Source organism: Ekhidna sp. (genome assembly GCF_039940915.1).
Lineage (GTDB): Bacteria > Bacteroidota > Bacteroidia > Cytophagales > Cyclobacteriaceae > Ekhidna.
This window is the reverse complement of sequence record NZ_JBDVFO010000002.1, coordinates 1,625,344-1,740,686: the sequence shown is the minus strand read 5'-3', so window position 1 is coordinate 1,740,686 and position 115,343 is coordinate 1,625,344. Positions and strand designations below refer to the sequence as shown.

Genomic DNA, 115,343 nt, shown 5'->3' with positions numbered 1-115,343 from the left:
ATAATTCTGTGCTCATTTCTTTACTCCTTTATTGAGTGTTTTGAAAAAGGAGTGCAAATATAGGAGAATGATATGTAAAAGTGAATACCCTGGTTAGAATAAAGTTTCTATTTTGAAAAAAAGCACTCCTTTAGTTATATCATTCTCATTTACTACATTGAAACAACCTTAGTTAACTCGAAACAAAGGTTCTTCTTGCCTTAAACTTGCTTTGATCAAATCAATAGTCGCAAGCGTCTCCAATTCCATCATAATCGGAATCTTCCTGCATGGGGTTTGGAACCTTTGGGCAGTTGTCATCCTCATTATTAACACCATCACCATCTATGTCATGATCGCAAAGATCACCAATCCCATCTCCGTCGGAATCATCTTGATCTTTAGTGCCGCATTTGTTGAATGTTGGAATTTCGCTAGTGCTTGAGCCGGAACTGGCGAGGATGTCTGATTCCTCTGAGCAAGAAGCGAATATTAATACAGATAAGAGTAGAAATTGATATTTTTTTATCATGCCTTATGAAATTTGTTTGAATTCCAAATAGGCGATTAATTTCTTCGCTTAGCAATCGAGATTGAGGTAAGTCTACCTGAAGTACACCTCTGCACCCAATGAAACTAAGTTGTATGATCATCTCAATGATCTTGTAGCATGTGTCCTGCCAAAAAAAGTAGTTCTTACAAAGTCTGAATTAACTAAATAAACCAGGGAATACTTATCTATATGATAAGTTGATGCTTGCTAATGAAGGGAAATTAGCCAAGTAAGTCTGGTCTTCTCTCCTCGGTGCGCTTCATCGCCTGATCGGTTCTCCAAGCCTCAATTTTAGCTTCATGACCGGAAGTTAGTACCTCTGGCACTTTCCAGCCTTTGTATTCAGCTGGACGTGTATATACAGGAGGGGCAAGCAAGTTGTCCTGAAAAGAATCAGAAAGCGCGGATGTCTCATCGTTTAAAACACCGGGAACCAATCGAATTAACGAATCTGCTAAAACCATAGCTGCCAGCTCACCCCCTGAAAGTACATAGTCACCAATGCTTATTTCTTTGGTGATTAGGTGATCACGCACACGCTGATCCACTCCTTTGTAGTGTCCGCACAGAAAAATGAAGTTATGGTTTAATGAGAGCTGGTTGGCGATACCTTGATTGTAAGTTTCGCCATCAGGGGTAAGGTAGATAATCTCATCGTATGATCTTTCTCCTTTTAGCTGCGAAATGCACTTATCAATGGGTTCGATCATTAATACCATACCTGCTCCGCCACCAAAAGCATAGTCATCTACATTCAAATGTTTATTGGTGGAATAGTCTCGAAGGTTATGAATTTTAAGCTCTACTAAACCCTTGTCCATCGATCTTTTCACAATGCTTTGTGTAAGTGGGCCTTCAAATAGATCTGGCAAGCAGGTGATAATATCTATTCGCATAGGATGAAGTTAGTCATTATAGATGTCCAAAAGCCCATCTGGGAGAGATACATTCACCCTTTTTGCTGATACGTCAACGGTTGTGAGAATCTCATCCTTTAAGGGGATCAAAATCTCTTTGCCGTTAGCATCAATCGCAAGTAGTTGGTTTCCATTCAAGTCAATAACCTCTTTAATGACTCCTAACTTTGATTTTTTTTCAAAAACTTCACAGTCTATGAGGTCATGGAAATAGTATTGATCTTTTTCTAATTTCGGGAGTGAAGAGAGAGGGAGGAAGAGCTTTGATTTTACAATATTCTTGGCATCATCCAATGAGTCAATGTCATCAAACTTAACAAGCGCTCTACCTTGGTTTATTTGGAGCGTATCAATAAAAAAAGGAACCAACTTTCCTTGATTGTCAAGAAAAACTGATTCCAAATTTTGATATTCATCAGGGAAGTCAACCTCTAATGAGATGCTTACTTCTCCCTTAAGACCATGGGTCTTGATTACTTCCCCGAGTTGGTAGCAATCATCCTGCTTCATTGCAGATTAGCCCTCTTTTTTGTCTTCTTCTTTTGCTTCTTCAGCCGGAGCTTCTTCTTTCACTTCCGCTTTAGGCTCTTCTTTTGCTTCTTCAGCTGGAGCTTCTTCTTTCACTTCCGCTTTAGGCTCTTCTTTTACTTCTTCAGCCGGAGCTTCTTCTTTCGTTTCCGCTTTAGGCTCTTCCTTCACTTCCTCAGCCGGGGCTTCTTCCTTCACTTCTGCTTTAGGCTCTTCCACTGGAGTTTCCTCTTTCGTTTCAGCAGCTTGTGCTTCTTCTACTTGAGCTACATCTTCTTCAACATCTTCATTTCCTTCCGAACCACCTTCTTTGATTTCTTCAACTAAAGCAGCTTCAGCTTCCTGAGCTCTTTTCTTAAGCTCTTCAGCTCTTGCATCACTTACTTTCTTCTCCGCTTCAAGAGCAGCTTTCTTCTTGTCTGCTTTTGCTTTTGCAAGCGTATCTACTTTACCTTGAATTTTGGATTCTTTATCATTAATCCAAGCTGCAAGCTTCTTGTCGGCCTCTTCTTGTGTAATTGCTCCTTTATTTACACCTATCTGAAGGTGCTTTTTCATCATGACACCTCTATAAGAAAGCATAGCCCGTACAGTATCCGTAGGTTGTGCTCCTTTCATCACCCAATCAAATGCCTTATCATCATCCAATTTAATGGAAGCCGGATCTGTGTTTGGATTGTAAGTACCAAGTTTCTCTATAAAGCGACCATCTCGTGGTGCTCTAGCATCTGCCACTACTACATCGTACATGGCTTGTTTTTTGCGTCCTCGACGCGCTAGTCTGATTTTTACTGACATAATTCTTTTTGTTTATGGAACTCGTCCATCAAAAGTTTTAAAAATGGAGCGCAAATGTAGTCTATTTTTCTTGGAGAGAGAAAGCATATTAGAAACAAATAAACCGGGCATGTAAGTCGCGCCGAAAACACTTATCTTGTTTGCATTCAAATTGTTCTTCAATGTTCTGTTTGTGAGCTTACAAAGACGATTTTCGCATAACTAAATAGCATGAAAGATATTCATGTATTTGAGTAACCGGTTTTGCGATTTTTAAAGAAACTTTATTCAATCTACATTTGTTTCAGAACATAAATGAATATGGACAAATATTCCTACATCGCCAATGCTCATGGCAATTATCTCGATGAGCTTTTCAACGCCTATAAAGATAACCCGGACAGTATAGATGAATCCTGGAAGAAATTTTTTGAAGGATTTGAGTTTGCACGGGAGAAGTATGGTGAGCCAGGTGAAGGCTCTTCCGTTGCTACCCCTAAGGAAACAGCTGTAAGAAATCTAATATACAACTATAGATCCTGGGCTCACCTCATATCAGACACTAATCCAGTTAGAGAACGAAGGCCGCATACAGCAAAGTTGGAGCTAGCAGACTTTGATTTATCCGAAAAGGATCTTGATACGGAATTTGAAGTTGGTGCTGAAGTAGGGCTTGGCAAAACTTCTTTGAGGAAAATTTTGGATAAGCTAAAACGGGTTTATGCCAGCCACATTGGTTTTGAATACAATCACATCCGAGACTCTAATATAAGTGACTGGTTAAAAAACAAAATTGAATCTGAGGGTGCTGACATTAGTCCGTCAAAAGAAGAAAAGCATAGAATTCTTTCCAAACTCAATGAAGCAAGTGGGTTCGAAAACTTCTTACATACAAAGTTCTTAGGCCAAAAGAGGTTTTCCCTGGAAGGTGGTGAAAACATGATTCCTGCTTTAGACAAAATCATCAATAAAGGAGCAGAGCTGGATGCAGCAGAAGTTGTCATAGGAATGGCTCACAGGGGGAGACTCAATGTGTTGGCAAACATTATGGGAAAAACCTATGAGGAGATATTTAGTGAGTTTGAAGGGAATCAGGCTGTTGATCTTACCATGGGTGACGGTGATGTGAAATATCACTTGGGTTACGCATCACATCTCGATACCACGGCAGGTAAGAAAATGTATGTGAAGTTAGCGCCTAACCCTTCACATCTAGAGGCAGTAGATCCTGTTGTGCTAGGCTACAGTCGCGCACAGATTGACGATGAATACAAGGGAGATTTAGGTAAAGCTATCCCAGTTCTTATACATGGAGATGCAGCAGTAGCAGGCCAAGGAATTGTTTATGAGTGTATCCAAATGTCTCTACTGGAAGGCTACAAAACCGGGGGTACTATCCATTTTGTGATCAATAACCAGGTTGGGTTCACCACAGACTTTGCCGATGCAAGGTCTAGTGTATATTGTACTGATCTAGCTAAGATCGTTGACGCTCCAATCCTCCATGTTAATGGAGATGATGCTGAGGCTGTACAATTCTGTGCTAATCTGGCGGTCGAGTATCGCCAGAAATTCAACAAGGATATATTTATTGATATGCTTTGCTATAGAAGGCATGGGCATAATGAGAGTGATGAGCCGAAATTCACGCAACCTAAACTTTACAATGCGATTGGTAAGCATCCCAATCCTCGTGAAGTATATGTGAAGAAGCTGACAGAGCAAGGAGATTTGGATGATAGTGAGATCAAGAAACTTGAGAAGTCATTTAAAGATAAGTTGCAGGATCGTCTAAATGAAATTAAGGAACATCCGCTTCCATATAAGCCGCAGAAAATAGAGGAAGAGTGGGATCACTTAAGAAGGTCTAAAGAAAAAGATTTTGAAAAATCACCTGACACTAGCATTTCTGAAGAGATGATAAAAAAAGTGGGTGAGGCGATTAGTGAAGTTCCGAAAGGGTTTAAACCTCTAAGGCAAATAGAGAAACTCCTTAAGGATAGGAAGGCAAACTTCTTTGAGAAGAAAGAACTTGGATGGGCAGATGCAGAACTCCTCGCGTATGGTTCACTACTTGCTGATGGCACAATCGTAAGAATGTCAGGTCAGGACGTGAAAAGGGGAACGTTTTCTCATAGGCATGCATATTTCTTTGATTCGAATACAAATGAACCGTATTGTGGTCTAAATCATATTCAAGACAAGCAGGAACCATTAAGAATTTACAATTCATTATTGTCTGAATATGGTGTGCTTGGTTTTGAGTACGGATATGCCATGGCAACCCCAAATGCGCTGATAATCTGGGAAGCACAGTTTGGCGATTTTGCGAACGGAGCCCAAATAATGATTGACCAGTTCATTGCCAGTGCAGAAAGTAAGTGGCAAAGAATGAATGGCTTGGTTATGCTATTGCCACATGGATATGAAGGACAGGGTCCTGAGCATTCCAGCGCTCGAATGGAACGATTTCTTCAGATGTGCTCTAATGAAAACATTGTCATTGCAAATGTGACTACTTCAGCAAACATTTTCCATCTGATGAGAAGGCAGGTGACCTGGGATTTTAGAAAACCTGCGGTTGTATTCTCTCCGAAATCATTATTAAGACACCCAGGAGTGGTTTCCCCACTTAAAGATTTCACTTCAGGGAAATTTCAGGAGGTGATTGGTGATGATTTTGTTACGAATAAGAGTGTGAAGAAAGTATTGTTTTGCTCTGGAAAGGTCTATTTTGATTTATTAGAAGAGCAGAAAAAGAAAAAAGTGAAAGATGTTGCGGTTGTTAGAATAGAACAAATTTATCCATGGCCGCAGAAACAAATTGACACAATATTGAAGAAATACAATAACCCAAAATTGGTTTGGGTACAGGAAGAACCAAGAAATATGGGAGCCTGGAGCTTTATCAAAACAATGATCGATATGGATTTCGAAGTGGTAGCAAGAAAAATTGGAGCGTCCCCCGCTACTGGTTATTCTAAAATCCACAAAGAAGAGCAAGCAGATTTAGTGAAACGATCATTTGCATTATAAGTAACGGCAAAAGCCGAAAAGAAATAAAAAATAAACAAGAAGAAAATGAGTCTTGAAATGAAAGTCCCTGCGGTAGGTGAGTCAATCACGGAAGTGACCGTAGCATCGTGGACCAAAAGTGACGGAGATTTTGTCGAAATGGACGAGGTAATCTGTGAGCTAGAGTCCGATAAAGCCACTTTTGAAGTTACAGCTGAGGCAGCAGGAAAACTCAGCATTAAAGCACAAGAAGGAGATACATTGGAGATTGGTGGTGTTCTTTGCGAAATTGATGAAACTGCGTCTGGAGGAGGCACTGGGTCCGAGTCTTCAAAGTCGACCGTTCCTGAAAGCTCATCAGAAGCCAAGGCAACTGGAGAAATATTGGAGATGAAAGTTCCAGCAGTTGGTGAGTCAATTACTGAAGTTACCATCTCAAATTGGGCCAAAAGTGATGGAGATTTTGTAGAGCTAGATGAGGTTATTGCTGAGATTGAATCTGATAAAGCCACCTTTGATCTCACAGCTGAAGTTCAAGGAAAACTTCAAATTGTAGCTCAGGAAGGGGATACCCTTGAAATAGGAGCGCTAATATGTAAAATCGAAGTGATGGAGGGCGGAGCCCCTGCTGCGCCATCAGCGAACAGTTCATCCTCCGATGATTCGACTTCAGTTCAAAACGCTGGACAGGAAACATACGCTACTGGTCATGCATCTCCTGCAGCAGCTAAAATTCTGGATGAAAAAGGAATTTCGGCTGCTGATGTTAAAGGAACAGGTAAGGATGGTCGCATCACAAAGGAAGACGCAATGAGTGCCCAAAAGTCTGCGCCACAGCAAGCATCTAAATCTGCTGATGATAAGCCAGCTAAGCCTCAGTTTGATGCGCCGACTTTTGGAGGAGGAGTAACCAGAGATCAGCGAAGAGAGAAGATGTCCTCATTGAGAAAGACAGTCGCTCGAAGATTGGTTTCAGTTAAGAATGAAACGGCTATGTTGACCACTTTCAACGAAGTGAACATGAAGCCAATCATGGACATGAGGAAGAAGTTCAAAGAAGAGTTCAAAGAGAAGAACGAAGTTGGACTTGGATTTATGTCTTTCTTCACTAAAGCAGTGTGCGTCGCTCTGCAAGAGTGGCCTGCTGTAAATGCGCAAATTGATGGCAATGAAATGTTATTTAATGATTATTGTGATATCTCGATAGCGGTATCTGCACCGAAAGGGTTAGTGGTTCCAGTTATCCGAAACGCAGAGGCATTGAGTTTTGTGGAGATTGAAAAAGAAGTAATAAGGCTGGCTACAAAGGCCAGGGACAATAAGCTAAGTATCGAGGAGATGGAAGGTGGGACATTCACCATTACCAACGGTGGAGTTTTTGGGTCAATGATGTCTACACCGATCATCAATGCTCCACAATCTGCTATTTTGGGTATGCACAATATTGTAGAACGAGCGGTGGTTGAAAATGGCGAAGTTGTAGTAAGACCAATGATGTATGTTGCACTATCATACGATCACCGAATCATTGACGGTAGAGAATCCGTGAGCTTCTTGGTCCGAGTTAAACAATTGTTGGAAGATCCAACTCGACTGTTGCTTGGAGTTTAGTAGTTGGTAATTAGTATTTGGATATGCACGATTTTAGAAAATTAGATGTTTGGGAAAAGTCAATGCAATTGGCAACAAATATTTATGATTTAACTAGTGAATATCCAGATACTGAAAAATATGGCTTAATCTCCCAAATGAGAAGGTCATCTATTTCTATTCCTTCTAACATAGCCGAAGGGGCTGGCAGAAGTCATAACAAAGAATTTGCTCAATTTTTGTCTATTTCAATGGGGTCAGCATTCGAGTTGGAGACTCAATTACTTTTATCAATTCGGCTGAATCTAGTTAAAAAAGAAAATGTAAAACATATTTTGGATGAACTTGAATCTGTTTGTAAAATGCTTAATGTGTTAAAACAGCGATTTACTAAAATCCAATCTCCAAAAATCTAACATCTAAATTATGGATTATCAAGTAGTAGTAATAGGTTCAGGTCCTGGTGGTTATGTGGCAGCAATTCGTTGTGCACAGCTGGGTTTAAAAACAGCCATCATAGAGAAGTACAGCACACTCGGAGGTACCTGCTTGAACGTAGGATGCATTCCGTCAAAAGCACTTTTGGATTCATCTGAGCATTTTCATAATGCCGAGCACACATTCAGTACGCATGGAATTGATATCAATAAGCCAAAGGTAAACCTTAAGCAAATGATTGATAGAAAGTCTGATGTTGTGAAGCAGAATACAGATGGAATTGATTACTTGATGAAGAAAAATAAAATCGATGTTCTTCATGGAATGGGGAGTTTCTTAGACAAGAACACTATTCAGGTTGATGGTAAGGATAAGAAGAAAATCACTGCAGAAAAAGTCATCATTGCAACGGGTTCAAAACCTGCAAGTCTACCTTTTATCAAACTAGACAAAGATCGAGTGATCACCAGTACAGAAGCCTTGGAGCTCAAAGAGGTACCTAAACACATGATTGTGATAGGTGGAGGGGTAATTGGCGTAGAGCTTGGTTCAGTTTATGCACGTTTAGGAGCAAAAGTTTCGGTGGTTGAGTACTTGGATAATTTGATTCCAACAATGGACTCGACCATGGGGAAAGAGCTTCAAAAGTCACTTAAAGGAATTGGTTTTGATTTTTACCTTGGCCACAAGGTAACTGCGGTAGAGAAGAAAGGTAAAAATGTCACCGTGCAGGCAGAGACTAAAAAAGGAGAATTGATTGAAATCAAGGGAGATTATTGCTTGGTTTCTATTGGAAGGAAGCCCTACACAGAAAATCTAGGATTGGACAAGGCAGGGGTGAAAATGGATGATCGCGGTAGAGTGGAGGTAGATGAACATTTAAGGACGAATGTAGAGAATATCTACGCGATTGGTGATGTGGTAAAAGGAGCAATGCTTGCGCATAAAGCAGAGGAAGAAGGTGTTTTTGTTGCTGAATCTATTGTGGGTCAAAAGCCGCATATTAATTATAACCTTATACCTGGAGTGGTCTATACATGGCCTGAGGTTGCTTCTGTTGGATATACTGAAGAGCAGTTGAAGGAGCAAGGTAGAGCGTATAAAACAGGAAAATTCCCCTATAAGGCACTTGGAAGGGCTCGTGCAAGTATGGATACAGAGGGTTTGGTAAAGATTCTTGCTGATAAGGATACTGATGAGGTGTTGGGAGTTCATATCATTGGGGCACGAGCTGCAGACATGATTGCCGCAGGAGTTACTGCGATGGAGTATCGAGCTTCAGCTGAAGACATAGCTCGAATGTCACACGCTCATCCAACATACATGGAAGCTTTTAAGGAAGCGGCACTTGCTGCCACCGAGAACAGACCGATTCATATGTAAGAATTACTTGGGAAGGACGACAGAGAAGGTGGTTCCTTCTCCAAGTTTACTTTCTGCGGATATCTGACCATTGAGACGTTCAATAGCTCTTTTAAGTATGTGGAGTCCGAGACCTGTTCCTTCGATTTTACGATTGGCTCGAAAAAACATTACAAAAACGTTCTCCACTGTTTTTTCATCCATGCCAATTCCATTATCTGAGGTAACGATTTCTATTGATTCCTGCTTTTGAGTTACAGATATTGCAATATATGGTTTGTTGCCCTCGTCCGTTCTGGCGTACTTAATTCCATTTTCAATGAGGTTTTGAATAATGGTATTCACTAATGCCCATTCAGCTTCATACTTAATGGTAGGGTCGACTTCTATCTTAAATTCGACACTGTCATAATTGGCCAAGAATTTATAAGAAGAAATGCAATCGTAAATAATTTTCTCAAAGTCTATTTCTTGCTTCGAATCTTCATTGAAAGACATTTTAGTTAACCTCAATAGCCCGTCCAGGATATTATTCAGTCTATTTGCCTGAGAGTCATATTCAGCAAGGAACTTTAAGGCTGTCTCATCTTTCACTTCCAGCTTAGCGACATAGTTCAAGCTCATCAATGACGTAATAGGTCCTTTGAGGTCATGCGAAATGCGATAAAAGAATGAATCCAGTTCGATCTTCTTCTTTTCAATTATATCTGCTTTTTCGCGTTGTGCATTTGCTTCAAATTCAAGTGCCTGCATTTTTGTAATGACATCATATCCTTCGATAACTTTTGCTGTGCGATCATTGATTACACTCTCTTTTTCTTCGACATACTGCGATAGATATTTTAGTGCAAGTTCAAAGTCTCCTTCCTTTTTGGCAATTTCATGTAGCAATAGGTTTGCTTTGAATTTTACCAGTATGATTTTATTCTTGTTGCTGTATTCAAGGGCTTTTACTAAGGTCTCCCGAGCCTCATCCAGGCGATCCATTTTAATGTATAGAGCACCAAGTTTGTGATGACTCATCGCCCAACCAAGCTTCTCTCCCATCTCCTCATGGATCTTCATGGAGTGGAGAAAATCTTTTTCCGCCTGTTCAAATTCGCCAGTTTGTGTAAAGACTTTCCCGCGACCATAAAGTGCGAAAGCTAACCCCCTTACATCTCCAGTCTTTTCTTTTATGGCAATTGATTTCTTTATGATCTCAAGAGCGCGAGGTATATTATTTTGGTTGAGATATAGTCCCGAAAGTGGATTAAATGCATTCGATTGTAAATTTAAATCGCTTGCCTTCTTCCCCGATTCTATGGCTTCTTCGTAAATCTGCGCTGCACTTTTGACGTCTCCGAAAAACTCATAAATGGTGCCCATGGATTTTTGAACCCGAGCCAGATTGTGGTAGTCATTTAGTTTTTTATACGTCCCCAAGCAGTCAATGAGGTAATTGAGCCCTTTACTAAAATCATCTGTTTTGTAGAGCGCGCCAGCTATGGTATACTTGGCATCAGCGATTCCTTTTTCATCATTTAATTCTTGAAAGTTTTCAATAGCCTCATTAGCCATATTGATAGAGAGATCAAAATCGCCAATGATCATGTGGAAAAGAGAAAGAAGAGAAAGTGATTTGGCGATGCATGATTTATCGGTACTTTCTTTACTGAGACTTAACGCTTTTTCACCGAGTTCAATACTTCTGCTTAAGTTATTGATGCGACTTTCATAAGCCTCATCAAGAAGCGACTTTATTTTTGCTTGGGCGGTTGTCTCTGAAATCTCCAAAAATTAGCAAATGATTAGTCTTGAAAGATAAAGGACGACAAATAGATTTTGATGTGATTCTGAATCACATCTAAGTTTAGGAAGTAAAATAGGGGAATTTACTTATGATATATGTAAGTATTTTGCCTATGAATTATTTCTTGTGTTTAATAAAGTTGATCAACAATCAGTGCTTCTTGAATGATTTCGTTGATGGATTGTTCGGGGATGCTGCTTATATCAAATAAGTCAATGCCAGCTACATATTTGCGCTTTTTTTTGTTGAGCAATTTTTGATCGTTGGATAGTCTATGACCTTTGGTAAAGGCTAATTCAATTCCATTATTCTTTAATGGATTGAGATAACAAACCCAGGACTTTCGATAGTACACAGGGATGTTATAGCTTATTTTCCCTTGAAGGTCATGGTGTTGAGTAAGGTGATTGTGAAAAAAGGAAACGATGGCTTTTTGTTGTCCATCGAGTCCTAGAATGAAGCCCTCAATGGTCTTCATGAGCGTTTGAAATGTGGATTGTAAATCAAGCCGATCACATTATTCCATGGGTCAAGGCAGGTTGCCACTTTTATTCCACCTCCTACTTCTTTAATTTCTGTATGTTCCTTTGCCCCTAGTTTAAGGAAGTTGGCGTATCTGGCATCAATATCCTCTACTCCCCAATAGGCTTCAACGCTATCACCTCTTTTTTGGTCGGGTTTTTCAGGATGAAGCCCAAGTTCATAGCCACCAACCTCAAAGCCAACATAAAATGGTTCGTCAAAATAGGGCTCTATCTCAAATGCTTCAGCGTACCATTTTTTTGCTTTTTCTACATTAGGAACCATGTATATCACAGTCCTTAATCCAAGTATCTTATCATCCATTTTTTTGTTTTTTTACGGCATACCTTAGAATAGTCTTCAGTTTCTCATCTGGAGTTCTGCGTGGATCACTAAGATATATCTCATGATGATATCCATTGACTTGAAGCCCATTTTTCTGAATGAAGTCCATGATATTGGCAATGGTAGGCTCCTCTTCGTAATAACTGCCAATATGTAGTCCTTGAACGCACAGTCCTTCGTTGATGAGTTCAAATTTTACTTCATCGCTATTTAGTAGTTCTGGGTTCTTAGCTTTCACTTTTTGAATGCTTCTGTAGTAATGATCACCTTCAACGAAATCGGGCATGCGAATGACAATTTTCCAGTTCCAGTGATCTGGTGATGTTTGTGCAAACTTATGTTGGGCTTCCAGTCCACCATCAATCCACCAAAACCCCTCCATTTTAGGTACTACAAAATCCATATCGTCTGCTTTGCAGATGAACTTGATAGCATAAGCAACGGCATAAAGTTTGTCTATGGCTTCAAGAAACTGGTCGCTTTGAGGGTCACTGCGCCCTGATAAAGAGAGGTAGTAGTAGCTATCTAGGTCGCGTAGCTCTGGTTTTTTCTTAGCGGAATAATAGTTTGAGTCTTCTTTTTTGAGATCTAGCTTTTCGATAATTGCTTCCATAAATGTGTGTTTTAGATTATGAAAACAAAGAAACAAGTGTCAGTGACAGCCCTATGTCACTCGAAAATCGTGGTAGAAAAAATTATTGAAAATGTAGAAACTTTCTGTTTTTGAGGCTTTCTGCGGTAAGCTTTACGTTGTTGATTTCATCGGTGTCCCAATCTTGAATAATCTTCCATTGACCATCAATTTTCTTTAATGCGACATGGAATCTGCCTACAAACTGTTGATCAGCGCCATCGCTTTTTCTGGTTATGCGATAGTACCCCACTTCGTAAGCATTGGAGCCATTTTCAATTCTTGTTTCAAATGAGAATTCGATAAAGCTATTTTTTTCTTGTCCCTTCATACGGTCTGAATTTCTTTTTTTGTATTCATCACCGACCAAAAGTCTTCCCGGATTGATCCGCCAAACATCATCGGAATGTATGGCATTATAAGCGTCACCATCATTTGATTCCCAGGCTTTGGTAAAAGGAATCCATATTTGATTATCGATTTCTGTTTGAACCTCTTGGCTATACAAAAGTGAAGAAATTAGAAGAAATAAAGCAATTAATGATGATTTCATAGGAATTACGTTTTAGCGAAAAATGGTGCGCTATGGTGTTCAAGCAACTCTTTGGCTAAAGTTGCCGCGTGTCCTTGAAGTTCGTTCGGAGAAACGATTTCAATTTCGTTTCCATACATCATGAGCCATCGCGCAAAGTAATCATAGTATGGAGGTGTAAATTTCATTTCGAAGCGACCATCTTCCAATTTTGTTTCTTCAACAAAACCTTGATAATATTTTTGCTCACCCATAAACCTAGCAACCATCGCTGAACATATGATGGTTGCTTCTTTTGCGTCTGTTCCGATCAGCGTTTCATTGAGAAAATCCATGTAATTAGGGTGCAGCGTTGGGTCAATGGTTTCTGCGAGCACGTGTACTTTTTGAATGCGGTCAGCTCTAAAATCTCTCAATTCATTTCGCAATCTACAATGTGCTATTAGATGCCACCGGCCTGAATAAAAAACCATTCCCAATGGCTCGACTTCTCTTCGAGTGGTGGAATCGTTGTATTGAGAGTAATAGGTAATATCGATGAGCCTGTTAGTGGCAATGGCTAATTGTATTTCAGCAATATGAGAATCAGGTGTTGGATTGGGTGAAGGACTCGGTCGTATGGAGATTCTACCCTCGAGATTACTTAAAAATTCTTTGTCTGAATATTTGAGTACCGCTTTGATTTTAAACATGGCTTTTTCGAACGTCTGGATAGTGTGGGGATCCGCACTACGTTCAATAAACTTCGCGCCTAATAGAATTGCACTCGCTTCTTCTTTATTGAAAACCACCGGAGGGAGGTGATAGCCTTCTACAATGAAATAACCTTCTCCCGCATCTCCACCAATGGGAACCCCCGAATCAATCAATGATCTAATGTCTCGGAAGATTGTTCTTCTTCCTACTTCAAATCGCTCTTCAAGCTCACGGATTGGCACGCGTGGTTTCCCTTGCAAGTGGATAAGCAATGCATTCAGTCGGTCGATTCGATTCATGAAAGAAAATTAAGGATTTTGACTTCAACGGTCAATATAGCGTACCCAATAATTGGGTGCATCTCTTTCACTAAACCAATTTGAATAAGCGGCGATTAATTCCTTCCTTCCGTAAGTGCAAGAAAAGTGGAAGGTGCCAATTGCGAAAATTCACCGAAGTAAATCCCGCTTTCTAGGCCTTAGTTTTTAGTCACCCAATGAGGTTCGGCATCTAGGGAACGCTTTAGGAAGTCGTACCCTTCCCAGAAACTTTCGTTGAACTCATCGTCAGCCTTTTCAAATAGAGATACGTTTTCATTGATCAAAGAATCATCCTCAGGCATTTGACTTAAAACTTCTATTTGATCCATCACCAGAATTGCATCATACTGGAAGTCGTTTTCTATGCTGACTCCATGAAATTTAACACTGGCAAGCTCATATGCGCCTCTTTTAAATTTGAATTCTTCAGTCCAAGATACTTCACTCCAGTATTTAGAATTGTGTATGATGGGATTGTAATCGATTTTTAATATGGCAAGGCTTGATTTGTCCACATAGATTTTCCCTGTTGCTTTGCCATGGGATTTGGTAGGCTCAAACATGATTATGGAAACCATGGTGTCGTTAATGGAGGAATCGTTTACATAGCTAAATGTATAATTATCTCGATTTTTTTCACTTAGGAAAGAATTTGGTCTCCATATGGAAGATCGTGCCATATCACTGGCATTTCCAAAAAGTAAATTTTCTTCGCTAATCTCTTTAAAAGCCTTCTTTCTTGTCTTTCGAGGACTAATAGAAGCATTTTCAATTTGGTTGAGGTTAGAAGGAATGTATATGTCTACAATACCATCTGCCAAATAGTAAATTGACTGAGTATCGGACATGGATTCTTTGTAATAGCCAATCTTATGAGTTCGGCTCATTTCATAATTAATGTGGAAACGATCGAATACGTTTTCCATTATGGATTGCCCTGCAATAGCTTTAGCTTCAGCAGAATCATTTGCTTTATCATTTGTCAACTCCTGCGGAATAAACAAAGTAAGCGCTGTGTTCAGTATTAGTGTGATAAGTGACATAACCTAATTGGTGGGTTTAGTACGATACAAACATAGAGCGGCATTTGACCTGTTTTTACCATTAAATTCACGGATTTTGATATAAGTATTCTACCTAATGCGTACTAGATGCATACACTTAAAGTGTTACTTTAAGCACAAAGGCTCTTTGAAGAGCCTTTTCCCCATTCATCACAAATTAATTTTTACTCGTCGATAGTATGAGTACCTTAATCCTAAAATCTAGCGATGAAAAAAATCACTAAAATCATTTTCATTCTTGCGCTCGCATCGTGTGAGGCGCAGAATCCTGAATCGGATATGACTTCTTCTGTTTCTGTTTTTCAGAATGTAAAAGTGATTGATGTACGAGATGGAAGTATCACTGAGGGGGTAAATGTGGTAGTGGAGAATGGGAAGGTTACCTCAATGAATGCCAGCTCCAACAACTTTGGTAAGGCGACAATTATTGATGGCAAGGGCAAATTTTTGATGCCGGGCTTGACCGAGATGCATGCGCATATTCCTTCGCCTCAATGGGGTAGGGATCGCACCGATGAGACGCTTTTTTTGTACTTGTCCAACGGAGTAACGACTATCAGAGGAATGTTGGGACATCCAGAACATTTAAAACTTCGGGCAAAAGCAGAGAATAATGAAATTTTGAGTCCGAGGATTTTTACGTCTAGTCCTTCTGTAAATGGGAATTCCGTAAAAAATAGGGAAGAGGCAAATGAGAAAGTAGCACAGTACCGGGCTGATGGCTATGACTTTTTGAAGATCCATCCTGGACTGAAGCTGGAAGTGTTTAATGAGATAGTGAAAACAGCCAATGATGTAGGAATTGGGTTTAGCGGTCATGTGCCAGTTGATATAGGTGTCAGGCGTGCAATCGCCAGTGGATATTCTTCTATCGATCACATAGATGGATTTTTGGAAGGATTGGTCCCGGCAAGTACAAATGTTGATCCGAATCAAAATGGATTTTTTGGATATAATTTCACCCATCTTGCTGATGCAGAAAAAATTGATGAGTTAGCTTATTTAACCAAAAAATACAAAGTCTGGGTTGTTCCGACTCAAAGCCTTTTCGGACGGTGGTTTTCACCGGTAGACCCTGAAACCATCGCGGGCAATGACCCTGATTTTAAGTATATGCCAAGATCAACGGTTGAGCAGTGGATAAAAAGTAAGAAAAGTCTGATCGAAAATCCGGAGTATTCAGTTGAAAAGTATGTGCTATTTACGGACCTGAGGTATCAGTTGATCAAATCGCTTCATGAAAATGGGCATGGATTACTTCTGGGTTCAGATGCTCCCCAAGTTTTTAATGTACCAGGATTTTCTATTCATCATGAATTGGCAGGTATAATAGATGCGGGGTTGACACCGCTGGAAGCTATCCAGACAGGAACAATTAATCCCGCCACCTTCTTTGGTATGGAAGGTCAATTTGGAGAAGTAAAAACGGGAGCGAGTGCCGATCTTATTTTGCTGGATAACAACCCGCTGGAAGACATTAAAAACCTTCGGAAACCTGCTGGAGTCATGGTCAGAGGCCGTTGGCTAGATCGAGAAATGATTGATGCGATGCTATTAGATATAGCAGAGCGAGCTAAAGATATTTAGCCCGTTCTGCTGATGTTTTTATGCAAGATGATTCTTGAGTTCTTCAACAGTCTTCTTGCTGTTACCTACAAAAATTTGATCGTCAACTAAAAAAACTGGGCGCTTCAAAAAAGTATACTCTTCTTGAATGAGCTTCCGATAATCATCTTCTGTCAGATTCTTATCACCTAAACCCATTGCGCGATATTTCATTGCTTTTCTAGAGAAAAGCGACTCATAGGAGCCACTTCTTTTTTGCATTTCGTCAATTTGATCCAACGTCATTTGTTCTGACTTGATGTCTTGTTTTTCGAAATTTGAGATGGAATCACCCAGCTCATCCATGATGCGCTTGCAAGTTGTACAAGTAGATAAATAATAGACTTTTCTCATTTAATGTATGCTGATAGTATTAATTTTTGTTTTTGGATGCCATCCAGTTTTCCACTTTGCTTTCCAGCACTGTCAATGGCACACATCCTGATTCAAGAACGATGTTGTGGAATTCACGAATGTCGAAATCATCCTTGAGTGCTTCTTTGGATCGTTTTCTCAATTCAAGAATTTTGAGCTGTCCGATTTTATAAGAAAGTGCCTGTCCTGGCCCAGCCATGTATCGTTCTATTTCTGATGTGATGCTGCCTTCTGATTCTGCTTCATTTTCCAACGAATACTGAATAGCTTCTTCTCTTGTCCAACCTTTTGAGTGCATGCCTGCATCCACTACCAGTCTAATGGCGCGATGCATTTCGGCGCTCAGCATTCCAAAATATTGATAAGGATCTGTATACAAGCCCACCTCTTTCCCGAGAGATTCGCTATAGAGTGCCCAGCCTTCCCCGTAGCTACTGTACCAGAGCGATCTTCTAAAAGATGGTAACAGCTCGTTTTCCTGTGCCAAAGAAATCTGATAATGATGTCCAGGAATAGCCTCATGAAGAAACAGGCTTTCATCGGAATACATGTTATACCCTTTGACGTAAGGGATCGGTACATAAAATATACCAGGACGTGAACCGTCAAGTGCTCCGGGATTGTATTCTGCACTTGCAGATGCTTCTCGAAAGGCTTCTGTGCGCCTTACCTCAAACGGTGTTTTAGGCGTAAGATCGAACAGCTCATTCAAATTTGACTTCATTTTTTCATGTATTGCATTGAAGTTGTCAATCACTTGCTGAGGATCGTCGAAAGGCATTAGGCTAGGATTGGAACGTACATGCGCAAAGAATTCATTGAGTGTACCTTCAAAGCCAACTTCTGCCATTACTTTTTCCATCTCCCCACGGATGCGTGCCACCTCAGATTTCCCAAGTTCGAATATTTCGTCGGCGGTCATATCTGTGGTAGTGTATAGTTTAATTCGGTGCTGATACCATTCATCACCTTTGGGCAAGGCACCTACACCTGAAGTCTCTCGCCCTACAGGGAGGTATTCATTCTTGAAAAAATCATGCAGTCTATTGACTACCGGGATTACCCTGCTTTCTACCATTTCGGCATACTTTGCTTTGATGTCTTCCTCATCTACCATGGAAATCTCTTCCGGGATATTTTTTGCAGGCAAATAGAAATGATGAGACTCAGCTGGACCATCTTTCCATGCTGCAAGCTGAGGAATCACTTTAGCTGATAATGATTTTGGAAGAACAATGTCTTGTTCCATGCCTTCTTTCATTCGGACAATTGCGGTATCACACCATGCAACAAATACATCTACTCGCTTCAGCCAATTGTCATAATCTTCTTTCGTGTTGAAGGGTTGTGCACTCGAGCCGGAAGCCAATTGACCAATCATTAATTGGGTAGTCCAGAATTGATCTATGGGAAGAAGCCCACCATGGTATTGCATCTCTGCCAGCGCAATGTCACATTCCCATTTAAGAATGTCGTAACTAATTTGTTCCTCATTTAAGAGTGCTTCTCGATCGAAGGTTTTAAGCTTATCAAGGTAACCGTTGAAGTGGGCATTCAACTCTTCATTGAAACTTTTGGTCAGGTCGTTGCGAAGCAAATCATTGTATCTATTGTCGCCTTGAAATGTCGCATTGATAGGGAATAACTTCAATCCATCTTGATAGTAGTCTTCAAGCATTGTCGCAAATGCTTCATTGGCGATCGGTTCTTTTTGCTGTTCGGCTGGTTGCGTACATGCTGCAAGCATTATTGCGAGGAATAGAAAGGTCAGGTTCTTCATTTCACTGTATTTGATGTCCCCCCAAAATAATAGAATAATAAGCAAATGTTTATATGGACCAAAAGGTCACGAAAAAGAGCATGGCTCGATAAGCATATAGAACAACAATAAAACTACCAATGCAGAGGATGGTATTGAGTAGTGCTTTCTGTTTTGAGGCTTTGTAAAAGTTGCGTTCCATCTTCATGAAGAAGTAGATCAGCATCACCAGTGCTACTGCAGAAATGGTTAGTTCACTCATCCACTCCGATCTTGTGAAATATTTCATGCGGCGCATGAAATAGATTATTAGTCCTTGCAGTTGTATGGCAAATAAGACGACAAAGGTCATAAGCTCTAGACTAGCTACCATGTGATCAGCTATCGGGTGCCTTTCCGGATAATGTATGAGTGCAAAGAACAAAGCCAAAAAAACTGCCATTATGATGAGCAGCATCTTTGAGAGCTCGGAAGTTTTTATGTTGTAGATTATTTCATATTCCTGAAAACTTATGTTCCTTTCCTCAATTTCATTTTTTACCAGTTCATTTGCTATTGAAGAATGGATGAAAGTGCCATCGCCAATTTGTGTTTGAAGGTTGTTGTTGAAAGTGTTGAAGAGGGGAAAAAGAAAATAAATTAGGTTGGCAAAAAAGAATACCGAAACTGGTCGCATGTAAGCGTTTCGTTTTCCATCAACAAAATCGCGAGAAAACTTACCGGGCTTAATTAGAATGTACTTAAGCGTTCTCCAAAATTTACTGTCTGCAAATGTGATGGCATTTACAAATTCTCCAAGAAAGTATTTAAGCTTTCGATCGTCTCTGTGAATAACTTTTTCCCCGCATTCATTGCAATAAATGCCGGAGAATTCATTTCCACATGATATGCAGGCTTGGGTTTTCAAGTGCGGTAGTTGATTCCTTCAAAGCTACTTAATCTCTTCAATTCATTAAATTACTAAAGCACCAACCTTGAAAATGATGAGTATCAATAGACGCCAATGGATTCAACAAAGTTTGCTCGCATCAGCAACCGTGTTGCTGGCAGGGGCACCTGTCGCACAAGGATGCGCCAGTGAGCGACCGAGAGAACTTGGAGATAAGGATGATTTGATCCTGTTAAATTGGAATGAAAATCCATATGGTCCGTCTGAGACTGCCATTAAGGCGGTCAATGATGCGATGAAATATGCGAATAGGTATCCTGATGAGGTAGCCAATGAATTGAAAGAGAAGCTGGCAAAAAAGAACAATCTGAGAACCAAAAATTTTCTCCTTACTGCTGGATCTACCGAAGTGTTGTCTTTGCTGGGGCAGCATGTAGCGCTTCAAAAGGGAGAGATTCTAACGCCATTCCCCACATTTCCCACAGCTCTTCGATTTGGTGAGCGTACAGGAGCCACTGTTCGAAAAGTAGACCTGGATGCCGATGATCGTATTGATTTAGCAAAGGTTTTAGCGGCTATTTCCGACAAAACCACGATGGTTTTCATTTGCAACCCCAATAATCCGACAGGAACAGAAGTAGCAACAGAAGATTTAAGAAATTTCTGCAGGCAGGTACCGGAAAATGTGTTGATCTGCGTCGATGAAGCTTATGTTGAATATTCGAATGCAGGACTGAAAGGAAGCATGATTGGATTGGTAGATGAGCTTCCGAATCTGGTGATTTGCCGTACTTTTTCCAAAGCTTACGGTTTAGCTGGGTTGCGAATGGGATACGCTGTATCGCATAAGCGTAACATTGACGCTTTGAGTCAAAGACATTTGGGAGCAGAAATCTCTACCGGGTGGCCACCACTAGTGGCGGCAAGTGCAAGCATGGATGATCCTGAGTTCATAAACAGCTGCGTAGCTAAAAATACAGAGGGTAAAAGAATTCTCTATGAAGCCTATGATGCATGGGGAGTGAAGTACCATGCGTCCTCAACCAATTTTGTGTATGCCCGTGATGATCGGTTTGAGGGAAATTTGGTTGCAAAAATGAAAGAACGTGGATTCCTTATTACCAAGTGGCCTAGCATGACTGATCATATTCGCGTGAGTATCGGGAAGCCAGAACACATGAGGCTTTACGTTGATTCAGTTAAAGAACTTTTGGTATGAGGAATTGGTCGTCTAGACAACCTTTATGTCTTTAACACCCCTCAACTAGAACTTTCAAGACTGTATAGATGTAGTCCATTGAAACACATTATCAAATGGACTTAAAAAACATAATCGCCAATTCTCTTAATCAATCGTATTCAGCTGAAGAGTATCAAAATATTTTAATTGATTTTGCCGGGAAAGGGAAAACTTCTGGCGAGCAAAAGGAAGACTTAATCTATTATACCAAACTCAATGCTCAGCGTTCGAAACGAATAGGCAAGACTTCTGTGGTAGATTCAGGATTGGCCGAGAGAATCCAAGCGTTACCGAAGCAAACCTGGTTGTTGATCACGGAGACATGGTGTGGAGATGCAGCCAATAGCGTTCCTCTTATTGCTAAGCTTGCCGAGCTAAATCCATCCATTGATTTACGCATAGTTCTTCGTGACGAAAATCTGGAGCTGATGGATCAATTCCTGACCAAAGGTGGTCGATCCATTCCCAAGTTGATTGGGTTGGATGAAGACCTGAATGCTCTTTTCGACTGGGGCCCAAGACCTAAAGAAGCTCAAGACCTGTACTGGAGCTGGAGGGAACGCGAGGATCGTGAACCCTACAAAGAATTTCAGGTAGTACTTCAGAAATGGTACAATGAGAATAAGTCTTCAGCAATACAAGAAGAGCTCATAGGGAAAATTGCTTTGGAAGTGTCTTAGATTAGCAATTGATTCTAACTTGACTGCTTTAGTTAATGCTTATGCGAATATTCCTAGTCATTGTATTCATATATTCACTTATCAACAGCTGTTCGAGCATCCAGGTAGAGCATCAATCTTTTGAGGAAAAGATAAAAGGGATGAACTACACCGGCCCAGGTAGAGGCCCCTTTGGTGAAGAACCTTTTACATCCATGACGGCCATCGGATCAAACTTTGTAGCTCTGATTCCAGAGGCTACCCTTTATCAAAATACGCTGGGTATAAGACACACATATTGGGGTGATAGCACCTGGTATGGGGAGTCGACTGAAGCAGTATTGGAAGGAATAACACAAGCAAAAAAAGCGGGACTAAAGATTATGCTCAAGCCGCATTTGGAGCCTGGCTTAAATGTTTCAAACTGGAATAGGCCAGAGCTGGATAGGGCTGATAGCACTTCTCGAGCCAATTACATCCAAAGTTGGAGAGAATTTACCTCCACAGTAGAGTTTAATGTAAGAAAGCGGACCGATTGGAGGGGCGACCTGATGTCTAAGGATGAGGAGGGTTGGAAGAAGATCGCGGACGGATATAAAGCATATATCCTTAGCTATGCTGTTCTAGCCGATTCGATGAATGTTGATTTGTTCTGTGTGGGCACGGAGTTGAAGGCAATGGCTTTGGAGAAACCGGACTACTGGCGGGAATTAATCAAGGAAGTCCGTGAGTTTTATGATGGACCGATTACGTATGCAGCAAACTGGGACAGTTATGATGAGATTAGCTTTTGGGATCAGTTAGACTATGTTGGGATTGATGCGTATTTCCCGTTGGGTGATTATAAAATCCCGTCTGTGGGGGGGGCGATTGCAGATTGGGCAAGTTATAAATCAGAAATTCAATCATTTCATTCTAAAACAGGAAAGAATATCATTTTCACTGAGTGGGGATACGAGAGTGAAGAATTTGCAGGAAAAACACCGTGGGGCTCGGAAGGTGCATTTAATGAGGAAGTCCAGAGAAATTTATATGAAGCAACTTTCCAAAGCTTCTGGGAAGAACCTTGGTTTCAAGGGGTATTTATCTGGCGATGGTCTCCCAAAAATGAATTCGGGAGAGGCACCTATAACTTTTCACCTAAAGGAAGGCAAGCTGAAAAAGTCCTTGAGAAGTGGTTTGATACAAACTAAAATGCTACAATCTCTTTCATCTTCTCACTGATTCGCTCCACATTAGGTACCACTGATTCCATCAATGGCACGTTATGAGGCAGTGGGATATCCGGCATGGCAATACGCGCTACCGGTGCATCCAAGTAGTTGAATCCTTCTGAAACTAATACAGCAGCAATCTCAGCACCAAATCCGGCGGTCATCGCATCTTCATGCACAATCAAGCATCGATTCGTTTTCTTGATGGAGTTAAGAATTGCTTCTTTATCCCAAGGCATAATCGTTCGTAAATCAATTAGGTCGGCAGAAATCCCTGTTTCATCAATAGCTCCCTCACATGCTTCACACATTGCTCCCCAGGTTACTATCGTGATATCAGATCCTTCTCTGAGAAGGCTTGCTTTGCCAAACGGCACTACAAATTCATCTCCAGGATACGGTCTTCGTGCGTATCTGTTATCGTTGAGGTTTCTGTGCTCAAAGAACATGGTAGGGTTGTCAGAACGCATGGCTGTACGTATCAGTCCAACAGCATCTTGCGCATTACTTGGGAATGCTACCTGCCACCCAATGGCATGGGCAAACATCACCTCGTTGGTTACTGAGTGCCATGGATCTCCTACTTTGGCAAACCCTCCAGGCATACGTACAACGATTGGTGCTGCAAATCGGTTGGCTGTTCTCCAGCGAGTAGTTCCACAGTTGTTGAGCTGCTCCATCGCCGGATCAGCATATTTCCTGAACTGAATTTCTGCAACCGGCATTAATCCACCATAGGCCATGCCTACGGCACGCCCGATGATACCCTCTTCTGAGAGAGAAGTGTCAAATACACGATCCTCACCATACTTGGTTTGTAAGCCCATGGTTACCGCATGCACACCACCTTTCATTCCCACATCTTCTCCAAAGACCAATACTTTGGGATTGGTCTTTAATTCGTAATCCAGTGCAAGATTGATCGCTTCTCCGATGTTTATTCTTCGCTTATCTGGATTGGGTTCTTCGCTACTGGAAGGGAAGGTTGGATTTGATGGCCTCAACCCACCAATTTCTTGTACTTCATCCGACTCGGAGAATACAAATTTTTTGATTCTACTTGCGTCAGGAGCTGAACGATTGAGTGCTGCTTCTGCCGCCTCATCCACGATCGATTGAGCTTCTTTTTGCAGCGCTTTCCATTCATTAGCAGAAAATAGTCGCTCCATGGCCTTCAAGGGATCGTTGGCCTGCTCCTTTTTCAACAGTTTTTCGTCTTTGTATGCCTGATTGTCCTGATAGGAGTGACCATTTAGTCGTGGTACCGTTAGTCTTACCAATGCCGGCCCTTTCCTAGACCTTACATGATCCGCACCTGCTTTAAGGAGCTTATGCGCTTCTTCTGGATTGGTACCACTACCATCCCAGATATCTAGGTTCTTAAACGAGGCAAGGTTTTCGGCAATGTTTTTTCCGGGAGTTTGAAATTCGCTGGTGACGGAAATGCCATAGCCATTGTCTTCGATGTAAAAGAGCACAGGAAGCTTTTGTGTAGTGGCGATGGTCAATGCTGCCCAGAATCCGTTCGTTGCTACAGACCCATCTCCGCCGAGTATGACAGACATGGAATCTTTGTAGGTTTTATCTTTTAATGTCTTCGCATGGTATTCGATGCTCTGCGCCCAACCAATTGCTGGGGTATATTGTGCACCTACATCTCCTGCCATGGGTAATACGACACACCCTCTATCAGAACTGGGCATGTTACAAACAACTCCAATGTCACGTCCATCACTATAGCCACCAGAGCGAGTGAGGGGTGCTGATAATGCATCTTCAACGGAAAGACCGAGACCGATCATTAGTGGACGAGAACGATAGTAAGCACTCGCAGAATCTTTCGGTTTATCTAGCAAACTGGCAAGGATCAGCTGACCAAGTTCATGTCCTCTGGCAGAGAATTGATACAATACCTTCTTTTCAGGAACAAGCTTATTTTCTTCCAGATCGTCCATGGCTCGTGAGATGAGCATTTTCAAGGCAATCTCTTTCCAGTCTATCGCGGAATCTTTCTTTTTCTTAGGTGCTGTTGCTGTTTTTGACATATTCTTTTATTGGGTGCGCTAAGTTACAAAAGCGGTTTAAAAGAGGTTCAGATTGGGTACTGTTTTGATGTCTATTTTTTAGTAGACATCAAAAAAATAAATAATTGATGTTTACCATCATTGCGGGCATCAAAATAAAAGTGTACTTTCGAGTAGACATCAAAAAAATAAATAATTGATGTTTATTAAAAAGTAGACACTAGAAATATGTCAAAACCTTTATTCGACATCAATCCAGATAGAAATGCGCCTTGGAATGACTTACCAGACTTGCCCATTCATCCGGACTTATATCGTACCGTGGATATCATGGAGCAGCTGGGGAATGCCAAATCTGCATTGGGACGATTGCATGGCCGCTCAGTAGCGATACCGAATCAGGGTATTTTAATTAACACCATCAGTTTACAGGAAGCCAAGGCCTCAAGTGAGATAGAAAATATCTTCACAACGGATGATGAACTGTATCAGGCCTTTAGTGAGGAGGGTGAGGATGTTAGTATCAAGGGAGCGCCGAAGGAAGTGCTGCGCTATCGCGAAGCGCTCTGGTCTGGGCATGAACATTTGATGAGTAATCAATCATTCGACATGGATTACTTCATCAAAATTTACCGGATGGTTAAGCAAACCAATGATGGTTTACGACCACCGAGTGCTCGGATTTATATTAAGCAAGGCGGCACGGGACCCAACGCTGGTACAGCAATATACACTCCGCCCAGAGGGAGGGATATTCTAGAGCAGAAATTGCAAAACTTACTGAATTTTGTAAACGACGATGAGAAGTATCCCATTGATCCATTGATCAAAATGGCGATCGCACACTATCAATTTGAAGTGATCCATCCTTTCAGAGATGGTAATGGCAGGGCAGGGCGTATTTTTAATATAAACATTCTGACGCAAAAAGGGTTGTTGGATTTACCGATACTCTTCCTGAGTAGATACATCATAGATAACAAGAATGATTACTACTCCCATCTGGCAAGCGTAACACAACGAGCGATGTGGGAACGCTGGATTCTATTCATGCTAAAAGCCGTGGAGGTAACAGCTAACCTTACTTTCAATAAGATCAATGATATTCTTTCTGCTAAGGAAGGTATGATGGAGGAGATTGAAGCAGAAACGAAGATTCGAAAGCCGGAATTGCTGGTACAGATGATTTTCACTCAACCCTTGACTAAGGTAAGTCACCTAACGGATGCGAAGATCTATGCAGAAGCAACGGCTAGGAATTACCTCAATGAGCTAGTAGCCTTAGGCATTCTTGAGAAGCGAACCATTTCCGGTCATCATTATTATTTGAACCTGGAACTTTATCGCATATTATCCGAATAATACGGTATGCGAAAATCTCTTTTTGGTTTAATTCTTTTTTCCACTTCAATGTCTTTTGCTCAAGCGGATGAAGTAGTCCTGGCAGATACTGTTAAATTCATTGTCAACGAAGTTAAGTCCCTTGAGAGCCTCAATTATGGTCAAAACATCTATCGACCCAATTTTGAGGACTGCAACCTGGAATATGAACGATCATTTTCGGATGATACGCAATGGCTGGTGTATGACTTCTGGCTTTCCGATCTGGATGAAAGTAAAATGAGGCTCGATTCTGTAGAAGGAGAGTGGCAGTTAAAACTGGTATCGTCACGAAAAAAAATTGAATTTGATGCGACCCGTGGTTCTGGGTGGGTTTCAGAGATGCATTTCTACAGCAAAGAGAAAGAGCCTATCCTGGCAATAGGAAAGGCTCTTTATTTTGCAATTAAAAGCTGCAAAGGACTCGATCGTTTTAAATAAGGCTCACAGTTTCTCCATGATGAAGTTTGTCATCATCTGGTAGAGATGCCCTCTACGACCTCTCAAGCTATGTGCTTTGTCCGGGTAGTAAAAAGAATCAAATTGCTTTCCTTCTTTAATAAGCTCTTCTTGCAATGCCACAGAATTTTGGAAGTGCACATTGTCATCTCCTGTGCCGTGAACCAACAAGAAATTTCCTTTCAACTTATCTGCATGTGAATTTGGACTATTGTCATCATAGCCACTTGGGTTATCTTGAGGACGTTGCAAATACCGCTCGGTGTAAATGGTGTCGTAATACCTCCAGGTGGTAACGGGTGCAACGGCAATCGCTGTTTTGAAAACATCATTTCCCTTGAGTATGCAGAGCGATGACATGTATCCGCCGTAGCTCCATCCCCAAACACCCATTCGATTTTCGTCTATGTAGGCGTAGCCTCCCAGAGTTTTGGCAGCCGAGACAAGATCTTCAGTTTCGTATTTTCCGAGCTGTTTGTAGGTTACTTTTTTGAAAGCTTCTCCTCGATAGCCAGTACCTCTTGGATCTATTACCGCTACGATGTATCCATTTTGCGCAAGGTACTGATGCCAAATGTAGTGCGAGCCTGCCCAACTGTTAGCTACATTTTGCGAGCCGGGTCCGCTGTATTGAAAGATCAGCAATGGGTACTTTTTGTTTTCATCAAAATCCGACGGCTTTAAAAAGAATCCATTTAGCTGATCACCATTGTCATTGGTGATCTTGAAAAACTCTTTGCTCGCAAATCCATAATCTTTGACCTTTTGAGCCAAGGCTTGATTGTCTTCCATTACTTTGATTTGCTTGTTCCCCTTTGTTTGGTAAAGAGAAACACTCAGCGGAGTGGTAGCCGATGAATGATAGCTCATGTAATAACTACAATCAGCACTCATGTTGATGGTGTATTTTCCGCTTTGATTGGAGAGCTTTTTCTTTCCTTTTCCTGAGAAAGAAACCGAATACAGATGTACTTCTAAAGGGGAATCTTCTGTGCTGGAATAGTAGAGTATCTTCTTCTTTTGATCGAGTCCCACCAAACTTCTTGCTTCGTAATCACCATTCGTTATTTGATTAACTAAGCTTCCATCCATGCTGTATAGATAAAAATGCTTAAAGCCACTTTTTTCGGTGCTATAAATGAATTGCTCACCATTCTCCAGATAAGTCAGGTCATCGCAAAATGTAAAATGCACATACGTGTCGCTCTTATCAGTGAGTATTACTTTGGAGCTACCATCGATTGCATTGGCATGCAAAATATCTAATTGGTTTTGTAAACGATTAAGTCGCTGTACAGCTAGCAGCTCGGGATTTTTTGTCCAATAGATTTTAGGGATGTAAATGTCTGTTTCTGATCCAATATCCACCATCGCTTTGTTTTTCGTAGAAAGTTCATACGTATAAATTTCTACCTGTGAATTTTTTTCTCCAGCCTTAGGGTACTTGTATCGGTAGTCTTCTGGATAGTTTGCACCATCTTTCCATAGCTGTAGGTTGTACTCATTGATTCCAGATTCATCCATTCGATAGTAGGCCAATCGCTTACTATCAGGTGACCAGGCAAAAGCTTGCGTTAGGTACAGTTCTTCCTCATAAACCCAATCGGAACTGCCGTTGATTACGTAGTTGAATTTACCATCATCGGTAACTGCTACTTCGTTATTGTTTGCTAAGTCTACGTAGAATAGGTTGTTGTCTCTTGTAAATGCCACCTTGGAATTGTCTGGGGAAAGCGTAGCATATGATTGTCTTCCTTCAGAAAGTTTTTGAACCGATTTGGAGTCTCGATTATATAAGTAAAACACAGCCGTGTATGACCTTCGATACACAGACTTGCGGTCGGTCATGATCAAAACCAAAGACTCATCATCACTGAAGCTATAGGAGGAGATGGTGAGGTCAAGAGCTTCTCCGTCGGCGATGGTTTCCACTTCTTCCCCTGTGCGCACACTGTACTTAATGATTTTATTGTTGGACAAGGCACTATAGTATTGTCCGTCGTTCATCCAATTAAGGCTGCTAACCGATTTGGTCGAGAACGTCCCGTCTGTGGCTTGTTCTACTGATATTTTGTTTTGTGCATAGGTAGCTAGCGAGGCAGCTGCTATGAGTATGTAGGTTAATAGTCTTGGTTTCATATTTATGGTAGGTTAATCAGTTCAAAAAGTAAATAAATCTGTCAATGCTAATTTCCTTCTATTGAATCGCCAGGGGTCTTAATTTCAGGAGAATTCGCTTGTCGGTAAAGCTCTCGTATTTCTTCCTCACTGAAATCAGGAAAGAATTTTTTGACTAAAAAAACGGCTTCTTTTTCATTTTCAGCAACACCCATGTTTTTAGAAATTAATTCTCGTTCAATGGCTCGACTCTTTTGGGCACCAAGTCTTTTATTGATTAATGGCAATGCACCCTCAGAAGCAGACGCAATGCGTGATGAGATTCCACCTCGATCAGCTATCAAGGTGACAAATCGATCAAAATTGTCATAATTTTCCGTCCAGGTAAGCTTATACTCAGTTGTTTCTTTGCTTACATTACTTGGAAGTGTTTTGTATCGTCTGGATGTTTCAGTGAGAAGCCGCTCTACATGTTCAATCTTCTTAATTTCCACAAAAAGTGACTGTAATACGTTATAGAGCTCAAAATCTATGATCTCCGAATTTTGAAGACTGAGGGCATATTGAATAGTCTGATAATCATATTGCGGCTCGATGAAGCGGAAATCTGAAAAATTCCCATAGGAGCCTTTCTCTAGAACCTCAGTAAGTTGCGCGGAATAACCGGTCATTCCTCCAGAGATTTGAGTCATTTGAAATCTAAAGTATTCAAGCTCGTATTTCAAAGCACTAACAACCCTATCTCGCTCTTTTAGGTTTTTTTCACTTTCTGCGTAGCTCTGGATCAGGAATGCACAGTAGACTCCTATAATGACTATGATCAGGTCAATCAGTACCCACGTTAATTTATTTTCAGAATTGAAAAGCTTGCGAAGAAACATAAGTTAGGTTTTGAGTAAAAATATATATTTATCTGATGAAGCAATTAATGCTAATCCATGGAGCCATTGGTAGTTCTGACCAATTGATTCCATTGAAAGAGATTCTAAAGGATGATTTTGAGATATGCCTTTTAGAGTTTTCAGGACATGGTAACAAGGCTTCCGCTAGCGATTCTTATTCCTTGGACAGCTTTAGTAATCAGTTGGGCGATGCTTTGGACGAAATTGGAGTTGAAGTGCACATTTTTGGATACAGTATGGGAGGTTTTGTGGCCCTATGGCAGGCAGCCCAGGATGCGAAAAACATGGCCTCTCTCACGACTCTTGGGACTAAAATGGAATGGAGCGAAGTGATTGCACAAAGAGAAGTTCAGCACCTGAATCCGGATGTAATCCGTGAAAAGGTGCCAAAATTTGCTCAAGCCTTGGAGAAAAGGCATGGTGAACATTGGCAAGAAGTATTGAATCGAACAGCAACCTTTATGAAGGAACTGGGCAAATCTCAGCCAATCCAGCCATCAGTGATGGAGAAAATAAATATACCTGTGCAGCTCTGCCTGGCAGATAATGATGTCATGGTTTCATTTGAAGAAACACAACGAGTACAACAGTGGATCTCAGGAAGCACCCTCGAAATGTTACCCAACAGTAAGCATCCAATTGAACAAGTGGATTTGATGGCACTTGCTAGCACCATCAGATCATTCATCAATCGAATAGATTGATCACTTTTTCTTAAACTTCTGAATGAAGTTCCGGGTGAATTCTGATAATACAAGCCGGCCACTCGTTTCTGCACGTTCGGCAAGCAACTCATCCCAGTGATCAGTGCCTTCCCAAAATACCTTCTTAAGTTCAGCCATGGCATCAGGGTTATAAGCAGCCAACTTATTAGCCAATTCGTTTACGGCTTTATCCAGAGATGCTACATCATCATAAAGCTTCCCGAAAAGACCTTTTTGATGAGCCCATTTGGGATCGTAAAATTCATCTGGATTGATTCCCATTTGCGACATAGCTGAAAGGCCCATTTTCCTTTCAATCGCTGGCCCAACAACAAATGGTCCGATACCTAGCGCTAGCTCACTCAGCTTGATGGCAGTGTGTTTAGTTGCAAAGCAATAATCAACAGAAGCTGCAAGCCCAATTCCACCACCTACGGCTTTCCCTTGGAGGCGACCTATGATAAATTTTGGGGCCTTTCGCATGGCATTGATGACATTAGCGAATCCCATAAAAAATTCTTTCCCCTTTGCCGGACTGTCTATTGCGATGAGTTCATCAAAACTTGCGCCGGCGCAAAACGTGCGATTCCCACCACTTTTCAAAACGATTACTTTCACATCAGGATTATTTCCTGCCTCTGTGATAGTGTCCGCTAGTTTTTTCAATATTTCTCCTGGGAGTGAATTGCTTTGCTCGGTAAAAAATTCGACGGTACCGATTCCATCTTTTATGTCAAGTTTCACGTAATTCATGCCGCAAAAATAAGGGCAACTCGCCATTGGAAGCTCAAAAAAAAGAAAGCCCCCCATAAATGGAGAGCTTTTCCCAACCAGCTACCTCTTCGAACTTCTCCGAAGAGTATTGAGTCTCTTATGTTGATATATATTTTTTATGCCAGATGACCTCCATGCTCAAAATCTATTGTTTGCCCTTCCAGACATGCGAAATGATAAACTCCATCTTTTCTTCGAACTTGAGCTCCGAATTGCTTGGTATACCCAAGACATGGGTCGCCTCCCATATACGTGCTCGTTATTGTTACTATTCCATCGTTTTGGTTGATGAGATTTTGTAAAATGGATTTGACATTCATTGCGCGTCCATTATTTTCATTTCCATCTTTTAAAGCACCATAAACGGCAAAGTCTACTTTAATTCTGGACATAGTTTCATCAGATTTGGTGGTTCCTACTCTTTAAGGCTTTTCGGAATGACGCCCCGATTTGGAAAATCTTTTTCGTAAATCGGTGATGTAAAATTGATGGATGCTGAAGTAGGCCACCAGAGGGGAATTGACCCTTTTATGAAACGGGTATAAATACCTGTTTTTCATTTTTCTGCAGGGGAGAAATACTTGAATTTCATTTATAACTTCCTTTAAAGGCTTGAGAATGATTAGAATTGTTAAAAAAAGTAACTATGAAAAACCTACTAAGAGCAATTTTTTTACTGACAATCATTTCTTGTCAACCCACAGCTACCGAAATGCCCGAAGAAGAGCCGGATCTGCAAATAGTTGATACTGCACCTTCTATGTATGCAGTTTCACTAGCCACGGCAGAAAAGAACATCAAGTTTTACGATTCATTGTCTAAGGTGGCGCTTGGAATTGATCCGATACGTGCATTTACTATTCGTTCGGTCGATTTTGCTGAAGCTATTGGATTACCACTGAATAAGCTTAAAAAAGCGAAGTACAGACATTTGAGAATCTATTTAGGGCTTGATGAAGCAACTAGTGAATTCAAGATTTATTTGACACCTGTAGATAGTGCCATTATGAGCAAAGGAATTCCAGGTAAAGATGTAATCCTGAACGGTCCATATACTGGGAAAGGTAACAGTCTGACTGAGGATGATGGTCCATATGTATTAGATTTTTCACAGCCATGTCCGAATGCATGTGATGATGATAGTCCTTTAAATGACTAAATAATGTTTGAAGCAATCGCCAAGAGTGTAATAGACTATTCGAGTATCGCAGCATACGTCGTTGGAATCTATACGATCTTGATTTACAAGAAACTACCGAGAGAGATGAAATATTTTTCTTGGTTTGTTTTTGTGTCATTTGTTGTACAGGTGATTGCTTCAATTTTTTATTACAATAAAGAAAACAACCTTCCTCTGCTTCATATCTATACAGTCGTGGGATTTGTGTGCTTAATGATTTTTTATAATCAAATATTTGATGGTCTCATCAAACCCATGATTCTTTGGGTATTGGCAGCCGTATTTGTGGTCTATTCAATACTCAACTCCATCTTCATACAAGATATTTATACGTTCAATTCATATGCCCTCAGCGTTGAGGCGGTTATCATCATCATACTCTCTCTTACCACTTTTGTGTTTTTGATGAATGATATTGTAAAGGAAAAAAGAATCGCAGTTATCAAAAGTATCAGCTGGATTAATGCCGGGCTGTTTATTTATTATTCTTCCAGTTTGCTTGTTTTCTACTTTGGAAACATGATTATTAATTTCTCAAAGACCCCTCTGGTTAGATATACGTGGTTTATCTACGCTTTATTCTCGATAATTATGTATATCTGCTTTTTTATCGGACTATGGAATCGACCCAAGAGATTAATTTCTTAAGTATTCTTCTGCCTCTTTTGCTATTGGTCTTTGTGATTGCAATAGGAGTATTTCTATTAAATCAACATTTTCAGAAAAACCTTATACGTCAGCAGCTTGAAAGGGAAGAGCTGCGAAGCAGGCATCAAAAAGAATTGCTGCAATCCAATATTGAAGTTCAGGAATCAGAAAGAAAGCGGATCGCCAAAGACTTACATGATGAACTTGGCGCTACGCTTTCCATTGCCAAAATGCATTTGATGAGGTTAGAGCAAATGCATCCAGCTTTGGAATCGAAAGGGTTGTCGATAGGAAACGTGAGAAATATTATTGAGTCCTCCATAGCGTCTGTTCGTCAAATAAGCCATCACCTAATGCCCAATCAGTTGGAGACGTTTGGATTGATCCGATCTGTCGAAAGCATGGTGGACCAAATCAATGAATCCAAGCAGGTAGAAGTTGATTTTCAAACGCCCACAAACCCAGCCAAACTTTCATGGGAAAAAGAACTTGGGCTCTACCGGATTTTTATGGAACTGATGCAGAATACGCTTAAGCATTCAAAGGCGAAAAATGTTGAGATAATATATCAGGAAAAAGATGATATCGTCCTGATTGAATACAAAGATGATGGTGTAGGACTCCCCACGGAGATGGTGCATGGGCTTGGGTTGAAAAGCATGGAAGCACGAATAAAGGCAATTGACGGCAGCATAGAATTCATAAGAGGAGAGGGTTTTGCTGCGCGCTTGAGTGTTCCAAAAAATGATGAATAAATAGTATGAGCACTGTAATAAATATTGGATTGATAGAAGATCAATTTCTTTTTAGAGAAGGAATGAAAGCAATTCTTTCCTCCTATGATGAATTTGAGGTGATAATGGAATCTGAAGATGGCTTTTCAGTGATGGATAAGCTTAAGAATTGTGAGGTAAAACCGGATGTGCTTCTCGTTGATTTATCACTTCCGAAAGATGGAGACAATGACTTTGACGGGATCGCGGTGACCGATGCGGTTGTCGAGAACTATCCAGAGATAAAAATATTGATCCTTTCAGTGCATGATGATGATGCTTTTGTGGCAGAGCTTATTGAGCGTGGAGCACATGGCTATCTTATCAAGGATTCAGACCCCAATGAAGTGACAGAGGCCATTCGCTCTGTGTACAGCAAAGGGTCATATATCAATCAGAAAACTTTACTGGCGATTCAGAAAAAAATGAATCAGAAGCACAAGACAAGCACGAAGAAAAGTCAGGATGAGGCACTTACTAAAAGAGAAATTGATGTGCTCCGTTTGGTATGTCAACAAAAGACCACAGGCGAAATTGCTGATGAGCTTTTCATTAGCTCAAAGACTGTGGATGGTCATAGAAATAACCTGCTACAAAAAACGCATTCGAGAAATGTAGCAGGCCTGGTGCTTTATGCGATGAAGAAGGGATTGATTGAGTCTTAGATCTTTTGATTCAACTCTGATCCTTTTTCTTGATCATCGTCAAAATTGTAGCAATAGCAACAGTCTCTCCTGTTTCATCATAAACATCCACAAGAAACTTCACGATTCCCTTTGCGATATCGTCTTTCTTTTCCTGATCAACTTTCTCTTTAACCGTGCATCGCACGCCTATTGTCATTCCAGGATAAACAGGCTTGGTGAATCGACATTCTTCTAAGCCATAGTTTAAAAGAACAGGACCTTTTTTGGCTTGAACAAATAGACCTGCTGCGGCAGATAAAATAAAGTAGCCATGCGCCACTCGTCCCTCAAATGTGGTTCCTTCGAGTGACGTTACATCGGTGTGGGCATAGAAGTGATCCCAACTGACATTGGCAAAGGTCACGATATCAGATTCTGTAACCGTACGCTTAGCAGTAATTACCGTATCACCGATTTCAATTTCTTCAAAGTACTTAGAGAAGGGATGTTTTTCCGTATCCTTATATGCTCCACCATATTGATATTGTTGAGTAATCTCTGTCAGTGTGGTTGGCGACCCTTGAATCGCTGTGCGTTGTAGGTAATGCATGACTCCACGCATGCCGCCCATTTCTTCACCACCGCCGGCACGCCCAGGTCCACCATGTGTAAGCATCGGCATAGGAGATCCATGACCAGTTGATTCTTTCGCACATGCTTCATTCAACACCAAGATTCTTCCATGATGCGTTGCAGCTCCAACTACATATTGGGTAGCAATCTTGTCATCGCCAGTGGTGATGGAAGAACAAAGTGAACCCTTGCCTCTCTTCGATATCTCAACAGCCTCATCCATCGTTTTATAAGGGAGAATGGTACTCACCGGGCCAAATGCTTCAATGTTGTGTACTTCATCTGTATCCAATGGTCGCTGGTTTACGAAAAGTAATGGAGACATGAAGGCACCTTTTTTCCAATCTGCACCCATTGCTTCACCTATATTGTCAAGCGAGCCATATACAAGGTCTGAAGTTTTGGCTAGTTCAGCTACACGTTTTGTTACCTCTTCCAGTTGTTCTTTGCCTGCAAGAGCGCCCATCCGGACACCCTCTACACTCGGATCTCCAATGGTTGTTTTCTCGAAGGCCTTGCCCAATGCGATCTGAACATCCTCTACCAACTTCTCCGGTACAATGATTCGTCTTACCGCTGTACATTTCTGACCACATTTGACAGTGATTTCTTTGCGCACTTCTTTAATAAATAAGTCAAATTCCGGTGTGCCCGGTACAGCATCTTCTCCTAGTACGGCGCAGTTCAATGAATCTGCCTCCAGATTAAATGGAACAGAATTATTTACAATCTGTGGAAGGGTTTTTAATTTTCTGCCAGTTTCAAAAGATCCAGTAAACGTTACCACATCTTGAGAATCCACGTGATCTAAAATTCCATTCCCAAAACCGGCGACAAGTTGCAAAGCTCCCTCAGGTAAAATCCCTGAATCAATAATTTCTTTCACCATGGCCTCAGTGAGATAGCAGGTTTGCTCCGCGGGTTTGACGATGCAAGGCATGCCAGCCAACCAGTTTACCGCTGCTTTTTCAAGCATTCCCCAAATAGGGAAGTTAAAGGCATTGATGTGCACAGCTACACCATCCTTAGGCACCATGATGTGATGGCCAACGAAAGAGCCACCTTTGGATAATCCAACAGTATCTCCATCCACGTGATAAGGAAGATCAGGAAACTGTCTTCTCAGGCTGGCGTTGGAGAAAACATTTCCAATTCCTCCCTCAATGTCAATCCAGCTATCGATCCTTGTAGCGCCTGTAGCTTTGCTTACCTCATAAAACTTTTCTTTGTTATCCATCAGGTGAAATGCCAGCGCTTTCAACATTAGCCCGCGTTCCTGAAAAGTCATTTTCCTTAATGTGGCATTTCCAACATTACGTGCATGATCATATGCATCCTTAAAATCTATTCCTTGAATGGTATGAGTCGCAACTGGTTCGCCGGTAATGGCATGGTGAAGGACTTCCCCATCACCTGATCCTTCCATCCACTGTCCAGCTATGTAATGTTTTATTTTTGGTATGGCCATATTTCTTGCTTCTTAAATTCCTTTAGGTAAAGTTAACAGATATGAAATAGTTGATTAGCTAAATAAGCCGTGCAGCTCGGTGTCTATTCTAAAAACAATGTCTGAAAAATCCTCGGTGTTTTTAACAAAATCAATTTCGCTAACATCAATGATCAAGAGCTTTCCTGCTTCATATTCTTCTATCCAATTCTCATAGTGTTCGTTGAGCCCTTTTAGATATTCTATGCGAATAAGATTCTCATAGTCACGACCCCTCGTTTCAATGTTTTGCACAAGTTTGCCAATGTCTGATTTGAGATAGATAAGTAGATCGGGTGGCTTTACGTATTCAATCATAGAGGCGAAAAGCGCTTGATAGTTTTGATAATCACGTTCTTTGAAAAAGCCCTGTTTATACAAACTTTCTGTAAAAATGTAGGCATCCTCGTAGATGGTCCGATCTTGAATGATTGTTTTGTCTACTTTCTTTAAATTATTGATTTGCTCAAATCGGCTATTTAGAAAATAAACCTGCAGATGAAAGGACCACTTGTGCATGTCACTATAGAAATCTTCTAGATACGGGTTGTCTTCTACAGACTCAAATTCTGCTTGCCATCCATAATGTTTGGCGAGCATTTCTGTAAGTGTGGTTTTGCCTGCTCCAATATTACCGGACACCGCAATGTGCATATTCTTTGTAATCATGATTAGCTCAAGTCCTAATTATTTTTTCGACTCATTCCAGGTTTTATATGCAGCAGATGCTAAGGGTCGGTTAGCTTCTATTTCTGTCAGAGGGGTACATTCTTTAAGCGTTTCCTGGCATTCTTTTGGAAGCTGCTGGTAAAGTTTGGTGCCCTCCGTTTTCCAAGCAATCATATCATCACTTACTTCTTTTATTTTCTTTGCTGGATTACCCACAATCAAACTGCGAGGTTCAAATTTGGCATCCGCTTTTACAAAGCTTAGTGCGCCGACAATGCTTTCATCTCCGATCACAGCATTATCCATGATTACGGCATTCATCCCTACAAGTACATTTCTTCCAATCTGAGCTCCATGAATGATAGCTCCATGACCAATATGAGCACTTTCTTTCAGGGTAATGGTGATGCCGGGAAACATGTGAATGGTGCAATTTTCTTGCACATTGCACCCATCTTCAATGACGATCCTGCCCCAGTCCCCACGAATAGCTGCCCCAGGACCAACATAGACATCTTTTCCGATGATGACATCACCAGTTACAGCAGCCATCGGGTGTACAAATGCGGATGGATGAATGACGGGTCTGAGATTGTTGAATTCGTAAATCATGTTCAACTGATTCCTTAAACGTTTTCTAAAATAACCGCATAGCCTTGCCCAACGCCAATACACATGGTGCACAATGCATATTTTTTATTTGTCTTTTGGAGTTGAAGTGCGGCAGAATATGTGATTCGCGCACCAGTCATTCCCAGCGGGTGACCAATTGCAATAGCTCCACCGTTTGGATTCATTCGAGTGTCATCATCCTCCAAGCCCAATGTTCGGGTGCATGCAAGAGCTTGAGCAGCAAAGGCTTCATTGATCTCAATAACATCCATTTGATCCATGGTGAGTCCTGCTTTTTTCAATGCCAACCTAGATGCCTCAACAGGTCCTATTCCCATGATTCTTGGCTCAACGCCAACTACACCGGACGATACAATTCTAGCAAGTGGCTCAAGGTTGTGGTCTTTCAATGCATTGTCAGAGGCAACGAGTACTGCAGCGGCGCCATCATTCAGGCCGGAGGAATTCCCTGCGCTAACTGAACCATCTTTTTTGAAAGCAGCTCTTAGCTTGCCCAGCACCTCAATGGAAGAGTTTGGCTTTACAAATTCATCTTTATCAAAAATGATTGGATCTGTTTTTCTTTGAGGAATTTCAACGGGCACAATTTCTTCAGCAAGGCGGCCGTTTTTTTGAGCTTCAGTTGCTTTCATTTGAGATCGATAGGCAAAAGTGTCCTGATCTTCCCGGCTGATTTTATGTAGCTCTACAAGATTTTCTGCCGTTTGTCCCATTCCATCTGTGCCATAGAGTTCCTCCATTTTTGGATTGATGAATCGCCACCCAAAACTTGAGTCATACATCTTTGCGTCTGTGCCATAAGGTTTGGCGGATTTGGAAATCACCCAAGGTCCTCTGGTCATATTTTCTACTCCACCTGAAATGAACAAATCACCATCGCCTGTTTTGATTGCCCGATTGGCATGAACAATAGCAGACATACCAGATGCACATAATCGATTGACCGTTTCACCAGGTACAGAAAAAGGGAGACCTGCCAGCAGCAAAGACATTCGAGCAACATTCCGATTGTCCTCACCAGCCTGGTTTGCGCAGCCCATTATTACCTCATTTATTGAAGCAGGGTCAAGGTTGCCATTTCGAGCCATGAGTTCTTTGATGACGATCGCACCGAGATCATCAGTTCGTACTGGACCAAGGGACCCTCCAAAATTTCCAATAGGCGTTCGAATGCCATCAACTATGTATGCTTCTTTCATTTCTTATGAGTTGTCGTTTTAAAAAATCGCATTTGCAACAGCGCAAATATTCAGTCAATTCGCTTACCTACAAATTAACCGCATTACTAATTAAGAAATTCCTTTGTGGCCGATGCTTCATACTTTAATTTTGTCGGAATTTGTTTTAACCTGATTAACTAACAGGAACCACATTCATCCTATGCCTAAAAACCCAAACATCAAATCAGTATTAATTATCGGAAGCGGACCCATTATCATTGGCCAGGCTTGCGAATTTGATTACTCAGGATCACAAGCTTCAAAATCTCTTCGCGAAGAAGGAATTGAAGTTACCCTGATCAATTCCAATCCTGCGACAATAATGACTGATCCAGTCACGGCCGACAATGTCTACCTCAAGCCGCTGACCAAGCAATCCATCCGCGAGATCTTGGAAGAACATCCTCAGATTGATGCTGTACTACCAACCATGGGAGGACAGACCGCTCTCAATCTGGCAATAGATTGTGATAAGGCAGGGATCTGGGAAAAATATAAGGTGGAGATGATCGGTGTAAATATCGATGCAATAGAGACCACAGAGGATCGGGAAAAATTCCGACACAAAATGATTGAGTTAGGTGTTGGTGTATGTAGAGGGGAAACAGCTACCTCATTCTTGAAAGGAAAAGAGATTGCTCAGGAGATAGGGTTCCCGCTCGTCATCAGACCATCCTACACGCTTGGAGGATATGGTGGAGGATTTGTAAATACCCCCGAAGAATTTGATAATGCACTAAATGCAGGACTTCAAGCCTCTCCAATTCATGAGGTATTGGTTGAGCAGAGTATTTTGGGATGGAAGGAATACGAGCTCGAGCTTTTAAGGGATAACTTGGGCAATATCATTATCATTTGCTCGATCGAAAACTTCGATCCAATGGGTGTACATACGGGAGATTCAATCACGGTTGCTCCTGCAATGACACTTTCTGATACTGTTTATCAGCACATGAGAGATTTGGCAAAGTTGATGATGAATGGGATCGGTCATTTCGCTGGAGGGTGTAATGTGCAATTCTCTGTAAATCCCGATTCAGAGGACATCATTGGCATTGAGATTAACCCACGCGTTTCTCGATCTTCTGCGCTTGCTTCCAAGGCTACGGGTTATCCGATTGCCAAGATTGCAGCAAAATTGGCCATAGGTTACAATTTGGATGAACTTAAGAACCAAATAACCAAAACAACCTCAGCCTTCTTCGAACCGGCAATCGACTACACAATTGTAAAAGTCCCAAGATGGAATTTCGATAAATTCAAAGGCTCTGATCGGAAGCTAGGTTTGCAAATGAAGTCTGTGGGAGAAGCTATGGGAATCGGTAGAAATTTCCAGGAAGCTCTTCAAAAAGCATGTCAATCGCTCGAAATAAAAAGAAACGGTCTGGGTGCAGATGGAAGAGAATTAAAAGATCAAGAGGCTATTCTTCACAGCTTGGAACATCCAAGCTGGAATAGACTTTTTCATATCTACGATGCTTTTAAGTTGGGGATTCCTTTCAAAACCATCCATAAGCTCACAAAAATAGATCCTTGGTTTCTCAACCAAATTGAGGAACTGATTACCCTAGAAAAGGAAATTGAAAAATACTCCATAGAGGATATTCCAAAGGAACTCCTCATGGAAGCCAAGCAAAAAGGGTACGCAGATCGACAGGTGGCACACTTGCTGGGTTGTCTGGAAAGCGAGGTTTACGCCAAGAGGAATGATATGGGTATCAAAAGAGTCTACAAATTAGTGGACACATGTGCCGCAGAGTTTGAAGCTCAGACACCCTACTACTATTCCACTTTTGAAGAAGAAAATGAATCAGAGGTTTCGGATAAAAAGAAAATCATTGTTTTAGGGTCCGGACCCAACCGAATTGGTCAAGGCATTGAATTTGACTATTCATGTGTACATGGAGTGCTTGCAGCAAAGGAATGTGGTTATGAGACCATCATGATTAACTGTAATCCAGAGACGGTGTCCACTGATTTTGATGTTGCCGATAAGCTATATTTCGAACCGGTCTTTTGGGAACATATCTACGACATTATTCTACATGAAAAGCCAGAAGGCGTGATTGTTCAGCTTGGTGGCCAGACCGCATTGAAGCTTGCTGAAAAGCTCGAACGATATGGTATTAAAATTATTGGTACTTCTTTCGAGGCGCTCGACTTAGCAGAGGCGAGGGGTAGGTTCTCAGATTTGCTGAAAGAGCAAGAAATCCCATATCCTCTTTATGGCACGATTGAAAATGCCGAGGAGGCAGTAGAACTTTCTAAGGAGTTAGGCTTCCCACTACTTGTTCGTCCTAGCTATGTGCTGGGAGGACAGAGCATGAAGATTGTAATTAACGAAACAGAGCTCGAGCAACATGTGGTTGATATTTTAAAGGATAAACCGGATGGAGAAATTCTGCTAGACCATTTCTTGGAAGGTGCAATCGAAGCTGAGGCAGATGCAATTTGTGACGGTAAGAACGTCCATATTATTGGAATCATGCAGCACATTGAGCCAGCAGGAATTCACTCTGGAGATTCATATGCGGTACTCCCACCATATAATCTTGGAGATTTTGTCATGCGACAAATAGAAGATTACACCAAAAAGATTGCTGTGGCATTAAGAACCGTTGGTTTGATCAATATCCAGTTTGCAATAAAAGACGATAAGGTCTATATCATTGAGGCCAATCCGCGCGCATCTCGTACTGTTCCATTTATCTGCAAGGCATACAGAGAACCATATGTGAATTATGCCACCAAAGTGATGCTAGGAGAGAATAAAGTAACAGACTTTGACTTTAAGCCTTACAAAAAAGGCTATGCAATCAAAGAGCCAGTATTCTCATTCCATAAATTCCCAAATGTTAATAAAGAACTCGGGCCTGAAATGAAATCTACCGGTGAGGCCATATACTTTATAGACGATCTGATGGATGATTATTTCATGGAAATTTATGCCGAGCGAAACTTGTATTTGAGTCGATAGGTTTAAAGAGTATGTTTAAAATATTAATCATCCTGATTCTGATAGGATATGTCTTCCACAAGATTACCTCATTTGTTTTTCGAGGGATGTTTAGGGGGTCTGCAAACCGCGATCAATTTGGACAGAAGCACTATTCGCAGAGTTCCAGAAGAACAGGAAATAGCGACGTGAATATTGATCGCATTCCCAAAAGACGAGGCAAAAAGGAGGATGGGTTTACTGGAGGAGAATACGTGGACTATGAGGAAGTAAAATAAAAATTAGCAGCTGGTGGAGCTAAACTGATTCCGGAATTTCAAGTTCCGTTTTAGCAATTATCGTTTAGCTTTGCTCATTCACTGAGAAAGGATTCGAATGGCTTGGTTTAAGCGACAAGATAAAGGGATACTCACAAAGACTGAAGACAAGAAGGAAGTGCCGGATGGACTCTGGTACAAAACTCCTAGTGGTTCAATCATTCACATGCGAGAGTTGAAAAACAATTCTTATGTGTGTCCGGATGATGATTACCACGTACGTATTGGCTCCAAGGAGTATTTCGAAATACTATTTGACAACAATAAGTTTACTGAGTTAGATGAGGATCTCACTTCTGGTGATCCCTTGAAGTTTGAAGATACCAAAAAGTATCCTGCTCGTATTGTGGCAACACAGAAAAAGACGGAGTTGAAAGATGCCGTAAGAAGTGCAGCTGGCAAGATGAACGGAGTAAATATTGTTGTTGCCTGTATGGACTTCTCTTTTATAGGAGGTTCGATGGGTTCCGTGGTTGGGGAAAAAATCGCTCGCGCAATCGATCACTCTTTAAAAAAGAAGATTCCTTTTTTGATGATTTCGAAATCAGGAGGTGCTCGAATGATGGAAGCTGGCTTTTCTCTAATGCAAATGGCAAAAACTTCAGCCAAGTTGGCATTGCTCTCAGAGGCGAAAATTCCATACATCTCACTTTTAACTGACCCGACCACCGGAGGAGTTACAGCCTCTTATGCCATGTTGGGAGATTTCAATATCGCGGAACCGGAAGCTTTGATTGGCTTTGCCGGACCGAGAGTTATCAGAGAAACCATAGGTAAGGATTTACCTAAGGGATTTCAAAGCTCTGAATTTGTTTTAGATCATGGTTTCCTAGATTTCATTGTTGATAGACGTCAGCTGAAATCTCGACTAACTATGTTGTTAAAAATGCTGGATTAGTCCAACATTTTATAGATTCCTGGTGTTATAAAGCCGGGAACAAAAAAAGGTTCTATTTATCGGTGAATATGGTGTTTCATATCAACTATATTTGCCCCGATTTTTTAAATAAAAAGGTTTTAGACATATGTCTTCAATTGTCATTACTTCAATCATTGCCTTCACGGTTTTAATTCTACTCTTAGTTTTAATACTGCTACTGGCGCAATCAAAGTTGGTTCAGTCAGGCCCTGTTAAAATCACTGTAAATGGTGATTCGGACAATCCGATGGTTACGACCGCTGGCTCAACACTTCTTTCTACACTTTCACAGAAGAGTGTTTTCTTACCATCTGCATGTGGAGGCGGAGGTACATGTGCCATGTGTAAATGTACCGTCGTAGAAGGAGGAGGGGATGTTTTACCTACAGAGGTAGGTCACCTGAGCAGAACCGAGCAAAAAGAGAATGTCCGTTTGGCCTGTCAGGTCAAAGTGAAAAATGACATGAAAATCGAGATTCCTGAAGAAATCTTTGGAATTAAGAAATGGGAAGCTACGGTAGTAAGAAACTGGAACGTGGCCTCCTTTATTAAAGAATTTGTGGTAGAAATACCAGAAGAGATGGATTACGAGGCAGGAGGCTATATCCAGATTGAAGTCCCTAAATGTGAGGTTGATTTCAAGGATATGGATATCGCTGCTCATCCTGAGGAGCATGATGATCCCAATAAATTCCAAATGGAGTGGGACAAATTTGGTCTATGGGATTTGAAAATGAAAAATGATGAAACCATCGAGCGTGCATATTCCATGGCTTCATACCCAGCTGAAGGACGTGAGATCATGCTCAATGTACGTATAGCTACCCCACCTTGGGACAGAGCAAAGAACGGATGGATGAATGTGAATCCAGGAATCGCTTCTTCATACATTTTTGGTTTGAAAAAGGGCGATAAGGTGACTATTTCAGGACCTTATGGAGAGTTTTTCATTAATCCATCTGATGCAGAAATGCTTTACGTAGGAGGAGGTGCAGGAATGGCTCCAATGCGTTCACATCTGTATCATCTATTTAAGACCTTGAAGACAGGAAGAAAAGTAAGTTATTGGTACGGAGGGCGTTCCAAAAGAGAGCTTTTCTATCTTGATCATTTCCTTGATCTCGAAAAGAATTTCCCAAATTTCTCGTTCCATGTAGTGCTTTCCGAGCCGCTTGAAGAGGACAACTGGAATGCAAAAAATAGCATGGAAGATGAAGGTGATGGTTTTACAGGATTTGTGCATCAAGCGGTGATAGATTATTACTTAAGCAAGCATGATAATCCTGAAGAAATTGAGCTTTACTTCTGTGGACCTCCATTGATGAACCAGGCGGTTCAGAAAATGGGCGAAGATTTCGGTATCCCAGATGAAAACATCCGATTTGACGACTTTGGAGGGTAGGTAAAGATTCAAAAAAAAGATTAAAGCCTCGCATCTAATGCGGGGCTTTTTTATTGAATACATATAGGCGTTTTCACTAGCATGAATTCAGTAAATCACGTCTGTTATTCTGTGTTACTGTTTTGCATCTTTGTCATGTAAATATTAAACACCCTTCATTATGATTCATTTCGTTTTAGTTCTAACACTGGCATTTAGTGGGATCAATTCTGACTCTTCAGCAACTGTTACCGAGTCACCTAGCATTGAATTTTCAAAACCTGCTGCAGAATTTGAAAGTGGACAACCAGTCTATCCAAAAGGAACTAAAGCTTTCTTAAGAAATTTGACTACCGATAAATCTCGTGTAGTTATTAATGACAAAGTGGATGAGATCTTGAAGTCTCAGCGTGTTGATGTTTCGAGGTTAGTAGATCTTTCTGAAGGCACGTACACTGTAATGATTGAATCCCCGAATGGGTCAAAAGAAACGTTCGGATTTACCATCAAATAAGATTTTAGGGTGATATGAAAAAGCCTTGCAGGGATGCGAGGCTTTTTTTTTGAGGCAGTAAGTCAATTATATATATCTTGAACTGCATACCACACCACCATGCCACAGATTAAAATTCATGCGATAATTTGCAACGTACCTGATGAGTCAGACAAAGATGAAATTTTTTTGAAAATCAGCGACAGGAAAGTTTGGCCACAAAAATCTAAGTATTTGAAAATAGGTGTAGATGAGGCTATTGAGGTGAGTATAGGTGGGAAATTTGAAGGCCATTGGATGGCGCTTGAGTTATGGGACTATGACTATACCAGTCGAAACGACCATCTCGGAACTTTCCATCTAGATATGACGCAAGAGCAAGGACACTATGGGACGATACTTACCTTGAATGAAGAGGTTTCGGATCATGCGGACTACATGCTCAATTGGGAAATCTTGTGAGCTTTCTTTCGTGACATAAAGTTCAAGATCACGTGCCACTTAGACGCTAGATTTATTCGCTAGCTGACTTATCTTAGCTTCATGGACTTAAAACTTTTCTTTGATCCCACCGATGTAGATGTGGATCAGACACCTGCTTCCTTTCAAACCTCCATTTATATTAATAAGCATAAAATGCCCGACCATGAAGGTATGGATATTGCTTTAATAGGATTGAGTGAGTATCGAGGAGCAGACACGAATGCAGATCTTAAGTCGGCTGATGAGATTCGAAAGCAATTGTATCAATTGAAGAAGGGTTTTGGTGATTATGGGATAGTTGATCTCGGAAATTTCAGAAACGGACCAAAACTGGAAGATACTTATCTAAGGTTAAAAGAGGTATGTAGCTACCTGATGGATAAGAACATTATTCCAATACTCTTTGGAGGAAGTCATGACTTAGATCTTGGTCAATATTTCGCTTATGAAGAATCTGACAAACTGATTTCTGTTCTTAATATAGATAACGAAATGGATTTGGATGATGAAAAACTTGCGTCCAGAGATCACATAGGTAAAATCTTCAAACATAGTCCAAACTACCTTTTCAGCTATTATCACCTGGCATTTCAGAGCTACCTAACGGATCAGAAATCCATAGAGTTACTGGAAAAGCTTTCTTTTGAGTCAGTTAGATTAGGTGTGGTTAAGGAAAATATTAAAGAAATTGAACCGATTGTCAGAGATGCTGATATGATGTCATTTGACATGTCAGCGTTACAGGCATTTTATGCGCCTGGAGCAACTAATTCAAAAGTATATGGGCTGACTGGAGAGGAAGCATGTCAATTGTGTTGGTATGCTGGCCAAAACGAAAAAATGAGCTCCGTAGGACTATACAATTACAATGCTTTTCAGGATTCTGACGATCGTAAAACAGCCTTTGTGATGGCTACCATGCTTTGGTATTTTATTGAAGGATACTACCACCGGAAAGGAGACAAAAATTTCAAGTCCAATGATTACCTCATGTATGAGGTTCATTTAGGAGGTGAGCCAGAAACCATTCGTTTCTACAAGAGCAAACTTTCTGAAAGATGGTGGATGGAGGTTCCAAATCCAGAAGCAGAAGGCCTGTTTAACAGGAATCGAATGATTGCGTGCAACCATAGCGATTATGACTTGGCCCTAAAGGGCGAGCTACCTGATAGGTGGATGAGCTTTTATAATAAAGCTTAGTACTTGGGAGGTATCACAATCCATAGGATTAGATACACCAGCAACCCGGGGAAAGCGGCACTAACAATAGATAATACGATATAGGCAATTCTCACAAGTGTTGGATCCCAGCCAATGTAATCTGCTATCCCAGCGCATACTCCGCCAAGCATTCGATCATTCGATCTGAAAAGTCGTTTTGTCATTTCCATTCTTCTTTAGTTTAAAGATGAGATTTTTTTAGGAATATTTTTAAAACTGATTGATCCAATTTTGTCTAAAAAGGTTTTTGGAGATTTTGTTTCTGCTTTAGGGGTATTGGTCGGTTGACTATGGTGTAAGTCTGCAGAATATAGTGATCTGGCATTTAGCGTAAGAAGACACGCTAACACAATGCCCAGTAAAATGAGTAATGTTCGGCTTAATTTGATATTTGTTCGGTTGGTTGCCATTTGCACTTTTAAACACAAATGGTGTGCCATTATTTATAATTAGCTGATAATCAGATAATTATAAGTATCAAAAAAAATGTTTTTGTACAATAACGAACAGCCAAGCAAGGAGAATGAACACTACTGAAATATCAGTACGTGAGATTCAGGCACTTTTAAGTAGATGGCTTCACCGACATCAAGCGAACATCTCTCAGTTTCTAACGAGATTAACTCCTCAGAGTTTTCATTTCCGATTTTAAGCACATCGTGAGGTCCTTTAAACTCTTTTTTCACAATGAATCCGGCAAGATTGTAGTCATGTGAAGTACTGATCGAAATATTTTCAGGTCTTACGAAAAGTTGAAGATCTTCAGTTCTGGGATTAGTGATTTGAAGGGTGCCAAAAGAGGTCTGAATATCACTTCCATTCTCACTTTTGCCTTTAAGAATTACACTCGCTCCAAAGAAATCAGACACGTATGGCGAAACTGGTTTCTGATAAACTTCGGTAGGTGAGCCAATTTGTTGGATCTGTCCATGCCGCATTACCACCAGTTTGTCAGCGATAAGAAAGGCATCCGAGGCTTGATGACTTACCAGGATAGTTGTTATTTGCAATGATCTTAACAGTTCGAAAATCTCTTCCCGAATCTTTGCTTTCAATAACTCATCTAGGCTGCTGAAGGGCTCGTCCAAAATAAGCAACTGTGGTTTGATAGCAAGAGCGCGTGCGAGTGCAACACGTTGCTGCTGACCGCCAGACAGTTCATGGGGATAGCGCTTATCCAGGCCTTTCAGGCCTGTCATTTCTAATAGTCCCTGCAGCTCATCAAAAGATTGACGCTTCTTTTTTATTGCATAGAAGATGTTGTCTCTTACAGTCAGGTGAGGGAAAAGAGCTAAATTCTGAAAAACAAAACCAAAATTCCTTTGCTCAGGTCGCCAATCAGTGATCTCTTCATCATTCAGAATGATTTTTCCCGCATCAGGAATTTCAAGTCCGGAGATTATTCTCAATAGCGTACTTTTTCCACACCCACTTTCACCAGTCAGTGACAATATTTCTCCTTTTTGAATAGAAAAGGAAACATCGTCCAGTACCCTGGTATTTTCAAAACTTTTGCTGATATGCTCTAGACGGAGATTCACTTTCTATGCAGAATTCTATTTAAATAGTAAACGGGAATGGCACTCGCAAAAATAATAAGCAAACTAGAGGATGCCGCTCTGGGCGCCATTTCATCCTTAGCATATTGAAAAGCATTGGTGGCTAGCGTCTCATAATTAAATGGACGTAATATTAGGGTTATAGGTAGCTCTTTGGCGACATCTACAAATACCATTATCAATGCACCCAGAAGTGCAGGTTTCAAAATTGGAATATGAATTTTCAGCAAATTTTTGAGAGAGTTGCTACCTAGAGAAACGGCGACATCATCTATTTGGCGAGATATTTTTTCAAACCCGGATTCTATAGACCCATAGCCAACGGCAAAAAATCTTACGGTATAGCCAAAAATTAATGCGGCGATTCCAGAATAGATCAGATTTGGATTGATGAGTAATACCAAAGCCACTATTCCTACTGCTATCACTGCTCCAGGCATGGCATATCCGAGCATAGGAAGTTTACTCAGCGTTTTTTTGAATCCCTTTTTATCCACCAATCGGAACGTATATGCAAGAATGATTGAGAGTGATAAAATGATGATACTTGATAATGAACCTAGTATGGCAGTATTTGCAGCAAGTGTTAATAAATGCGACCAGACATCATGAGAATAGGCGAGTATAAACCACCATATTAGTTGCCCTACTGGCACGATAAATCCTAAAAAAAAGGGAAGCATGCAAAACGCAAAGACAAGCCACTTTCTTTTTGGTTTTAATCGAGTGAAGACTCTTTCTGTTTTGTCGTTTGAGAATTTCTTGTTTTGATTGGCTTTAAATTCCATGATCAGTAAAATCAACACGAAAGTGAGAACGATCACGGAAAGAAATACCGCCGTAGAGAGGTCACCTAGCGCGAGCCAGGATCTAAATATTCCCACAGTAAAGGTGGGAATTCCGAAATAGGAGACCACTCCATAGTCATTGAGCACTTCCATAATTACCAGAATTAACCCTGCAAATATGGCGGGCCATGCCAATGGTAAAACCACTTTTCGGAACGTTTTTCTAATTGACTGACCCAAAGATCGAGAGACTTCTATTAGAGATGCAGATTGGAGAAGGAATGCTGATCTTGACGTGACATATACGTAAGGATACAACACCAGACTCATAACGAAAACTGCCCCGAAGTGATTCATAATATCTAAGTAGACATCCGCATTGAGCCACCTAAGGAAAATTCTAACAGGACCAGCATAATCCGTGAGACCAACATACGCGATGGCATTGATGAATGTGGGAATAGAAAGTGGAAGAATAAGCATCCATTCAAACTGACGTCTAAATGGGAAATCATAAACAGTGACAAACCATGCAGTGGAAACACCAATGAGAAGTGAAAGCAATGAGGTGCCGATTACTAAAAGGGAAGTATTCTTAAGGTAGAGGGGGAGGACGTTGCTGGCAATATGCTTAAGATTTGAGGCATCAAGCATAAATGAACGACTCGCCACCAACACCAGTGGTAGCAAAATAGCCACCAGTATGATGTTTGTAGCGAGTCGCCAATAAAGATGTCTGGGTGTTTTAATTCCAGCCAGCTTCATCAAATAGTTTTATTGCCTGATCTAGTAAATCTGGATTTGAAGCATAGTCAAGATCATCTATTTTGAATTCTCCCCAGGCAGCGATCGTTGAATCTGGAGCAACATTGTTATGAACAGGAAATTCGAACGAAGTGGAAGCATAGAACTTCTGTATTTTTTCGCTAGTCAAAAATTCTATGAACTTGATCGCGTTTGCTTTGTTTGGAGCATTTTTAGTAACGCCAACACCACTGATGTTTATGTGTCCGCCCCGTCCTTCTTGATTTGGAAAGTAGATTCCTACCCTTTGCCCGGCCTTTACCTCTTCTGGATTATCGGAGTTCAATAACAATCCCACATAGTAGGTATTAACTATGGCAAGATCACCTACACCCGATGCAATAGCCTTTATTTGATCACGATCTCCACCTTTAGGTTCACGAGCCATGTTTTCTACAATTCCTATTGCCCATTTGCCAGCAATGTCCGCACCATTTTCATAAATTATAGATGAGAGCAAAGATTGATTGTACGAGCTGCTTGAGGATCTGATTAAAATTCGATTCTTCCATTTTTCGCTTGCCAAATCTTCGTAGGTCGAAAGCTCAGAAATAGCTACATCTTCTTTGTCATACGCAATTACTCTTGCACGATAGGTAATGGCGTACCAGTTTTTGTCCGGATCGATGAAGCCATCTTTATTGTTCGTTTTGGCTTCTACTGATTGAAGTAAACCCATTGATTTTGCACGGTTCAGCTTTGCGGCATCCACTGTAATCAAAACGTCAGCGGGAGAATTCTCTCCTTCCATCTCCAATCGACTGATCAATTCATCCGCACCGGCTTTTACCAAATTGATCTTTATGCCTGTTTCTTCAGTAAACCGCTCAAATGCTTGCTTGTCAGCATCATAGTGTCTGTGTGAATAGACATTTAGCACCTGATCCTGAGTGGAGGCGCTCTCCTCTTTGCTATCCTTGGTGCCTGAACAGGCGATAGTAAATGCGAGCAACAAAAGCTTTATGTATCTCATGCGTTTTTTTTTGGCAAATGTAATTATTTAGAATCAATCTAAATAGGCTTTTTGAGCAAAAAAAAGGTACCCCTCCCGAGGCACCTAATCACCTAATCACACTGCTGAACGCATTGTATTTTAATTCACTGCTTACGAAGAGAATCGCTATAAATTTCTTCTTTGAGTAAGACTAATTTCTTCACTACAAAGAGATACAAGTAGCTTAAAATAGCTTCTTCGTGGTTATGATGAAATTGATTTAGTTAAAATGACTAATCTTAAAATCAATTCTTTTTTTGGAACCTGATGTCAGGTTATTCTCATAATTTTATCCTAGCCGAATAAAGTCGGCTAAAAGATTGGATACTCACATTAACATACATCACCAGAATGTTTTGGAAAGCATGCCCTATGGAGTTTTGCAGGTAAACCTGGAAGGCGTGGTAGTTTATGCCAATAAGGCAGTTTTTAGTCTATTAAATATAAGTGAAGATTCTGATCTGATTGGACTCCATTATTCATCTTTTCAAGTGACCAAATTTGATGCACAAGATGAAATTCTAGGGGAAAAAGAGCATGCCCTATATTCTGTTTTAAATAATGAAGAGGTCATTACTTCTGCCACACAAGGGATTTTTATCAATGGTGAAAAAAGATGGCTGTCAATCGATGCATCGCCGTTTTATGATGATAAAGAAAAGCTTGTTGGTGCCATCTGTAACATGGCAGACATCACTGATAAAGTATTATATGAACAAAAGATTCAACACGAAGAGGGACGTTACAGGATACTGGTAGAAAATTTAAATGCGGTAGTCTGGGAAACAAAGATTGGTACCCAGACTTTTTCTTACATAAGTCCTAAGGCGAGCGAATTGTTGGGGTTCCCAATAGAAAACTGGCTGGAAGAGCGTTTTTGGCAATCAAGAATTTTTGAAGAAGACAGGGAGCGAGTGATAGGCTATGAAAGGAATAAAGCTCCTGATTCAGATAACTATCAATTAGAGTACCGTTTGGTGCATCAAAATGGCGGCATAATATGGGTACAGGATATGGTGGAAGTAGTCAAAGTGAACGGGAAGCCTGAGCTTCTCCGAGGACTTATGCTTGACATAACTGACAAGAAAAATTCACGCCTTCTTCTTAAAGAAAGCGAGTCACGATACAAAGAAATGATCAACGAAGCTCCCTATGCCATAACGATTTATGACAGAGAAGGGACGATGGTTGCTGCTAACTCTAAATCAGCAGAGTATTGGATGATTGACTTGGATGAATACATCAATAAGTTTAACCTCTTTGATAATAACCTTTTCACCAAGGATTCACACGTAGAGTCGATAAAAAAAGCATTTAAAGGGGAGCAAGGAGAGGTAGAAGCCGAAATTCCATTAACGCACGTTGGCGAATCAAAAACATACAGGATTAAGTACTATCCACTCTATGATGCCTTTGGAAATCTTGACAATGTGGTTTACTTCACTGAGGATATAAGTGAATATACAGAAGCAGGGAAAAAGTTGAAGAGAGAAGAATCTTTGAAGCAAGGCGTTCTGGATGCTTTGGATGAGGCCATTCTTGTGGTGGATGGTAATGGGGTCATTTTGAGTGTGAATAGAAACCTCAAACTATACATAAAAAATAGACCGTTCGCAGCATTAGAAGTTGGACGATCTGTCTTCGATTTTATGGATTTTTTTGGAGATGGAGAATATCTCACAGACGGCTTAAAATCAATTCTATCTAAACAAATCAAGTCACTGGATCATGAGATGAAGCTGCATGATGAGAAGTGGTATAACCTACGTGCAACGCGCCTCAATGAGCCCTTTGGAGCTGTTATCTCCTTACAAAACATTAATACGCGTAAGGAAATAGAAATGGCACTTGAGAAATCACTTAGAAAGTATCGAAGCATCTATAATAAGGCACCTGTGATGATGCACTCAATCAATGAAAAGCTAGAAATAATCAGTGTGAGCGATTTTTGGTTGGAGAAGATGGGCTTTGAAAGAAATGAGGTCATTGGCAGGTCTCCGGAGGACTTCATGGTGGAAAGGGGGCAAGGAGTCATACAGGCAAATTTGAAAAAATTATTCGAGGACGGATCCATTCGAAATATTGAATACCAATATGTGAAGAAGTCAGGTGAAGTTATGGATGTTTTGCTTTCTGCTGTTGCTGAGTACGATGAGGATGGCAATTTTGAACGATCCATTACTGGGATGCTTGATGTGACCAACCTGAAGGTGGCAGAGCGCAAGCTGCAAGATAGTCAGGCTAAATTATTGGAAGCACAGAGGATATCGAAAATAGGTAACTACGAATACGATGTAGATGCTAAAAGCTTTATTCCGTCTGATGAGATGATTTCTATGATGGGTTTTGACAAAAATCAAAGGCATGCCTCAGTGATTCAGCGACTAGTTCACCCGGAAGATTTGCAAGAATTTGAAGAAAAAATTAAGAAGAGCATTAAGGAAGGAAGAGATTTTTTTCATGTCTATCGAATCATAAATCTCATGACCGGAAAGATAAAATGGATATCAGGTCGAGGGAAAATGATTAAGGATGGTATGGGTAGGTCTGTTAGGATGATTGGTACGGTACAAGACATCACTGAACAGAAGAATGCAGAGCAAAAAATTCGACGGTTGTCAGACAGGATACTTCTTGCAACTGAAATTGCCAACTTAGGGGTGTGGGAGTATGATCGAGAGTTGGATGAAGTCTTCTGGGAAGATCAGATGTATTCTATTTTCACGATGGTCAATAAGCCTGCAACAATCAAAGACCTTGTACCCTATTTTGTTGAAGATGACAAAAAGGTAATTGAGGAAAGCCGTGATATGGTTAAGCAAGGGATCAATTTCCTGGAGTCAGATTTCAGAGTAAAAATTGACAATGAGGAAAAATATTTGAGATCTTTTACAAGAATATTAAGAGATCACAATGAAAAAATAAAAGGCATGGTTGGAGTTATCTATGATGTGACTGCTGATAAGCGCCTGCAAAAGCAACTGGAGTCTTCGCTCGAAGAAAAGAATGTGCTAATAAAGGAAGTGCACCACAGAGTGAAAAATAACATGCAGCTCATTTCTTCCATCCTTGCTCTCAAATCTTATGACCTTGAAGGAGACAAAGCCAAAGCCATTTTTAATGAAGTGAATGACCGAATTAAAGCTATGTCAGTGATCCATGACAAGCTTTATACATTTAACAATGTCTCAGAAATCAATATTAGTGAATATTTAGAGCATATAGCACAGGAGTTGCAGATTCTCCAGGGCTCTTCTGTGATTAAAATTGAGGTTAAGTCAGACAAGATTATTCTTGACGTAGAGAAAGCCCTTTTGATTGGCTTGATGGTAAGCGAAATGGTTGGAAATGCACTAAAGCATGGATTTGAAGTAGGACAGCCAGGTAAGATTTCAATTCTTTTTACAAGAAAAAAAGGAAGTTATACGCTTCGAGTTCTGAATAATGGAAAAAAACTCAGGCCTGAAACACTAGAAAGTAGCACAGGATTAGGGATCTCTCTTGTAAAAACTTTTGTGAAACAATTGGGAGGAGGAGTAGAAGTAGATAAAGAAAACGGACTTAAAGCGAATTTCTAAAATTTGCTGAATAATTGAGTAATGTTTGAATCAATCCACTGGTCGTTTTAGACCCTATTTTTCTCATGATGTTTCCTTTGTGAGCATTTACCGTCCTCACGCTAAGATCCAGATTTTGGGCAATTTCTTCATTTGTCAAATCTTTCATCATGAGTATCAAAATTTCATTTTCTCTATCGGTCAGAGACATAATCCTTTCGGCAATCGCGTTGGCCTTGTTAGAGAATAACATTCCAATCATTGTTTCATTGTAGTAGATGTCATTTTCTAAAGCTACTTGGAGTGTTTTTAAAATATCGGAAGCTTCCATCGAGAGCGAGATGATTCCGTTTATGTCATATTGAGTGGTGTATTGAATGAGCGCGGGACGGAGCTCAAAGCCGAATAGGATTGTGGGAATTTCTCGACGATATGCTTCCATCTCAACAGGGGAAATTGTTTCAGAATCTATGATGATCAAGTCAGCGGAGTTTGCAAACTCCGATCCAAGGGATATTGTATTCGGACATATTTCGTCCAGCAGTAGGAAGAGGTAATTAGATAAAGAAGCATTTTTGGATACAATAAATATCTCTTTCATTTTGTGAACCCTTTCGTAAGACTTTCAATTGTAATATCTCACAAAATCTTATAAATTGATAGTATTCGAAAAGAACCCATGGGAAAAATTTTAGTCGCCGAAGATTCACTTATTGTTAATCAGCACATTAAGCATGCGCTTGAGTCAGGAGGGCATGAGGTAAAATCAGTTTACTCGGGCAAAGAAGCAGTGAATATAGCTTCAGAAGAAATTCCTGATTTGATCCTAATGGATATCATGATGGAAACCAATTCTGATGGGATTGATGCGGCATTTGAAATCAAGCAAGAATTAGATATCCCAATTATTTTCCTGACAGCTCTTACTGATGAGCCAACGATCGAAAAGGCGAAATTTAGTCTGCCGTATGGATATGTGGTCAAGCCCTTCAATGAAGCTGAGCTCTTATCAAACATCGATGTAGCTCTCTATAAAGCTCAAGCAGAAAAAAAGATAAAAGAAAACAGTGAGCTTTTTCAAGCGATCATTAATTCGATTGATAAAGCAATCTTTCTCTTGGATTCGCAAGGAGTCATAAAGTATACAAACTCGGTAGTGGAGAACATCACGGCCCGTTCATTCGATCAGCTGATGAATAAAGAAATTAATGAGATACTTCAATTTACGGATGTTCATGGAGGTGAATTTCCTAACATCGTTGGATTAGAGGATACTGCCGAGCTGGAGCTCATTCTCGATGAAGAAGGTAAGGTTTATGGAGATTTTTATTCGCACAATGTATCCTTAGATGAAGAATATACACTTTTCTTTTTCAAGGATATTACGGAAAGGGTGAGAATGAGAGAAGCCAATGAAGACATTAAGAATAGGAAATTGCTTTCTTTTATTGAGGGACAGGAAAAAGAGCGTGAACGGATCGCTAGAGACCTCCATGATGGCGTTGGTCAAATAGCCAATATGATCAAGTTATCAGTAAAAAAGGGAGATACTGGAGAAGAATTGGTAGACATGGTGGATCAATTTTTAGATGAGATGAGGAAAGTAACTGACGGTTTACTTCCTACACTCTTGAGTGATTTTCCAATTGATGCATGTCTGAAGAAAATAGTTGACCAAGCGAACAAAAGCTCCAATATTCGATTTGAGTTGCACGCAGAGGATTTGCCTGAGCTGGACATGAAGCTAAAAGTGAATATTTATCGAATCTCCCAAGAAAATATCTCTAACATTATCAAGCATTCCAATGCGTCATTGGCATCCATTCAACTCTATGGTTTCGACGATCATATACAAATGACGATCGAAGACGATGGTCAGGGATTCGAAATAGGCGATTATAAGGATGATACCTCGCATCATGGATTGCAAAATATTTTATTTAGATCTGAGGTATTAAATGCTGAATGTAATATTGATACTAAGAAAGGGTCTGGTACCTTTATAAGTTTAAAAATTCCATATGAAAAAGACTAAGTTATATCTGGTAGAAGACCATGAATTGGTGCGCAAAGGTGTTCGTAGCATAATTGATATGGATCAGAGCATAGAGATCATAGGTGAATATGATCGAGCGACTAAGGCAATCGCTGCCTTGGATGATGGGAATATTCCAGATATTATTTTAATGGACATCTCCATGCCCGAGATGACAGGTCTCGAAGCTTCCAAGCTTATTGGAGAAAAGTATCCCGACATTCGAATAATTGTGCTAAGCATGTACAAAGATGAGGAGTATGTTATGGAAGGACTCAACTTTAATATTGCTGGGTATGTAGTGAAGGATAGTGTTGCGGATGAAATACTTGTCGCAATCGAGAAAGTATTGGACGGTGGTAAGTTTTTCAGTAGAGAAGTCATAGATACCGCCCTTAATTCTTACAAAGAAATAAAGAAAGAGAAGAAAAAAGCTGAAAGTGTTCAGCTAACTAAACGCGAAATAGAAGTTCTAAATGATATTTCTGATGGTTTGAAAAGCCAGGAAATTGCTGATAAACTTTTTATCAGTGAGCGTACCGTGGAAGCTCATAGAGGAAATATCATGAAGAAACTGCATGCTAAAAACATGGCGGAATTGATAAAAAAAGCCATGAATCTGGGACTCATCCAGTCCTAAACGTTAGTTATAATACCTAACGAAAGAGCCGTACTTTCCTTAAATAAAACAAACCTACTCAAATAGTACATTTGGTAGATATTGTATCACTCTGCTTATAAACCACCGCATGTAGGACAGATTGATTGAAACGAAAATGATTATTTCTAATACTCATCAGATTATCGATGCACTTAAGAAGTTAGTGCCAGGTGGTTTTGTTTTCGTAATGGATACAACCGACCGCTCATTTGTTTATAAATCTTCGGATCATCCAGATTATGAACAAGAGGTCATCTCATTGGACAAAATGTATGGAATTGATACGCTTACCAAGTCAACTGATTTCTATTCCCACGAGGATGAAAAATTGATAGTCAAATTGAAGCGCATAGATTCAAACACGTTTATGGGAATTTGTGCTTCGAGATATAAACTTTCCGAAGATCAGTGGGATAGTGCTGACACTTACCTCAGGATAGAAGCATAGCAAAACATTCCCATTGTCTTACCTAAGTGACTGTTATCAAATCTTTGAAAGGATTTAGAAATTTCGTTTAGTGTACTTATATGCCCATTGGGTAAACATTCCTGCAGGGATATAAAAAAACCCTTCCATTAGGAAGGGCTTATGTGAACTCGGAGGGATTCGAACCCCCAATCTCCTGGGCCGTAACCAGGTGCATTATCCAGTTGTGCTACGAGTCCTTCAGGAGCGCAAAAGTAACAATTATGCTTTAAAATTTTCGTTAGTGCTTCATGATTCTATCTTTGCCGAAATTTTTCTTTTAAAGGCGCTTATCATTTAACATTCATTAAGAACATAAAAAGGTAAAATGCCGCTTCTTTGCAAGAACATGATAAAAAATATGAGATACCTATACGGAGTACTTTTCACCCTATTAATAATTGGAGCAAGCGCACAAGACGGATTGAAGCGTCCGGATATTCCAGGGGAAGTAATGGCAGACATAGGGTTTAATGTCTGGTCATCTATGCCAGGTGGTTTGGAAAGAAAAACCTGGTCTTCAAAATCAGTGGCCATTTACTATATGAAACGAAAAGCACTTTCCGGCAAACTTTCATTTAATTATGGCATTGGTTTAGGGTTAGAAAAAATGAGTTTGGGTGACTCCTCCACTTTAGCCAGTAATTATACTTTCACCAGTGGATCCACTGATTCATTGGCTGCCGTTGGAATAATCCCGAATCCACAAAATTTCCAGAAAAATAGACTAGCTACCACATACCTGGATATTCCATTTGAATTTAGATTTCATCCGCTGGGCACACAAGATGGCGAAGGACTTTTCTTAGGTGTGGGCGGAATTGTAGGTCTTAGGCTGAATGCCCATACCAAATGGAAATATGATAACAATGGAGAAACAGTACGTGATAAAGTGTCTGGAAAATTCAATCTGAATTCATTTAGATACGGATATCAAGTGAGAATGGGCTTTAGAGGAGTTCACCTTTTTTATAAGCGCTATCTCTCCAACGTATTTCAAGACAAATTCCAAGATGGAAAGAATCCCGTCATGACGACTGTTGGGATCAACGTGACAGGGTTTTAAAGAAACAACACAATGGTTAGGAAGCTGTACGCAAAGCCAAGTATAGCTCCTGACCAAACTTCTTTCGGTCGATGGTACCCCAGGTATAATCTACTGGTGCTGGCCAGACCCGCGGCAAGCATAAGCGCATAAAAATACCAACCGATATTCAGGCCTATAGTTACAGAGAGAGCAGTAACAAAGCCCACCGCACTCCATATGGCAGCTGTGTGTATGCTGATCTTAAACCAAGCGGTGATAATTAGTAGTAGTACAATTAAGATCGTAACACCAATCATTACAAGCATAAAAATTGGACCCATTTCTAATTTATCAGCAAATAGATAGGAAGAGGCTGCATAGTAGCATGCGATAAAGATGAACGGTCTGATTCGCTCGCTCCTTTTGGTGAGTTCCAAATTAGATATGAATGAAAAACTTCGAAGAAGGAATATACTCAATGCTGGCATTAGGCACGTGGTGATGAAAATGACAAGAATGAACTGAGGTATGGCTTGAGGAATCACTCTCGGAAACAGCTCCGGAGATTGAGTAAAAAGAATGTAGCTGAGGTAAGTTGCTATCAGAAGCGGGTGGAATACCACCGAGATGACTTTCATTAATACTTTCAAAGCTCTTTTCTGAGGCGTGCCACAGGTATGTTTAGTTGCTCCCTATACTTTGCCACTGTTCTTCGTGCGATGTTGTAACCACACTCTTTCAATGCCTTCTCTAGTTTCTCATCTGAAAGTGGCTTAGACTTATTTTCGTCATCAATAAATGACTTAAGCTTATTCTTTACTTCTCGGCTGCTCACATCTTCTCCAGATTCAGTAGAGATACCTTCAGAGAAGAAATATTTGAGCGGGAAAACGCCAAACTCAGTTTGAACGGCTTTGCTGCTAGCTACTCTGGATACTGTAGAAATATCCATATTGATACGTTCTGCAATATCTTTCAGAATCATTGGCTTCAATTTGCTTTCATCACCTTCCAAAAAGTACTCGTACTGAAAATCAATAATGGCCTGCATGGTATTCAGCAAGGTCTGTTGCCTTTGCCGAATCGCATCAATAAACCATTTAGCCGAGTCAAGTTTTTGTTTTATAAAAGAAACAGTCTCTTTGAGCTTCTTATCTTTTTTATCACTCTTATCGTAAGCCTGCAGCATCTCAGAATAAGATCTACTCACTTTTAGCTGTGGGGCATTTCGCGAATTCAATGAAAGTTCAAGCTTGTCGTCGTTGTTGACTAAGATGAAATCTGGGATAACATACTGTGTCTTTGCGACATCATCGCCAGTGCCTCCAGGTTTTGGGTTAAGCTTTGTAATGAAATAGATTGCTTCTCTAAGCAAGTCTTCATTTTCAATACTGAGCTTTCGAGCTATTTTATCGTAATGTTTTTTAGAAAATTCATTGAAACAATAATCGATGACTCGTTTGGCTACCTGTACAGTTTCACTATCCTCGTCTTTACGTTCCAATTGTAGAGACAAGCATTCTTGCAAATTTCGAGCACCAACTCCGGCAGGATCAAAATTTTGAATTTTGTAAAGTAAATCCTCCAGTTCCTCCTCGTCCGTCTCAACCCCCTGTGAAAAAGCCAGGTCATTTACAATGGCTTCCAATTCACGTCGGATATATCCATCTGAATCTATACTCCCGATCAATTGTCGTCCCAACACTTCTTGCCGGTCATCTAGCTTTAAATAGCCCAGTTGAGAGATCAAATGCTCATGCAAGCTCTTGCCAACTGATATTGGAGACTCTTTGTCCTCTTCATCGGGATTTCGTCCGTCACCTTGCATCTTGTATCCGGCGTAATCATCCTGTAAATAATCTTCGATACTTTCAGCTGGACTTTCATAATCATCATCGAAATCTTCCGCCTGCTCTTCCGCCTCCTTTTCTTCCTTACCTTCTTCAAGCGCAGGGTTGACCTCCAGCTCTTCTTCCACACGAGCTTCTAATTCAGCTGTGGGTACTTGCAGGAGCTTAATAAACTGTATCTGCTGTGGAGACAGTTTCTGCTGAAGTGATTGAGTAAGTGAGAGTTTTTGCATTATTCTAGTCCTAATATGTCAAAAATATCACATTCGTTACTTTTGCCGCGCAAATATTTAACGATGGTGGACAAAATTAGAAGAACAAAAATCAGGCAAATTCTTAACGAAGGGAAATCCGGAGCAGAATTAAATGTAAAAGGTTGGGTGCGAACGAAGCGCGAAAGCAAAAATGTTGCGTTTGTAGCGTTGAATGACGGTTCTACCATCCACAATTTACAATTGGTGCTAGACGTGCCGAAAGTGGATGAAGAAATCTTAAGAAAAATTACTACGGGCGCAAGTATTTCAGTTTTTGGAAAATTGGCGGAATCTCAAGGAGCTGGACAGTCAGTTGAGCTCTTGGTAGAAAAAATTGAAGTTTTAGGAGAGGCACATCCTGAGGAGTATCCTTTACAGCCCAAAAGGCATTCACTGGAGTTTCTTAGGGAGATCGCTCACCTAAGGCCAAGGACTAATACATTTGGTGCCGTTTTTCGCGTAAGACATGAGATGGCATTTGCGCTTCATTCTTTTTTTAATGAAAAAGGCTTCTTGAATCTGCATACGCCTATATTGACAGCTTCTGATGCTGAAGGCGCAGGAGAGACCTTTAGAGTGACCACAATGGATCTGAATAATGTACCCAAAAACGAGGATGGTGAGGTCGACTATAAACAAGATTTTTTTGAAAAAGAGACTAACCTTACCGTATCAGGTCAATTGGAAGGCGAATTAGCCGCGTTGGCTGTTTCGGAAATCTATACGTTTGGGCCAACTTTTAGAGCTGAGAATAGCAACACTACGAGACATTTGGCGGAATTCTGGATGGTAGAGCCTGAAATGGCATTTTACGATTTATATGACACCATGGATCTGGCCGAAGAAATGTTGAAATACGTGGTGAAACATGCGCTTGAGCATTGTAAGGACGACCTGGCCTTTCTCAACAAACGTGCGGAAGATGAGGAGAAAACAAAGCCTCAAAACTTGCGAAGCGAATTGTCTTTGCTAGAGAGATTAAAATTTGTCGCAGAAAATGATTTCGAACGTATTTCTTATACCGAAGCAATCGAAATTCTAAAACGATCGAAACCAAATCAGAAAAAGAAATTTCAATACCTGATAGAGGAGTGGGGAGCTGACCTGCAATCGGAGCATGAGCGATTTCTGGTTGAGAAGCACTTTAAAAAACCAGTAATACTTTATAACTATCCCAAAGGAATAAAGGCGTTTTATATGCGTCAAAATGATGATGACAAGACGGTGGCAGCCATGGATGTGCTTTTCCCTGGTATTGGTGAAATAGCTGGAGGATCTCAACGAGAAGAACGAAAGGTGAATCTTGAGGCAAGGATGGATGAAATGAACATCCCAAAAGACGAGCTGTCTTGGTATTTGGATACCAGAAGGTTCGGAACGGTTCCGCACAGTGGATATGGTCTGGGCTTTGAGCGAATGATTCAATTTGTGACAGGAATGGGAAATATTAGGGATGTGATTCCATTCCCAAGAACACCTGGCAGCTGCGAGTTTTAGAACAATTCATGGCTGCTGTAGTATATTAGTTGTTAAACTAAGCAGTAAGCAATGGAAGAGTTTCTAAATTATTTTGCAGCATTGACTACCGTTCAAAAAATCATTTGGGTTGGGATATGCCTTGCATTCTTTTTTATTCTGGAAAATTTAATCCCACTGGTCAAGCACGACTATAAGCGTTGGAGACATGATGGTGTTAACTTATTCTTTTTTGCTTTCCTTATGGTTATAAATGTGGCCTATGGGGTAGCATTGGTTGGTGTCACTAAGTGGACGACTCAATTGGATTTTGGTATTCTTAATTGGTTCGAGATGCCGATATGGTTAGGTCTGGTTGTTTCCTTTGTGGCACTTGATTTGGTTTCTCAATATTTTGCTCATTTCCTTCTGCATCGAGTGAAATGGATGTGGAAATTACATATGGTACATCACAGTGACACCAAAGTAGACCTTACAACAGGTGTCCGCCAGCATCCGATCGAATTTATTTTGAGAGAAGCACTAGCTCTGATAACCTTTGCCCTGTTTGGAATGCCTGTCGCCTATTATCTGTTCTATAGGACTGTCACCATTTTCTTTACCTATTGGACACATGCCAATATCCGTTTGCCCCAAGGGCTAGACAAAGCTTTGAGCTATATCATCATTACACCAAATACACACAAGTTTCACCATCACTTCGAACGACCTTGGACGGATACTAATTTTGGAAACGTTCTATCTATTTGGGATCGAATCTTTGGCACTTTTACCTATGATGATACCTCCAAAATTCAGTATGGGCTTGATGTAACAGATGGGGACAGAGATGAAGACATAAAGTATCAGCTAGGCCTCCCTTTCAATAAATCAATAAAGACGGATTATTAATAGATCACTCCTTTTTCTTTGTGAACATCTTGTGTATGATGGTCCACTTACCATTAGTTTTTAGCAGCATGAAATAGTCAATATAGGTATCGTTGTTCTTTGGGTTGAAGATTTCAACCTTTGCCATCCCAGCATTATTTTCATAATCTATTGAAAGAATTTTCCCTTTTTCACCTGTAGGTTTACCCTCTTCTGTATCAAGAATGTACTCTTTCCCGCTCCATATTCTCACTTGGTCATTTCTCACATAATATAGGTTGAGGTCTGGGTGAAACGCTTTCTTTAATCGGTTAGGTTGACCTTGAGTAGATCCTTCAATGTAGTCATTGAGCGTACTCCTGATTAGCTCAACCTCTGATTGAGCGGCAATTTCTTGAATACATATTAGCGTCAAAGCAAATAGTAGAATGTTGATTTTCATGATTGTTCAAATTAATGTTTTAGATTATTCACACTTAAGCGTTTCCACAGGGTTGATATAAGATGCTTTGAAAGCATGAAGTGCTACCGTTACTGAAGAAATGAAGAAAGTCAGGAATCCGGCGATAATGAATGGCCATACTTCTATGTCTATTCTAAAAGCAAAACCGTCTAACCATTGAGTTAATAAATAGTACGCAAGTGGAATTGCAACCACAAATGCCAACCCGATCAAAAGCATAAATTCTTTTGAGAGCAGCAACATGATTTGTGATGTACTAATGCCCAGCACTTTTCTTACCCCAATTTCTTTTGTACGCTGCTCTACACTAAAAGTGGCCAATCCGAAAAGCCCGAGGCAAGCCACTAGAATGGCAAGCCCTGAGAAGATAAGTGTAATGTCACTCAGTTTCTGCTCAGACTTGTATGAGTCATTGATCCGATCATCTAGAAAAAAGAAATCAAATGGACGTTCAGGTAGTACGGACCTCCATGCTTCTTCTAGGTCTGCTATTGCAGCCTGTGTTTGATTGCCTTCAATTTTCACTGCAACGTATTTAATGAAGAGATTGAAAGCTCCCGGATGTGTATTTAGGGTGATTACCAGTGGCGCAATCGGGTAGTGCTTCGAGGCAAAATTGTAATCCTCTACTACACCCACAATTCTTCCTTTGAGTTCTCTGCGATAAATGAATCGTTTCCCCACTGCTTCTTCTGGATTATTCCAACCCATGCTTTTCACGAACGTTTCATTTACAATCAATGCAAGGGAATCATCCGTTTGGACGGACTGATCATATGCACGTCCTGCTGCCAATGGGATGTTCATAGTAGAAATAAAATCGTGCCTCACATTGAAGCGTGGATACGGCTTGGATTGATCCATACCTTCAAATTGATAATTCCCAACTTGAAATTTTGATCCTACGATTTCTTCCACTGCGGTCATGGAAATGATGTGAGTACTCTGCATGGCTGTCGTCTTAAAGTTTTCATAGTGTTGACCCATGGGTGACCGAATCACAGGTACCATAACAACATTTTCATTGTCAAACCCAGCGTCTTTGTTTTGAAGAAAGTTGAGCTGCTTTAATACGATGAACGTGCCGATGATGAGCATAATGGAGATAGAAAATTGAGCAATGACCAGTACCCTTCGAAAGTTCATGCCATTCGTTTTTAGATGACCACTTTTCAGGACCGATACAGTCTTAAATGAGGACAGGACAAAAGCAGGATAAAATCCTGAAAGTAGCCCGATGATTAATCCGGCTCCAAGGAGTCCAAATAAGAATATGGGCTCCAATAAGATTGCAAAAGGAACTGATTTTTCAGTAAGCTCATTGAAAGCAGGGAGTATTAGGAGAACGATTGCAACGCCAATAATCAATGAAGTGAATGTCAGCAGAATAGATTCGAAAATAAACTGATTGATGAGCTGAGACCTACCACTGCCAAGCGATTTGCGGACACCAACCTCCTTTGCGCGTTTGTTGGCTCTGGCTGTGCTGAGATTTATAAAGTTGATAGCCGCGATGATGAGTACAAAAACTGCGACCATTCCAAATATGTAAACATTCTTCATATCACTATTGGCTGCAATTTCATAATCCAATTTGCTGGTAAGATGAATATCTTCTATCGGTTGAAGCTGGAGTACAATATCATCTTTGATGAAATCTGGGAAGTACTTCTGCACAAAGTCTGGGAATTGAGAAGAAAAATCCTCCGCCGTAATATTTTCTTCCAATACAATGTATGTCCAGCAAGGATTCCAATACCAAGTAGTGGGGTATCGACCACCAAAATTATTTTTTAAAGTAGAGAAGGAGACGATGAAGTCAAATGTGAAATGAGCGTTCTTTGGAGCATCCTCTAATACCCCAGTTACCATAAGGTTTTGACTTCCTTGAAGCTCGAGGGTTTTTCCAATGGGATCTTCATCAACAAAATACTTCTTCACCATGGATTTTGTGATTAGTATAGAGTTGGGTTCGTCTAGTGCCGTTTCTTTATTTCCAGTCAGCAGGTCAAAATCAAAAACATCAAAGAAAGTAGAGTCTGCAAAGAAGATGTTCGACTCATTGAATCCCTTCTCTGCTGCCTTGTTTGCAAGCGCAAGTGAAGGAGATTGAAAGTTGAAAAAACGTACGGAGTGTGCTACTTGCCTTTCAAAATCATTTTTCAATGCAGGACCAGTAGGGAAGGGTAAGCTTGCGGAATGCTCTCCCACGCCTTCGCTCTCGAATTTCTCCAAAACCCGGTATATGCGGTCTGACTTTGAATGGAATTTATCATAGCTGAGCTCATCACTGATATAAATAAAAATAAGTATGCTACATGCCAGTCCGATCGCGAGCCCACTTATGTTAAGTGCCGAATAAATTTTCTGTTTAATGAAATTCCTATAAGTGATTTTGAAGTAGTTTTTGAACATGGCTATTTGAGTTGAGTTTTGACTTTTCTTTTTGAAAGCGAAAGGACGACATAGCGCGAGTATATCGAAGATGAAGTATAAGTCAGCTTTCCACTTCTTCATGGTCTCTATGCGCTCATCATAAAGCTCGTAGACATCACCACGAAGTATTTCCAGGTGATCTTCATGACAAAACCAGCCTAAAAATTTATCAGGCCATTTTGGAGGGGTTCTTCGTTTTTGATCATCACTCCCCTGCATAACCTATTTTTGGTATGGTGTGATACAATGAAGATCTCAATTCATAAGATTGATCCAGCGCCTTTCGACCGAAAGCAGTTATTTGATAAAATCGTTTTCTCCTGCCACCTCTTTCAGAAGTAGCGCCTCCTTCATGCGAAACAATAAACCCTTTCTTTTCGAGCCTACCTAACGCAGAATGTAGTGCTCCTATGCTCGGGTTACGTTTAGTTTTTTCTTTGAGCTCTGCTTTAATGGAAATACTGTAGGCATTGTCATGAAGAGACCCTACGACCAGCAGTACAAGCTCTTCAAATTCACCCAGCTGTGTGTGCTTCATGGTTTATGATACGAGAGAAATTTATATTAGTTTCCTAATGGTATAACAAACTAAAAAACAAAGCCCATCCAATATGCTGGACGGGACTTTTGGTGAGGGTGCTGGAATGATTTTTTATAAAAGGGCTCGCAGGATGCGAACCCTTGAGTCACCACAACCCATAACTGATCCTAGCTTTTTACAGCTACAACCAGATATTTCGATATTTCCCAAAATTTATCTGGGTCCTTTATATCTATGTACCTGATTACACTTCCTTCTTTTACAATCTCGTAAGACTCTGAAGGATGCTCTGTGATCAGGTCTACGCTTTCTGCATCTACTATGACTCTGTTTGTGGTCCGGATATCTATCTCGCTGAATTTGTCTTTAGATGCATTGGGATCCAGCTCGTTGGTTTTACCAAACCAGAGGAACCCACCTTCTTTAGAGACAAGTCCATCTTGCAAAAGTGACTTTTCTGAACCAATAGCAAAGAATGCTTTATTGAGTTCAACTTGCTGCATGTTGATTTTGACCATTTGAGTTTCGAGCGTTTCTTCTTGTTTGTCTACCCGATATTCCAAGGATTTTATATCAGCTGTCATCTCGTTGATGGTGACGTCTTTTTCCTTAAGTTCTTCACGTAGGGTAGCGATGGATTTCTTTCGCTCTTTCAATTCATTGGAGAGTTGATTTACCCTTTTTTTGAATGAGTTTAGATTGATGTTGGCATTGTCAAGCTTGGCAACCAATCTGGAGACAGTTTCATTCGTTTGAATAATTAGACTATCTATCATACCCATATCATCGACTATTTGCTGCTTGTCGGTTTTGGATAAGTCATTGGCACCATTTAAATCCGAAAGCAAATTTTCACGACGCTTGATTTTTTCAATTTTACTTTCTACCCCATACAGGATATTGATTATTTCATTGTAGGCAGAATCCCGTTGCAGCAGCTCCGCTTCGAGCTTGACGGATTGAACCTTCAGTTCTTTTTTTTCTACTTGCATGCTTGAAAAAACAGCAGCCAATGCTACAGTTATTACCAATCCAATCACGACTGTTATGATGTTTCTTGTCTGTTTGCTCATAATGATCAATTTAGATTTCCATTCGATTTATTGACAGTATGACTTTTCGAGACGCTATTGCTTTTGCAATTTTCTCATTGCCATAATTTCATGGAATGAGACATTCAATTGGTATGCCTTTTTACAAAGCTTTGATTATGAATCAGTTATGAATTTAGTACGATTGATTTTTTCTCATTTTGAGAAAATGAATCTCATTGAGAGGAATTTTTTTCTTCCTTTAGCAGTCGGTAGATGGTGGATTGTCCGATATCCAGTTTCTCTGATACGAGTTTAATGTCATCATCATATTTTTTTAAATAAAGATGAATGATACGCATTTGAAATTCTTTCATACTCATGTCCTCGATTAGAACGTCTGTTAAGACATCTTTTTGAGCAAATGTGATATCATCGGGAACAATTTCGTTTTCATCAGCCATGACAATAGCCAATTCTACAACTGATTTAAGCTCACGGATATTTCCGGGGAATGAGTAATTCATGATTTTTTGTAAGGCTTCTTTCGTGAAGGTTTTCACCTCCTGATCATTGGCTTTTGCAAATACTTCTGCAAAATGTCGGGTCAATATGATTACGTCCTTTTCTCTTTCACGGAGCGGAGGGAGTTCAATAGGAAGTCCAAAAAGTCGGTAGTAGAGGTCTTCTCTGAAATTTCCAATTTTCACTTCATGCTGTAAGTCTCTGTGGGTAGCTGCAATGACTCTGCAATTAATTTTTATCGAGGAAGAACCTCCCACTCGGGTTATTTCCTTTTCCTGAAGCGCTCTTAATAGTTTGGCTTGAAGAGAAATATCCATTTCTCCGATTTCGTCAAGAAATAATGTCCCATCGTTGGCTTGTTCAAATTTGCCGATGTGTTTTCCGATGGCACCTGTAAAGGAGCCTTTCTCATGACCAAATAATTCACTTTCAGCTAACTCCCTAGGGATCGCACTCATATTTACAGGAACGAATGGGTTGGTTTTTTGCTTTCCGTTGTAGTGAATGGATTTTGCCACTTCCTCTTTTCCAGTTCCTGTTTCACCACTGATCATCACGGTAATATTCGTAGATATGGCTTTCTCAATGAGCTTAAAGACACGTTTTATTCCAGCGCTTTGCCCTATTATATTATTCTGAAATTCATATTTTCGCTCTACTTCCTTTTGTAGTGTTTCTACTCGCGCTTCCAGTTTCTTATTCTTGCCTAGCTTATTTAAGACATGGATTAGTCTATCTCGGATATCGTCTGTCTTTGTTAAATAGTCGTAAGCTCCTCTTTTAAGAAGATCTATGGCAGTCTCAATGTCTTGCTGTTCAGAAATAATAATTACCTCAATGGAAGGATCTATTGCTTTGATCTTATCGAAAAGGTCTGATCCGGTGTAGTCAGGGAGTCTAAAATCAAGTGTGACAAGCTGAGGTTTTTTTTTCAGTTCTTTGAGCATGGACTCGCCATCTGAAAAAGCCTTGACTGTGTGGTCAGGGTTTAAACTCAATGTGTGAACGAGGAGTTTTCTATACCATTCATCGTCCTCTACGACAAAGATTCTAAAGGATTGCCCACTCATTATTTCTTGTTGTTATGTAAATGTAACTGAAGTGATTCTAGGAGGTTTAACATGGATGCTTGAATAGCATCATGCGCATTTTTGGTAAGTGAATTCCCCTCTCGGAGATGCACTTCATTTTTTTTCAATAAATCCACAACCTGGTCTGCTTTTAAGTGCCTGGCAGGAGCTACAATCTTATGAAGTACTTCACCGGCATCTTCCCATTTTTCTTCTTCTAAAAAATGATCCAATTGCCTAAGGTTTTCTTTTGTGCTAGAAATAAATGTCTCAACCATTTCTTCTACGAAAGAATCATCCCCCATTTTTTTCAAACCTTCCAGGCTGAATGGAGTATGTGCTGAAATGCTGCCATTTTTCGAGTAAGCTTTTTTTGCATAGCTCTTTGATTTAAGCAGTTGCAATAGTTCGCTAGTATCAAAGGGTTTTCTCAAAACATGCTTTATTCCGGAGGTCTTAGCCATTTCCATATCATGCTCAGAAACGGTTGCCGTGAGGCCGATGAAGAGCGTTTCGGAATTTAATTGACCTTGATTCATGACTTTATGTGCTACTTCAGGTCCATTCATTTCCGGCATGCGAAAATCAATCAAAGCCGCGTCATATGCATGGTTTGTGAGTAGCTTATAAGCTTCAGAGCCATCTTTCGCAACGTCAAAAGTTACATCATGCTCACTTAGAATTGCAATAAGCAGTTTTCTGTTAAATTCTTCATCGTCTGCAATAAGAATATGCATTTTTTCTAAGTGAACGTCATTTTCATCGTCATTAGCGTTTTCTATTGGTGCTGTGTCGGCAAGCTGATAGGGCAACTTCACCGTGAAGGTCGATCCCTTTTGCGGGGTACTTACTACTGAAATTAAACCTGAATGAATGGTCACTAATTTTTTAGTAATGGATAGACCTAACCCGGTTCCTTTTCTTTTATCTTCTCTGTTTACTTGCTCGAATTCGTTAAAAATGTGCTTTTGCATATTTTGTGAGATGCCAATACCTGTATCCATTATCTCAAAAATTATCTGAACACGCTCGCCAGACCTTTTTCCCAGACTTGCAGTTAGGTGAACGCCACCTTTGTCAGTAAATTTTATTCCGTTAAAAATCAAATTCAATAGTATCTGACGTAACCGATAGGGGTCTCCAGTAATGATTTCAGGAATATTGTGCACTTCAAAGTCGAGGTGTAAATTTTTTTCTCGGGCTTTATCTTGCATTAGTTTGATGGTGTCAGCAATAAGTTCATGAAGCTTAAACGGCCTCTGCTCAAGCTTGATTTTTCCACTTTGAAGTTTGGAAAAATCTAATACATCATTCAAGATATGCGTAAGATGCTCGGTGGATTTGTCAATTATGGTTAAATATTCAGACTGCTGTTTATTCAATTTTCCTTTTAACAAGATCTTGGCAAAACCCCCAATTGCATTCATAGGGGTCCGTATCTCATGACTCATGTTGGCTAGAAATTGTTCTTTTTCCTTTGCCAGCTGGAGTGCATTTTTCCTGGAGGCGTCTAGTGCTTCTTGATGTTTTTTAGTTCTGAAAATGTAGACAAAGAGTACGGTTAAGGTAGTAAGTAGCAAGGCTGGGATGGCAACACTGAACATGGAAATATACCGGCTCGTCTGTTCTGCAATGTTTTTTGCTTTGAAAGCGCCATCTTTTAGAAGCTTAAGCTCGTTTTTTTCCAGATTGGAGAGTAAAGAAGCAATTTCAGACTGAATATTTTGATGGTCTTGCTGCAGAGTAAACTCCTTTATTTTTTGACTATATGCTTGCTGTTTGGAGTGGTATGCAATGGAATCGAGTTGCAAATTAACGAGGTTTTGATACTCGTCAGAAGCGTAGATGTCCAAAGTATCAGCAGTGATAATTGCCTCCTTTTTCCCAAATAGCCTTTGAATGAACCCTCTTTTTTTTCGTAAGACGGTATCTTCTTGTATTTCCTTGGTTTGGACATTGTTTAGCTTCCGTCTTAGGCTGGCTATTGTCTCATCCATCGATGCATAATTGAGCTCACTTACCTGGTGCAATACTGTTGCTTTTTCGAGTATAAGGTTTTGAAGCGTGTCAAGGCTGGCGAGCATCTGTCGATTGTCATTTTGATCCTTCAAGGTATCAATCGTATTTATCGAAGAGGAAATGTGATTTTGAAACTCTTTTAAATGTGCTTCATCATTGGTGTAGACATATTGCTCCATGGAGGACTCCACTTTTTGCAATTCGGTCTCTACTTTGTTCAATAACAATAAATTGGTGTTTGGAGTGACTTCATCTTCAAGCGATCCGATGATTTGTTTCAGATTCTTAAAGGCAAAAAAGCCTAAAAGCGAAGCGCCAATTGCAATGACCAAAAGGGAGGAGCTCAGTATGTAAGGGAATCGACTTCTTTTCAACGATATTCTTTTAAGGCAAAAGTGACAACAGTTTTTTTAACAAAGAAAGCGCGTTAGTGAATTTTCTTTCTCTATCAGACAGCTAAAGTCGTACCATTGTTTTTCGTAAAATCTAAGTGATTGATGATCAGAAGTCTGCGTAAGTCTCTGGTGAGGGTGCGTTTTCTCAAAATGAGAAATAAGTTTTCATTTTGAGAAATGGTATGTGGTTAGCTTTATATTCAAAGTTGTAGCTCCGGCAAGAATCGAACTTGCATCTACGGTTTAGGAAACCACTATTCTATCCATTGAACTACGGAGCCTTGTAGAATATGTGCTAATTTAAAAAACTTAATACACCTCCGGGTGAATGTAGTTAGGATAGATTCTCATATGCACTTTTTTCACTTCTTCAGCTAGAAGAGTTCTCAGCTCAGGTATTCCAATCCCCGTTTTAGCACTTATTTGGATGGCTAGCCCTTTTCCGTGGGGTTGCAGTGAATCTTCCACTTTGTCAATCTTATTGAAGACCTTGATGGTGGTGATGTTTCCAGCCCCGATTTCTCCCAAGGTCTCATCTACTATTCGAATATGATCCTCGTAAGATGGATTGGATGTATCTATTACATGCAGTAAAATGTCAGCTTCTCTTACCTCAGCGAGTGTAGATTTAAAGGACTCAATTAATGAATGAGGAAGTTTTCTGATGAAACCTACGGTATCGGATAGCAAAAATGGAAGGTTGTTAAGCACGACTTTTCTAACTGTAGAATCGACTGTAGCAAATAACTCATCCTTGGCGTATACTTTTTCCTTACTCAAGGTTCTCATCAATGAAGATTTGCCAGCATTTGTGTAGCCTACTAATGCCACTCTTACAATTCCTCCCCTGGACTTTCTTTGTGTGTTGGATTGACGTTCTATTTTCTCAAGTTTCTTTTTCAGAACATTGATTTGATCTCTAATTATTCTTCTGTCCGTTTCAATCTCTTTTTCCCCTGCACCACCACGAGTACCAGTTCCACCTCTCTGCCTCTCAAGGTGAGTCCACATCCTTGTAAGTCTTGGTAGCAGGTATTGGTAGCGTGCCAATTCCACTTGAGTTTTAGCTTGAGCTGTTTTGGCTCTTTTTAAAAAGATATCCAAAATTAGCAGGCTCCTGTCATAGATTTTAACCTTCAATTCTTTTTCGAGATTTCTAAGCTGTGAAGGTGATAGATCGTCATCAAAGACAACAACGTCTATCTTTTCCACTTTACAGAAGGTATTTATCTCCTCAACTTTCCCTTTACCCACAAACGTTTTAGAATCTGGGTGCTCAAGTTTTTGAGTGAACTTGCCTAAAATGTCAATTTGAAGAGTTTGAGAAAGGAACTCCAGCTCATCCATCATTTCTTCCAGACGCTCATCAGTTTCTGACTTTGATCCCAGGGCAACCAAAATTCCTCGTTCGTTCTTTTTTGCAGTTTCGATCATATCTTTCGCAAAGTTTGCTAATAAACAATAGCTTACAAAAGTTTGCTACTCAAAGAATTAAAACAGTGAAGATTGCTTTTGTTGCCAACACATGCTGGAATATTTATAATTTTCGTAAAGGACTTGTTAACCACTTTCTCTCCAGAGGTGATGAAGTGCTAGTATTGGCACCTGAAGATGAATACACCAATGAGATTCAAGATTGGGGGGTTGTATGGATTAATACCACCCTTGAGAGAACTGGTGCTAATCCTATCAAAGACACCTTTTATCTCAGAAAGCTCCTCAAAACTTTTAGAAAAGAGAATCCGGACGTTGTTCTTTCATATACCATCAAGTCCAATATATATGCCTCTCTGGCTGGGGCTGTTAGCTCTACACCTGTGATATGTAATGTGAGTGGATTAGGAACAGTTTTTTTGGTCAAGGGAATAGCAGGTCAAGTGGCCATGATTCTCTACAAGGTAGCTTTCAGGTTTAGCAGTCATATATTTTTTCAAAATGAGGACGATGAAAACCTATTCACGTCCAAGGTTAGCGTACATAGAAACAGAATAAGCATTTTACCCGGTTCAGGAATTGACCTTGAACAATTTAAACCTCTACCCTTCAAACGAAATGAAGGTGGGAGCTTCGTAATGATTTCAAGGGTTATCATTGAAAAAGGAGTCAGAGAGTATGCCGAGGCGGCATCTCATTTTGCTGACAATGATAATGTAAGCTTTACGCTCATTGGAAAGCTGGATGAAGGGCATTCCAGGTCGATTCAGAAAAGTGAATTGGATCATTGGGTTAATAACAACTGGATTAAATACCTGGAACACTCCAATGATATCACACAAGTGATAGCTGAACATGATGCTGTGGTGTTACCATCGTACCGTGAGGGCACATCTCGAACACTATTAGAAGGAGCAGCGCTTGGAAGGCCACTCATCTCAACGGATGTTCCGGGGTGCAGGGAAGTAGTGAATGATGGATACAATGGCTTTTTATGTGAGCCCAAAAGTGCTGGCAGCCTGCTTAATAAATTAAAGTTATTTCTTTCATTGACCTTGCCAGAAAAAAAGCAACTGGCAGCTAACTCTCGTTCGTTAGTGGAAAAGACTTATGATGAAAGAATCGTAATTGATATGTATCAAGATGTTATACGTCGAATCATCCGTTGATCCCAAAATATTTCCTCTATTTTTACGTCTTTAAATACTTATCTGTGAACCGTTTAGTACTAATCGTTTTAATCGCCATTTTAAGTAGTTGCAAGGCCTACAAACAAGATATCATGTTTAAGCTTGATGATGAATTCACCGAGAGTGATTTAGCTCAAGTTACGGGCGAATTGGAGAGTAACTACAAGCTAAAGCCGAATGACGCACTGCTCTTGGATGTTTTCACAAACGAAGGAGAGCGTTTGATTGATCCAAATCTTGAAATGATTACAGGTCCAGCTCAGCAACAACAACAATTTAGAAACCGTTTTCAATACATCATTCAGGCAAATGGAATGGCCCTTTTACCAATGGTAGGGGAAATAGAGTTAACAGGGCTGACCATGTTTGAAGCAGAGAAGTTGCTAGCAGAAAAATTCGATGCAGCTTACAAAGGTTCTTTTGTGAAACTAAGTGTAACCAATAGACGGGTCTTTGTACTTGGCGCACCTGGAGGTAGGGTTGTTCCAATCCCGAATGAAAACACGAGTATTTTCGAAGTTTTGGCATCAGCTGAAGGGCTTGATTTAGGCGCAAAAGCTCAAAATATAAAACTAATTCGTGGGGATAATGTCTATCAAATTAACCTAGGTACAATTAGCGGGATGAAAGAAACGAATATGTCTGTAGAACCTGGAGATGTTATTTATATCGAGCCCTGGAGGAGGCCTTGGCTTGAAACACTTCGAGATGTTTCACCTGCACTTAGCCTAGTATCTAGTGTCCTTACGTTAATTGTGGTAGTTCAAAATTTATAATGGAAGACGGCTTACAGTCACAACATAATTTAGAAGCTGAGAATGATTTTCTTCAGTCCTTTGACCTTGAGCGGTTTTGGTATGTCTTAAAAAGAAGCAAATTCTGGTTAGTAGGATTTGTGATTCTCTCGACATCACTTTCATATGTCTATGTACGATATACTAAGCCGGTCTTTAATTCTGAGTCCATCATTAAGCTTGAATTTGAAAGCGAAGCAAATGTTTTGGGACTTGTGGAGGCGGTCAATACACAAGAGAGAAATGAAATCTCTGGGGAAATCGAACTAATTAAATCTAAGTTGTTTCTATCCAGAGTTGCGGATGCCGCAGATATGGATGTTACCTATCATGTATATGGTAGGTATCTTACAGATGAGCGTTATCGAAATTCTCCATTCATAGTATCCTATAAGATACATAATTCAGCGTTTTATGGAACTCCTTTTGATTTAGAATTTGGTGCTGAAGACTCATTCACGTTGACCTATGCAAAGGATGGGCAGGAGCTAGTAGGTGAACATGCCTTCGGAGAAGAAATAAAAACGGAGGATTTTAACTTACTCATAGACAGAACGGCTTACTATAGTCCAGATGATAATAAATACTTCTTCGTAGTTAGCAGCGGTGATCAATTGGTAGATGATCTGCAGTCCAACCTTGAGGTAATTCCGGAAAATTTCAATGCAAAGACGATCAAAGTTTCCTATTCGGACTTTAATAAGTACAAAGCTAGAGACTTGGTTAATCTCATGGATTCGCTCTATCTCTCGTATACTAGAGAAGTAAAGAATGTAGCTATTGAACAGAAAATCGATTTTTTGGATAATCAGATTGAGAGTACAGAAAAGAAGTTATCTGAATACGAGGGTTATTTTGAGCAGTTCACTATTGAAAACAGAACGACAAATCTTGGTAAAGACCTTGATCGAACAATCCAACAACTTGCGGTTCTTGATTCTCAAAGTTTTAGGATAAGAAAGAACATGGCCGACCTTGATCTGATACAAAAGAGAGTAGATGAAAAAGGGGCTATATCAATTAATCCATTTTTATTGGAACAGCTCCCAAAGTCTTTGGGGGAATCATTGGTGGATTATTCTGGCTTGCAACAAGAGCGTGAGCTTAAGTTGGCATCCTACAATGAAACTTCTTACATAATTGAGCAACTCGACAATAAACTGGATCGAAGCAAGGAGCTCATTACTGACTTGTTGAAGTCTTATGAAACCATCCTTGATGATCAGCGAGCTCAGGTTAACAGGAGGAGAAGGTTGCTGGAAAACAATCTTTCTCAAATGCCATCAATGGGTACGGAGTATGGGAAGAACAGACGATTCTATGAGCTTCAAGAAGAATTTATGCTATCGCTCCAGACTTCTAAAATGGAGCTTGAAATCACCCGTGCAGGCACTGTCACCAGAAATGTAGTACTGTCACCAGCTTCACTTCCAAATGGACCGATCAAACCTCAAAAAGCACTAATTATTGGTGCTGGTTTCATGATTGGCTTGGTGATGAGTATCGTCTTCCTATTGGTAAGATATCTTGCGCATAACAAAGTTGCCGGTGTTCGGGAGCTTGAGAAACTCGTTCATGTTCCAGTTCTTGGAGCCATACCTCATTACAAAAAAGAAGTGTTGAATCAGACGTCATTGGTTGTGAAAAAAGATTCTAAGAGCTCTTTAAGTGAGGCATTGCGTACGATACGTACCAACATGGATTTCATTAGCCCCAATGCCTCATCTAAATCCATCAGTGTTACATCTACTATTTCTGGGGAAGGAAAAACCTTTGTAGCTGCAAATTTAGGAGCTATCATGGCTATGACAGGTCAGAAAGTATGTGTTGTCGATATTGACATGAGAAAGCCAAAGGTGCATCTTGCTTTTGGTGGTTCCAATAATACTGACGGCATCAGTACAATTTTGTCAGGTAAAAGCACCATAAAAAAGAGTGTACAAACGTCCAGAATAGATGGGTTAGCATTTATAGCCGCCGGGCCAACTCCACCTAATCCGTCAGAACTTCTTTTACAAGAGAAGTTTACTAAAATGCTCGATGACTTAAGGAAGGAATTTGACGTAGTTATTTTAGATACTCCTCCTGTCGGCCTGGTAACGGATGGTCGTCTGGTGATGAAATACTGTGATATTCAGTTGTACATCGTTCGGGCGGATTATTCAAAACGAAACTTCGTAAAAGTGTTGAACGACATGAAGGCCACAGGACAATTCTCGAATATGACTACCATTCTAAACTCCATTGATTCAACTCCAGGATATGGGTATGGATATGGGTATGGATACGGCTATTACACAGATGATGAATCGAAAGTTGAGAAAGTAACATCATCCATCAGGAACTTATTCTAATGGGTCTGCTTCGAAGAAGTCGCGCTTCACTGGATGTGGATATACACTCTCATCTAATCCCCAACATAGACGATGGTTCTCAGTCCATGGAGCAAAGCATCGAAATGATTGAAGCGCTGATTAATTTGGATTTTGAGAAGGTAATCACCACGCCTCATATTCATCCAAATTATCCGAACACACCTGAGGTAATCTTAGCAGGGCTGAACACCTTACAACAGGAGGTATCAAAACAAAAATTAGCAATAGAAATAGAGGTAGCAGCAGAATATTTTGTTGACGAATCTTTTCATGACAGAGTAAAAAGAAATGATCCGATTCTTTCTTTTGGAGGAAAGCTGGTGCTTGTTGAATCCTCATTTGTCAACAAGCCTATTTTTTTTGAAGCGGTGATGTTTGATTTACTAGCGCAGGGATATACCCCTGTTTTAGCACACCCTGAGAGATACAAGTTCCTGGAAGGTAGAATAGAATGGTTGAAGGAACTTAAAGGTATGGGAGTGATGTTGCAAGTGACTTTGGGTTCAATAGGAGGATATTATGGGAAAATCCCCGAACAAGTTGGAAAGTTGCTACTGCAGAATGACATGGTTGATTTTTTAGGATCAGATTTACATCGAGCATCTCATTTAGCATATTTAGAAAAAGGGTTGAACTCGAAAGAAGTACAGAGAATTTTGAAAAGAGGAGAGTTGAAAAATCGACAACTTTTATGAGGGTGTGGAAAACTTTTTAGCTCCTATCCCAAAGGATTTAAATACATTTTCACGTAAATTCCTTTTAAGATTTACCGCCAATATTAATCTTTCACCATGGCTGAAGAACATAAACGTAAGGAAGAGAGAGAGTTGATTCGCAAGTTTGAAGCGTTCCTTAAAAACAAAGAGAATCATTTCTTTGATGAGGAGGCAATGATTCAGATCATATGCTATTACAGCGTACACGATAAGCTTAATCAAGCATTAAAAGCAGCCAACATCGCATTGGATCAATTTCCGTATTCCATTGATATTACAATAGAGAAGACAGACGTACTAGTAAAATTGGAAAAGTCTGATGCAGCAATAGACTTACTGGACGAGACACTCAATATTCAGCCAAATGATCCAGAGCTATTACTTCAAAAAGGAGCTATCCATTGCCTGCTTTCGGAATTTGAAGAAGCAGTTGAAGCATATGAGAGCGCGCTGATGAATGTCGAAGAAAAAGATGAGGTCTATTTCAGTATGGGAATGGCTTACCAGGGAATGGGTAAGTACAAAGAAGCAGCTGAGCAGTACAAGCTTGCAATAGAAATCAACATGCTCAACGAAAACGCCTTGTACGAATTGGCTTATTGCCTCGATGTGTCGGGAGAGTTGGAGAGTAGTTTGTCATACTATCAAAAGTTCATTGATCAAGATCCATACTCAGAGTATGCTTGGTATAACCTTGGTATCGTATATAACAAACTTTCAAAGTTTGAGGAAGCGGTGGATGCATATGAATATGCTACTGCAATAGATGAGGAATTTAGCAGTGCCTGGTTTAACATGGGCAATGCACTAATGAATCTGGGGAAATATGACAGAGCCCTTGCGGCCTACCTGAAAACATATGATCAGGAAGGAGCCTCACCTGAAACCTATTGTCACATTGGAGCAGCGTATGAAAAATTGGATCAGCATGATCTGGCAATAAAGTATTATCAAAAAGCAACTAAGCTGGACCAACTGTATCACGAAGCTTGGTATGGAGTTGGCGTATGTCTAGCCATTCAGGAGAAATGGTATGAGGCCATTCACTTTTTGAATAAAGCCCTCAAAATAGATGCTGAGAATGTATTGTATTGGAAGGCGGTAGCAGATGCCGAATATAAAACGGGTAACCTGGTTTCTTCCATAGAGGCGTATCGAGAAGCGAGTGAGATGGATGCCGAAGATCCTAAAATCTGGCTGGATTGGTCTATGGTGTACTATGAGCAAGGAAACTATGAAGAGGCTATTTCCATATTAGAGCAAGGCTTGGATGAATGTCCAGATAATGCCGAAATGTATTATAGAGGTGTCGTTTATCTGATTGGTTCTGGTAGCTATAAAAATGCTATAAATAGACTGGAAACTGCGTTAATATTGGATTTTGATGCTCACGAAGTACTTTTTGACTTCTTCCCGAACCTACCTACGCAAAAGGCACTTTACAGAATTATTGATCAGTTTCGTCAGGATAATCAATAATCTTTGACCGTCTAAGGATAATTTGTGATTTTTGTCGCTTGTTTTTCACGAGTATCAAAAACCCTACATGAATTATCATCTTAACAATATACCAGAGCGAACTCAAAAACCGAGAAACGAGGGGTACACCATGGTCATGGACAAAGGCCTTAGCCTTAGAGAAGTGGAAGACCTCATTGAGTCGAGTGGTGAATACATAGATATCGTAAAATTTGGCTGGGCGACATCTTATTTATATCCGAAATTAAAGGAGAAAATCGCCATTTATAAGTCAGCTGGGATTCCATGCTACTTTGGAGGAACTTTATTTGAAGCATTTATTGTTCGCGATCAGTTTGCTGATTATCAAAGAGTGCTTGATGAATTCGGCCTGGAGTACGCTGAGGTTTCTGATGGATCTTTGGTGATGGATCACGATAAAAAATGTGAATACATAAGAACCCTGGCTAAGCAGGTAACAGTCCTTAGTGAAGTTGGATCAAAAGATGCGGCCAAGATTATACCTCCATACAAATGGATCGAACAGATGAGCACAGAGCTGGAAGCTGGTGCCTGGAAGGTGATAGGTGAGGCAAGAGAAAGCGGAAATGTCGGACTATTCAGAGACTCTGGAGAAGTAAGACAAGGACTGGTTGAAGAGATTTTAACTCAAATTCCTGCAGATAAGATTCTCTGGGAAGCTCCTCAGAAAGCACAACAGGTATGGTTCATCAAACTTGGCGGATCCAATGTAAACCTTGGTAATATTGCTCCCAATGAAGTAATTCCATTGGAGACTATTCGTTTGGGACTAAGAGGAGACACATTCGACTATTTTTTATAAACTACTTCAAAAGGACGCCAATCGTGAATCCTGCAGATATGGCGATTGGAAAATCTGAATTACCATTGGAATGGCCAAAGTTATATCTCCCATCTTCAGAGGAGTCATAGCCGTATCCCAAACCTATGTGATAATCAAGAGTCATGATGTTGGCCAGAACATATTGCCGACCATAGGTAATCATAAGAGCTACAGATGTGATTGATTTTGAGCTGGAGTCGAAAAATTCATCTTCAGCTTGATATTGGGCAAAGATGATTTCAGGGCGAATATATTTACCACTAAGCAAATGTGACCCTCTTAAATCACTGGTGATAAAGTCAGGATTAAGCTTAAACTTTGGCCCACCTTTGAATAAAAAACCTTTATAGTTTGCGTCATGAGCGCTTACCCCTAATCCAATGATGCCAATTTTAGCCTCCCAGGAAAGCCAGTCTTTTATGTAGCTCTCATAACCAAATGTGGTATTTCCAGTCAACGGAGAAAAGAACTCCATTTTTATGGCACGTTTCTTATTCTTGGAATAACTTGTATCTATTTTTTGGGAGAAGGAAAAAAAAGAAACAAAGAGGAGGGTGGCGGTGATCAAAATTTTCATAGCAAGTAAGTGTTGTTTTTCGTTAGAGTGAAGTAAAAACGATTTCCCCTAAAAATTTCATCAGTATTTGCACCTCATGTCAGTAATAACGTATTTCGTACAATGATCAACTTCAAACTTTTCGTTAAAGGGGCTGCAATGGGAGCAGCTAATGTGATCCCCGGTGTGTCAGGAGGTACAGTCGCTTTTATTACCGGCATTTATGAACGCTTGATCAACGCCCTTAAGAATGTCGATGTAGAAGCACTAAAATTATTTTTTAGTGGTCGATTTCGCGAGTTTGGAAAGAAAGTAGATTTCTACTTTCTGGTTGTTTTATTTTTTGGAGTTTTTGTTAGCATCATCAGCTTAGCCAAGCTTTTGGAAATTCTACTTGAACAGTATGAAGTTCTTACACTCTCATTTTTCTTTGGTTTAATAGTTGCGTCAGTTCTGGCTGTTTCAAAACAAGTCAGCAAGCTTACTGCGACAGTCATATTTTCCTTTACTATAGGTGCTGCAATTGCCATTGGTATTGCCTTCCTTCCACCAGCACAACCCAATGAGTCGTTTATGTATCTAATACTATGTGGGGTCGTTGCTGTTTGCAGTATGATACTCCCTGGGCTTTCAGGATCATACATTTTATTACTAATGGGTAATTACTTGCTGGTATTAAAAGCGATTAGCAGTCTGAATATTAGCATACTTGCTCCTATCGCAATCGGATGTATTATTGGACTTGTGGCATTATCGCGCATTTTATCTTTCTTATTTGGTAGATTCAAAGATGAGACCGTAGCTACTCTCAGCGGATTTGTAGCTGGTTCTTTGTTGATAATTTGGCCGTGGAAAGCCACACTGACGGAAATGTTTGAGGGTAAGGAAAAGGCTGTTGGATACGTTTGGGAGGTTCCCGCGATGAATATTGATTTCTTGTACTCAAGCTTTTTTATCATTCTTGGATTTTTCATTGTTTTTTGGATGGAACGAAAATCTGCCACTGTTGAGGAGTAGTTTAGGTTGGGTTGAGTTCTTGATATAACTTTAGTCTAAATGAAGCGCTTTGGGTTGATCGGTTATCCAGTGGGACATAGCTACTCACAGAATTTCTTCCAAAAGAAATTCCAAGACCTTGGTCTGAAAGATCATGTATATGACTTATTTGAAATGGAGTTTCTCAACGAATTTCCTGCTCTTTGGCTTCAGCATGGCGATCTCTGTGGTCTCAATGTGACCGTTCCTCATAAAGAGAATGTAGTGAAATACTTGGATAAGCAGGATGTTAGCGCAATCAAAGTAGGTGCCGCTAATGTTATTTGCAAAAAAGGAAACAAGCTTATCGGATATAATTCTGATTATATGGCCTTCAGAGATTCACTTAGCGTGTGGTTGGGAAAATTTAAAGGAGAGTCTCTAATTCTTGGGTCTGGAGGAGCTTCTAAGGCCGTGCAAGCAGGGCTGACAGATCTGAAAATTCCTTACAATCAGGTAAGCAGAAGTAATAAGGGTGGTGATTATACCTATGAACAGATCAAATCCAATCCGGACATCATTACCCGCTTCAGATTAATCATTAATACTACACCATTAGGGATGCATCCTAATAACGAATCGATACCTGATCTACCGTACAGTAAGATTAGCAAAGGAACCTTCTTTTACGACTTGGTTTATAATCCGGAGCAGACGGCTTTTTTAAAGCAAGGCGAAAAGTATGGCGCTAAAACTAAAAATGGACTTGAGATGTTGGAGCTACAAGCCGAGAGATCGTGGGATATTTGGAATAGTTAAAATATGGAATTCAAACTTGTTTCGGAGTATAGCCCAACGGGGGATCAGCCATCAGCGATTCGTCAAATCATCGAGGGGATCAATAATGATGAACCTGCGCAGACGTTGCTGGGTGTAACGGGATCGGGTAAAACATTTACGATGGCTAACGTCGTAGAGCAAGTACAGAAACCAACACTTGTACTCAGTCATAATAAGACATTGGCAGCACAGTTGTACGGGGAGTTCAAGCGATTTTTTCCTGAAAATGCAGTCGAATATTTCATCTCATACTATGACTACTATCAGCCGGAAGCGTACATTCCTACAAGCAACGTTTACATAGAAAAGGATCTTTCAATAAATGATGAAATTGAGAAACTTCGATTAAGTGCCTCTTCCGCGCTACTTTCAGGGAGAAGAGATGTGATCGTAGTAGCATCAGTTTCTTGCATCTATGGTATTGGAAATCCGGAAGAGTTTGGTAAGAATGTGATTAAGGTACAGGAAGGCGATAAAGTGTCCAGGAATAAATTCCTCTTCGATTTGGTAGATATTCTTTACAGTCGAACCGAAGCAGAATTTAAGCGAGGAACTTTCCGGGTTAAAGGAGACACGGTAGATGTCTTTGTGGCGTATGCGGATTTTGCTTATCGTTTCATTTTTTGGGGAGATGAAATAGAGTCCATACAGCGGATTGACCCTATCACTGGAGAAAAACAATCAGATGAACGAATCATCAGCATTTTTCCAGCCAATCTTTTTGTTACAGCAAAAGATCAACTTCAGGTAGCAATCAAGGAAATTCAGGACGACATGGTGGAGCAGGTACAGTTCTTTGAAGACGAACGTAGATTCCTTGAGGCAAAGAGGTTAAAAGAGCGCACTGAATTTGATCTGGAAATGATCCGCGAGATTGGCTATTGCTCCGGTGTGGAAAATTATTCCCGATATTTCGATCGGCGATCACCGGGGAGCAGGCCATTCTGTCTGCTGGACTATTTTCCGGATGACTTTTTAATGATCATTGATGAAAGCCACGTGACCGTACCTCAAGTTAGAGGAATGTGGGGAGGAGATAGAGCAAGGAAAGTAAACCTGGTAGATTATGGTTTCCGCCTTCCTTCGGCAATGGACAATCGCCCATTGACTTTCAATGAATTCGAAGACATGCTCAACCAAGTGGTATTTGTAAGTGCGACACCAAGTGAATATGAGCTAAGAAAGTCTGAAGGAGTGATTATTGAGCAACTCATACGACCTACCGGATTATTGGATCCGGTTATCGATGTACGTCCAAGTCAAAATCAGATTGATGATTTGATGGAAGAAATACAGCAACGAATAGAAATGGAAGATCGCATACTGGTGACTACATTGACCAAACGTATGGCCGAGGAACTCACCAAGTATTTACTCAATGCTGGAGTAAAGACTCGATATATTCATTCAGAGGTGGATACGCTTGACCGAGTGGAGATACTCAGAGAATTGAGATTGGGGGTTTTTGATGTACTGGTAGGGGTGAATTTGCTTAGGGAAGGACTTGATTTGCCGGAGGTGTCTCTCGTAGCGATATTGGATGCAGACAAGGAAGGATTCTTGAGGAATGAGCGATCTTTGGTTCAAACCATTGGTAGAGCGGCTCGAAACGATCATGGGAAGGTGATAATGTATGCAGATAAAGTTACAGGGTCAATGAGAGTTGCCATTGATGAAACCAATCGCCGCAGAAGTATTCAAATGGAATACAATGAAAAGCATGGCATTACTCCGGTTTCATTAAAGAAAAATAAAGAAGAAATCCTTCGACAGACAGGAGTAGCGGATAAGAAAAAAGGAGCCAAGAAGTATTACATCGAAGAAGAACAATCGCTGGCAGCAGATCCTATTGTTTCCTACATGTCGAAAGAGCAACTCTCCAAGCTGGTAAACGAGACCAGGCGAAAAATGGAGAAGGCAGCAAAAGATTTGGATTTCATGGAAGCCGCAAGACTAAGGGATGAGCTGCAGGAAGCTGAAAAAATGCTGAAAGAAAGTAAGTAGCTTCTTTGGATTTACCAATATACTAATTCAACTTGCTTTTGAAACAGACAGTCATCACAAAAGATTAATCTTTTTCAGTACAAATCTCCCAAATCTTTATTATGTCAAGAATTACCGCATTCGGCACTTATGTGCCAGAAAAAATCATAGACAATCACTACTTCGAACAGTTCATTGATACGAATGATGAGTGGATTGAGTCACGCACGGGTATCAAGACTCGACGATTTGCGAAAGACGGTGAGTATGCAAGTGATCTTTCGGTAAAGGCAGTGGAAAACCTGATGGCCAACAGTGGCGCAGATGTTTCCGATGTGGACTTCATTGTAGTATGCACAACTTCTCCAGATCAGCCCATGCCCAATACGGCATCTCGTGTCCAGTATAAGCTAGGCATTAAGAATGCCGGATGTAATGATATTTATGCCGCCTGCGCCGGTTTCGTTTACGGAATACAAATGGCACACGGTTTTGTGAATTCAGGTGTTTACAAGAAAGTGCTAGTGATTGGGAGCGAGGCGTTATCAAAAATAATGGATCTGAAAGATCGAACTTCATGCATCCTCTTTGGAGATGGCGCAGGAGCGGTACTCATAGAGCCAAGTGAGGATGAGCACTTCATGGCCTTTAATTCAGGCACAAACGGTGATTTTGGTCACGACCTGTACCTAAGTCATAAAAAAAACAGCATCAATGGTGTCGGGATAAACCCAAATGGTAAAATAATTCAAAACGGACGCTCGGTTTTTAAGTGGGCGGTGGGGAATATACCAATCAAGATTAAGGAGCTTGTGGAAAAAGCAGGAATGACCTTAGACGATCTGGACTACATCGTGCCACACAGTGCCAATCTTCGCATAATAGAGGCCATCGCTAAGAATTTGGATTATCCAATGAGTAAAATACCGCAAAGTGTGACGGATTTTGGAAATACTTCCTCTGCTTCAATACCGCTGGCCATTGCTAAATCTGTAGCTAACGGTGGTATAAAGAAAGGCGATATTGTTCTGATGATTGGATTTGGAGGAGGATTGACTTTTGCAGGTACAATCGTTAAGTGGTAAAAAATTGATTTTTGACCGTGGTTTTTCCTAAATATCCTTTGGTGAACCAGTATATGTATTACATTTGTGATACTACTAGGCGGTAGTAAGTTTTTCCCGATGCTAGTCGGGATTGGTGGTGAACAGAGCGGGCTATATTGTCCGCTCTTTTTTTATGCCCTCTTTTAAAGAGATTTTCAGTGCTCCTTCCTCCTTCAAAGAATGAATGTTGAGACCCAGTGATGTGGCTTGCTTCCTCATTTTCCTGGAGTAGTAAATGGAATTTTTAGGACTGATGATAATCCGATCAAACGTAAAATGATTTTTCAGCCAGTTTAAATTTTTAACACTGCCGTTGTTAATAATGATATAATCTACTTCAATGGTATCCCTGAATTCAAGGTGAAAGGTGGTTGAGTCGATAATAATGATCCGTTTACCAGCAATGACACCCTGATGAATGGCATCTTTCTCTTTGAAACCGCCTTGATTTAATGGAATGATGGTTTCGCTAATTGGCTTCAAATGTGAAGAAAGTCTGTTAGGGTTTATTTGATGGGCAAGCAACTCAACCTCATTTTCCGCTACCTCATTGATATAAAGAACGGCAGTATGACCTTCAATATGATCAATGGCGATCTTATCATCAATCTGATAAAAAACCAATTCATTTTTTCTGGCTTGCGTCTCATTGTCTAGAATGGTCCAGGAAAAATGGGCAATGATTAAAACAGCAGAAACGCTAAGCGTTTTGAATGTGCGATAGTGAAGACTTGCTATGAGTGTAAGTACGATTGAATATGTTAGTATAAGCCCTACTTCGTCCATGTAAATCCACTCGATCAGACTGTTTGGCAATTTGTGAACATAGGTAATGGCTTGATTTACAATCCACATAAAATGCTGGAGCAGTAACCCAATCAATTTGCCTACCACAGGAATGATCGGATCAATGCATAGCATGCAAATGCCCACAATGAGCATGAGAAAAGAGGAGGGGATAACGATAAGGTTGGAGATGAGAAAATAGGTAGGGAATTGGTGAAAGTAGTATGCGGTCAGTGGAAAAGTGGAAAGCTGTGCGGCTATTGAAACACAGGTGATCATCCATGATTTATCAATAAGGAAGTGTCGAAAATCCAAGAGTAAATAAAGTTTGGGTTGTAAGTAAACAATCCCAATGACTGCTGCAAAAGACAATTGAAACCCGACAGAGTAGATTAGGTATGGATCAAAGAGCAGGAGAATGAATGCCGCAAGCCCAAGAGAATTGTAGATGTTGCTTTCTCTTGAGGATGCATCGCTCAACGCGATCATGGAGAACATGGTGGCTGCTCTTAGCACAGACGGACTTAATCCCGTTACTATGGCATAAAGCCAAATAATTGAGAGGCTAATCAATCCGAAAACATACCTACCTCTTTTTCCTTCCTGTCTTAGTTTTCCGAAAATTAGCTTGATAATCAGTAAAATAATGCCAACGTGCAAGCCGGAGACTGCAAGAACGTGCATAGCACCTGCGGCGGAATATGCTTTTTTTAAATCATCGTCCAGGTGGTCTTTGATTCCCAATAATAGCGCCTTAGCAATGCCATTTTCTCTTGGTTGATGGATATGTTTATCAATTGTGCTATTTGCATGTGCTCTTATGCTGTATGCCCATTGAAACAAGCTACTGGGCGCGGCATTCCGGACTAGTTCGACATGGTGATTTTCTACAAAAGCATGGCTATAGATGTTTTGCCTCTCGAGGTATTGTTTGTAATTGAATTCTCCCGGGTTGTCAGGATCATTTATGCGGAAATAGCGACCATAGACATTGAGTTGATCCCCGTATTGAAAGGTAAGGTTCGAAGAATCCTTTCGAATATAGAGATGGATTTCGCCATTTGCAGCTATGAGAGAATCCTTTCGGGTGATGATGTGATCCAGTCTGAAATCATATCTAAAGTGATTTTTGCGTTCATTCTTCTGACTGACAATGACTCCTGAAAACCCCCTCATGTTATTTTCAAGGTTTGTATAATGGGATGGATCTTTAGTATGATACTTGGACTGAACGGAATAGCCTCCAATGTAAAAAATGAGCAACAACCCTAAGCAACCGTTTATGTGTCGAAGCTTGAAAAAGCCAAATTTATGCGAGGAAAAAACGGAGATGGCATAACCGATGATCCCAACGATGAGTGCCTCCAATGGATTTTTCCAAAGATCAGGATTTTGATCATAGCACAAGACGCCTAGCATGAGAGCTATGCTGAATCGAACAAAAGGATAGGAGTTCCAGAAAAACACCCTTGCATGCTAGGATGTAGTAGCCAGGTAAATGAAGAATTATTAAGAATGTAGGTTCGGGATTACGATTTGTATACCTGATTCAAGCCTGCTATAGAGAGAATAAGATATTTGCCCCCTTGAGGATGGCGTGACCTTCTAGTAATTCTGCGTCTTTAAATCCTTCGCTATGGTTTGTGTCTTCACAAACCCTAAAGCATGAGTTAAATGGTGCGGTTTGTGGGGACACGAACCGAGGCTTGGGGATGTTTGTCCCTTTGAAGATGATGATGTTCCAATTCAGAGCACTAATCATTTTCATGCCGAACTTCAGCATCTAGCAACCTACAACTCCTTCCACATCAGGTAATGCATGATGCCGCATTCATCAAACTGGTCGCCTTTCGTCTGGAAGCCAAACTTCAGGTAGAGATTTACCGCGGGTAGCTGTGCGTGCATGTAGAGGCAGGTGCCTGGCTTAGCTTTTTCAGCTATGTCGTCAAGTACCGCTTGCACGATAGCGCTACCCAGCCCCTTGCCTCGCATGGTTTGCTTAGCTGTGAAGCGCTCCAGCTTTATGCCTTTATCGGTGTACCTCCAGCGAGCTGAGCCAACAGGGGCATCATTTTCATCAAGTGCCACAAAGTGATGGGATTCATCTTCGAACTCATCAAACTCCTCCTCAGTAGCCACTTCCTGCTCCACTACAAATACTTCTTCACGTATCTGAAAGGATTTCTTTTTCAGCTCCTCATTGGTTGCCTTGAGTACCCTGTAAGTCATATTTATTGTATGCTTTTATGATTGCTTTTACGAGCTTGTGTCGTACCACATCTCTTTCATCCAGGTTTACAAACCCAATACCTTTCACCTCTTTGAGCACGCGCATGGTTTCGATGAGTCCGGAGGTCTGCTTTTTGGGAAGGTCTATTTGTGACTGATCGCCAGTGATGATCACCTTGGACTGTGGCCCCATCCGGGTCAGAAACATTTTGATCTGCATCGGTGTGGTGTTTTGTGCTTCATCCAGCAGCACGTATGCATCATTGAGTGTACGTCCACGCATATAGGCCAGAGGCGCTATTTCTACAACACCGTTTTCCTTATAATACCTGAGCTTTTCTGCGGGTATCATGTCGCTGAGCGCATCGTAGATGGGTCGCAAGTACGGATCAATCTTTTCTTTCAGATCACCAGGAAGAAACCCTAGATTTTCACCAGCCTCTACTGCAGGACGTGTGATGATGATCTTCTTGACTTCTTTGTTTTTCAGTGCACGCACCGCGAGTGCCACAGAGATGTAGGTCTTTCCGGTACCGGCTGGACCTATGGCAAAGACCAGGTCATTTTTCTCCACAGCAGCTACTAGTTTCTTTTGATTGACCGTCTTAGGTACGATGCGTGTACCACGGGTGCCATGTACGAGGGCACTGGCATTTGGCCCCACCTCAATGGTGTTTTGCTCATTATCTACGAAATCCTTCACGTTATCAGTAGTCACCTTGCCATATTCATGGTAGTGTCCAAGCAGCGAGTTTAGGATTTCATTGATTTTGAGAATTTGCGGTGCCGATCCTTTAATTCTGATCTCATTTCCACGGCTGACAATTTGGCTATCGGGGAAGGCCGTAGCAATGGTTTTGATGTTTTGATTCTCGATTCCAAGGAAGTCGACCAAGGAAACATTTTCAAGTGTAATTATTTTTTCTAGCAATCGATATTTCAGTTAATACTTCGAACGTAAATTATTCATGGAACGCAATTTATTGTTCCAATTTCATAGCATTTTTTTTGAGATAAACCCATAGGTTTAAAAGCTCACCGTGTGAGTAAAATATATAGCTTTGTAAGAACAAATGTAAGCGGAAATCCCCCAAATGGCTGTAATCACATTTATGTCTGACTTTGGAACACAAGATCACTATGTGGCAGCAGTCAGAGCAGCTATTCTGTCCAGATCCCCAAGTCAGCCCATTGCAGATATTACGCACAACATTCGACCGTATGATATTTCACATGCGGCCAATGTCATCAAGCATGTTTATAAGGAGTTTCCCAATGAATCGGTGCATCTGGTAGCAGTCGATAGCATGAATGAAAAATGCAATTTGATTGCCATTGAACTGGATGGTCATTATTTCGTCGGATTCGATTCTGGTATTTTCAGTTTGATCTCCAACAAGCAACCTGATATGGTCGTGGAGTTGGAACATTCCAACTGTACATTTCCTGCTAAAAATGTATTGGCGAAGGTGGCGTTGGATTTGGCAGAAGGGAAAAAATTGGCGGCTTTAGGAAAGACGCAGGAAGAAATGAAAGTGCTCTTTGCCCGGCAGTTGAAAGTAACCAAACGTGAGATTGCCGGGAATGTGGTCACTGTGGATCACTACGGTAATTTGATTACCAATATCAATAAACCTGAATTTGACAAAATAGTTGAAATCAATGGAGCAGGGGTGCAGTATGCGATTCGATTTGGAAGGGAGCAATTTCAGCACATGCATTCCTTCTTCAGTGATGTGGAGTCTGGCGATTGTTTTGTTTTGTTCAATTCCTCAGGACAGCTGCAGATTGGAATAAATAAAGGAAATGCTTCAGAACTTTTGGGCCTGTCTACAGACTCGCCTGTACTTATAGAATTTACAACAGGATAGATATGTTGATACGCATTGTACGAATGGATTTTAGCCCAGAAAAGGTGAGCGATTTTTTGTCATTGTTTGAAACAGTAAAAGATAAGATTTCTACTTTTCCCGGATGCCATCATTTGGAGCTTTGCAAAGACGCCAAGCTGGACCATGTCTACTATACGTTCAGTAAATGGGAGAGCGAGGAAGATTTGGAAAAATATCGTCACTCCGATTTTTTTGATGACACCTGGACCAAGACCAAGGCGTTGTTTGGCGGGAAGCCAATGGCTTATTCACTAAGTCCACAATAAAAAAATCCCCTGCCCGACCAAAAGCAGAGGAAACCAAAACCTAAATGATTGAGTCGTTAGTTGACCCTGGACCAGTTAGATATCTTTAATCTTTTTTGATTGAGCTCAGCCCATTGCTACTGGCTGAAACTCTTGCACCCCCTCGATAGCGCACTTTGCTGGCGCCAGCAGCCTGAGCATCGAGCTCATTTCTTACATAAACTTTGGCACTTGATGCACCTATGGCATTTATGTCTGCGTCTTCGACAGTAAAATTGAATGCATCCAATTCCGAGGCACCCGTAAGATCAACTTCCAGATCGTCGCCTTCACCAACGAGAACTAGTTCGGAAGCACCAATCAAGTCTGCCTGGAGAAAATCAACGTTGATGTCAGCCCAGACTTTAGATGCTCCTTCTAAATCGAAAGCAATATCAGAGCCGGTAAACCCTCTCACTTCACCATCGCAGGCTCCGGTCGCTTTTAAGTATTCCAATTCAGGCATTCGGATAAATACCTTGATCTTATCACGTCGATTGCGCCTCTTCCACCAGTCTTTATTTCGTCCATACCTAATTTCAAGCTCATCTCCACTTTGACTCAGGTATACATCCTTCAGTTCGCTGTCCTTTCCTTCCAATCTTACGGAGTACTCATCGTCCTTAATAATCTCGAAATCGAAAAGTGAAACCAGTTTAACTTCATCAAAGTCCTTGAACTGATAATTCTGAGTCTCCGATCCGTACGAACTTCTTTCTTTGTAGGAACGCGTATCGGAATAATCGCAGGTGAGGCATTTTAAACCTCCTTCGTCGAATACCCAATCATTGTCGCCAAGGTCGCCGGAATTGTAATCATGAATCCATAGCGTGTTTCTCAGGATTTTTCTCAAGTCACGATCCATTCGAAAGGTCTTGCCATAAGGCACATAGAATGTGGCAGAAACTTCTTGAAATCGAAACGGAGCATCTCCGAAGGTGATCTCAGAATCAAAATAGAACGTGTTTCCTTCCTTGGTGACAACATAATCCACTGCTTCTCCATTTTCTCTGGCATTGGAGCGAGAGTAACCACGTGCGTCGAAACTCATTTCTAAAAGAAACCGTGCTGAGTCCTCGTGTCCACGAATTTTCAAGTCCACGCTGTTATATTTTTCCCAATCCAGATCTTTCAGCTTCAATTCTGTTATTCCTTCATTCACCGCAAATGTGCGTTCTTCCTTGTAGGTACCTTCGGCGCTATAGTCCCTGATAATGGTAGGCACAGAAACTGCCAGGCCGATCATCCCGAGTAACCATAAGCCAAACAAACTCCAGGCGATGAACGCACTGGCTACCTTCTTCTTCAAGATGATCACCAAGCCAAGCATAAGAACGGCTAGCGATGGAATCATGGAAGTGACGTATGCAGAAATTATTGCAACAGTGCTCATTGAGCCGAAAAACTCCTGCACCGGTAAGTCTCCAAAATGAACCCAAGCATCCATGGTACCACCAACGCCCAGTAATACGGCCAAGGTTATGGTAAAGGCGATCATGAGTACAAAGCCTAAGAATACAAGGAATACACCAACCAATATGCGGAGTGCTTCAACACTGAATCTCAATAGAGGACCCAATACTTCTCCAAGAGCCTTGAAAACCATCGCAATGAGTCTGAATGGGAAAAGAAGAATTTTCACAAAAACATTCTCTTCTCCTTCGTTCACATTGAGGTTCTTTTTCAGATTTTCCTCAATGTTAGATATCGTCACAGGTTCACCCTGCATTTGCATTTTCTCGGTAATGGACTTGGCCTCAGGTGTAATGATCCAAAGGATTAAGTAAACCAATAGACCAGCACCGCCCAAGAAGATCGAGAGCACAAATAATACACGGATGACTACAGGGTCAGTACCAAAGTAGGAGGCAATGCCACCAGAGACTCCACCCAATACCCGATCATCTATGCTTCTAAAGAGCTTTTTGATTGCTTTATCGTCATCCAGTTTATCACTTGCAGGTATGGCTATCCACAAAATGATGTATGTCAAGAAAATGAACCCACTAAGTCCCCAGAAAAGAATGTTGAATAGGAAGGCAAGCATAATCAAGCGAATCCAGATAGGATCAATGCCAAAGTAGTTGGCGATACCGGAGGCAACTCCGCCAATCACTTTGCGCTTAGAATCCCGGTACAAACGCTTCGCTTTTTCATACGAGCTTTTTGACTCTTCTTGTGTTTCTCCTTTCGGAGTTTCAGTTTCTTGTTTTTCGTTTACTTCTTCTGGCTTTTCTTCAGCAGGTTCAATTTCGATGGAAGCCTCAAAATCTTTGGTAGTCCCCATCGTGGCTATGAGGTCATTTACATCTTCAGGATTAATGATTTGCTTGCCTTCATCGAGCTTTGAGAGGAATATTTCGGCAATTCTTCCTTCTATATCTGCAATGATTTCCTTGCTGTCTTCAAAAGAGGAAAAGTATTTATTGACCGAATCGAGGTAATTTTTCAGTTTTTCATATCCATCTTCTTCGATGTGGAATATGATACCGCCAATGTTGATACTTATATTCTTTTTCATGTGTGTGTCTTTTTATGTTATGGTCATATGGGTATTCTCCGTACGACTCATTTCATTTCTTCTTTGTGTTTTTATTAGCGATGATTTTTTTGGTGGAACCGACCAACTCAGCCCATGTCTGATCTAACCCTCCCAGGAAATTACTACCATCCTTCGTGAGTGTGTAATATTTCCGTGGAGGACCAGAATTAGACTCTACCCATTTGTAATCTACCAAACCTGCCTTTCTTAGGCGGGTTAAGAGTGGGTATAGTGTGCCTTCTACCACCATGATTTTTGCGGAGGTTAGCTCTTCCAACATGTCTGAAGCGTATACTTCACCTCTGGCAATGATGTGCAGAATGCAAAACTCCAGAATCCCCTTTCTCATTTGAACTTGTGTGTTTTCAATATTCATAAGTCGTGCTCATTTCGAATCAAACTTTTCATTATACATGGGTAGGTTTCGGTGCTATATACGTAAAGGTACTTTGTATGGCCAAGTACTTTAGGAAAAATTGTACTGATTGCTTAATATTCTTAATATTATTATATGATTAATTGAAATAATTATATAATTGCAGCGTATACTTAATGTGAGTATTGTCGTATTTATGGCACTATTCAACGAATATATGGGGTGCGAATCATTGCCCAATGGCTAACTTGCCAATGGATTTATTCTATATGAAATATTTAATAGTTGGCATTCTGGTGTTTGGAGTTTGTGGCGTTTTATCGGCTCAAGACGAGTCTGCTTCTGGCGATGCTACTCCTAAGTACAGCAATGAATTTATGAATATTGGCGTGAGTGCCCGCTCGTTTGGGATGGGCTTTACAGCAGTGTCTTTCGTAGATGATGTGACTGCAGGGTACTGGAACCCTGCTGGTCTTAATAAACTAGCGTCAGATCATCAACTTTCCCTGATGCACTCATCTTATTTCGGAGGGCTTGCAAACTATGATTATGCTGCTTTCGCTACGTCTGTAGATGATGAGAGCAAGATTGCTATATCACTTATTCGTTTTGCCGTAGACGACATTCCGGACACTCGTTTTTTAGTTGATGTCAATGGCTCAATCAATTACGATAACATCCAATTCTTTTCTTCAGCAGATTATGCATTTCTTATTTCATATGCGCGAAAGCTCCCTTTTCTTGGTGGAATAGACGCAGGTGGTAACCTTAAAGTAATTCACCGGACTGTGGGTAGTTTTTCCAAAGCATGGGGTTTCGGATTTGACCTTGGAGCTCAAAAGCAAATTAATCAGTGGAAAATTGGCCTGGTGGCGAGAGACATGCTGGGAACTTTCAATGCATGGTCTCATAATACCGACGAAGTTGAAGAAGTATATGCGTTGACCGGTAATGATGTACCACTCAACTCTGTAGAGGTAACACTGCCCAGATTGATACTAGGAGGCTCCAGAGCATTCACCATTACAGATAAATTTGGAGTCATGGCATCCATCGATTTAGATATGACCTTTGATGGAGAAAGAAATACACTCATTAAATCAAGTTTGATTTCCATCGACCCAAAAGCGGGTGTAGAGTTTGATTATAAGAAACTTGCTTTTCTAAGACTTGGAGCTAATCAATTTCAGCAGATTAAAGATTTTGATGGAACCACTTCTTGGACGTTTCAGCCAAATCTGGGACTCGGGTTTAAGATCAACGAGTTGACCATCGATTATGCACTTACAGATATTGGGGATCTCGCTCCCGGACTTTTTTCACATGTTTTTTCAGTAAAAGTCGATTTCAATAATGAGAATTAGGTTGATAGCGATATTGTTTTTAATTGGCACTGCTGCTTTAGGACAAGTGGGGAATGAATGGATCGATTTCACGCAATCGTATTTTAAGATAAAAATTGCAGAAGATGGCTTTTATCGGGTTAGTCAGGATCAACTTTTTGCTGCAGGGTTTCCAATAGCAAGTGTACCTGCAAATCGAGTTCAGCTGTTTAGAAAGGGACAAGAGGTAGCATTGAATGTCAATACAAATGGGGATGGCACGCTTAACTATTTTGAGTTTTACGGACTCAGAAATGATGGAACAAGTGATGCAACGCTTTACGATGCGGGTGATCAACCGCATACATTTTACAATTTATTTTCTGATACGGCTAGCTATTTCCTCACCTACAAATTGGGGAACGAAAGCGGTAAGCGGATGGTCTTTTCTTCGGATAGGAATGCGAGTGGGCTAACACCTGAAGCCTATCACATTGCGGATACGATCCAATTGTTTACTTCTAATTATGCACCTGGAAGAAAGTTTGGATCAGGCGCTGCATTTAGCTTAAGCAAGTATGATGATGGAGAAGGATGGACTGGAGGATTTCAGACAAAGAACGCATTCAAGGACTTTGAGTTTTCGCTGGTTGATTTTGAATCATCGAGCATCGACCCGGTATTGGAGAGTGTAATCGTTGGCGGAAATAGCTTAAATCACAACGTTGCTATTCGTGTTGGTTCCAGCACAAGTTCTTTAGGTCTGTTAGCAAATGTCTCATTTAGCGGATGGGGAAAAGAGCTTTATTCGAGTTCGTTTAGTAGTGCAAGCGTTGGAACCTCTGGAGAATTTGTTGCCAGAATCACAGCCGAAGGATTTCCAGATGCATTCGAACGTATTTCTGTCGCATATTTAAGATTGAAATACCCACAAACGATTCAGCTGGGAGCAAGTGAAAACAAAGTATTTACGCTGGACAATCCAGCAGATGTTAAAGCCTGGATGCAAATCCCTACGACCAATGCGGTTGGTACACGCGTATTTGACATTACTGATCCTGTTAATGCCATAAGAATTTCTACTACCAATTTCAGCGATCGAGTGGAGGTTGTGATACCTGGTGTGACCGATGGCCACAAAGTACTAGCAGTCACAAATACAGAAGGTGTCGCCTCAATTGAGTCTGTGAGTTTGCCAAATTATGTTCTGACAGATAAAAATTATCTAATGGTTACGCACGCTGATCTTCGAGCCTCCGGTGATCCTGTAGCAGCATATGAAAACTATAGAGAGTCGTCAGCTGGTGGGGGTCATCGTGTACAAGTTGCCAATATTGATGATTTATTCAACCTGTATAGTTACGGGGATCCTTCTCCTTTGGCAGTCAAAAACTTCATTGTAGATGCCAATAATCAAAACCCTGTTGAAAATGTCTTTATTATAGGAAAAGGATTCACTAACAATTTCGATTATTATCGGGGAACCCAGGCTGGAGTAAACATTCCTACCTATGGTTTCCCAGGAAGTGACTTGGTCTATACGTTGGGTATAGGATCCGATCCTGAGGTGCCTGCAATTGCTATTGGAAGACTGAATGCATTCGTTCCTGCAGACGTAACAGCTTATCTGAATAAGATCGTGGAAATGGAGGCCCTCCCATTTAATGATTTATTTAGGAAAGATTTTCTGCAACTGAGTGGAGGGATCAATCAGTCTGAGATTTCAAACTTCATTGGTATTGTTCAGGGCTTTACCAATGTGTTGGAAAATGACTTCATAGGAGGTCGGGCGTTTAATACGGGTAAAGAGACAGGTGAAGCGGTGGAATTTGTTGATGTGACTGATCGTGTGAATCAGGGTGTTGGGTATATCACATTCTTCGGGCATTCAAGCGGAACAGTCACCGATATAGAAATTGGAAGGGTTAGCAATCCATCTTTTGGATTTACGAACAAAGGAAAGTATCCCATCTTCCTGGTGAATGGATGCAAAGCCGGTGAGATTTATGGCGACAACTTCACCTTTGGAGAAGACTGGATGATAACGCCAGATTTAGGAGCTATTGGTTTTATTGCGCATTCAGATGTCGCACTATCAACCACACTTAAACGGTGGAGTGACCTGTTTTACGGATTAGGATTTGGGGACGAAACATTTATCAATGAGTCCATCGGAAATGTGATGCTTGAAGTTTCCAGAAGATACATTAGTCAATTTGGAACAAGTGATATTAACCTGACCCAGGTGCATCAAATGACGCTGCAAGGGGATCCAGCATACCGTGTGTTTGGAGCTACCTTGCCGGATTATCAGATTGATGAGAGTTTTCTTAGTGCTTCGGCTATTGGTGCTGACCAAATCCTGGCTAGCCAAGATTCCTTTCTAATAGATGTTGTTGTAAAGAATTTTGGAAGAACCGTTTCGGATTCGTTGGTTGTTCAAATCAATAGGACGTATCCAGATGGAGGACAGGAGGTGTATACCAGAGAGTTTGTAAGACCTCTTAGACAGGATACGTTAGCTTTCCACATTCCGATTGATCCTACTCAGAATAATGATGGGTTGAATCTTTTCAATGTGATATTGGATCCAGCCAATGTAACAGCAGAACTTGATGAAACAAATAATTCTGCGACACTGGAAGTATCCATTTTTAGCGGCAACACGGTCAATTTATTCCCGCTTGATAATGGCACCTTGTCAAGTCCGCAAGTGGAGTTTATGTGGCAGTCTAGCAATCTACTGGAAGATGCAAGAAGCTATATGCTGGAAATAGATACCGAACCAGATTTTTCTGGGTCAAACAACAGAGAGTTTACTGTATCGGCCGAAGTAATCGCAACACAAGTATTTGATTTCACAACGCTCGCTTTGCCAGATTCTTCCACTGTCTACTGGCGTACAAGATATACAAACCCTGAGCCAGATGAGACCAATGAATGGGTTAACAGCTCTTTCACCTTGATCAACACAATAGGCGAAGGTTGGGGACAGTATGATCCGGAGCAAATGGAAAGGGAAATCACTACAGGTGTGCAGTACAATCAATTGACTAATAACTGGGAGTTTATTTCGAATGCGACGCCTATTGATATCTTCACTTTTGGAGTAGATAATCCGACATTTACCGCAAGCGACATGCGAGCTGTTATTGGGGGATTGGACTTTTTTGTTACCTCTAATACCATCGATCCTAACTGCGAGGCAAATACCTTTAATGCAATAGCTTTTGACAAAGAAAGTGGAGATCCTTATCGTCCCATACAAACGACAGACTTAGATGTATTTAACAGGGAAGTTTGCGGAAGATTACCACAGCGCATCTATCAATTTAGAGAAGTGGATATGATTGGATCGGAAAGAAGACTGCAGGAGATGGTCGATAATATGCGGGATGGTGATTTGATTGTCATGTTCAATATTGGGAATGTTGATTATTCCAACTGGGATGCCGAGGTTAGGGCTACATTGAATTCGCTTGGAGTGAGTACAACGACAATCAATGCATTGACAGATGGACAACCAGTGGTGTTTTTTGGTAAAAAAGGGGATGCTCCTGGAGCTGCGACTACCATTGTAAACAATGGCTCAGCTACCCCAGTAAGGGAGCAAAGCATTGATTTTCAGGATGATGTGATTGGACGCTTTGTGAGTGGAGAGCTTAGAAGTAGGCGTATCGGTCCAGCAAGGAGCTGGGATGATTTCTCCTATCGCGTTACGGAAGAAATTAATGACAACATTGCCATTGATGTGTTTGGAGTAGATAAGGATGGTAATCTTTCCACTTTGGCTTCCAGAGCCAGATCAGAGACCATAGACATTGCTTCGGTAGATCCGCTGTTATTTCCTGAAATTGAACTCTCTTTTTCGTTCAACGATGAAACAGATCAAACACCTCCTCAGCTAAACTTCTGGGAGGTTAACTATGAGTACCCTGCTGAGGGCATCATTCTGCCAGCAATCAAATCTGTAACCTCCGTTCTAGAAGGAGATCAGATATCCAGAGAATTTTATTTTTACAATATTTCCAGTGTTAATTTTTCTGACTCCTTAAGCGTCATGGCTTCAATGATTAATCAAAACAGTGGAACCATTTCAGAATCCAGCTTCAAAATAGCACCCCCAATAGCTGGAGATACCACAGTTTTCACAGTGGAATTCCCATCTTTTAACCTTGATGGAAACAATAGCTTAATTGTAGAGGTGCTGTCCGATGAAAATGAAATATATGAGTCGAATAACAGGCTGACGCTCCCCAATGTGATCAATGTTCAGGCAGATGAGACCAATCCTATTTTGGATGTAACTTTCGATGGATACCACATCCTGGACGGGGATGTCGTTTCACCAAATCCGAATATCATAGTGAAAATGAGAGACGACAATCCATTTGTATCCAAGACTGACACTTTGGGTATCAATCTTTCACTGAAGCTTCCAGGGGAGGGGAGTCAGTTTGAGCGTATCAATTTTTCTGATCCAAGACTTACCTATTCGCTGGCTACTGAAAGTCAGGACTTTCAGGTAGAATATCAACCAGGACCTTTGACTGATGGGATTTACGCGATCCAGGTTCAGGCAGAAGATGAGGCAGGAAATGCCGCTGGAGCCGAGCCTTTTGAAATTACTTTTGAAGTAATAAGCGAATCTACAATCACTCACTTTTATCCCTATCCTAATCCTTTTTCTACGAGGTGCCGCTTTGTTTTTACACTAACAGGAAGTGAAATTCCTGATCAAATCAAAATTCAGATATTGACCGTATCAGGAAGGGTTGTGCGAGAAATCACACAAGATGAATTGGGGCCAATTCGGATAGGAAACAACATATCCAACTATGCTTGGGATGGTCGAGATGAGTTTGGGGATCAATTAGCCAATGGCGTTTACTTCTATAAAGTGTTCGTGAACTCCAACGGGAGTGCAATGGTGCAAAAATCAACCAGCGCAGATCGCGCGTTCAAGAATGGATTCGGTAAACTCTATATCTTACGTTGATCAGCATGATTGATCGACTTAGAAATACCCGACTTTTCTTTATACCCTATTTATGCCTGTTTACACTAGCGATGACTTTTTTCTTCTATCAAAGTCATGGAAAATTTGTGTTATGGCTAAATAGCCTACATAATCCTATCTGGAATTTCTTTTTTAAATACTGGACACATACTGGGGATGTGATATTTTTCACAATTATTACTGTTGGATTAATTTTTTGGAAACGAAGATTTGGCATTGTGCTAGCTGCGATAGGTATAAGCGTTGCGGCCATCTCACTTTTCTTCAAACATGTTTTGTTTCCGGAAGCACAACGACCCATTATTTATTTCAGAGGATATGAAGTACTTGATTTTGTAGATGGAGTTTCTATTTTGAGCCAATATTCCTTTCCTTCTGGACACTCAATGGCTGTTTTTGCATTGGCAACATTCATTGCTCTCATGATGCAGCACAGTAACTATTCAATGATACTCCTTGTCGCCGCGGTTCTTACAGCTATATCGAGGGTCTATTTGGTGCAGCACTTCTTGATAGATATTATGGCAGGCTCGCTGATAGGAATTTTTACAGCCATTACCTTTTATATGGGATTTGAAAAATTTCTACACGGAGAGAGCAATCAAAAAGTAAATACCCCCGATGAAGACTTGGAAGAAATGAATTTAGAGGTAGAAATCGATGAAGAGGCTAGTTAAAAAAGAGCCGTCAATTTCATAGCTGCACCTTTATCCCCTTCGATCTTCAATTTCCCTGACATAAACGCCATCATTACATTTAGATCGCCTGTCAAGATTTGATTGAAATTGTCAGCTGTCATTTTGATGGCAAATGGAGCTTCTCTTTCTTCGTTTACAACCACAGTAGGAGAAACTGTATCGTCCAGATGCACCACTCCCTCATCAAATTTGAAGTTTGCTTTGCCTGCAAATTGCCCACTATGTCTGTCCGCTAGTTTTTGGATTTTTCCTGTGATTTCTTCTAATGTCATTATTGTAAAGTTTTTGGTTGAAAAGTTACTTCAAATAGTTTTGGCCACCATTTTCCAGTGATAAAAATAGCCCCGGATTTTTGATCATAAGCAATGCCATTGAGCACATCTGCGTTTTTGGCTTCATCATCTGTAAGCAAGCCTGAGCAGTCAATTTTTCTAAGAACTTCGCCAGTCTCAGGATCGATCACCACGATATAGTCTTTCAGGTAGACATTGGCGTAGAGCAGGCCATCAATTACTTCTAATTCATTCAGCGCATCTACCTTTCCCTCATTGTCATAGACTTCAATCTTTTTCCTGATGGTAAAACTTGAAGGGTCTAAAAAGTAAAGCTTCTCCGTCTCGTCAGTAAGCACAAGCTCCTCATTTAAAGTGGTAAGACCCCATCCTTGCACTTGGTAATTGAATGTACGTATTTGCTCCATTTGATCATTATAGACAAATCCTTGACCGGAAGTCCAGGTAAGCTGGTAAAACTCATTGTCTAGCAAGGCTAATCCTTCACCAAAAAGATCGGAAGATAGGTTCACCACTTTTTCGGTTTCTCCAGTAGTCAGATTTTTCTTTTTAAAAGTGGATTCTCCTCGCTGTCCGGTACTTTCATACAGGGATCCATCTTTTACAAGCAAACCCTGTGTGTAGTCTTCTGTGCTATGTGGAAAGGTGTTTTCAATGGTATAGGTGTAAGCCACTGGTTCATTTTCTGGTAGTACGATTACATTTCTATAATGTGTTTCCGAGCTTTTTCCACTGAAGACCTTCAAAAGTAAACGCCAGGTCCCAACCTGTCTCGAAGCAATCGTCGCCTCGAATGCTGATTCAAAATAGGTATTAACCTGATCTCCAATGGTAAGTTGTACGGAATCAATCTCAAATTCTTCGGAAGACTTCACTTCGATGGATATGGAGGTTCCCCGAACAAAGTTTTGATTTTGCGTTGGACTCACAATGCTGGATTGCTTTCTGATTCGAGGTGAAGAGGGTCTTTTCGTTTCTTCCTTACCTTCACCACAAGAGGTGATCAATAGTATAGTGAGAAACACATAGCTGAGTCTGATCATGCCATAAATTTAGCAAGATACCCTTAAAATGAGTGTTATAATTATGTTAGGAATCTGAAGAAGTCGATCGCATCAGGGTAGGTACCGTCAGTCCTTGATAGAGGACGGAGCAAACCACCACAATGTACGTCATTGTAACAATGACATCCTTTCCATTAAAGTTTGTCAGGGAAAGCGACAAGGCGATGGGTAAACCTCCCCTCAAAGCACCCCATGTAAGCACAGATATGGTGTTTGGGGCAAAATGATTTTTGACCGACATCATTTTAATTGGAATAAATACACTCATCCATCTTCCGAAGAGCACGATACAAACCGCAAAGAATCCTGCAGCAATGAAATCCATTCGTAAATCCAGGACAAGCATCTCAAGACCAATCAACACGAAAAGCATGGCACTAAATGTTTCTTCGAGTAGTTTCCAGAACTTAAAGACGTAATCCCCGGCTGCTCCAGCGACATGGGTACTTTTTCCTTCATTACCAACAACTAATCCCATTACAACAGCGGCTTGTTTGGCAGATACGTGAATGAAGTCTGCCAGCTGAGAACCAACCAGAACCAAAGCCAAAGTGATTAAAACTTCAACCTCAACCGCATCATTGTCTACATATTTTAATAGTCGGTAGCCAATGTAGCCAAGCAACAGACCGATGAAAATACCACCACCAATATCAGCCACCACGATGTATATGGTTTCGAAAAAAGAAAGCGTATGATCTTCGCCTGCATGAGCAATATCTAATAATGTTAATGCTAGAACTACAGCTACGCCATCGTTGAAGAGTGATTCACCGGAAATTTTAATTTCCAGCTCTTTGGACAGGTTGAATCGCTTGATTGTTTTGGTAACGGCAATTGGGTCAGTCGGAGAAATCAAGGCTCCAAACACCAGGCAATACAAAAATTCAAGGTGAATGCCCATGAAATTGAGCATGTAATAAACCCCCGTTCCAATCACTAGCGTGGAGATTAGCACCCCTACAATTGCGAGTACAAGCACAGAACTACGCTGACTACTTAATTTTCTAAAATCTATATTCAAAGCCCCTGAGAAGAGCATGAAGCTCAATACAATCTGATAGAGCACTTCTTCGAATTCATATTCTTTTACGTGCTCAGCCAAATGCAGCTCTGGAAAGACGTTTCCGATAATTAACACAAAAAATGATAGCACGAGTGCCATAATCATCAAACCAATGGACGACGGCAACTTCAGGTAGAAGGTGTTTATGAAAATAAACGCTCCTGAAAGAAAGATAAACAAGGCTATGATATCTAGAATACTCACTTCCGTGTAATTTAAAGGGTGATTTTACGCAATATTAATTTTAAAACTAACAGTACGAATAATTATACAAGCGTTTGAGAGTATATTTTTTAGTAATTGATCTGTTGCTTGAATTCATCAAGCTAGTTTTTCAAATACTTTAATTTGGCACTTCATTAGGCGCCAGACCCATTTTTACGAGTCCTGGTGGTGGTTATACCTTTATAAAAGGCTGATTTACAGGAACGAAGATAACTTTTTTTATATTTTATAGCAAAAAATTGATATAAGTGAAAAAGGCAATACATGAGAAGCTTAAAAGGCTGAACGCAGACACTGCTAATATATACGCTTCTCTGGAGGAGATTCCCGTTGAAAAACTAAGTGATACAGCTTACGGCTGGAGCATAATACAAGTTCTTTCGCACTTAAATTCAGCAGAAAAAGCCTCTCTCAAATACATGCAAAAAAAAATGCAAGCAGGCGAGGGAATGAAAAATTCAGGTGCTACAAATGCTTTGAGAATGTGGCTATGTAACGGAGTACTCAAAAGCTCACTGAAGTGGAAAGCTCCATCGTATGTTTCAAAACCCGCCAGTTATTCATTTGAAGAAATAAAATCAAAATGGGCTGAGACAAGGGCTTCTATAGAAGCATTTGTTGATGATTTTCCAGAAGAATGGCTCAATAAACTAGTGTATAAACATCCGATGGGTGGAAGGCAAAATTTGGATCGAGCAGTTGATTCGTTTGTTTACCATCAAATTCATCACGTACATCAAATCAATAGAATCAAAAAGCAACTTGGAGTTTAATGCTACGAATAGAAAAACTAAAACATTCTTATGATGGAGACGCTCAGATTAGCTATCCGGACTGGAAGGTAGAAGAAGGAAATCATGCGGTCATTCTTGGCAATTCAGGATGTGGAAAGACCACTTTACTCCATCTGATCGGCGGATTAATGTCGCCGAAAGAGGGAACGCTCGAAGTGGCGGGAGAAAACTTAGGATCAAAAAGTGACGTGAAATTGGATCGTTTTCGTGGTGAAAATATTGGGATCGTTTTTCAAAGACCTCATTTAATTCGATCACTTTCCGTAAAAGAGAACTTGAGTTTGTCACAATACTTAGGGCGAAAGAAGACGGATGGCAGACGATTAGACGAAGTGTTGTCGCGACTTGGAATTAAAGAGTTAGCTAACCGGAAAATTCATCAAATTAGTCAAGGGCAGGCGCAGCGCGTATCTATTGCCAGAGCGGTGATTAATTCACCAAAGCTGCTTTTAGCTGATGAGCCGACTGCCAGTTTGGATGACGAAAATTGTAAAAAAGTGATAGATCTCCTGAAGTCTCAGGCGGAAGAAACCGGTGCAACGCTCATCGTAGCGACACATGATCAGCGTGTGAAAAGTGAATTCAAAAATCAATTATCCCTATGAATCTATTTTCACTCAGCATAAAAAATGTATTTGCCAAGCCCTTAAGTTCGCTCTTGAGTGTCTTGTTGTTCGGATTTGGGGTAGCCATAATTGTTTCCATCTTGCTTACGAGCACCTTCCTTAAAAATGAAATCAATAAGAATGCCCAGGGCATTGATCTGGTAGTTGGAGCCAAAGGAAGCCCCCTTCAGATCATTTTGGCCTGTATTTTTCACATAGACTTCCCTACGGGAAATATTTCGCTTAAAGATGCCAATAACCTTACCCGAAACAGGTTAGTGAAGTCAGCTATTCCATTGTCCCTTGGAGACAGTTACCAGGGTTATCGAATCGTAGGAACCTCGCCTGCTTATCCGGCATTGTACGGAGCAAAACTGAAAGAAGGTGAATGGTTTGGCAATGAAATGACTGCTACTGTCGGATCAGCCATTGCCAAGAGTTTAGGGATTTCCATTGGTGATGAGCTCGAAAGTGCTCATGGACTTGCAGAGGGAGCTGGTGGTCATGAAGAGCATCCATTTAAGGTGGTAGGAATCATGGAGCAATCAGGCTCGGTGATGGACCAACTTATTTTGGTTTCTATTCAAAGTGTATGGGAAGTGCATGCGGGTCATGAAACGCACGATCATGAGGAAGGTAATGACATGCATGAGACGATTGATTTGGAACGGTTAGGCATTGCAGTGACCAAAGAACAGATGGAGAATGAAGACATTACCTCCTTGCTTGTCAAGTATCGGTCACCAATGGCAGCAGTTCAGCTTCCACGAATCGTCAACGGGACCAGCAACCTCCAGGCCGCCTCACCTCCTTACGAGACCGCACGGCTGTTCAACATCATAGGCGTGGGTGTAGATGTGGTGAATGTTTTGGGTTTGGTAATTATTGTTTTGAGTGCCACCAGTGTATTCATTGCTTTGATCAACTCTTTGAAGGAGCGAAGATATGAGCTGGCCATCATGCGATCGATGGGGGCCAGTCAGGGTAAAATTTTTATGCTGATTCTAACCGAAGGTATTGTACTGACGATTATCGGAAGCTTGTGTGGTTTTGGATTGGCGCATGTAGGTTTTGGTGTTTTAGTAAGCTCGATGGAACAAATTCAGACAAGTGGAATGTTTTTTGTGAGTGACGAGTACTATGTGGTGCTTGGAAGTTTAGGAGTAGGTATTTTTGCTTCAATCATTCCGGCATTTCTTGCGTATAAGGCAGATATCTCGGAAACGCTTTCAAAAGCATAAGACCATGAATGGTCAATTAATTATTGGGATGAGGATGTCAATGATTTTTTGCACCAACTGGCTTTATGGGTAAAATTTAAACTAAATGAAAAATACACTTCTTCTCTTTGTACTCTTGTTATCATTTGGAGTATCTGCGCAATTCACAGATTCCAGCAAAAATTGGGAAACAATGGCTGATGTGAAGTACGAAAAATCGCAAGATGAGTACGGGGAAATCTATGTCCCGAAGTTTGGAGATGATGTTCAAAAGATGAATGGAAAGATGATTTCACTGAAAGGATTCATTATTCCATTTGAGGGGATGTTTGAGCCAAAGCACATCATTTTATCATCCTTGCCCATTGCCGCATGTTTTTTCTGTGGAGGGAGTGGACCAGAGACCGTTGCTGAGGCCTATTTAAAAGACGAAGTGAAGTACACAGCCAAGCCTGTTACGGTCACAGGCAGACTAGAGCTAAACGATACTGATTACGACCAACTGATGTATATCTTGAAAGATGCAGAAGTAAAAATTGACTAAACGATGAAATACCTAACCCTTATCCTTTTTACTGCTAGTCTGATTTTTTCTTGTGGGAGAAAACCAGAAAATGCGACCAATAGTAGTTCTGCTCCAGAAGAAATTTCGCTAGATAGCTTGAAAAGTCAAGTGCTAGCCATTCATGATGAAGTGATGCCTAAAATAGGGGAGTTAAGAAAAACACGGATGGAGTTAGAGGTGTTAGCAGATTCCTTGATGGAGGCAGATAGCACGAACGCAAAAATGTTTAGCAGGTTAGCAACTGACCTGGCAGCTGCCAATGAAGGCATGATGAATTGGATGCATCAGTATGATTCTGAGTTTGACGGCACAGATGACGAAATCAAAGAATACTTGGAAGGTCAAAAAAAATCCATCCAGCAAGTGAAGGAAGACATGAACGGATCGTTAGCTGCTGCCAAAGAGACTTTGGAGCAATACTAAATTGAGATAGAATTCTGCAAATCAATACCCTTCCTCACAGGCATCAATCCATTTGTCCACATCTTTTACGCCAACAAGACCTGCTTCATTGCCCCAGGCATTCCCAATGAATGTCAGTACTTCAGCGATCTCGAGATTGGTAATGGGATTGCCCGGCATCATCTGGTTGTAGGTCACCCCATTCACTACGATCTCTTTGCTCTGCCCATTTTTAATGATGCATGCCGCTCTGGACATATCTTCGAGGAGGTAGTCAGACCCTGCCAGCGGTGGGTAGAGAGATGCAAGCCCTTTTCCATCTTGCTGATGGCAATTGGCGCAATAGGTGGCATACACCTTTGCACCTTGCACTTGATATTGCTTCAGCCGAATTTGATCTCGAGAACTCAATTCTGTAGAGGAGGTATCTGCTGATTTTTCGTCTGAACTGCTGCCACAAGCCACTGCGAATGCTAGTGCTATAAATACGAAGGTTAGTCTTTGCATGTTGATTAAGTTTTATTTTTCGGTTGCTGGCTGATATTCTTTTAAAAGTCTTTCAATGTCGTTGATCAATACGTCTACCTGCTCGGGTACCGTTCCGTCATAAAACCCTCGGATTCTACGGTCTTTGTCTACCAACAAGAAAGCCCCTGAATGGACAAAACCACCGGGAGCATTTCCATCTTCATCGGCGAGTGAGATATAGCTATTCTCGGCTAGTTCATATATGTAATCCTGATCTCCGGTTAAAAATTTCCACTTGTCCGAGCTTACACCCAGTCGCTCAGCGTAATCTTTTAGCAATGCCACGGTATCATAGGTTGGGTCGATGGTATGTGATAAAATTCCCACCTCATCACTTCCTTCAAACTTCTCATAGACACGTAGCATTTGAGCTTTCATCTTTGGACAGATGGTAGGGCAAGAGGTGAAGAAAAAGTCAGCGACATAAATTTTGTCACCAAAAGTCTCATTTGTCACGATGCTGCTGTCCTGATCTACAAGTTGGAAATCTTGGATGGTGTGATAGATCGTGTCATTGCCCTCGTAGATCGTGTTGCCCAAAAAAGGAAGTTGTTCTGTTGAGGATTTTTGATCACAAGCGATGAAAATGGTGATCAAAAAAAGGAGGGTAAGGTGTTTCATGGTTTGTTTCTGTGCTATTTAACTTGAATTTTACCGTTCAAAAGATTGCTAAATGTCACATTTTTCTAAACTTTTTATAAAGTTTTATAGCAATCATTAGAACCACGGCAAAGCTAACAAGACCAATGGTACCCCATATCCAACTCAGCTCATTCTTTAAGACGATCAGAAAAACAACCGCAAAAAGTATGAGCGTAGCTATCTCATTATACACCCGAAGCTGAGTGGATGAGTAGCGTGCATTTCCTGCTTGAAGCTGACGAAAAATAATATCACATCCTAAATGATAAAGAATCAGCAGGAATACAAAACCTAATTTAATGTGCATGAAGGGCATTTTTAGCCAAGATGGCTGACTGATTAGTAGAGATGTACCCAGCACGACAGTGAGTACAGCTGATGGCCAGGCAATGATGTACCAGAGCTTCTTGCTCATCAAGGAAAGCTGATCTGACAAAATGGTTTTAGCAGGCTCAGGCTTTTCTAATGCCTCCGTGTGATAGATGAAAAGTCTTACGATATAGAACAATCCAGCAAACCATGTTATCACGAAAATGATATGAAGAGCTTTCAGATATAAGTATTCCATGTAGGACCTTTTTAATTATAATTGTTGTTAACCATGGTTGTTTGCAAATTTGCAACAATCGAGACATCCTAAGATCATGAGCGACGAAAGAAATTTATGGTATTTTGAAGACACAGATCTCTTCGAAGTACTTTGCCCCAAAAAGACACCTTATCTTGAAGAGAAGCATATTCCAGGCATCTACAAGAAAGATGATTTCATTTATTTTAAAGATCAATCATCTGAGAACATTTATATGGTCTCTAGTGGACGGGTGAAGATCGGCACCTATGGCCCTGATGGAAAAGAAATAGTCAAGGCAATTCTAACGCGAGGAGAGGTTTTTGGTGAGTTAGCACTTGCTGGCGAGGAAAAACGGCAGGATTTTGCTCAATCCATGGACAATGACACGCACGTATGCTCCATGACCATAGAAGATTTACAAAATCTAATGGTTGACAACAAAGAACTCAACCTTAAGATATTGAGAATCGTTGGCTTCCGTCTTCGAAAAATGGAGCGCAAGATTGAGTCACTGGTATTCAAAGATGCAAGGACACGTATCGTAGACTTTCTGAAAGAGATGGCCGAAGAAAAAGGCCAGAAAGTTGGGTTTGAAACGATGATAAAAAATCACCTGACACATAAAGACATTGCTTCTCTCACGGGCACTTCCAGGCAGACGGTGACTACAGTGATGAATGAACTTCGAGAAAAGAACCTGATCAATTTCGATAGGCGAAGAATATTGATCCGAGATTTGGAAAAATTGGCCTAATTATCACAAGAAGTTTAACAATTCATCACATTTCCTTATTTGTCCGGTAGTTGACTGTCATTTGACGATAGTTCAACGTTCTTTGATGAAAATTTAAAAACATGCGGGTCATATTATTCTCTTTACTTGCGTCAGCTTTTTTTGTAAGCTCAGCGCAAAACAATCTACAAAACTATACACCATCTATCCTATTTGGGAAGGGAGACTGGGAGTTTAAAAGTTTTCAAAATCTGTATACACAGACTAAATCTTTCGACGCTAATGGAGGCAAAGTCGATAATGGAAGAAGAGAAAACTACTTTACTTCAATTAATCAGTTTCTTTTCGGATTAAATGATAAAATCAATATTGGTGCAGACGTTTGGATCAAAAATGTGAACACCAGCGATGCGCAAGGCTCCAGAACGGCTGTTGTGGGTTTTGGACCCAAAATAAAAATTGCCCCCTTCAATAATCTAAAGAGACTCTCCATTCAGTCTACATTTCTGTTGCCATTGGCTGATGATCTAGAGAATCAGACTTCCAATGATGCTTTCTTACATCCAGACGGTAGTCTGTGGTTGAATCAGATTTTTTATGACCTTCCATTATCAGAAAAAACACAACTCTTCTTTCAGCAGGCTTTCTGGTACAATTTCTCTCGTGATTCTTTTCGGGCGAACAATTACTTGCAAACTCAGACAAGCGTGTTCTTTAGCTACTTCCCGAATACACGATTTACAGTCTACGCCATGTCGGAATATTTCCCCACCCATTATAATAATGGTACGCAGACTGGGGAAGCATTCTTCTCCTACTTTGTTCAATCAGGTCTTGGCGCAAAATATCAGCTAGTTCCAAATTTTATAGAGTTGGAATTTCTGTATACTAACTTTTGGCTTGGAAGTGAAGGGGAAGGTGCTGGAGAAACCATAAATTTGGGTATCCGAGTGATACGCCAAAAGTGAAAAAAACCTCATTGATCGTATGCCTTTTTAGCCTTTTTAGCCAGTGTTTTTCGCAGGAGGTATATGTAATTCAATATAAGGGACTTAAAAAGACAAATGCTACCTACGTAGATCAATTCTTAACATTCAGTGTTGGGGAAAAATTGGATTCGGTAAAACTCAAGGCGACTAAGCAGCGCCTGGTAAATCTGGAAATGTTTTCAGACGTCAGCTTTGAGGTAAATGAAACGACCGAAGGGGCTGAGATTATATACGAATTTCAGGAGCTTTACACCCTCCTGCCAATTTTCAGTTTTGGCGGGATCGAAGAAAATTTCTGGGTTCAAATTGGTGCTTCAGAGGCAAACCTAGGCGGGAGAGGCAATAAGCTTACGGCATACTATCAATACTACGATCGCAGCTCATTCGCAGCTCATTTAACTTTTGACAGGATCAGGCAATCAAATTGGGGAATGAATGTTAACCTGATCAAATGGTCAACACTGGAGCCCTTGTTTTTCAATCAGACGGTGGAATATGAATATGATAATTATACGTTCGGTGCTGACCTGATCCGACATTTCAACTTTCAAGATCGAGTGGAGGTCGGTGGGGCTTTTTTCACTGAAGACTATCGGAAATTTACTGAAGGAAATTTTGTAGGGGCTCCGGACAAAGTGACAAAAAATAAGCTACTGGGTAAGGTCACTTTTGTTTGGAACCGTGTGAACTATTTTTTCTTTTATCAAGATGGGTTACACAATCAGTTGAACCTTCAAACTGTTCAATCACTGGACGATGATCCTGCCTTTTACATTGTGTTTAATGATACAAAGAAGTTTTGGAGAAGTGGTGTAAGAGGAAATTTTGCTACTCGCTTCCGATTGGGTTTGAGTACTAACGAGCAAAGCCCGTTCGCTCCATTTGTTTTGGATAGCTACCTAAATATTCGAGGCGTAGGAAATCGGGTAGACAGAGGTACAGGAGCCATTATTTTAAATGTTGAGTACCGTCATTCATTTGTAGATAAACAGAAGTTGGCAGTGCAGGGAGTCCTTTTCTCTGATTCAGGATCATGGAGAAACCCTGGCGGAAATTTTTCTGATTTTAGCAAATCTGAAAACCTGGTACTTTTTGCTGGTGGAGGCTTTCGCTTCATTCATAAAAAAATCTATAATGCGATCCTTAGGGTAGATTATGGAGTCAATTTACAAGAGCTAGGGGTCAATGGCTTTGTCCTTGGGATAGGCCAGTATTTCTAAAAAAGTCTTAGCGATCTGTAACCAAAATTCACTTTTGTGGTATAATACTTACATTTACGAAATTAATATTTCAAAAAATGAAGGGAACCAATCTTGGAGAGTTTGAAGAGCTCGTGTTGCTTACTGTGGGCATATTGTATGACAATGCTTACAGTGTTGCTATCCAGCATGAATTGAATAAGCAAACCGACCGAAAGGTTAGCATTAGTTCAGTGCATGCAGCCGTCTACCGTTTGGAGGAAAAAGGACTATTGAATTCCAGAATGGGAGAGATGTCTAATGAAAGGGGAGGTAAGCGAAAGCGTATTTTCACCATTTCACAGGCAGGGAAAGTGGCATTGGAAAAAGCCAACGAGCTTCGAAACCGCATGAGAAATCAAATACCAAAAATTGCTTTTGATAATCTAGGATGAAATCAAATCGACCACCAAGACTACCACTGAAAGTCTTTCGCTTTTATTGTTCGGAAGAACGAACCGAAGAGCTCGAAGGAGATCTTTATGAAGTCTACAATGAGTTTGTAGAAGAGCAGGGAGCTCGTTTTGCAAAACTTTTTTATTGGTGGTTGGTGATCAGAAGTTTTCGAACATATGCACTTAAAAGGACTAAAATGAAGAACAACAGAGTAAATACATCAATGACTTTTTTGAAGCACAACCTGGTAATTGCCTGGAGGAACTTGCTCAAGAATAAAACCACAGCATCAATCAATGTGCTAGGCTTGGCCATAGGAGTGGGAGCCTTTCTCTCTATTTTAAGTATCGTCAGGTTTGAAACGAGCTTCAATACTCAGATTCCTGATAAGGAAAATGTATACAGAATTTACACCTCGTTTACCGGTTCGTTTACCCAAACAAACAAAGGTGTTTCTACGCCTATCGGACCGTATGTAAGCGAGAATTTTTCTGGGATAGATGCGCTCTCTTATTTTCATACGTATTCTGCAGGTGTGGAAGTATTGGATGGTGATGAAAAGAAAGACTTTGAGCGGCAAAGTAACCTTTTGCTTGTTGGAGACTCCTATTTCCAAGTGGTGAAACAATATGAATGGCTGGCTGGTAATCCCGATAATGCGCTAAGTGAGCCACACAAAGTGGTACTTACCACAGATCAGGCGCGCAAGTATTTTGGTGATGAGGATTGGTTGGATATGATCAACCGTACGGTGATTTATCAGGATTCACTGCAAGTGGCTGTGTCTGGTGTCGTGAGGCAACCTGACTACAACACAGATTTTGATTTTACCGATTTTATTTCGTTTCTCACAATAGAAAGTTCTTGGTTGAAGGATCGCTACAATAACGACTGGGGTAGTACCAATAGCTCGTCCCAGCTATGGATTAGAACATCTAACAATGTGAGTGCAGCGGATATTATGTTGCAGTTGGAAGATCTTGATGAACATGTGGCAAAGCAGACAGATGATGCTGACTGGGTGCAAAGCTATCGACTTCAGCCTTTAGCCGAGGTACATTTTAGTCCAGACATAGGAATCTTCGACAATGGCAGAGGCCCAGCTCACACTCCTACATTAACCATTTTAGGTGTCGTGGCCCTGGCAATCCTGCTGATCGCTATTTTCAACTTTGTAAACCTGGAAACCGCACAGTCTACAACTAAATCTAAAGAAGTTGGTGTACGCAAAGTGCTGGGTAGCCCAAAAAGACAATTGATTGGCAGGTTTTTGACAGAAAGTATTCTCATCTCATTTTTTGCGGTTTTGCTGTCAATTCCCATTGCACATTATTCATTTATCTTTTTCGAAGAATTTATTCCACAAGGTGTCGGGCTGGATTACAACAATCCTCTTTTCTGGTTGGTCATTGTAGGGCTGACTTTAGTGGTTGGGATTATTGCAGGAATATATCCATCATTTGTAATTTCTTCCTTCCGACCGGTAATAGCATTGAGTTCTGGATCTAAATCAAACAATTCAGGAGGATCTTTTATTCGAAAAGCCTTAATACTGTTCCAATTTCTATTTTCTCAACTACTCATTGTGGGTACACTGGCCATTGCCTGGCAGATATCCTTCATGTTGGATAAAGATTTGGGATTCAAAGAAGATGGAGTCATTTACTTTTATACACCATACTATGAACAGTACAGTAAGTCTGAATTGATTAAGAATTACCTGGATGAGATGCCGGAAGTTATGGATTATGCACTTCAAAATACCCCCCCTGCCCAGCGGGGATATTCTACTTCAACGGTGAAGTACCAAACGGATAGCGTAGAGGTCGTAACCAGTGCTCACCAAAAGTCCGGAGATACAACTTATTTAAGGTTTTATGATATCAAACTTTTGGCTGGAAGGAATCTTTTGCCAAATGATACATTGCCTGAGTTATTAATCAACGAAACGTTTATGCGTGATCTGGGCTTTACAGATCCAAGAGAAGCAGTAGGGACAACCTTCGATTTCAATTCGAAAGATCATACGGTAGTAGGAATAGTGAAAGATTTTCATTTCAGATCCCTACATCATCCAATCGAACCGCTGCTTTATCGGTATCAGAAAAAGTCTAGGTGTTTTGCGTTAAAGGTCAAAGGAGAGCAGATTGAGCAAACCATCGATAAGCTCACCGATAAGTGGAGTGAGGTTTATCCGGACTATCCATTGACAGTCAATTTCATGGACGAAACAGTGGAGCAATTTTATAAAACTGAGCGTCAAACTTCTAAGCTGGCATCTACAGCGACAGCAATTGCCATCTTGATTTCCTGCCTAGGCTTGTTTGGTTTGATCTCATTCACCATTGTGCAAAAATCCAAGGAGCTAGGCATTAGAAAAGTGCTTGGTGCATCTATCCTCCAAATTGGAACCATTCTCAGTAAGGAATTCATCTTGCTAATAGTAGTCGCTTTTGTGGTTTCCACACCCATATCCTACTACATCGTTGGAAAATGGATGGAAGACTTTGCTTACCAAACGGAAATATCCTGGTGGATATATGTACTCGGTGGGTTGGTTTCCGTTGCTATCGCACTAGCTTCCATTGGAGCTAAAGTTTGGAAAGCTTCAGGAGCAAACCCGATTGATTCGTTAAGGTATGAATAGATTTGATTGGGAGAGGCTTAATAAGCTTCTCCCTCTTCATCTGCGTTAGCTTCAGCTCCAAGATTTTCCCAATCCATATCTGTCCCCTTCAGATCATCAAGGGTATCAATGTCATTGAGTAAAGGCAATTGATGGATCGACAGCTCCAGCTCTTCAGCCTCTGCCAGCAACTCTTTCAAAACTGAGTCTGTACTATAGGTTTTGTCTTGAAACAGTTGAGGAAGGTATTCTTTCATGCCAAGGAGGTAATAACCTCCATCTTTGGCTGGTCCTACTACCAGGTCATTCTCTTCCAGCATTTC

Annotated in this window: 105 protein-coding genes and 2 tRNA genes (2 of these 107 only partly in view); 54 read left to right on the top strand and 53 right to left on the bottom strand. The window is 40.7% G+C overall.

From position 1 onward, the window contains the following. The 5 genes from rplS to ABJF57_RS12770 all read right to left on the bottom strand — a co-directional run. Window positions 1-16: the 5' portion of a 50S ribosomal protein L19 gene (gene rplS, locus ABJF57_RS12790; protein ID WP_462229648.1), read on the bottom strand. It extends 350 nt beyond the left edge of the window; the window shows 16 of its 366 coding nt (coding positions 1-16); its start codon is at window positions 14-16; the stop codon falls past the left edge of the window. Window positions 17-220: 204 nt separating this feature from the next. Then, window positions 221-511, bottom strand: coding sequence for a thrombospondin type 3 repeat-containing protein (locus tag ABJF57_RS12785; protein ID WP_462229646.1), 291 nt, complete (start codon window positions 509-511; stop codon window positions 221-223). A 242-nt stretch (window positions 512-753) separates the two neighbouring features. Then, entirely contained in the window at window positions 754-1,428 is a 675-nt protein-coding gene (gene trmD / locus ABJF57_RS12780) for a tRNA (guanosine(37)-N1)-methyltransferase TrmD (RefSeq protein WP_462229644.1), read from the bottom strand. A gap of 9 nt (window positions 1,429-1,437) precedes the next feature. Beyond that, on the bottom strand, window positions 1,438-1,959 hold the full coding sequence (gene rimM, locus ABJF57_RS12775) for a ribosome maturation factor RimM (protein ID WP_462229642.1): 522 nt from the start codon (window positions 1,957-1,959) through the stop codon (window positions 1,438-1,440). Between the two features lie 6 nt (window positions 1,960-1,965). Next, window positions 1,966-2,775, bottom strand: a complete 810-nt coding sequence (locus ABJF57_RS12770) for a 30S ribosomal protein S16 (RefSeq protein ID WP_462236320.1) — start codon at window positions 2,773-2,775, stop codon at window positions 1,966-1,968. Window positions 2,776-3,075: 300 nt separating this feature from the next. On the opposite strand from ABJF57_RS12770, the gene ABJF57_RS12765 reads away from it, so the two are divergent. From ABJF57_RS12765 to lpdA, 4 genes are read left to right on the top strand one after another with little or no spacing between them, the layout of a single operon-like run. Beyond that, entirely contained in the window at window positions 3,076-5,790 is a 2,715-nt protein-coding gene (locus tag ABJF57_RS12765) for a 2-oxoglutarate dehydrogenase E1 component (protein WP_462229637.1), read from the top strand. Window positions 5,791-5,835: 45 nt separating this feature from the next. Further along, window positions 5,836-7,380, top strand: a complete 1,545-nt coding sequence (gene odhB, locus ABJF57_RS12760) for a 2-oxoglutarate dehydrogenase complex dihydrolipoyllysine-residue succinyltransferase (RefSeq protein ID WP_462229635.1) — start codon at window positions 5,836-5,838, stop codon at window positions 7,378-7,380. Window positions 7,381-7,403: 23 nt separating this feature from the next. After that, window positions 7,404-7,775, top strand: coding sequence for a four helix bundle protein (locus ABJF57_RS12755; protein WP_462229633.1), 372 nt, complete (start codon window positions 7,404-7,406; stop codon window positions 7,773-7,775). A 10-nt stretch (window positions 7,776-7,785) separates the two neighbouring features. Further along, a complete protein-coding gene (gene lpdA / locus ABJF57_RS12750; RefSeq protein WP_462229631.1) occupies window positions 7,786-9,180 on the top strand; it encodes a dihydrolipoyl dehydrogenase in 1,395 nt (464 codons plus the stop codon). Between the two features lie 3 nt (window positions 9,181-9,183). On the opposite strand, the gene ABJF57_RS12745 is transcribed toward lpdA, so the two are convergent. From ABJF57_RS12745 to ABJF57_RS12715, 7 genes are all read right to left on the bottom strand, one after another. Continuing rightward, a complete protein-coding gene (locus ABJF57_RS12745) occupies window positions 9,184-10,935 on the bottom strand; it encodes a tetratricopeptide repeat protein (RefSeq protein WP_462229629.1) in 1,752 nt (583 codons plus the stop codon). A 146-nt stretch (window positions 10,936-11,081) separates the two neighbouring features. Next, entirely contained in the window at window positions 11,082-11,429 is a 348-nt protein-coding gene (locus tag ABJF57_RS12740; RefSeq protein WP_462229627.1) for a DUF1801 domain-containing protein, read from the bottom strand. Further along, window positions 11,426-11,797, bottom strand: a complete 372-nt coding sequence (locus ABJF57_RS12735; RefSeq protein ID WP_462229625.1) for a VOC family protein — start codon at window positions 11,795-11,797, stop codon at window positions 11,426-11,428. The genes ABJF57_RS12740 and ABJF57_RS12735 overlap by 4 nt, the downstream gene beginning before the upstream one ends. Then, window positions 11,790-12,431: a GyrI-like domain-containing protein gene (locus ABJF57_RS12730; RefSeq protein ID WP_462229623.1), complete on the bottom strand. Its 642-nt coding sequence runs from the start codon at window positions 12,429-12,431 to the stop codon at window positions 11,790-11,792. The genes ABJF57_RS12735 and ABJF57_RS12730 overlap by 8 nt, the downstream gene beginning before the upstream one ends. A gap of 82 nt (window positions 12,432-12,513) precedes the next feature. Next, the gene (locus ABJF57_RS12725) at window positions 12,514-13,002 is read right to left on the bottom strand and encodes a YybH family protein (RefSeq protein ID WP_462229621.1); all 489 of its coding nucleotides are present in this window, start codon (window positions 13,000-13,002) and stop codon (window positions 12,514-12,516) included. 5 nt (window positions 13,003-13,007) lie between these two features. Then, a complete protein-coding gene (locus ABJF57_RS12720; RefSeq protein WP_462229619.1) occupies window positions 13,008-13,976 on the bottom strand; it encodes a helix-turn-helix transcriptional regulator in 969 nt (322 codons plus the stop codon). Window positions 13,977-14,155: 179 nt separating this feature from the next. Further along, on the bottom strand, window positions 14,156-15,040 hold the full coding sequence (locus tag ABJF57_RS12715; RefSeq protein ID WP_462229617.1) for a hypothetical protein: 885 nt from the start codon (window positions 15,038-15,040) through the stop codon (window positions 14,156-14,158). Window positions 15,041-15,268: 228 nt separating this feature from the next. Here ABJF57_RS12715 and ABJF57_RS12710 point away from each other — a divergent pair, with 228 nt between their 5' ends. Beyond that, entirely contained in the window at window positions 15,269-16,648 is a 1,380-nt protein-coding gene (locus ABJF57_RS12710) for an amidohydrolase family protein (protein ID WP_462229615.1), read from the top strand. Between the two features lie 18 nt (window positions 16,649-16,666). Here the strand turns inward: ABJF57_RS12710 and ABJF57_RS12705 are convergent, their stop codons facing one another. The 3 genes from ABJF57_RS12705 to ABJF57_RS12695 are packed head-to-tail and all read right to left on the bottom strand — an operon-like array spanning window position 16,667 to window position 19,707. Next, window positions 16,667-17,020: an arsenate reductase family protein gene (locus tag ABJF57_RS12705; protein WP_462229614.1), complete on the bottom strand. Its 354-nt coding sequence runs from the start codon at window positions 17,018-17,020 to the stop codon at window positions 16,667-16,669. Window positions 17,021-17,039: 19 nt separating this feature from the next. Further along, window positions 17,040-18,821, bottom strand: a complete 1,782-nt coding sequence (locus tag ABJF57_RS12700; protein WP_462229612.1) for a DUF885 domain-containing protein — start codon at window positions 18,819-18,821, stop codon at window positions 17,040-17,042. A 49-nt stretch (window positions 18,822-18,870) separates the two neighbouring features. After that, window positions 18,871-19,707 (bottom strand): DUF3667 domain-containing protein, encoded by an 837-nt coding sequence (locus ABJF57_RS12695; RefSeq protein ID WP_462229610.1) that lies wholly within the window; start codon window positions 19,705-19,707, stop codon window positions 18,871-18,873. Between the two features lie 73 nt (window positions 19,708-19,780). Between ABJF57_RS12695 and ABJF57_RS12690 the strand changes: the two genes are divergently transcribed. The 3 genes from ABJF57_RS12690 to ABJF57_RS12680 all read left to right on the top strand — a co-directional run bounded on the left by ABJF57_RS12690 (window position 19,781) and on the right by ABJF57_RS12680 (window position 22,781). Beyond that, window positions 19,781-20,908, top strand: a complete 1,128-nt coding sequence (locus ABJF57_RS12690) for a pyridoxal phosphate-dependent aminotransferase (RefSeq protein WP_462229608.1) — start codon at window positions 19,781-19,783, stop codon at window positions 20,906-20,908. A gap of 95 nt (window positions 20,909-21,003) precedes the next feature. Next, a complete protein-coding gene (locus ABJF57_RS12685) occupies window positions 21,004-21,609 on the top strand; it encodes a thioredoxin family protein (protein ID WP_462229606.1) in 606 nt (201 codons plus the stop codon). 41 nt (window positions 21,610-21,650) lie between these two features. Next, window positions 21,651-22,781, top strand: coding sequence for a glycoside hydrolase family 113 (locus ABJF57_RS12680; protein ID WP_462229604.1), 1,131 nt, complete (start codon window positions 21,651-21,653; stop codon window positions 22,779-22,781). Here the strand turns inward: ABJF57_RS12680 and ABJF57_RS12675 are convergent. After that, window positions 22,778-24,847, bottom strand: a complete 2,070-nt coding sequence (locus ABJF57_RS12675; protein WP_462229602.1) for an alpha-ketoacid dehydrogenase subunit alpha/beta — start codon at window positions 24,845-24,847, stop codon at window positions 22,778-22,780. The two genes, ABJF57_RS12680 and ABJF57_RS12675, sit on opposite strands and share 4 nt — an antisense overlap. 207 nt (window positions 24,848-25,054) lie before the next feature. Between ABJF57_RS12675 and ABJF57_RS12670 the strand changes: the two genes are divergently transcribed. Beyond that, the gene (locus ABJF57_RS12670) at window positions 25,055-26,188 is read left to right on the top strand and encodes a Fic family protein (protein ID WP_462229600.1); all 1,134 of its coding nucleotides are present in this window, start codon (window positions 25,055-25,057) and stop codon (window positions 26,186-26,188) included. A gap of 6 nt (window positions 26,189-26,194) precedes the next feature. Beyond that, window positions 26,195-26,647, top strand: coding sequence for a hypothetical protein (locus ABJF57_RS12665; protein ID WP_462229598.1), 453 nt, complete (start codon window positions 26,195-26,197; stop codon window positions 26,645-26,647). A gap of 3 nt (window positions 26,648-26,650) precedes the next feature. On the opposite strand, the gene ABJF57_RS12660 is transcribed toward ABJF57_RS12665, so the two are convergent. Together ABJF57_RS12660 and ABJF57_RS12655 are read right to left on the bottom strand one after the other, a co-directional pair. Continuing rightward, window positions 26,651-28,804 carry a S9 family peptidase gene (locus ABJF57_RS12660; protein WP_462229596.1) on the bottom strand — a complete coding sequence of 718 codons (2,154 nt, stop codon included), beginning with the start codon at window positions 28,802-28,804 and terminating at the stop codon, window positions 26,651-26,653. 47 nt (window positions 28,805-28,851) lie between these two features. Beyond that, a complete protein-coding gene (locus ABJF57_RS12655) occupies window positions 28,852-29,664 on the bottom strand; it encodes a hypothetical protein (protein ID WP_462229594.1) in 813 nt (270 codons plus the stop codon). Window positions 29,665-29,699: 35 nt separating this feature from the next. On the opposite strand from ABJF57_RS12655, the gene ABJF57_RS12650 reads away from it, so the two are divergent. After that, a complete protein-coding gene (locus tag ABJF57_RS12650) occupies window positions 29,700-30,389 on the top strand; it encodes an alpha/beta fold hydrolase (RefSeq protein ID WP_462229592.1) in 690 nt (229 codons plus the stop codon). Here ABJF57_RS12650 and ABJF57_RS12645 read toward each other — a convergent pair whose 3' ends face one another. Then, a complete protein-coding gene (locus ABJF57_RS12645; protein ID WP_462229590.1) occupies window positions 30,390-31,142 on the bottom strand; it encodes an enoyl-CoA hydratase/isomerase family protein in 753 nt (250 codons plus the stop codon). Between the two features lie 137 nt (window positions 31,143-31,279). Next, window positions 31,280-31,555, bottom strand: a complete 276-nt coding sequence (locus ABJF57_RS12640; protein ID WP_462229588.1) for a hypothetical protein — start codon at window positions 31,553-31,555, stop codon at window positions 31,280-31,282. A 254-nt stretch (window positions 31,556-31,809) separates the two neighbouring features. Between ABJF57_RS12640 and ABJF57_RS12635 the strand changes: the two genes are divergently transcribed. The 4 genes from ABJF57_RS12635 to ABJF57_RS12620 are packed head-to-tail and all read left to right on the top strand — an operon-like array spanning window position 31,810 to window position 34,429. Then, on the top strand, window positions 31,810-32,322 hold the full coding sequence (locus ABJF57_RS12635) for a hypothetical protein (RefSeq protein ID WP_462229586.1): 513 nt from the start codon (window positions 31,810-31,812) through the stop codon (window positions 32,320-32,322). A gap of 3 nt (window positions 32,323-32,325) precedes the next feature. Continuing rightward, window positions 32,326-32,991 (top strand): hypothetical protein, encoded by a 666-nt coding sequence (locus ABJF57_RS12630; protein WP_462229584.1) that lies wholly within the window; start codon window positions 32,326-32,328, stop codon window positions 32,989-32,991. Further along, window positions 32,961-33,746, top strand: a complete 786-nt coding sequence (locus tag ABJF57_RS12625) for a sensor histidine kinase (RefSeq protein WP_462229582.1) — start codon at window positions 32,961-32,963, stop codon at window positions 33,744-33,746. Before ABJF57_RS12630 ends, ABJF57_RS12625 begins: the two co-directional genes overlap by 31 nt. 5 nt (window positions 33,747-33,751) lie before the next feature. Then, complete coding sequence (locus ABJF57_RS12620; RefSeq protein ID WP_462229580.1) at window positions 33,752-34,429, top strand: response regulator transcription factor; 678 nt, start codon at window positions 33,752-33,754, stop codon at window positions 34,427-34,429. 10 nt (window positions 34,430-34,439) lie between these two features. Here the strand turns inward: ABJF57_RS12620 and paaZ are convergent, their stop codons facing one another. From paaZ to pcaF, 4 genes are read right to left on the bottom strand one after another with little or no spacing between them, the layout of a single operon-like run. Then, complete coding sequence (gene paaZ, locus ABJF57_RS12615; RefSeq protein WP_462229578.1) at window positions 34,440-36,491, bottom strand: phenylacetic acid degradation bifunctional protein PaaZ; 2,052 nt, start codon at window positions 36,489-36,491, stop codon at window positions 34,440-34,442. A 54-nt stretch (window positions 36,492-36,545) separates the two neighbouring features. Continuing rightward, entirely contained in the window at window positions 36,546-37,163 is a 618-nt protein-coding gene (locus ABJF57_RS12610; RefSeq protein WP_462230420.1) for a deoxynucleoside kinase, read from the bottom strand. Between the two features lie 33 nt (window positions 37,164-37,196). Next, entirely contained in the window at window positions 37,197-37,790 is a 594-nt protein-coding gene (locus ABJF57_RS12605; RefSeq protein ID WP_462229576.1) for an acyltransferase, read from the bottom strand. Between the two features lie 14 nt (window positions 37,791-37,804). Continuing rightward, window positions 37,805-39,010: a 3-oxoadipyl-CoA thiolase gene (pcaF, locus tag ABJF57_RS12600; RefSeq protein WP_462229574.1), complete on the bottom strand. Its 1,206-nt coding sequence runs from the start codon at window positions 39,008-39,010 to the stop codon at window positions 37,805-37,807. Window positions 39,011-39,191: 181 nt separating this feature from the next. On the opposite strand from pcaF, the gene carB reads away from it, so the two are divergent. The 7 genes from carB to ABJF57_RS12565 all read left to right on the top strand — a co-directional run bounded on the left by carB (window position 39,192) and on the right by ABJF57_RS12565 (window position 46,780). Continuing rightward, window positions 39,192-42,008, top strand: coding sequence for a carbamoyl-phosphate synthase large subunit (carB, locus tag ABJF57_RS12595; RefSeq protein ID WP_462229572.1), 2,817 nt, complete (start codon window positions 39,192-39,194; stop codon window positions 42,006-42,008). A gap of 11 nt (window positions 42,009-42,019) precedes the next feature. Beyond that, on the top strand, window positions 42,020-42,265 hold the full coding sequence (locus ABJF57_RS12590) for a DUF4834 family protein (RefSeq protein ID WP_462229570.1): 246 nt from the start codon (window positions 42,020-42,022) through the stop codon (window positions 42,263-42,265). A gap of 97 nt (window positions 42,266-42,362) precedes the next feature. Further along, window positions 42,363-43,202 carry an acetyl-CoA carboxylase, carboxyltransferase subunit beta gene (accD, locus tag ABJF57_RS12585; protein ID WP_462229568.1) on the top strand — a complete coding sequence of 280 codons (840 nt, stop codon included), beginning with the start codon at window positions 42,363-42,365 and terminating at the stop codon, window positions 43,200-43,202. A 127-nt stretch (window positions 43,203-43,329) separates the two neighbouring features. Continuing rightward, on the top strand, window positions 43,330-44,625 hold the full coding sequence (nqrF, locus tag ABJF57_RS12580; RefSeq protein WP_462229566.1) for an NADH:ubiquinone reductase (Na(+)-transporting) subunit F: 1,296 nt from the start codon (window positions 43,330-43,332) through the stop codon (window positions 44,623-44,625). A 160-nt stretch (window positions 44,626-44,785) separates the two neighbouring features. Beyond that, complete coding sequence (locus tag ABJF57_RS12575; protein WP_462229564.1) at window positions 44,786-45,118, top strand: hypothetical protein; 333 nt, start codon at window positions 44,786-44,788, stop codon at window positions 45,116-45,118. Between the two features lie 99 nt (window positions 45,119-45,217). Next, a complete protein-coding gene (locus ABJF57_RS12570; protein WP_462229562.1) occupies window positions 45,218-45,559 on the top strand; it encodes a hypothetical protein in 342 nt (113 codons plus the stop codon). Between the two features lie 81 nt (window positions 45,560-45,640). Beyond that, on the top strand, window positions 45,641-46,780 hold the full coding sequence (locus ABJF57_RS12565) for a formimidoylglutamase (protein WP_462229560.1): 1,140 nt from the start codon (window positions 45,641-45,643) through the stop codon (window positions 46,778-46,780). On the opposite strand, the gene ABJF57_RS12560 is transcribed toward ABJF57_RS12565, so the two are convergent. From ABJF57_RS12560 to ABJF57_RS12545, 4 genes are all read right to left on the bottom strand, one after another. Further along, window positions 46,777-46,971, bottom strand: coding sequence for a PspC domain-containing protein (locus ABJF57_RS12560; protein ID WP_462235936.1), 195 nt, complete (start codon window positions 46,969-46,971; stop codon window positions 46,777-46,779). The genes ABJF57_RS12565 and ABJF57_RS12560 overlap by 4 nt on opposite strands. Window positions 46,972-47,331: 360 nt before the next feature. Then, window positions 47,332-48,342, bottom strand: coding sequence for an ABC transporter ATP-binding protein (locus ABJF57_RS12555; protein ID WP_462229556.1), 1,011 nt, complete (start codon window positions 48,340-48,342; stop codon window positions 47,332-47,334). Continuing rightward, on the bottom strand, window positions 48,339-49,913 hold the full coding sequence (locus ABJF57_RS12550) for an ABC transporter permease (protein ID WP_462229554.1): 1,575 nt from the start codon (window positions 49,911-49,913) through the stop codon (window positions 48,339-48,341). Before ABJF57_RS12550 ends, ABJF57_RS12555 begins: the two co-directional genes overlap by 4 nt. Continuing rightward, window positions 49,894-50,925 carry an extracellular solute-binding protein gene (locus ABJF57_RS12545; protein WP_462229552.1) on the bottom strand — a complete coding sequence of 344 codons (1,032 nt, stop codon included), beginning with the start codon at window positions 50,923-50,925 and terminating at the stop codon, window positions 49,894-49,896. The genes ABJF57_RS12550 and ABJF57_RS12545 overlap by 20 nt, the downstream gene beginning before the upstream one ends. 341 nt (window positions 50,926-51,266) lie before the next feature. Between ABJF57_RS12545 and ABJF57_RS12540 the strand changes: the two genes are divergently transcribed. Beyond that, a complete protein-coding gene (locus tag ABJF57_RS12540; RefSeq protein WP_462229550.1) occupies window positions 51,267-54,524 on the top strand; it encodes a PAS domain-containing sensor histidine kinase in 3,258 nt (1,085 codons plus the stop codon). Here ABJF57_RS12540 and ABJF57_RS12535 read toward each other — a convergent pair. Beyond that, a complete protein-coding gene (locus ABJF57_RS12535; RefSeq protein WP_462229547.1) occupies window positions 54,508-55,104 on the bottom strand; it encodes a LuxR C-terminal-related transcriptional regulator in 597 nt (198 codons plus the stop codon). The genes ABJF57_RS12540 and ABJF57_RS12535 overlap by 17 nt on opposite strands. Before the next feature lie 78 nt (window positions 55,105-55,182). Between ABJF57_RS12535 and ABJF57_RS12530 the strand changes: the two genes are divergently transcribed. The 3 genes from ABJF57_RS12530 (at window position 55,183) to ABJF57_RS12520 (ending at window position 57,647) form a co-directional block, all read left to right on the top strand. Next, entirely contained in the window at window positions 55,183-56,538 is a 1,356-nt protein-coding gene (locus tag ABJF57_RS12530) for a response regulator (protein WP_462229545.1), read from the top strand. Continuing rightward, entirely contained in the window at window positions 56,525-57,178 is a 654-nt protein-coding gene (locus ABJF57_RS12525) for a response regulator (protein ID WP_462229543.1), read from the top strand. The genes ABJF57_RS12530 and ABJF57_RS12525 overlap by 14 nt, the downstream gene beginning before the upstream one ends. 136 nt (window positions 57,179-57,314) lie before the next feature. Then, window positions 57,315-57,647 (top strand): hypothetical protein, encoded by a 333-nt coding sequence (locus tag ABJF57_RS12520; RefSeq protein WP_462229541.1) that lies wholly within the window; start codon window positions 57,315-57,317, stop codon window positions 57,645-57,647. A 144-nt stretch (window positions 57,648-57,791) separates the two neighbouring features. Here ABJF57_RS12520 and ABJF57_RS12515 read toward each other — a convergent pair. After that, a tRNA-Arg gene (locus ABJF57_RS12515) sits at window positions 57,792-57,865 on the bottom strand. Between the two features lie 161 nt (window positions 57,866-58,026). Here ABJF57_RS12515 and ABJF57_RS12510 point away from each other — a divergent pair. Beyond that, entirely contained in the window at window positions 58,027-58,731 is a 705-nt protein-coding gene (locus ABJF57_RS12510) for an outer membrane beta-barrel protein (protein ID WP_462229539.1), read from the top strand. Here ABJF57_RS12510 and ABJF57_RS12505 read toward each other — a convergent pair. After that, window positions 58,728-59,330, bottom strand: coding sequence for a phosphatase PAP2 family protein (locus tag ABJF57_RS12505; protein ID WP_462229537.1), 603 nt, complete (start codon window positions 59,328-59,330; stop codon window positions 58,728-58,730). The two genes, ABJF57_RS12510 and ABJF57_RS12505, sit on opposite strands and share 4 nt — an antisense overlap. An 8-nt stretch (window positions 59,331-59,338) precedes the next feature. Beyond that, window positions 59,339-60,775, bottom strand: coding sequence for an RNA polymerase factor sigma-54 (gene rpoN, locus ABJF57_RS12500; RefSeq protein ID WP_462229535.1), 1,437 nt, complete (start codon window positions 60,773-60,775; stop codon window positions 59,339-59,341). 63 nt (window positions 60,776-60,838) lie between these two features. On the opposite strand from rpoN, the gene asnS reads away from it, so the two are divergent. Then, window positions 60,839-62,293 carry an asparagine--tRNA ligase gene (gene asnS / locus ABJF57_RS12495; protein WP_462229533.1) on the top strand — a complete coding sequence of 485 codons (1,455 nt, stop codon included), beginning with the start codon at window positions 60,839-60,841 and terminating at the stop codon, window positions 62,291-62,293. A 51-nt stretch (window positions 62,294-62,344) separates the two neighbouring features. Beyond that, a complete protein-coding gene (locus tag ABJF57_RS12490) occupies window positions 62,345-63,163 on the top strand; it encodes a sterol desaturase family protein (protein ID WP_462229531.1) in 819 nt (272 codons plus the stop codon). A 4-nt stretch (window positions 63,164-63,167) separates the two neighbouring features. Here ABJF57_RS12490 and ABJF57_RS12485 read toward each other — a convergent pair whose 3' ends face one another. From ABJF57_RS12485 to hflX, 8 genes are all read right to left on the bottom strand, one after another. Beyond that, on the bottom strand, window positions 63,168-63,584 hold the full coding sequence (locus tag ABJF57_RS12485; protein WP_462229529.1) for a nuclear transport factor 2 family protein: 417 nt from the start codon (window positions 63,582-63,584) through the stop codon (window positions 63,168-63,170). Window positions 63,585-63,608: 24 nt separating this feature from the next. After that, window positions 63,609-66,260, bottom strand: coding sequence for an ABC transporter permease (locus ABJF57_RS12480; protein WP_462229527.1), 2,652 nt, complete (start codon window positions 66,258-66,260; stop codon window positions 63,609-63,611). Beyond that, the gene (locus ABJF57_RS12475) at window positions 66,247-66,579 is read right to left on the bottom strand and encodes a PadR family transcriptional regulator (RefSeq protein ID WP_462229525.1); all 333 of its coding nucleotides are present in this window, start codon (window positions 66,577-66,579) and stop codon (window positions 66,247-66,249) included. The genes ABJF57_RS12480 and ABJF57_RS12475 overlap by 14 nt, the downstream gene beginning before the upstream one ends. 170 nt (window positions 66,580-66,749) lie before the next feature. After that, complete coding sequence (locus ABJF57_RS12470; protein ID WP_462229523.1) at window positions 66,750-67,655, bottom strand: Cbp1 family collagen-binding glycoprotein adhesin; 906 nt, start codon at window positions 67,653-67,655, stop codon at window positions 66,750-66,752. A 194-nt stretch (window positions 67,656-67,849) separates the two neighbouring features. Continuing rightward, on the bottom strand, window positions 67,850-69,208 hold the full coding sequence (locus ABJF57_RS12465; protein ID WP_462229521.1) for a sigma-54-dependent transcriptional regulator: 1,359 nt from the start codon (window positions 69,206-69,208) through the stop codon (window positions 67,850-67,852). Beyond that, a complete protein-coding gene (locus ABJF57_RS12460) occupies window positions 69,208-71,601 on the bottom strand; it encodes an ATP-binding protein (RefSeq protein WP_462229519.1) in 2,394 nt (797 codons plus the stop codon). The genes ABJF57_RS12465 and ABJF57_RS12460 overlap by 1 nt, the downstream gene beginning before the upstream one ends. A 230-nt stretch (window positions 71,602-71,831) precedes the next feature. Continuing rightward, window positions 71,832-71,903 (bottom strand) — tRNA-Arg (locus tag ABJF57_RS12455). A 28-nt stretch (window positions 71,904-71,931) separates the two neighbouring features. Further along, window positions 71,932-73,056, bottom strand: coding sequence for a GTPase HflX (hflX, locus tag ABJF57_RS12450; RefSeq protein WP_462229517.1), 1,125 nt, complete (start codon window positions 73,054-73,056; stop codon window positions 71,932-71,934). A gap of 65 nt (window positions 73,057-73,121) precedes the next feature. Between hflX and ABJF57_RS12445 the strand changes: the two genes are divergently transcribed. The 6 genes from ABJF57_RS12445 to ABJF57_RS12420 all read left to right on the top strand — a co-directional run bounded on the left by ABJF57_RS12445 (window position 73,122) and on the right by ABJF57_RS12420 (window position 80,433). Next, window positions 73,122-74,225, top strand: a complete 1,104-nt coding sequence (locus tag ABJF57_RS12445) for a glycosyltransferase family 4 protein (protein WP_462229515.1) — start codon at window positions 73,122-73,124, stop codon at window positions 74,223-74,225. A 44-nt stretch (window positions 74,226-74,269) separates the two neighbouring features. Next, window positions 74,270-75,022, top strand: coding sequence for a polysaccharide biosynthesis/export family protein (locus ABJF57_RS12440; protein WP_462229513.1), 753 nt, complete (start codon window positions 74,270-74,272; stop codon window positions 75,020-75,022). Then, complete coding sequence (locus tag ABJF57_RS12435; protein ID WP_462229511.1) at window positions 75,022-77,394, top strand: polysaccharide biosynthesis tyrosine autokinase; 2,373 nt, start codon at window positions 75,022-75,024, stop codon at window positions 77,392-77,394. The genes ABJF57_RS12440 and ABJF57_RS12435 overlap by 1 nt, the downstream gene beginning before the upstream one ends. Continuing rightward, on the top strand, window positions 77,394-78,110 hold the full coding sequence (locus ABJF57_RS12430; protein WP_462229509.1) for a tyrosine-protein phosphatase: 717 nt from the start codon (window positions 77,394-77,396) through the stop codon (window positions 78,108-78,110). Before ABJF57_RS12435 ends, ABJF57_RS12430 begins: the two co-directional genes overlap by 1 nt. Window positions 78,111-78,206: 96 nt before the next feature. After that, on the top strand, window positions 78,207-79,610 hold the full coding sequence (locus ABJF57_RS12425) for a tetratricopeptide repeat protein (protein ID WP_462229507.1): 1,404 nt from the start codon (window positions 78,207-78,209) through the stop codon (window positions 79,608-79,610). Between the two features lie 67 nt (window positions 79,611-79,677). Continuing rightward, window positions 79,678-80,433, top strand: a complete 756-nt coding sequence (locus ABJF57_RS12420; protein ID WP_462229505.1) for a phosphosulfolactate synthase — start codon at window positions 79,678-79,680, stop codon at window positions 80,431-80,433. A 1-nt stretch (window position 80,434) separates the two neighbouring features. Here the strand turns inward: ABJF57_RS12420 and ABJF57_RS12415 are convergent, their stop codons facing one another. Next, complete coding sequence (locus ABJF57_RS12415) at window positions 80,435-81,031, bottom strand: DUF3575 domain-containing protein (RefSeq protein ID WP_462229503.1); 597 nt, start codon at window positions 81,029-81,031, stop codon at window positions 80,435-80,437. Window positions 81,032-81,133: 102 nt separating this feature from the next. Here ABJF57_RS12415 and ABJF57_RS12410 point away from each other — a divergent pair, with 102 nt between their 5' ends. From ABJF57_RS12410 to ABJF57_RS12395, 4 genes are all read left to right on the top strand, one after another. After that, window positions 81,134-82,027: a DUF368 domain-containing protein gene (locus ABJF57_RS12410; RefSeq protein ID WP_462229501.1), complete on the top strand. Its 894-nt coding sequence runs from the start codon at window positions 81,134-81,136 to the stop codon at window positions 82,025-82,027. A 39-nt stretch (window positions 82,028-82,066) separates the two neighbouring features. After that, window positions 82,067-82,804 carry a shikimate dehydrogenase family protein gene (locus ABJF57_RS12405; RefSeq protein WP_462229499.1) on the top strand — a complete coding sequence of 246 codons (738 nt, stop codon included), beginning with the start codon at window positions 82,067-82,069 and terminating at the stop codon, window positions 82,802-82,804. A 3-nt stretch (window positions 82,805-82,807) separates the two neighbouring features. Next, window positions 82,808-84,829, top strand: coding sequence for an excinuclease ABC subunit UvrB (gene uvrB, locus ABJF57_RS12400; protein ID WP_462229497.1), 2,022 nt, complete (start codon window positions 82,808-82,810; stop codon window positions 84,827-84,829). Window positions 84,830-84,930: 101 nt separating this feature from the next. Continuing rightward, a complete protein-coding gene (locus ABJF57_RS12395) occupies window positions 84,931-85,893 on the top strand; it encodes a beta-ketoacyl-ACP synthase 3 (RefSeq protein ID WP_462229495.1) in 963 nt (320 codons plus the stop codon). A 132-nt stretch (window positions 85,894-86,025) separates the two neighbouring features. On the opposite strand, the gene ABJF57_RS12390 is transcribed toward ABJF57_RS12395, so the two are convergent. The 3 genes from ABJF57_RS12390 to ABJF57_RS12380 all read right to left on the bottom strand — a co-directional run bounded on the left by ABJF57_RS12390 (window position 86,026) and on the right by ABJF57_RS12380 (window position 89,860). Beyond that, complete coding sequence (locus ABJF57_RS12390; RefSeq protein ID WP_462229493.1) at window positions 86,026-88,119, bottom strand: ComEC/Rec2 family competence protein; 2,094 nt, start codon at window positions 88,117-88,119, stop codon at window positions 86,026-86,028. 372 nt (window positions 88,120-88,491) lie between these two features. After that, a complete protein-coding gene (locus tag ABJF57_RS12385) occupies window positions 88,492-88,929 on the bottom strand; it encodes a GNAT family N-acetyltransferase (RefSeq protein ID WP_462229491.1) in 438 nt (145 codons plus the stop codon). Further along, on the bottom strand, window positions 88,898-89,860 hold the full coding sequence (locus tag ABJF57_RS12380; RefSeq protein ID WP_462229489.1) for a PhoH family protein: 963 nt from the start codon (window positions 89,858-89,860) through the stop codon (window positions 88,898-88,900). Before ABJF57_RS12380 ends, ABJF57_RS12385 begins: the two co-directional genes overlap by 32 nt. Window positions 89,861-90,023: 163 nt before the next feature. On the opposite strand from ABJF57_RS12380, the gene ABJF57_RS12375 reads away from it, so the two are divergent. Then, on the top strand, window positions 90,024-90,800 hold the full coding sequence (locus ABJF57_RS12375) for an SAM hydrolase/SAM-dependent halogenase family protein (protein WP_462229487.1): 777 nt from the start codon (window positions 90,024-90,026) through the stop codon (window positions 90,798-90,800). Window positions 90,801-90,802: 2 nt separating this feature from the next. Then, the gene (locus ABJF57_RS12370; RefSeq protein ID WP_462229485.1) at window positions 90,803-91,087 is read left to right on the top strand and encodes a putative quinol monooxygenase; all 285 of its coding nucleotides are present in this window, start codon (window positions 90,803-90,805) and stop codon (window positions 91,085-91,087) included. Window positions 91,088-91,172: 85 nt separating this feature from the next. Here the strand turns inward: ABJF57_RS12370 and ABJF57_RS12365 are convergent, their stop codons facing one another. Together ABJF57_RS12365 and ABJF57_RS12360 are read right to left on the bottom strand one after the other, a co-directional pair. Further along, on the bottom strand, window positions 91,173-93,626 hold the full coding sequence (locus ABJF57_RS12365) for a PspC domain-containing protein (protein WP_462229483.1): 2,454 nt from the start codon (window positions 93,624-93,626) through the stop codon (window positions 91,173-91,175). Between the two features lie 52 nt (window positions 93,627-93,678). Beyond that, on the bottom strand, window positions 93,679-94,023 hold the full coding sequence (locus ABJF57_RS12360; RefSeq protein WP_462229481.1) for a PadR family transcriptional regulator: 345 nt from the start codon (window positions 94,021-94,023) through the stop codon (window positions 93,679-93,681). A gap of 269 nt (window positions 94,024-94,292) precedes the next feature. On the opposite strand from ABJF57_RS12360, the gene ABJF57_RS12355 reads away from it, so the two are divergent. Genes ABJF57_RS12355 through ABJF57_RS12345 form a run of 3 tightly spaced genes read left to right on the top strand, consistent with a single transcriptional unit; the run spans window position 94,293 to window position 101,042 of the window. After that, entirely contained in the window at window positions 94,293-95,387 is a 1,095-nt protein-coding gene (locus ABJF57_RS12355; RefSeq protein ID WP_462229478.1) for a putative type IX sorting system protein PorV2, read from the top strand. Next, window positions 95,377-100,344 carry a putative type IX secretion system sortase PorU2 gene (gene porU2 / locus ABJF57_RS12350; protein ID WP_462229476.1) on the top strand — a complete coding sequence of 1,656 codons (4,968 nt, stop codon included), beginning with the start codon at window positions 95,377-95,379 and terminating at the stop codon, window positions 100,342-100,344. The genes ABJF57_RS12355 and porU2 overlap by 11 nt, the downstream gene beginning before the upstream one ends. Window positions 100,345-100,349: 5 nt before the next feature. Further along, window positions 100,350-101,042, top strand: a complete 693-nt coding sequence (locus tag ABJF57_RS12345) for a phosphatase PAP2 family protein (protein ID WP_462229474.1) — start codon at window positions 100,350-100,352, stop codon at window positions 101,040-101,042. On the opposite strand, the gene ABJF57_RS12340 is transcribed toward ABJF57_RS12345, so the two are convergent. Genes ABJF57_RS12340 through ABJF57_RS12330 form a run of 3 tightly spaced genes read right to left on the bottom strand, consistent with a single transcriptional unit; the run spans window position 101,039 to window position 103,690 of the window. Continuing rightward, window positions 101,039-101,335, bottom strand: a complete 297-nt coding sequence (locus ABJF57_RS12340) for an SCP2 sterol-binding domain-containing protein (RefSeq protein ID WP_462229472.1) — start codon at window positions 101,333-101,335, stop codon at window positions 101,039-101,041. The genes ABJF57_RS12345 and ABJF57_RS12340 overlap by 4 nt on opposite strands. Beyond that, on the bottom strand, window positions 101,335-102,399 hold the full coding sequence (locus ABJF57_RS12335; RefSeq protein ID WP_462229470.1) for a glutaminyl-peptide cyclotransferase: 1,065 nt from the start codon (window positions 102,397-102,399) through the stop codon (window positions 101,335-101,337). Before ABJF57_RS12335 ends, ABJF57_RS12340 begins: the two co-directional genes overlap by 1 nt. Before the next feature lie 46 nt (window positions 102,400-102,445). Further along, the gene (locus ABJF57_RS12330; protein WP_462229468.1) at window positions 102,446-103,690 is read right to left on the bottom strand and encodes a cation:proton antiporter; all 1,245 of its coding nucleotides are present in this window, start codon (window positions 103,688-103,690) and stop codon (window positions 102,446-102,448) included. A 269-nt stretch (window positions 103,691-103,959) separates the two neighbouring features. On the opposite strand from ABJF57_RS12330, the gene ABJF57_RS12325 reads away from it, so the two are divergent. The 5 genes from ABJF57_RS12325 (at window position 103,960) to ABJF57_RS12305 (ending at window position 107,318) form a co-directional block, all read left to right on the top strand. Next, on the top strand, window positions 103,960-104,484 hold the full coding sequence (locus tag ABJF57_RS12325; protein WP_462229466.1) for a DinB family protein: 525 nt from the start codon (window positions 103,960-103,962) through the stop codon (window positions 104,482-104,484). Continuing rightward, window positions 104,484-105,110 carry an ABC transporter ATP-binding protein gene (locus ABJF57_RS12320; protein ID WP_462229464.1) on the top strand — a complete coding sequence of 209 codons (627 nt, stop codon included), beginning with the start codon at window positions 104,484-104,486 and terminating at the stop codon, window positions 105,108-105,110. Before ABJF57_RS12325 ends, ABJF57_RS12320 begins: the two co-directional genes overlap by 1 nt. After that, on the top strand, window positions 105,107-106,351 hold the full coding sequence (locus ABJF57_RS12315; protein ID WP_462229462.1) for an ABC transporter permease: 1,245 nt from the start codon (window positions 105,107-105,109) through the stop codon (window positions 106,349-106,351). Before ABJF57_RS12320 ends, ABJF57_RS12315 begins: the two co-directional genes overlap by 4 nt. Window positions 106,352-106,436: 85 nt before the next feature. Beyond that, a complete protein-coding gene (locus ABJF57_RS12310) occupies window positions 106,437-106,874 on the top strand; it encodes a hypothetical protein (protein ID WP_462229460.1) in 438 nt (145 codons plus the stop codon). A 3-nt stretch (window positions 106,875-106,877) separates the two neighbouring features. Continuing rightward, on the top strand, window positions 106,878-107,318 hold the full coding sequence (locus ABJF57_RS12305) for a hypothetical protein (protein WP_462229458.1): 441 nt from the start codon (window positions 106,878-106,880) through the stop codon (window positions 107,316-107,318). Between the two features lie 21 nt (window positions 107,319-107,339). Here ABJF57_RS12305 and ABJF57_RS12300 read toward each other — a convergent pair whose 3' ends face one another. From ABJF57_RS12300 to ABJF57_RS12290, 3 genes are read right to left on the bottom strand one after another with little or no spacing between them, the layout of a single operon-like run. Further along, window positions 107,340-107,804 carry a c-type cytochrome gene (locus tag ABJF57_RS12300; RefSeq protein WP_462229456.1) on the bottom strand — a complete coding sequence of 155 codons (465 nt, stop codon included), beginning with the start codon at window positions 107,802-107,804 and terminating at the stop codon, window positions 107,340-107,342. Window positions 107,805-107,816: 12 nt separating this feature from the next. Further along, window positions 107,817-108,446, bottom strand: a complete 630-nt coding sequence (locus ABJF57_RS12295) for an SCO family protein (protein WP_462229454.1) — start codon at window positions 108,444-108,446, stop codon at window positions 107,817-107,819. A gap of 55 nt (window positions 108,447-108,501) precedes the next feature. Then, the gene (locus ABJF57_RS12290) at window positions 108,502-109,035 is read right to left on the bottom strand and encodes a CopD family protein (protein ID WP_462229452.1); all 534 of its coding nucleotides are present in this window, start codon (window positions 109,033-109,035) and stop codon (window positions 108,502-108,504) included. Window positions 109,036-109,111: 76 nt separating this feature from the next. Between ABJF57_RS12290 and ABJF57_RS12285 the strand changes: the two genes are divergently transcribed. From ABJF57_RS12285 to ABJF57_RS12265, 5 genes are all read left to right on the top strand, one after another. Continuing rightward, window positions 109,112-109,792: a Crp/Fnr family transcriptional regulator gene (locus ABJF57_RS12285; RefSeq protein ID WP_462229450.1), complete on the top strand. Its 681-nt coding sequence runs from the start codon at window positions 109,112-109,114 to the stop codon at window positions 109,790-109,792. A gap of 101 nt (window positions 109,793-109,893) precedes the next feature. Then, a complete protein-coding gene (locus tag ABJF57_RS12280; RefSeq protein ID WP_462229449.1) occupies window positions 109,894-110,739 on the top strand; it encodes a hypothetical protein in 846 nt (281 codons plus the stop codon). Continuing rightward, on the top strand, window positions 110,736-111,980 hold the full coding sequence (locus ABJF57_RS12275) for a BamA/TamA family outer membrane protein (protein ID WP_462229447.1): 1,245 nt from the start codon (window positions 110,736-110,738) through the stop codon (window positions 111,978-111,980). Before ABJF57_RS12280 ends, ABJF57_RS12275 begins: the two co-directional genes overlap by 4 nt. Before the next feature lie 77 nt (window positions 111,981-112,057). After that, window positions 112,058-112,393, top strand: coding sequence for a PadR family transcriptional regulator (locus ABJF57_RS12270; protein WP_462229445.1), 336 nt, complete (start codon window positions 112,058-112,060; stop codon window positions 112,391-112,393). Further along, entirely contained in the window at window positions 112,390-115,041 is a 2,652-nt protein-coding gene (locus ABJF57_RS12265) for an ABC transporter permease (protein ID WP_462229443.1), read from the top strand. Before ABJF57_RS12270 ends, ABJF57_RS12265 begins: the two co-directional genes overlap by 4 nt. A gap of 17 nt (window positions 115,042-115,058) precedes the next feature. Here ABJF57_RS12265 and ABJF57_RS12260 read toward each other — a convergent pair whose 3' ends face one another. After that, on the bottom strand, window positions 115,059-115,343 hold the 3' portion of the coding sequence (locus ABJF57_RS12260; RefSeq protein ID WP_462229441.1) for a TIGR04282 family arsenosugar biosynthesis glycosyltransferase. 357 nt of this gene lie beyond the right edge of the window; only the last 285 of its 642 coding nucleotides appear in the window; its start codon lies off the right edge, out of view; its stop codon occupies window positions 115,059-115,061.

Excerpts from the sequence above, each read along its gene's own strand:
- ABJF57_RS12610 (WP_462230420.1), bottom strand. The coding sequence starts at position 37,163 with ATGCACATTGCGGTGTCCGGTAATATTGGAGCAGGCAAAACCACACTT.
- ABJF57_RS12530 (WP_462229545.1), top strand. The coding sequence starts at position 55,183 with ATGGGAAAAATTTTAGTCGCCGAAGATTCACTTATTGTTAATCAGCAC.
- ABJF57_RS12295 (WP_462229454.1), bottom strand. The coding sequence starts at position 108,446 with ATGAAACACCTTACCCTCCTTTTTTTGATCACCATTTTCATCGCTTGT.
- rimM (WP_462229642.1), bottom strand. The coding sequence starts at position 1,959 with ATGAAGCAGGATGATTGCTACCAACTCGGGGAAGTAATCAAGACCCAT.
- ABJF57_RS12755 (WP_462229633.1), top strand. The coding sequence starts at position 7,404 with ATGCACGATTTTAGAAAATTAGATGTTTGGGAAAAGTCAATGCAATTG.
- ABJF57_RS12510 (WP_462229539.1), top strand. The coding sequence starts at position 58,027 with ATGAGATACCTATACGGAGTACTTTTCACCCTATTAATAATTGGAGCA.
- ABJF57_RS12740 (WP_462229627.1), bottom strand. The coding sequence starts at position 11,429 with ATGAAGACCATTGAGGGCTTCATTCTAGGACTCGATGGACAACAAAAA.
- ABJF57_RS12320 (WP_462229464.1), top strand. The coding sequence starts at position 104,484 with ATGCTACGAATAGAAAAACTAAAACATTCTTATGATGGAGACGCTCAG.
- ABJF57_RS12300 (WP_462229456.1), bottom strand. The coding sequence starts at position 107,804 with ATGCAAAGACTAACCTTCGTATTTATAGCACTAGCATTCGCAGTGGCT.
- ABJF57_RS12335 (WP_462229470.1), bottom strand. The coding sequence starts at position 102,399 with ATGATCAGACTCAGCTATGTGTTTCTCACTATACTATTGATCACCTCT.
- lpdA (WP_462229631.1), top strand. The coding sequence starts at position 7,786 with ATGGATTATCAAGTAGTAGTAATAGGTTCAGGTCCTGGTGGTTATGTG.
- ABJF57_RS12290 (WP_462229452.1), bottom strand. The coding sequence starts at position 109,035 with ATGGAATACTTATATCTGAAAGCTCTTCATATCATTTTCGTGATAACA.
- ABJF57_RS12675 (WP_462229602.1), bottom strand. The coding sequence starts at position 24,847 with ATGTCAAAAACAGCAACAGCACCTAAGAAAAAGAAAGATTCCGCGATA.
- odhB (WP_462229635.1), top strand. The coding sequence starts at position 5,836 with ATGAGTCTTGAAATGAAAGTCCCTGCGGTAGGTGAGTCAATCACGGAA.
- ABJF57_RS12265 (WP_462229443.1), top strand. The coding sequence starts at position 112,390 with ATGAAATCAAATCGACCACCAAGACTACCACTGAAAGTCTTTCGCTTT.
- trmD (WP_462229644.1), bottom strand. The coding sequence starts at position 1,428 with ATGCGAATAGATATTATCACCTGCTTGCCAGATCTATTTGAAGGCCCA.
- ABJF57_RS12375 (WP_462229487.1), top strand. The coding sequence starts at position 90,024 with ATGGCTGTAATCACATTTATGTCTGACTTTGGAACACAAGATCACTAT.
- ABJF57_RS12720 (WP_462229619.1), bottom strand. The coding sequence starts at position 13,976 with ATGAATCGAATCGACCGACTGAATGCATTGCTTATCCACTTGCAAGGG.
- asnS (WP_462229533.1), top strand. The coding sequence starts at position 60,839 with ATGGTGGACAAAATTAGAAGAACAAAAATCAGGCAAATTCTTAACGAA.
- ABJF57_RS12565 (WP_462229560.1), top strand. The coding sequence starts at position 45,641 with ATGGACTTAAAACTTTTCTTTGATCCCACCGATGTAGATGTGGATCAG.
- ABJF57_RS12705 (WP_462229614.1), bottom strand. The coding sequence starts at position 17,020 with ATGAGAAAAGTCTATTATTTATCTACTTGTACAACTTGCAAGCGCATC.
- ABJF57_RS12645 (WP_462229590.1), bottom strand. The coding sequence starts at position 31,142 with ATGAATTACGTGAAACTTGACATAAAAGATGGAATCGGTACCGTCGAA.
- ABJF57_RS12370 (WP_462229485.1), top strand. The coding sequence starts at position 90,803 with ATGTTGATACGCATTGTACGAATGGATTTTAGCCCAGAAAAGGTGAGC.
- ABJF57_RS12395 (WP_462229495.1), top strand. The coding sequence starts at position 84,931 with ATGTCAAGAATTACCGCATTCGGCACTTATGTGCCAGAAAAAATCATA.
- rpoN (WP_462229535.1), bottom strand. The coding sequence starts at position 60,775 with ATGCAAAAACTCTCACTTACTCAATCACTTCAGCAGAAACTGTCTCCA.
- ABJF57_RS12345 (WP_462229474.1), top strand. The coding sequence starts at position 100,350 with ATGATTGATCGACTTAGAAATACCCGACTTTTCTTTATACCCTATTTA.
- ABJF57_RS12355 (WP_462229478.1), top strand. The coding sequence starts at position 94,293 with ATGAAATATTTAATAGTTGGCATTCTGGTGTTTGGAGTTTGTGGCGTT.
- ABJF57_RS12640 (WP_462229588.1), bottom strand. The coding sequence starts at position 31,555 with ATGTCCAGAATTAAAGTAGACTTTGCCGTTTATGGTGCTTTAAAAGAT.
- porU2 (WP_462229476.1), top strand. The coding sequence starts at position 95,377 with ATGAGAATTAGGTTGATAGCGATATTGTTTTTAATTGGCACTGCTGCT.
- ABJF57_RS12285 (WP_462229450.1), top strand. The coding sequence starts at position 109,112 with ATGAGCGACGAAAGAAATTTATGGTATTTTGAAGACACAGATCTCTTC.
- ABJF57_RS12485 (WP_462229529.1), bottom strand. The coding sequence starts at position 63,584 with ATGAAAATCAACATTCTACTATTTGCTTTGACGCTAATATGTATTCAA.
- ABJF57_RS12360 (WP_462229481.1), bottom strand. The coding sequence starts at position 94,023 with ATGAATATTGAAAACACACAAGTTCAAATGAGAAAGGGGATTCTGGAG.
- ABJF57_RS12770 (WP_462236320.1), bottom strand. The coding sequence starts at position 2,775 with ATGTCAGTAAAAATCAGACTAGCGCGTCGAGGACGCAAAAAACAAGCC.
- ABJF57_RS12280 (WP_462229449.1), top strand. The coding sequence starts at position 109,894 with ATGCGGGTCATATTATTCTCTTTACTTGCGTCAGCTTTTTTTGTAAGC.
- ABJF57_RS12765 (WP_462229637.1), top strand. The coding sequence starts at position 3,076 with ATGGACAAATATTCCTACATCGCCAATGCTCATGGCAATTATCTCGAT.
- ABJF57_RS12390 (WP_462229493.1), bottom strand. The coding sequence starts at position 88,119 with ATGCTAGGCGTCTTGTGCTATGATCAAAATCCTGATCTTTGGAAAAAT.
- ABJF57_RS12620 (WP_462229580.1), top strand. The coding sequence starts at position 33,752 with ATGAGCACTGTAATAAATATTGGATTGATAGAAGATCAATTTCTTTTT.
- hflX (WP_462229517.1), bottom strand. The coding sequence starts at position 73,056 with ATGATCGAAACTGCAAAAAAGAACGAACGAGGAATTTTGGTTGCCCTG.
- ABJF57_RS12315 (WP_462229462.1), top strand. The coding sequence starts at position 105,107 with ATGAATCTATTTTCACTCAGCATAAAAAATGTATTTGCCAAGCCCTTA.
- ABJF57_RS12700 (WP_462229612.1), bottom strand. The coding sequence starts at position 18,821 with ATGAAGAACCTGACCTTTCTATTCCTCGCAATAATGCTTGCAGCATGT.
- ABJF57_RS12410 (WP_462229501.1), top strand. The coding sequence starts at position 81,134 with ATGATCAACTTCAAACTTTTCGTTAAAGGGGCTGCAATGGGAGCAGCT.
- pcaF (WP_462229574.1), bottom strand. The coding sequence starts at position 39,010 with ATGAAAGAAGCATACATAGTTGATGGCATTCGAACGCCTATTGGAAAT.
- paaZ (WP_462229578.1), bottom strand. The coding sequence starts at position 36,491 with ATGGCCATACCAAAAATAAAACATTACATAGCTGGACAGTGGATGGAA.
- ABJF57_RS12505 (WP_462229537.1), bottom strand. The coding sequence starts at position 59,330 with ATGAAAGTCATCTCGGTGGTATTCCACCCGCTTCTGATAGCAACTTAC.
- ABJF57_RS12690 (WP_462229608.1), top strand. The coding sequence starts at position 19,781 with ATGATGAGTATCAATAGACGCCAATGGATTCAACAAAGTTTGCTCGCA.
- ABJF57_RS12545 (WP_462229552.1), bottom strand. The coding sequence starts at position 50,925 with ATGAGATACATAAAGCTTTTGTTGCTCGCATTTACTATCGCCTGTTCA.
- ABJF57_RS12490 (WP_462229531.1), top strand. The coding sequence starts at position 62,345 with ATGGAAGAGTTTCTAAATTATTTTGCAGCATTGACTACCGTTCAAAAA.
- ABJF57_RS12660 (WP_462229596.1), bottom strand. The coding sequence starts at position 28,804 with ATGAAACCAAGACTATTAACCTACATACTCATAGCAGCTGCCTCGCTA.
- ABJF57_RS12560 (WP_462235936.1), bottom strand. The coding sequence starts at position 46,971 with ATGGAAATGACAAAACGACTTTTCAGATCGAATGATCGAATGCTTGGC.
- ABJF57_RS12475 (WP_462229525.1), bottom strand. The coding sequence starts at position 66,579 with ATGAAGCACACACAGCTGGGTGAATTTGAAGAGCTTGTACTGCTGGTC.
- ABJF57_RS12730 (WP_462229623.1), bottom strand. The coding sequence starts at position 12,431 with ATGGAAGCAATTATCGAAAAGCTAGATCTCAAAAAAGAAGACTCAAAC.
- ABJF57_RS12710 (WP_462229615.1), top strand. The coding sequence starts at position 15,269 with ATGAAAAAAATCACTAAAATCATTTTCATTCTTGCGCTCGCATCGTGT.
- ABJF57_RS12340 (WP_462229472.1), bottom strand. The coding sequence starts at position 101,335 with ATGACATTAGAAGAAATCACAGGAAAAATCCAAAAACTAGCGGACAGA.
- ABJF57_RS12630 (WP_462229584.1), top strand. The coding sequence starts at position 32,326 with ATGTTTGAAGCAATCGCCAAGAGTGTAATAGACTATTCGAGTATCGCA.
- ABJF57_RS12590 (WP_462229570.1), top strand. The coding sequence starts at position 42,020 with ATGTTTAAAATATTAATCATCCTGATTCTGATAGGATATGTCTTCCAC.
- uvrB (WP_462229497.1), top strand. The coding sequence starts at position 82,808 with ATGGAATTCAAACTTGTTTCGGAGTATAGCCCAACGGGGGATCAGCCA.
- ABJF57_RS12420 (WP_462229505.1), top strand. The coding sequence starts at position 79,678 with ATGAATTATCATCTTAACAATATACCAGAGCGAACTCAAAAACCGAGA.
- ABJF57_RS12735 (WP_462229625.1), bottom strand. The coding sequence starts at position 11,797 with ATGGATGATAAGATACTTGGATTAAGGACTGTGATATACATGGTTCCT.
- ABJF57_RS12405 (WP_462229499.1), top strand. The coding sequence starts at position 82,067 with ATGAAGCGCTTTGGGTTGATCGGTTATCCAGTGGGACATAGCTACTCA.
- ABJF57_RS12665 (WP_462229598.1), top strand. The coding sequence starts at position 26,195 with ATGCGAAAATCTCTTTTTGGTTTAATTCTTTTTTCCACTTCAATGTCT.
- ABJF57_RS12430 (WP_462229509.1), top strand. The coding sequence starts at position 77,394 with ATGGGTCTGCTTCGAAGAAGTCGCGCTTCACTGGATGTGGATATACAC.
- ABJF57_RS12785 (WP_462229646.1), bottom strand. The coding sequence starts at position 511 with ATGATAAAAAAATATCAATTTCTACTCTTATCTGTATTAATATTCGCT.
- ABJF57_RS12625 (WP_462229582.1), top strand. The coding sequence starts at position 32,961 with ATGGAATCGACCCAAGAGATTAATTTCTTAAGTATTCTTCTGCCTCTT.
- ABJF57_RS12570 (WP_462229562.1), top strand. The coding sequence starts at position 45,218 with ATGCCACAGATTAAAATTCATGCGATAATTTGCAACGTACCTGATGAG.
- ABJF57_RS12365 (WP_462229483.1), bottom strand. The coding sequence starts at position 93,626 with ATGAAAAAGAATATAAGTATCAACATTGGCGGTATCATATTCCACATC.
- ABJF57_RS12550 (WP_462229554.1), bottom strand. The coding sequence starts at position 49,913 with ATGAAGCTGGCTGGAATTAAAACACCCAGACATCTTTATTGGCGACTC.
- ABJF57_RS12635 (WP_462229586.1), top strand. The coding sequence starts at position 31,810 with ATGAAAAACCTACTAAGAGCAATTTTTTTACTGACAATCATTTCTTGT.
- ABJF57_RS12680 (WP_462229604.1), top strand. The coding sequence starts at position 21,651 with ATGCGAATATTCCTAGTCATTGTATTCATATATTCACTTATCAACAGC.
- ABJF57_RS12520 (WP_462229541.1), top strand. The coding sequence starts at position 57,315 with ATGATTATTTCTAATACTCATCAGATTATCGATGCACTTAAGAAGTTA.
- nqrF (WP_462229566.1), top strand. The coding sequence starts at position 43,330 with ATGTCTTCAATTGTCATTACTTCAATCATTGCCTTCACGGTTTTAATT.
- ABJF57_RS12310 (WP_462229460.1), top strand. The coding sequence starts at position 106,437 with ATGAAAAATACACTTCTTCTCTTTGTACTCTTGTTATCATTTGGAGTA.
- ABJF57_RS12525 (WP_462229543.1), top strand. The coding sequence starts at position 56,525 with ATGAAAAAGACTAAGTTATATCTGGTAGAAGACCATGAATTGGTGCGC.
- ABJF57_RS12725 (WP_462229621.1), bottom strand. The coding sequence starts at position 13,002 with ATGAAATCATCATTAATTGCTTTATTTCTTCTAATTTCTTCACTTTTG.
- ABJF57_RS12270 (WP_462229445.1), top strand. The coding sequence starts at position 112,058 with ATGAAGGGAACCAATCTTGGAGAGTTTGAAGAGCTCGTGTTGCTTACT.
- ABJF57_RS12650 (WP_462229592.1), top strand. The coding sequence starts at position 29,700 with ATGAAGCAATTAATGCTAATCCATGGAGCCATTGGTAGTTCTGACCAA.
- ABJF57_RS12575 (WP_462229564.1), top strand. The coding sequence starts at position 44,786 with ATGATTCATTTCGTTTTAGTTCTAACACTGGCATTTAGTGGGATCAAT.
- carB (WP_462229572.1), top strand. The coding sequence starts at position 39,192 with ATGCCTAAAAACCCAAACATCAAATCAGTATTAATTATCGGAAGCGGA.
- ABJF57_RS12685 (WP_462229606.1), top strand. The coding sequence starts at position 21,004 with ATGGACTTAAAAAACATAATCGCCAATTCTCTTAATCAATCGTATTCA.
- ABJF57_RS12655 (WP_462229594.1), bottom strand. The coding sequence starts at position 29,664 with ATGTTTCTTCGCAAGCTTTTCAATTCTGAAAATAAATTAACGTGGGTA.
- ABJF57_RS12435 (WP_462229511.1), top strand. The coding sequence starts at position 75,022 with ATGGAAGACGGCTTACAGTCACAACATAATTTAGAAGCTGAGAATGAT.
- ABJF57_RS12470 (WP_462229523.1), bottom strand. The coding sequence starts at position 67,655 with ATGAGCAAACAGACAAGAAACATCATAACAGTCGTGATTGGATTGGTA.
- accD (WP_462229568.1), top strand. The coding sequence starts at position 42,363 with ATGGCTTGGTTTAAGCGACAAGATAAAGGGATACTCACAAAGACTGAA.
- ABJF57_RS12715 (WP_462229617.1), bottom strand. The coding sequence starts at position 15,040 with ATGTCACTTATCACACTAATACTGAACACAGCGCTTACTTTGTTTATT.
- ABJF57_RS12670 (WP_462229600.1), top strand. The coding sequence starts at position 25,055 with ATGTCAAAACCTTTATTCGACATCAATCCAGATAGAAATGCGCCTTGG.
- ABJF57_RS12465 (WP_462229521.1), bottom strand. The coding sequence starts at position 69,208 with ATGAGTGGGCAATCCTTTAGAATCTTTGTCGTAGAGGACGATGAATGG.
- ABJF57_RS12425 (WP_462229507.1), top strand. The coding sequence starts at position 78,207 with ATGGCTGAAGAACATAAACGTAAGGAAGAGAGAGAGTTGATTCGCAAG.
- ABJF57_RS12480 (WP_462229527.1), bottom strand. The coding sequence starts at position 66,260 with ATGCAGGGGAGTGATGATCAAAAACGAAGAACCCCTCCAAAATGGCCT.
- ABJF57_RS12535 (WP_462229547.1), bottom strand. The coding sequence starts at position 55,104 with ATGAAAGAGATATTTATTGTATCCAAAAATGCTTCTTTATCTAATTAC.
- ABJF57_RS12305 (WP_462229458.1), top strand. The coding sequence starts at position 106,878 with ATGAAATACCTAACCCTTATCCTTTTTACTGCTAGTCTGATTTTTTCT.
- ABJF57_RS12385 (WP_462229491.1), bottom strand. The coding sequence starts at position 88,929 with ATGACTTACAGGGTACTCAAGGCAACCAATGAGGAGCTGAAAAAGAAA.
- ABJF57_RS12605 (WP_462229576.1), bottom strand. The coding sequence starts at position 37,790 with ATGATTTACGAATTCAACAATCTCAGACCCGTCATTCATCCATCCGCA.
- ABJF57_RS12415 (WP_462229503.1), bottom strand. The coding sequence starts at position 81,031 with ATGAAAATTTTGATCACCGCCACCCTCCTCTTTGTTTCTTTTTTTTCC.